General features: G+C 30.2%; 95 protein-coding genes, 1 pseudogene and 2 riboswitches (1 of these 98 cut by a window edge). Of the genes and pseudogenes, 7 read left to right on the forward strand and 89 right to left on the reverse strand.

Annotated elements, in window-relative coordinates:
* Nucleotides 1-165: 165 nt before the first annotated feature.
* The 16 genes from P8F83_RS13155 to P8F83_RS13230 all read right to left on the reverse strand — a co-directional run bounded on the left by P8F83_RS13155 (nt 166) and on the right by P8F83_RS13230 (nt 29,501).
* Nucleotides 166-4,371, reverse strand: a complete 4,206-nt coding sequence (locus tag P8F83_RS13155) for a fibronectin type III domain-containing protein (protein ID WP_326511517.1) — start codon at nt 4,369-4,371, stop codon at nt 166-168.
* A 172-nt stretch (nt 4,372-4,543) separates the two neighbouring features.
* A complete protein-coding gene (locus tag P8F83_RS13160; protein ID WP_326511518.1) occupies nt 4,544-11,089 on the reverse strand; it encodes a glycoside hydrolase family 2 TIM barrel-domain containing protein in 6,546 nt (2,181 codons plus the stop codon).
* A gap of 353 nt (nt 11,090-11,442) precedes the next feature.
* A complete protein-coding gene (locus P8F83_RS13165) occupies nt 11,443-12,927 on the reverse strand; it encodes a WD40/YVTN/BNR-like repeat-containing protein (protein WP_326511519.1) in 1,485 nt (494 codons plus the stop codon).
* Between the two features lie 104 nt (nt 12,928-13,031).
* Nucleotides 13,032-13,502, reverse strand: a complete 471-nt coding sequence (smpB, locus tag P8F83_RS13170; protein WP_021800678.1) for an SsrA-binding protein SmpB — start codon at nt 13,500-13,502, stop codon at nt 13,032-13,034.
* Nucleotides 13,503-13,582: 80 nt separating this feature from the next.
* On the reverse strand, nt 13,583-15,598 hold the full coding sequence (locus P8F83_RS13175) for a methyl-accepting chemotaxis protein (protein WP_326511520.1): 2,016 nt from the start codon (nt 15,596-15,598) through the stop codon (nt 13,583-13,585).
* A gap of 185 nt (nt 15,599-15,783) precedes the next feature.
* Complete coding sequence (gene rnr, locus P8F83_RS13180) at nt 15,784-18,006, reverse strand: ribonuclease R (RefSeq protein ID WP_326511521.1); 2,223 nt, start codon at nt 18,004-18,006, stop codon at nt 15,784-15,786.
* A 128-nt stretch (nt 18,007-18,134) separates the two neighbouring features.
* Nucleotides 18,135-20,159, reverse strand: a complete 2,025-nt coding sequence (locus P8F83_RS13185; protein WP_326511522.1) for a sodium-translocating pyrophosphatase — start codon at nt 20,157-20,159, stop codon at nt 18,135-18,137.
* A gap of 119 nt (nt 20,160-20,278) precedes the next feature.
* Nucleotides 20,279-20,479, reverse strand: coding sequence for a heavy-metal-associated domain-containing protein (locus P8F83_RS13190; RefSeq protein ID WP_390888064.1), 201 nt, complete (start codon nt 20,477-20,479; stop codon nt 20,279-20,281).
* A 29-nt stretch (nt 20,480-20,508) separates the two neighbouring features.
* Nucleotides 20,509-22,971 (reverse strand): heavy metal translocating P-type ATPase, encoded by a 2,463-nt coding sequence (locus tag P8F83_RS13195; RefSeq protein ID WP_326511523.1) that lies wholly within the window; start codon nt 22,969-22,971, stop codon nt 20,509-20,511.
* A 129-nt stretch (nt 22,972-23,100) separates the two neighbouring features.
* Nucleotides 23,101-24,876, reverse strand: coding sequence for a methyl-accepting chemotaxis protein (locus P8F83_RS13200; protein ID WP_326511524.1), 1,776 nt, complete (start codon nt 24,874-24,876; stop codon nt 23,101-23,103).
* Nucleotides 24,877-24,969: 93 nt separating this feature from the next.
* Nucleotides 24,970-25,230: a GIY-YIG nuclease family protein gene (locus P8F83_RS13205; protein ID WP_326511525.1), complete on the reverse strand. Its 261-nt coding sequence runs from the start codon at nt 25,228-25,230 to the stop codon at nt 24,970-24,972.
* Between the two features lie 66 nt (nt 25,231-25,296).
* Nucleotides 25,297-25,848: a hypothetical protein gene (locus P8F83_RS13210; RefSeq protein WP_326511526.1), complete on the reverse strand. Its 552-nt coding sequence runs from the start codon at nt 25,846-25,848 to the stop codon at nt 25,297-25,299.
* 2 nt (nt 25,849-25,850) lie between these two features.
* Nucleotides 25,851-28,274 carry a glutathionylspermidine synthase family protein gene (locus tag P8F83_RS13215; RefSeq protein WP_326511527.1) on the reverse strand — a complete coding sequence of 808 codons (2,424 nt, stop codon included), beginning with the start codon at nt 28,272-28,274 and terminating at the stop codon, nt 25,851-25,853.
* Nucleotides 28,275-28,295: 21 nt separating this feature from the next.
* Nucleotides 28,296-28,667 (reverse strand): hypothetical protein, encoded by a 372-nt coding sequence (locus P8F83_RS13220; RefSeq protein ID WP_073018254.1) that lies wholly within the window; start codon nt 28,665-28,667, stop codon nt 28,296-28,298.
* Nucleotides 28,668-28,688: 21 nt separating this feature from the next.
* Complete coding sequence (locus tag P8F83_RS13225; RefSeq protein WP_326511528.1) at nt 28,689-29,318, reverse strand: hypothetical protein; 630 nt, start codon at nt 29,316-29,318, stop codon at nt 28,689-28,691.
* Nucleotides 29,319-29,327: 9 nt separating this feature from the next.
* Nucleotides 29,328-29,501, reverse strand: coding sequence for a hypothetical protein (locus tag P8F83_RS13230; RefSeq protein WP_156337811.1), 174 nt, complete (start codon nt 29,499-29,501; stop codon nt 29,328-29,330).
* A gap of 148 nt (nt 29,502-29,649) precedes the next feature.
* Here P8F83_RS13230 and P8F83_RS13235 point away from each other — a divergent pair, with 148 nt between their 5' ends.
* Nucleotides 29,650-30,195 (forward strand): MORN repeat-containing protein, encoded by a 546-nt coding sequence (locus P8F83_RS13235; protein WP_326511529.1) that lies wholly within the window; start codon nt 29,650-29,652, stop codon nt 30,193-30,195.
* A 71-nt stretch (nt 30,196-30,266) separates the two neighbouring features.
* Complete coding sequence (locus tag P8F83_RS13240) at nt 30,267-30,962, forward strand: nitrite/sulfite reductase domain-containing protein (RefSeq protein ID WP_326511530.1); 696 nt, start codon at nt 30,267-30,269, stop codon at nt 30,960-30,962.
* Between the two features lie 43 nt (nt 30,963-31,005).
* Here the strand turns inward: P8F83_RS13240 and P8F83_RS13245 are convergent, their stop codons facing one another.
* From P8F83_RS13245 to P8F83_RS13275, 7 genes are all read right to left on the reverse strand, one after another.
* Nucleotides 31,006-32,070: a sulfate/molybdate ABC transporter ATP-binding protein gene (locus tag P8F83_RS13245; RefSeq protein ID WP_326511531.1), complete on the reverse strand. Its 1,065-nt coding sequence runs from the start codon at nt 32,068-32,070 to the stop codon at nt 31,006-31,008.
* Nucleotides 32,054-32,752 carry a molybdate ABC transporter permease subunit gene (modB, locus tag P8F83_RS13250; RefSeq protein WP_073018916.1) on the reverse strand — a complete coding sequence of 233 codons (699 nt, stop codon included), beginning with the start codon at nt 32,750-32,752 and terminating at the stop codon, nt 32,054-32,056. Before modB ends, P8F83_RS13245 begins: the two co-directional genes overlap by 17 nt.
* 30 nt (nt 32,753-32,782) lie before the next feature.
* Nucleotides 32,783-33,589: a molybdate ABC transporter substrate-binding protein gene (gene modA, locus P8F83_RS13255; RefSeq protein ID WP_326511532.1), complete on the reverse strand. Its 807-nt coding sequence runs from the start codon at nt 33,587-33,589 to the stop codon at nt 32,783-32,785.
* A gap of 248 nt (nt 33,590-33,837) precedes the next feature.
* Entirely contained in the window at nt 33,838-34,482 is a 645-nt protein-coding gene (locus P8F83_RS13260; protein ID WP_390888065.1) for an amino acid ABC transporter permease, read from the reverse strand.
* The gene (locus P8F83_RS13265) at nt 34,482-35,210 is read right to left on the reverse strand and encodes an amino acid ABC transporter permease (RefSeq protein WP_326511533.1); all 729 of its coding nucleotides are present in this window, start codon (nt 35,208-35,210) and stop codon (nt 34,482-34,484) included. Before P8F83_RS13265 ends, P8F83_RS13260 begins: the two co-directional genes overlap by 1 nt.
* A complete protein-coding gene (locus P8F83_RS13270) occupies nt 35,210-36,010 on the reverse strand; it encodes a transporter substrate-binding domain-containing protein (protein ID WP_073018240.1) in 801 nt (266 codons plus the stop codon). The genes P8F83_RS13265 and P8F83_RS13270 overlap by 1 nt, the downstream gene beginning before the upstream one ends.
* A 23-nt stretch (nt 36,011-36,033) precedes the next feature.
* Nucleotides 36,034-36,759, reverse strand: coding sequence for an amino acid ABC transporter ATP-binding protein (locus tag P8F83_RS13275; protein ID WP_073018238.1), 726 nt, complete (start codon nt 36,757-36,759; stop codon nt 36,034-36,036).
* 529 nt (nt 36,760-37,288) lie between these two features.
* Between P8F83_RS13275 and P8F83_RS13280 the strand changes: the two genes are divergently transcribed.
* The gene (locus P8F83_RS13280) at nt 37,289-37,906 is read left to right on the forward strand and encodes a DedA family protein (protein WP_315108594.1); all 618 of its coding nucleotides are present in this window, start codon (nt 37,289-37,291) and stop codon (nt 37,904-37,906) included.
* A gap of 53 nt (nt 37,907-37,959) precedes the next feature.
* Here the strand turns inward: P8F83_RS13280 and P8F83_RS13285 are convergent, their stop codons facing one another.
* From P8F83_RS13285 to P8F83_RS13360, 16 genes and pseudogenes are all read right to left on the reverse strand, one after another.
* The gene (locus P8F83_RS13285; RefSeq protein WP_326511534.1) at nt 37,960-39,636 is read right to left on the reverse strand and encodes an HD-GYP domain-containing protein; all 1,677 of its coding nucleotides are present in this window, start codon (nt 39,634-39,636) and stop codon (nt 37,960-37,962) included.
* Nucleotides 39,637-40,002: 366 nt separating this feature from the next.
* A complete protein-coding gene (locus tag P8F83_RS13290; protein ID WP_275299520.1) occupies nt 40,003-40,134 on the reverse strand; it encodes a hypothetical protein in 132 nt (43 codons plus the stop codon).
* A gap of 168 nt (nt 40,135-40,302) precedes the next feature.
* Nucleotides 40,303-40,503 (reverse strand): cold-shock protein, encoded by a 201-nt coding sequence (locus P8F83_RS13295; protein WP_021800652.1) that lies wholly within the window; start codon nt 40,501-40,503, stop codon nt 40,303-40,305.
* A 392-nt stretch (nt 40,504-40,895) separates the two neighbouring features.
* Nucleotides 40,896-42,074, reverse strand: coding sequence for an acetyl-CoA C-acetyltransferase (locus tag P8F83_RS13300; protein ID WP_326511535.1), 1,179 nt, complete (start codon nt 42,072-42,074; stop codon nt 40,896-40,898).
* 115 nt (nt 42,075-42,189) lie between these two features.
* The gene (locus P8F83_RS13305; protein WP_326511536.1) at nt 42,190-42,753 is read right to left on the reverse strand and encodes a TetR/AcrR family transcriptional regulator; all 564 of its coding nucleotides are present in this window, start codon (nt 42,751-42,753) and stop codon (nt 42,190-42,192) included.
* A 45-nt stretch (nt 42,754-42,798) separates the two neighbouring features.
* Complete coding sequence (locus tag P8F83_RS13310; protein ID WP_326511537.1) at nt 42,799-43,425, reverse strand: non-canonical purine NTP pyrophosphatase; 627 nt, start codon at nt 43,423-43,425, stop codon at nt 42,799-42,801.
* A gap of 72 nt (nt 43,426-43,497) precedes the next feature.
* Nucleotides 43,498-44,574 carry an HD domain-containing phosphohydrolase gene (locus P8F83_RS13315; RefSeq protein WP_326511538.1) on the reverse strand — a complete coding sequence of 359 codons (1,077 nt, stop codon included), beginning with the start codon at nt 44,572-44,574 and terminating at the stop codon, nt 43,498-43,500.
* Between the two features lie 244 nt (nt 44,575-44,818).
* Nucleotides 44,819-46,174 carry a 23S rRNA (uracil(1939)-C(5))-methyltransferase RlmD gene (gene rlmD, locus P8F83_RS13320; protein WP_326511539.1) on the reverse strand — a complete coding sequence of 452 codons (1,356 nt, stop codon included), beginning with the start codon at nt 46,172-46,174 and terminating at the stop codon, nt 44,819-44,821.
* 23 nt (nt 46,175-46,197) lie between these two features.
* Nucleotides 46,198-46,500: a hypothetical protein gene (locus P8F83_RS13325; RefSeq protein ID WP_326511540.1), complete on the reverse strand. Its 303-nt coding sequence runs from the start codon at nt 46,498-46,500 to the stop codon at nt 46,198-46,200.
* A 145-nt stretch (nt 46,501-46,645) separates the two neighbouring features.
* A complete protein-coding gene (locus P8F83_RS13330; protein ID WP_238902702.1) occupies nt 46,646-47,260 on the reverse strand; it encodes a superoxide dismutase in 615 nt (204 codons plus the stop codon).
* Between the two features lie 311 nt (nt 47,261-47,571).
* Nucleotides 47,572-48,770 (reverse strand): annotated as a pseudogene (locus P8F83_RS13335) (IS3 family transposase).
* Between the two features lie 763 nt (nt 48,771-49,533).
* Entirely contained in the window at nt 49,534-50,331 is a 798-nt protein-coding gene (locus tag P8F83_RS13340) for a MetQ/NlpA family ABC transporter substrate-binding protein (RefSeq protein WP_181601263.1), read from the reverse strand.
* A 20-nt stretch (nt 50,332-50,351) separates the two neighbouring features.
* Nucleotides 50,352-50,993, reverse strand: a complete 642-nt coding sequence (locus tag P8F83_RS13345) for a methionine ABC transporter permease (protein ID WP_238902704.1) — start codon at nt 50,991-50,993, stop codon at nt 50,352-50,354.
* 1 nt (nt 50,994) lies between these two features.
* The gene (locus tag P8F83_RS13350) at nt 50,995-51,957 is read right to left on the reverse strand and encodes a methionine ABC transporter ATP-binding protein (RefSeq protein WP_021800641.1); all 963 of its coding nucleotides are present in this window, start codon (nt 51,955-51,957) and stop codon (nt 50,995-50,997) included.
* A 132-nt stretch (nt 51,958-52,089) separates the two neighbouring features.
* Nucleotides 52,090-52,206: riboswitch (SAM riboswitch) on the reverse strand.
* Nucleotides 52,207-52,408: 202 nt separating this feature from the next.
* The gene (locus tag P8F83_RS13355) at nt 52,409-52,612 is read right to left on the reverse strand and encodes a DUF350 domain-containing protein (RefSeq protein ID WP_073018184.1); all 204 of its coding nucleotides are present in this window, start codon (nt 52,610-52,612) and stop codon (nt 52,409-52,411) included.
* Nucleotides 52,613-52,701: 89 nt separating this feature from the next.
* Complete coding sequence (locus tag P8F83_RS13360) at nt 52,702-53,337, reverse strand: ComEA family DNA-binding protein (protein ID WP_326511541.1); 636 nt, start codon at nt 53,335-53,337, stop codon at nt 52,702-52,704.
* Nucleotides 53,338-53,467: 130 nt separating this feature from the next.
* Here P8F83_RS13360 and P8F83_RS13365 point away from each other — a divergent pair, with 130 nt between their 5' ends.
* Nucleotides 53,468-54,745, forward strand: coding sequence for a D-alanyl-D-alanine carboxypeptidase family protein (locus P8F83_RS13365; RefSeq protein ID WP_073018180.1), 1,278 nt, complete (start codon nt 53,468-53,470; stop codon nt 54,743-54,745).
* Nucleotides 54,746-54,769: 24 nt separating this feature from the next.
* Here P8F83_RS13365 and P8F83_RS13370 read toward each other — a convergent pair whose 3' ends face one another.
* The 30 genes from P8F83_RS13370 to P8F83_RS13515 form a co-directional block, all read right to left on the reverse strand.
* On the reverse strand, nt 54,770-55,663 hold the full coding sequence (locus P8F83_RS13370; protein ID WP_326511542.1) for an RluA family pseudouridine synthase: 894 nt from the start codon (nt 55,661-55,663) through the stop codon (nt 54,770-54,772).
* Between the two features lie 18 nt (nt 55,664-55,681).
* Nucleotides 55,682-56,941 (reverse strand): LCP family protein, encoded by a 1,260-nt coding sequence (locus P8F83_RS13375; RefSeq protein ID WP_326511543.1) that lies wholly within the window; start codon nt 56,939-56,941, stop codon nt 55,682-55,684.
* 1 nt (nt 56,942) lies between these two features.
* Nucleotides 56,943-57,524 carry a bis(5'-nucleosyl)-tetraphosphatase (symmetrical) YqeK gene (gene yqeK, locus P8F83_RS13380; RefSeq protein ID WP_326511544.1) on the reverse strand — a complete coding sequence of 194 codons (582 nt, stop codon included), beginning with the start codon at nt 57,522-57,524 and terminating at the stop codon, nt 56,943-56,945.
* Between the two features lie 2 nt (nt 57,525-57,526).
* The gene (nadD, locus tag P8F83_RS13385) at nt 57,527-58,138 is read right to left on the reverse strand and encodes a nicotinate-nucleotide adenylyltransferase (RefSeq protein WP_326511545.1); all 612 of its coding nucleotides are present in this window, start codon (nt 58,136-58,138) and stop codon (nt 57,527-57,529) included.
* Nucleotides 58,138-58,434 carry a ribosome assembly RNA-binding protein YhbY gene (gene yhbY, locus P8F83_RS13390; RefSeq protein ID WP_073018169.1) on the reverse strand — a complete coding sequence of 99 codons (297 nt, stop codon included), beginning with the start codon at nt 58,432-58,434 and terminating at the stop codon, nt 58,138-58,140. Before yhbY ends, nadD begins: the two co-directional genes overlap by 1 nt.
* Nucleotides 58,435-58,451: 17 nt before the next feature.
* Nucleotides 58,452-59,756 (reverse strand): GTPase ObgE, encoded by a 1,305-nt coding sequence (gene obgE, locus P8F83_RS13395; RefSeq protein WP_238902711.1) that lies wholly within the window; start codon nt 59,754-59,756, stop codon nt 58,452-58,454.
* A 190-nt stretch (nt 59,757-59,946) separates the two neighbouring features.
* Entirely contained in the window at nt 59,947-60,246 is a 300-nt protein-coding gene (gene rpmA, locus P8F83_RS13400) for a 50S ribosomal protein L27 (RefSeq protein ID WP_021800631.1), read from the reverse strand.
* 4 nt (nt 60,247-60,250) lie between these two features.
* Nucleotides 60,251-60,622, reverse strand: a complete 372-nt coding sequence (locus tag P8F83_RS13405) for a ribosomal-processing cysteine protease Prp (protein ID WP_021800630.1) — start codon at nt 60,620-60,622, stop codon at nt 60,251-60,253.
* A gap of 2 nt (nt 60,623-60,624) precedes the next feature.
* On the reverse strand, nt 60,625-60,936 hold the full coding sequence (gene rplU, locus P8F83_RS13410; protein ID WP_021800629.1) for a 50S ribosomal protein L21: 312 nt from the start codon (nt 60,934-60,936) through the stop codon (nt 60,625-60,627).
* A gap of 157 nt (nt 60,937-61,093) precedes the next feature.
* The gene (locus tag P8F83_RS13415) at nt 61,094-62,521 is read right to left on the reverse strand and encodes an Rne/Rng family ribonuclease (RefSeq protein ID WP_326511546.1); all 1,428 of its coding nucleotides are present in this window, start codon (nt 62,519-62,521) and stop codon (nt 61,094-61,096) included.
* Nucleotides 62,522-62,628: 107 nt separating this feature from the next.
* On the reverse strand, nt 62,629-63,351 hold the full coding sequence (locus P8F83_RS13420; protein WP_326511547.1) for a TIGR03936 family radical SAM-associated protein: 723 nt from the start codon (nt 63,349-63,351) through the stop codon (nt 62,629-62,631).
* Nucleotides 63,335-65,188 (reverse strand): TIGR03960 family B12-binding radical SAM protein, encoded by a 1,854-nt coding sequence (locus P8F83_RS13425; protein ID WP_326511548.1) that lies wholly within the window; start codon nt 65,186-65,188, stop codon nt 63,335-63,337. The genes P8F83_RS13420 and P8F83_RS13425 overlap by 17 nt, the downstream gene beginning before the upstream one ends.
* A 117-nt stretch (nt 65,189-65,305) precedes the next feature.
* A complete protein-coding gene (locus tag P8F83_RS13430; protein ID WP_326511549.1) occupies nt 65,306-66,160 on the reverse strand; it encodes a site-2 protease family protein in 855 nt (284 codons plus the stop codon).
* A 20-nt stretch (nt 66,161-66,180) separates the two neighbouring features.
* Nucleotides 66,181-66,915 (reverse strand): M23 family metallopeptidase, encoded by a 735-nt coding sequence (locus P8F83_RS13435; RefSeq protein ID WP_326511550.1) that lies wholly within the window; start codon nt 66,913-66,915, stop codon nt 66,181-66,183.
* A gap of 115 nt (nt 66,916-67,030) precedes the next feature.
* The gene (gene mgsA, locus P8F83_RS13440; RefSeq protein WP_073018154.1) at nt 67,031-67,396 is read right to left on the reverse strand and encodes a methylglyoxal synthase; all 366 of its coding nucleotides are present in this window, start codon (nt 67,394-67,396) and stop codon (nt 67,031-67,033) included.
* Nucleotides 67,397-67,417: 21 nt separating this feature from the next.
* Nucleotides 67,418-68,548, reverse strand: a complete 1,131-nt coding sequence (rodA, locus tag P8F83_RS13445) for a rod shape-determining protein RodA (protein ID WP_073018151.1) — start codon at nt 68,546-68,548, stop codon at nt 67,418-67,420.
* Between the two features lie 149 nt (nt 68,549-68,697).
* A complete protein-coding gene (gene minE / locus P8F83_RS13450) occupies nt 68,698-68,967 on the reverse strand; it encodes a cell division topological specificity factor MinE (protein WP_073018149.1) in 270 nt (89 codons plus the stop codon).
* A 14-nt stretch (nt 68,968-68,981) separates the two neighbouring features.
* Nucleotides 68,982-69,779 (reverse strand): septum site-determining protein MinD, encoded by a 798-nt coding sequence (gene minD / locus P8F83_RS13455; RefSeq protein WP_073018147.1) that lies wholly within the window; start codon nt 69,777-69,779, stop codon nt 68,982-68,984.
* A 20-nt stretch (nt 69,780-69,799) separates the two neighbouring features.
* On the reverse strand, nt 69,800-70,438 hold the full coding sequence (minC, locus tag P8F83_RS13460) for a septum site-determining protein MinC (RefSeq protein ID WP_021800620.1): 639 nt from the start codon (nt 70,436-70,438) through the stop codon (nt 69,800-69,802).
* A gap of 148 nt (nt 70,439-70,586) precedes the next feature.
* Complete coding sequence (locus P8F83_RS13465) at nt 70,587-71,123, reverse strand: hypothetical protein (RefSeq protein WP_326511551.1); 537 nt, start codon at nt 71,121-71,123, stop codon at nt 70,587-70,589.
* A gap of 134 nt (nt 71,124-71,257) precedes the next feature.
* Nucleotides 71,258-74,167 carry a peptidoglycan D,D-transpeptidase FtsI family protein gene (locus P8F83_RS13470; protein WP_326511552.1) on the reverse strand — a complete coding sequence of 970 codons (2,910 nt, stop codon included), beginning with the start codon at nt 74,165-74,167 and terminating at the stop codon, nt 71,258-71,260.
* An 11-nt stretch (nt 74,168-74,178) separates the two neighbouring features.
* Nucleotides 74,179-74,670, reverse strand: a complete 492-nt coding sequence (mreD, locus tag P8F83_RS13475; RefSeq protein WP_315108530.1) for a rod shape-determining protein MreD — start codon at nt 74,668-74,670, stop codon at nt 74,179-74,181.
* Between the two features lie 2 nt (nt 74,671-74,672).
* The gene (mreC, locus tag P8F83_RS13480) at nt 74,673-75,521 is read right to left on the reverse strand and encodes a rod shape-determining protein MreC (RefSeq protein WP_326511553.1); all 849 of its coding nucleotides are present in this window, start codon (nt 75,519-75,521) and stop codon (nt 74,673-74,675) included.
* Nucleotides 75,522-75,527: 6 nt separating this feature from the next.
* Nucleotides 75,528-76,544, reverse strand: coding sequence for a rod shape-determining protein (locus P8F83_RS13485; protein WP_021800615.1), 1,017 nt, complete (start codon nt 76,542-76,544; stop codon nt 75,528-75,530).
* Nucleotides 76,545-76,563: 19 nt separating this feature from the next.
* Complete coding sequence (gene radC, locus P8F83_RS13490) at nt 76,564-77,250, reverse strand: RadC family protein (protein ID WP_315108525.1); 687 nt, start codon at nt 77,248-77,250, stop codon at nt 76,564-76,566.
* Nucleotides 77,251-77,288: 38 nt separating this feature from the next.
* A complete protein-coding gene (locus P8F83_RS13495) occupies nt 77,289-77,855 on the reverse strand; it encodes a Maf-like protein (protein ID WP_326511554.1) in 567 nt (188 codons plus the stop codon).
* 633 nt (nt 77,856-78,488) lie between these two features.
* Nucleotides 78,489-79,187 (reverse strand): hypothetical protein, encoded by a 699-nt coding sequence (locus P8F83_RS13500; protein ID WP_326511555.1) that lies wholly within the window; start codon nt 79,185-79,187, stop codon nt 78,489-78,491.
* A 120-nt stretch (nt 79,188-79,307) separates the two neighbouring features.
* Nucleotides 79,308-79,901, reverse strand: coding sequence for a C40 family peptidase (locus tag P8F83_RS13505; protein WP_073018129.1), 594 nt, complete (start codon nt 79,899-79,901; stop codon nt 79,308-79,310).
* Nucleotides 79,902-80,187: 286 nt separating this feature from the next.
* Nucleotides 80,188-80,367, reverse strand: a complete 180-nt coding sequence (locus P8F83_RS13510) for an HTH domain-containing protein (protein WP_073018127.1) — start codon at nt 80,365-80,367, stop codon at nt 80,188-80,190.
* Between the two features lie 108 nt (nt 80,368-80,475).
* A complete protein-coding gene (locus P8F83_RS13515) occupies nt 80,476-81,933 on the reverse strand; it encodes an aminoacyl-histidine dipeptidase (protein ID WP_326511556.1) in 1,458 nt (485 codons plus the stop codon).
* 174 nt (nt 81,934-82,107) lie between these two features.
* Here P8F83_RS13515 and pyk point away from each other — a divergent pair, with 174 nt between their 5' ends.
* Nucleotides 82,108-83,526, forward strand: a complete 1,419-nt coding sequence (gene pyk, locus P8F83_RS13520) for a pyruvate kinase (protein ID WP_326511557.1) — start codon at nt 82,108-82,110, stop codon at nt 83,524-83,526.
* A gap of 68 nt (nt 83,527-83,594) precedes the next feature.
* On the opposite strand, the gene rpsA is transcribed toward pyk, so the two are convergent.
* Nucleotides 83,595-84,746, reverse strand: coding sequence for a 30S ribosomal protein S1 (rpsA, locus tag P8F83_RS13525; protein ID WP_326511558.1), 1,152 nt, complete (start codon nt 84,744-84,746; stop codon nt 83,595-83,597).
* 456 nt (nt 84,747-85,202) lie between these two features.
* Nucleotides 85,203-85,613, reverse strand: coding sequence for a hypothetical protein (locus tag P8F83_RS13530; RefSeq protein WP_326511559.1), 411 nt, complete (start codon nt 85,611-85,613; stop codon nt 85,203-85,205).
* Nucleotides 85,614-85,785: 172 nt separating this feature from the next.
* On the opposite strand from P8F83_RS13530, the gene P8F83_RS13535 reads away from it, so the two are divergent.
* Complete coding sequence (locus tag P8F83_RS13535; protein ID WP_326511560.1) at nt 85,786-86,442, forward strand: PspA/IM30 family protein; 657 nt, start codon at nt 85,786-85,788, stop codon at nt 86,440-86,442.
* Nucleotides 86,443-86,466: 24 nt separating this feature from the next.
* On the forward strand, nt 86,467-87,120 hold the full coding sequence (locus P8F83_RS13540; RefSeq protein ID WP_326511561.1) for a DUF1292 domain-containing protein: 654 nt from the start codon (nt 86,467-86,469) through the stop codon (nt 87,118-87,120).
* A 29-nt stretch (nt 87,121-87,149) separates the two neighbouring features.
* Here the strand turns inward: P8F83_RS13540 and P8F83_RS13545 are convergent, their stop codons facing one another.
* The 18 genes from P8F83_RS13545 to P8F83_RS13630 all read right to left on the reverse strand — a co-directional run.
* A complete protein-coding gene (locus P8F83_RS13545) occupies nt 87,150-89,063 on the reverse strand; it encodes an ABC-F family ATP-binding cassette domain-containing protein (protein ID WP_326511562.1) in 1,914 nt (637 codons plus the stop codon).
* An 11-nt stretch (nt 89,064-89,074) separates the two neighbouring features.
* Entirely contained in the window at nt 89,075-89,812 is a 738-nt protein-coding gene (locus P8F83_RS13550; RefSeq protein WP_326511563.1) for a flavodoxin family protein, read from the reverse strand.
* Between the two features lie 15 nt (nt 89,813-89,827).
* Nucleotides 89,828-90,991, reverse strand: a complete 1,164-nt coding sequence (locus P8F83_RS13555; RefSeq protein WP_326511564.1) for an MFS transporter — start codon at nt 90,989-90,991, stop codon at nt 89,828-89,830.
* A gap of 301 nt (nt 90,992-91,292) precedes the next feature.
* Complete coding sequence (locus P8F83_RS13560) at nt 91,293-91,559, reverse strand: metal-sensing transcriptional repressor (protein WP_021800601.1); 267 nt, start codon at nt 91,557-91,559, stop codon at nt 91,293-91,295.
* A 121-nt stretch (nt 91,560-91,680) separates the two neighbouring features.
* Nucleotides 91,681-92,094, reverse strand: a complete 414-nt coding sequence (locus tag P8F83_RS13565) for a CBS domain-containing protein (RefSeq protein ID WP_021800600.1) — start codon at nt 92,092-92,094, stop codon at nt 91,681-91,683.
* Between the two features lie 145 nt (nt 92,095-92,239).
* Complete coding sequence (locus P8F83_RS13570; protein ID WP_073018103.1) at nt 92,240-93,145, reverse strand: 3'-5' exonuclease; 906 nt, start codon at nt 93,143-93,145, stop codon at nt 92,240-92,242.
* 23 nt (nt 93,146-93,168) lie between these two features.
* Entirely contained in the window at nt 93,169-94,605 is a 1,437-nt protein-coding gene (locus tag P8F83_RS13575; RefSeq protein ID WP_326511565.1) for a LexA family protein, read from the reverse strand.
* Between the two features lie 100 nt (nt 94,606-94,705).
* Complete coding sequence (locus P8F83_RS13580; protein WP_326511566.1) at nt 94,706-96,508, reverse strand: MutS-related protein; 1,803 nt, start codon at nt 96,506-96,508, stop codon at nt 94,706-94,708.
* Nucleotides 96,509-96,583: 75 nt separating this feature from the next.
* Nucleotides 96,584-99,319 (reverse strand): AAA family ATPase, encoded by a 2,736-nt coding sequence (locus P8F83_RS13585; protein ID WP_326511567.1) that lies wholly within the window; start codon nt 99,317-99,319, stop codon nt 96,584-96,586.
* Complete coding sequence (locus P8F83_RS13590; protein WP_326511568.1) at nt 99,309-100,445, reverse strand: metallophosphoesterase family protein; 1,137 nt, start codon at nt 100,443-100,445, stop codon at nt 99,309-99,311. The genes P8F83_RS13585 and P8F83_RS13590 overlap by 11 nt, the downstream gene beginning before the upstream one ends.
* A gap of 249 nt (nt 100,446-100,694) precedes the next feature.
* Nucleotides 100,695-100,880, reverse strand: coding sequence for an alpha/beta-type small acid-soluble spore protein (locus P8F83_RS13595; RefSeq protein ID WP_021800593.1), 186 nt, complete (start codon nt 100,878-100,880; stop codon nt 100,695-100,697).
* A gap of 143 nt (nt 100,881-101,023) precedes the next feature.
* Nucleotides 101,024-101,719 (reverse strand): gamma-glutamyl-gamma-aminobutyrate hydrolase family protein, encoded by a 696-nt coding sequence (locus P8F83_RS13600; protein ID WP_326511569.1) that lies wholly within the window; start codon nt 101,717-101,719, stop codon nt 101,024-101,026.
* A gap of 92 nt (nt 101,720-101,811) precedes the next feature.
* Entirely contained in the window at nt 101,812-102,276 is a 465-nt protein-coding gene (locus tag P8F83_RS13605) for a pyridoxamine 5'-phosphate oxidase family protein (protein ID WP_326511570.1), read from the reverse strand.
* Between the two features lie 93 nt (nt 102,277-102,369).
* Complete coding sequence (locus P8F83_RS13610; RefSeq protein ID WP_286906895.1) at nt 102,370-102,663, reverse strand: hypothetical protein; 294 nt, start codon at nt 102,661-102,663, stop codon at nt 102,370-102,372.
* A gap of 267 nt (nt 102,664-102,930) precedes the next feature.
* Nucleotides 102,931-104,634: an HD-GYP domain-containing protein gene (locus P8F83_RS13615; protein WP_326511571.1), complete on the reverse strand. Its 1,704-nt coding sequence runs from the start codon at nt 104,632-104,634 to the stop codon at nt 102,931-102,933.
* A gap of 106 nt (nt 104,635-104,740) precedes the next feature.
* Nucleotides 104,741-104,826: riboswitch (cyclic di-GMP riboswitch) on the reverse strand.
* 140 nt (nt 104,827-104,966) lie between these two features.
* Nucleotides 104,967-110,210, reverse strand: coding sequence for a diguanylate cyclase (locus tag P8F83_RS13620; RefSeq protein WP_326511572.1), 5,244 nt, complete (start codon nt 110,208-110,210; stop codon nt 104,967-104,969).
* A 428-nt stretch (nt 110,211-110,638) separates the two neighbouring features.
* A complete protein-coding gene (locus tag P8F83_RS13625; RefSeq protein ID WP_326511573.1) occupies nt 110,639-111,766 on the reverse strand; it encodes a response regulator in 1,128 nt (375 codons plus the stop codon).
* A 130-nt stretch (nt 111,767-111,896) separates the two neighbouring features.
* A protein-coding gene (locus tag P8F83_RS13630; protein ID WP_326511574.1) for an immunoglobulin-like domain-containing protein crosses the window boundary here: on the reverse strand, nt 111,897-115,343 show its 3' portion. It continues 2,370 nt past the right edge of the window; only the last 3,447 of its 5,817 coding nucleotides appear in the window; its start codon lies off the right edge, out of view; it ends in the stop codon at nt 111,897-111,899.

The following is a 115,343-nucleotide window of genomic DNA, read 5'->3' on the forward strand; positions in this document are numbered from 1 at the left end:
CAGTGGCTAGACATCAGATAAATCTACTTACTTTATTTTCCTATACAATAATTATATCTCAATGAAAATGACCCATCAATGATTGTTATTACGTTTACATGAAATGTATTACCTTATGCATAAAAAAAGAAGAAGCATTAAGCTTCTCCTTTACTTTAAAACTCTTTATTTACTTGAAACTTCTTTTTTTCTTCTTTTTATAAGAATAGCTCCAGTTGCCATGATTAATGCTCCTAATGCTATTAAATAAGATTGGTTCATTCCGCCTGTTTTAGGTAAATTACCCTGGTTCCCGTTGTTGCTTCCATTATTACCTGTTCCCCCGTTGTTTCCGCCATTACCAGGTTCTTCATCGACTGTTTTCTTGATTAATCCTTCTACTGCCTTATCTAAATTACTTGTAGCTTCATCAACCATCTTTTGGTCTGCCTCTTCATTAGCTACTATATCCTTAGCTTTAGTTAAAGCTTCTTTTAAAGTAGCCCAAGTTGCACTTGTGTAATCCTCTTGCTTTAGCCCTTCTGCTTCTGCTATTTTTGCATTTAGTTTACTTTTATCCCCCTTAATTATAAGCTGGCTTATTGCTAAGTTTATATTAGTTTCTAATTCATCAACTGTTGTTTGTTCAACATTATCATCTTTTAATACGGCTTGAGATTTTTCTATTAAATCAACTAATGTTTTTGAGCTTGCTTTAGTATAAATATCAAGCTTTATTTGTTTTACATTATTTAATGTTGCTTCTAGTTTCTCTTTATTTGCCTTTAAGGAAGCTTTTGAAATCCCATCTTGAAGCTCAGCTGCTACTCTATCAACTTCATCTTGTTCAAAATCCTCTGTATCAATTATAAGTTTAGATTTAGTAACTAAATCTTCTAATCCTTTGATGCTTAAAGGTTTATATTTTTCAAGATTAGCTAAAATTTCATTAGCTGAATCTACTGCTTTTATTAAATTAGATTTATCTGTTTTATATTCATTAGTTGGCTGATATCCTTGCTCTACTATGCTTCCATTAAATCCTCTGATAGCTTCTCCATTTTTGTAACTTAATATAAATTTACGTGACCAACCTTCTCCTATTTCACCTGTTTCTTTATCTATACCGCTGCTTACACCTTCGCCAGTTCCATTTATAATGTGATTAAATTTTTGCATTACTCCATCTGCTTTTGCAAATGTTTGAATGCACGCATTTTCTATAACCACACCTTCCTTGTTAGGAACTTCTATAGCATTTTCTAGCTCTATCTGCACTTCTGATGAGTCATAAGTTGGTCCTGTATAGATAAATACATTGTATATTCCAAGTCCAACAGCATAGTGAGTATTAACCTTATTTGATACTTTATATGCAGAGTAGCCTTTTACCTTTCCATTGTGAGACATCCATGCTTCTTGGCTTATTGGATCATAAGCTTTTTCATTTTGATAGAAGTAGGTTGCTCCATTTTCACCATTCCATAAAGTATCATAATCTTGGAAATGTTCATTAAATAATGCATAACAAGTTACATCATCACCATTTACTATTAATCCATGATATGAATTGTTTCCATCCCAAGCTACTCCTGCACCATGGTCAGCTCTCCATATCCAGAAATGATCACCTATTACATCATCACTATTTATTATTAATGCATCATCTGCTTTAGTTAATTTGTCTGTTGTTCCACCAACTCTAAAGAATAGGTCTGCTAAAAGTGTTGGATTTGATGAATGATCTTTATGCTCTCCTTGTTCACCAACAACTAGTAATGATCTTGAGTGTTCTCCTGCATCAAATATTAATCCTGCTAATGTAACTCCATCTACATCTTCTACTTTCATAGCAGTTTCACCATTATCAGGAATAATTGATGCCATACCTGTGCCTAAAAGTATAGTATCAGCCTTATTCACTTTAATAACTTCTTCTGCATGATAAACTCCTGGGGTAAAGAATATATTTTTACCATTTTCTAATTCCTTATTAATTTTAGAAGCATTATCTCCTTCTTTTGCTATATAGAATTCATCTAAAGAAAGAACTTCTCCACTACCCATGCTATCTTTTGACCATGACACTCCTTTTGTTTCCTTATTAAGTGAAGGAACAAATATTTTATATTCTCCATCATCATCTAAGAATAAGAATGGTTTTTCTTTAATTACTGGAGTATTCGTAATACTGGTGTCCACTTGCTGGGTATTATCAGCTGTTGGAATTGCCCAGTTGCTATATCCATTACCGTTTAATAACTCTACTCCAGTTGCAGCTGTTGGTAGGTTAGGAGCTATAACCCCTTGATAAAATGCATTTAAAGTTGTTCCATATGCACTTCCTGTAATCTCAGAATTTCTTGTGTAGAATTGCTGACCTGAATAAGTACCAGATGTTCCTTCAATGATACTATCAGCAACATATCCACCGCTTGCCCATCCATAGTTCCAATCATAACTAACTGAACGTTCTGAATAAATTCTTCTCATTGGAGCTGCTTGTGCTATTGACCAGTTAAATTGATCTGGTCTCCATCCTCCAAAATAAGATGTATTATCTCCAGTCTTTATAACTGAGAAGTTTTCTACTGATCTCCAGAAGTTACAGGTTGCATTATTGTTAGGTAAATAAGAAGGTACTTCTAGATTATTAAGTTTAACTTCATACGGAGTTTTACCAAGTCCAGCAATCTGTGTATAATAACCTACAGGAATAGTTTTTGTTTTTGTATAATCCCCAGGTTTAAAGTAAATTGAGAAACGATTTTCATTAAATTGTGCATTATTTTCAATATCGTTTTGTAGTGTAAAGATATTCTTTATAACTTCGTCTATTTTTTGTGTGTCATCAAAAGGTGAAAATAATATAATGTTATCACCAAATAATTCTTTTTCTAATGAAGTATATTCATCTGATAAATCTGATTCTCCGTTCTCATTTTTTGAGACAATCTTATAATAGTTATTGTATTTTCCTTCATTTTCAGCAGTATCTACATAATTTGTATCAGTGATACCTTCCCCAATTTTTACATAACCATCTTTATCATAAGCGCTTCTAGCACGATAAACATCATAACTAGTTGCATTATTAACGGCTTTCCAAGAAAGGTTAATTCCTTTATCACTTTCTTTTACAATTAATTCAGTTGCCTTAGCTGGTACAGGACCATTCTTAGTTTGAACATCTATACTTTCGCTTTCAGAGTATGGACTATTAGCATTTAAAGTACGAACCTTTATTGTGTAATTAGTTCCAGCTGTTAAATTCTTTATAGTTAACTCTGTTTTATTAGTTTCTTCGCTTTTAATTTGCTCCAAGGTAGCCTTATTGATAGCTATAACCTGATAGCCACTGTATATGCTGTTATTAACTCCATCCCACGAAATAGTTAATGAGTCACCTGTAGAATTAATTAATCTTACATTTGAAGCTTTCTTAGGCTGAGTAACAGCATGTATTATGAATTTTTCATTATCTGTTAATTCTCCTGTATATCCTCGTTTCATTTTTTGATCAGCTACTGTTATATAACTCTTATTTTGTGAATCTTTAAAGGAAATAGTTCCATCTCCATTTGGTACAACAATGATTGATTCCCATCCCCCTGCTTTTATATCTGTATTTTGAAAAACATAGTCCGAACCGCCAGACTTCCATGCTAAATTTTTAAAAGCTTTAGAGACAAAATTCATTACAGGTACTTCATTAAAAGACCCGTATAATGTGGAAAATCTCAACTCGTCTCCAATAACATCTCCTGCTTTATCACCATTAACTGTTATAGGATTCCCATTTACTCCATCAGCTTTTACATACTTTCCTGATTGCTTATGCTCAATGTATACAGTAGTGTCATTATATCTAGGTGATATAATATAAAAGCTTTCTGCTTGGCTAGAATCGCTTGTTCCAATAACCAGCTTATTGTCATCTTTATTAATATATTTTCCATCAAAATTCTTTAATCTTAATAAACCTGAACCTTCATCAATAATCTCTGTTTGAAATCCTTCCCAGCTTCCAGCAGAAATATTACTTTGTTTTGTGCCGTTAGCTGATAAGTTTCCATTGTTACTTACCCAAACATTATTTGGTTTGTCCACTCTGCTTATTTGTATTCGATTAACTTGTTCATATTTATTAATTGTAAATAATGCTGTATCCGCTAGTTTATTTCCATCTGTTTCTTCTACCGTGTCAATTAATGCTCCATTTTCGTCAACCTTTATAACTTTCCCTGACGTGGCTGAAACTATATAGGAATATTCATCGTTTGATTGGTAGTTATTTTTATCTACTACTGAGTTTTCTTTTGCAAATGCTATGTTGGCATTTGTAAAAACCATACTTAAAGCCAATACCCCTGTTAAAATCTTTTTTAACATTACACCATTCTCCCTCTTTTATTCTGTAAGCTTACACTACTATTATAAAAAATGTTTACATTTAATTATATATTTTCCAAATTATAGAAACATGTTCCAAAAAAAGAAACAACTCATAATTAGGCATATAGAAAAAAGGAGCACTATGGCTCCTTTTCTCTGTTATATATTTTTACTCATCAGAGGGGTTCTGCTTTTTCTTCTTTATAACAATAGCTCCAGCTGCAATTGTTAATAATCCTAGTACCACGGCTTGAGAAGGATCTACTCCACCTGTTTGAGGTAAATCATCTTCCTTATCTCCATTGTTTGGATTGCTTCCATTATTGTTGCTGCCACCATTGTTGTTGCCGCCACCGTTGTTATTACCGCCGCCATTACTTCCTCCGCCGTTACCAGGTTCTTCTTCATCTACTGTTTTCTTTACTAATCCTTTTATAGCTTCATCTAAATTACTTAAAGCTTCATCAACCATCTTTTGATCTGCCTCTTCGTTAGCTGCTATATCTTTAGCCTTAGTTAAAGCTTCAGATAAAACTTTCCAGGTTGAGGTTGTATAAGCTTCTTCTTTTAATTCTTCTGCCTCTTTTATTTTTTCGTTAAGTTTGCTCTTGTCTCCCTTAACTACTAATTGACTTATTGCTAGATTTAAGTTTGTTCTTAACTCATCTACAGGTGCTTGTTCTACATTATCATCTTTTAACACTTCATCTGCTTTAGCTATTAAATCAACTAATGGTTTTGTACTTTCTTTAGTATATATTTCAAGATTTAATAGTTTAACTTTATTAACTGTAATTATTAAATTTTCTTTATTAGCTTTTAAACTAGCTTTTGAAACTATTTCTAATAATGTTTTTGTTATTTTATCAACTTCTTCTTGTTTAGCATCGTCTTTGTTCATTACAGATTTAGCTTCATTAACTACTGCTTCTAATCCTTCAATACTTGCTGGTCTGTATTTATCACTGTTTGCTAAAACATCATTTGCTACTTCTAATACAGTCTTAAGTGATGTTTTATTTGCTCTAAATACTAGATTTACTATTGATGAACCAAGATCATCATAAGCCTTTTTAACTTCTGCTTCTGATGCATCACCATTTTTAGATACTTCTTTTGCAATATTTAAATTGTTTATGAAGTTTTCCCATGATGCTGTTGTATATTTGTCTTTATATTCTAATATAGATTCTGCTGTAGATATAAGGGTTGTTAAGTTTAAGTTATCAGCTCTATCAGTTAACTTAACTGTTGCTTCAAGTAATTCCTTAAGCATATTATCAACTTCTGTTTGAGTTACTTCAAGATTTTCTATTACTCCTTCAGCCTTTATAATTGCAGTTTTTAATATCTCTACTGAGGCTGGAGTGTATTTTTCTTCATTTTGTAGTTTTTCTTTCGCAATTTCAACTTGTGATTTTAATATTTCTTTATTAACCTTAAGTTCTAACTGTGCTTTTGCTAAGGTTAATTTATCAACTGCTTCATTTATTTCAGTTTGTTTAGATAGGACATTATCAATAACTTCTTTTGCTTTATAAAGTGAAGTTATGAAGTTAGTCCAACTTTGCTCAGTGTAACTTCCCTTTTCTATATTCAAGTTTTCATTATATAAACTAACTAATAATGTTTTATCTGTTTCTGGTAATTCTACCTTTGGAACAACTAAGTTATTAATATCTAACCACGTAACAACTGAATCATCTTGTGGTTTAATTAGATATTCTGTTTCTTCTTTTCCAAACGCAGTTTTCTGAGCAACTATCTCTTCAGCTGTTAATGCCTTTGAGTAAACTCTTGCACTACCAAATTCATAATCACTTGTTCTACCAGTTTCAGGACAATAACCTAACCATAATGATTGAGTATTTGCTGCTAGTCCACTTGAAGCAACAGGAGCTGTTCCAAGCAAGGTTCCATCAACATATACTGCTAATGTACTTCCATCATAGGTTCCAACTACTTGATGCCAGTTTCCAATCCAATCCTTAGGTATATCAATTATAGCTTCCTTAGTGTACCATTTATTATCTGTAGACTTGACAAATATATCTACTGATATTTTACTTGAACCAGAAGGCCTTGTTCTTAATCCGAAGTTGCTGTCACCCTTACCTATAATCATGTTGTAATCCTTGCTGCTACTAGTTGGTTTCACCCAAACTTCAGTTGTAAATGGCTGTTTACTTTTAAATAAGGAATCAAATATATCTTCACCGTTTGTACCTTTATTATTTGCAAGTTCTAATCTTCCACTTAAGCTAACTCCTCTAGATGAATCTGAAATAAGTTTAGAACTAGTTGTTATTAATGGATTTATTCCATTTTTACTCTTATCTCCTATATATGCTGGATCTGCACCTTTAGTCCTAGCTACATCTTCTACAGCTTTTAGAAGTTTGTTTTTAAGTTCTTCACCTACTTTTGCTTTTTGTTCTTCTGTTAAATTATCATATTTAAACTTAAGTTCCATTACTGCATCATATTGAGAGTAAGAATATACTATTAAGTTTTGAATTGCTGATATTATTTCTCCTTCATCAAATCCCTGAGAATCTCTCCAAGCCTTGCTTAATTCCATTGAAGACTTATCTGTTGTATAAGGTATAATTGTATATTCATAGTTATACGCCTTATCATTATTTACTCTATATTGAGGCAAAGTATCTGGTCCACAGCTCTTATTACCATTACCTTGAGACACATAATCTACTGATAATATTGTTTCTTTTTTAGGTGCACCTAGCTCATATGGATGTCTTGTATTGCTTAAATCCTGAGCAGTAAAGTGAAGTGCATTAGCTTCTAATAGATCTTTTCCTGCTACTAATAAAGCATTATTTTTATCTTTATTATTAACGCTAATCCATTTAACTCCTGTTAAGTTACCTGAATCTTGAGTTTTTAAGAATGGATAGAAGAAATCTGACACTGTATTTTCGTATACGCCAACTGTTGAGAAAGTATTTCTATCTTGATAAGATTCAACTGGTCCATTTCCATACCAAGTTACATTTTCGTAGTTTTCTGGTAAGGTCATTGTTGAACCAACTTTTAAATATCTTCCCATACTTGTCTTTGTTGCATCTACAGTAAGATTAACTGTTACTTCTCCAGTTCCATTTATGGTATAGATGATTTTTTCTTTTGCACCCTTTGCGTTATTTAATATTAAATCACTTGTGATTATGGTCCTTCCATCTTCACCTTTAGTTATATCAATTCCACTAACTGTAATATTTTGATTTGCATTTTTCCATGTTCCATCATAGTTACCATTATCGTTACTTATTGGTGCTCTCCAGAAGTTTGGAGTAGGACCATTTTCAATCAATACTTCTCCATTAAATACATAATTCTTCATTAATCCTGTTGTCTTGTCTATCTTAAAGGAGAAATTTTTTCCTGCTACTGAAATTTCTGACGTATTGCTATTATCTACTGTAACTTCTTCTTTAGATATAGCAGTATCTGCTTTTGGTACACTTGTCTGCACTGCAAATTGTTTATATGAAATTTCATGACCAGCTTTAGCCCATAAAGTATCATTTTTTAAATTAACTGAAATATTTAAATAATATTCTGCACCTGCTTTTATTTGTTTTGGCATACTATAAGGTATAGTAATTGCCTTAGTTTCTTTAGGTGCCACATTTACATCATTCATTACTCCACTATCGATTACTTTTCCATCTTCAAGTAATCTCCAATTAAGAGCATACTCATTTAAATTCTTGAAATTGTTTTCATTGTATACATTAACCTTCCTTGAAGCAATTTCTTTATCATTTGCCTTAAACCAAAAACTTTGATATTGAAATTTCACTTCATAAATCTCTGGTTGAACATCTCTATCTGCTGATATTAATCCATTATTACAGAAGTCTCCATCATTTGGAGTATCTCCCCAATCTCCTCCATATCCATAGAACTTTCCGTTTGCTTCTTCATTATAGAATTCTTGATGTGCATCTGAAGAAGCATAGTAGTCCCAAACATTATTAGAACTCTCACTTATCTCTTTTGAATAATCTATCCATAATAATACTTTTTCTGAGTCAACTTTGATTGCTGGATCTGTGCTGTATTGTGCTTTTATTTCATCTGCTGTTAAAGCATCTTTATATATACGTGCCATAGAAATTACGCCATCAAAATTTCTGCCTCTTACTGTATCGTATCCAACTGCTACTGGTGCTTCTGTTGAATCTATGGCTGAACTTTCTGTTCTAGTTCCTGCTTCAGCTCCATCAATAAATATTCTTAATACACTTCCATCATAGGTTCCTACTACTTGATGCCAGTTCCCAACCCAATTTTCTGGGAATGCTACTGTACAACTCTTCCAGCTGCCACCTGTTACTATAAAGAATTCTAATCCACTTCCCGAACTTTGGGTTTTTAATGCAACTTGATTATCCCCTTTTGAAAGTAGCACGCTATTCAAGTTAGTAGATGCAGGTTTTACAATTGCCTCAAATGTAAATGAAGCACTACTTCCAGATAGCTCTCTGTTGTATACATCATTATTTTCTGATTTCATTATGGTATATCCATCGTAAGACTTACCTGTTATTGATCTATTTCCTGCATCAGAAGTTTTACCGCTTCCATAGACAATTCCTGTAGCCCCTATACCACTTTGGTCTTTGATACTATATTGTTTTGGAAGATTAGTTAATCTAGATTGATCCACCCAATCCCATACAAAAGCGCCTATCATATTTTTTGAACTTCTAATACCATCCCAATATTCTTTTAAATTTCCTACTGCATTACCCATAGCATGAGAATATTCACATAAAACATAAGGCATTGATTGTGAAGCTCTGGACCAAACTGTCTCTACCGTTGGATACATATTACTACTGACATCCACTCCCCCATCTGCTCCTAAACCTTCACTATGAAGTGGACGAGTGTTGTCTCTATCTTTGAAATACCACACCATTTCTGGATATAAATTATTTGCACCATTTCTGTCATAAGACATTTCATTTCCTATAGACCATATAATTACAGCTGTTTGATTTTTTAATGTCTGGAAGGAGGTATTAGTTCTATCCATAGTAAGTGCTTTTAGATAAGTTCCTACTGCACCTTGATTGCTCATTAACGCATGACATTCTGCGTTTGTTTCTCCCATCATATATAAACCGTATTTATCAGCTAAGTAATACAGATATTCATCATTTCCATAATGAGATGTACGAATTGCATTGATGTTGTACTCTTTCATAAGTTGTACATCTTTCTCGATTACTTCTTTTGGAACATGTTTACCATATACAGGATCTGTATCATGACGATTTGTTCCTTTTAATAGTAGTGGTTGTCCATTAATCTTCATGGTTTCATAGTCTTGTGTTATTCTCTTATACTCAGTTCTATTATTTACTTCTGATCTAGTAAATGTTATTTCTCTAAATCCAAGCTGCTGAGATAAACTTTCTAACTGGTTTCCATCATTATCTTTTAGTGTCATTACTAAAGTATAAAGGTTTGGATTTTCTGCTGACCATAACTTTGGAGATAATACATTTTTATCCCCTTTTACTTCTAGCGTCTTATTAGAATCTATACTTGCTACTGGAATACTAAATTCATTATTTTCAAGTACATTAGTACCATTTTCATCAAATAACTTAACATCTACGTTGTAACCTGATATATCATTTGAAGATGTGTTTTTTAATTTTAATGATAGGTCTAGGTTTGCATTTACAAAATTTTCATCCAAATCTGTTACTACTGAATAATCATATATATGAGTATTTGGAGTAGATCTAAGATATACATCTCTAAATATACCACCGTCATAAATCATATCTTGGTCTTCCATCCAAGTACCATCACAGAATTTATGAACCTCAACTGCTAATAGATTTTCTTCTCCTTTAGGATTTAAATAATCCGTAATATCAAATTCATGCGGTCTATAGCTGTCTTCGCTATATCCCACTTCTTTACCATTTATATATACATAGTATGCTGATTCAACACCTTGAAATGATATATATACCCTCCCATTTTCTTGAATCATATTATCGTTTACCTTAAAAACCTTACGATAAAGCCCAACAGGATTGTAGTTCACTGGTGCGCTAGGTACCTGTACATTTTGATCATATTTACTCTGCCATGGCATTTGTACATTTGTATATATTGGGAAGTCAAACCCATAAGTTGTCCAACTCGCTGGCAAAGTTACATTTTTCCAACCATCTTCACTATTTAATACATAGTTATTATTCATGAAACCGCCATCTAAAAACTTTTGTGCCTTACTAGCATTTTGAACTACTGTTAAATCCCAATTATTATTTTCACCTGTTAATGGTTGATAATAATTTGATCTTTCTTTCTCATAATTTAAGGAACCTAGACGAGCTGATTCAACATCGTGATATGCTACTGTTGAAGTAGTAGATTCTTCTCTATTTATTCCAAAAACATCAACTGCTCTAACCGATTTACCGTTAAGGTCTGTGTAGTCTATTCCCATATACTCCTTGTGAGTAAACTTTTTATCATTTACTCCAAGTTTTGTTTCAGCTTGTATTATCTCTGACCTTTTTTCACCCTTCCATGCCTCAATTTTACGATTAACTGTTTCAGCCGCAGAAACTTTGATTGGTATTGCTTGACCTATAGCACTCAGTGCTAACGTTACCAATATACCTAGTGATATTGCTCTCTTTCCTTTTCGATACATATTTTACCCCCTATACCTTATTATTAATTATTAAAATAAACTTTTTTAGTAAGGCCAAATAAAGATGTATAGTTGTTTTAAGAGCATTATTATATAAGATTTTAAGAAAATTTTTAGTAAATTATTTACTTCAAAATTTATAATTCCAGAACCTTACATAGCAAATATGTTTATTAAAATAACTTCATAACTAATTATAATACCGTTTACCATAATTTTACATATGATTTTATTGGATAAATCTTCAAATTTATTAACTACTAATTAATTATTCAATTATTACTGTAAAACTTTAAAGTAAAATGCCAGTTAAATTTATATTTTTTTTACTTAACTGGCATTTTTATAATTATTTAATTTTTAGCTTCTTTTACATACTCCCATGTCTTTCCCTGATCTTTTGATTTATAAAGAGCCTTAATTCCTCCATTATAATCCCCATCTGAACCTTGCCCAACTGATATATTAAGATTTTCTCCTTCTTTGGTTGGCATTCCAGGAAGGTCAAAAGGATTATATGGTTCTGATCCATTTAATGGTACTTTTACTTCTGGAAAACTTATCTTTGTGAAGGTAGTTCCCCCATCTTCCGTTCTATATAATTCTCCACGTGCACCACCACTATGCGCTAGACATAAAAATCCTAGTCTTTCATCTAAGAAAGTTATACCTGCTGCTGCCCCTATTTCACCTAAAAATGGATCACCATTTACAAGTGACCATTTGGTTCCACCATCTAAGGTCTTCTCTAGTGCATAAGCTCTACTCCCTGCTGCTGCATCTGTCACTTCTAATTTATATCCTATTTTCTGGGATAAATAAAACTTATCTATCCCATTGCTCTCTTCCTCTTCTTGTTCTTTATTACCTTTAGTTAAAGTTTCACTTTTAATATTATTTAAATCATCTACTAGTATATATCTATAGGGTGTAAGTGTACTTTCTTTGCCTGGTACATACACAGATACTGCATACCCTATTATCTCTGGATCCCTATTTCCAACTGACCTTGTTTTTCCTTCTGAATCTATATAAAGAACTCCGCTTCCATTATATCCAAAGCTTCTTTTCCCTGAATAAAGAATACCAAATTGACTTTCTTCCCATTTGCTTATAGTTTCTTTAAGTGGAATAACCTTCATTGTGCTTATAAGTGGTTCTAGAAGTTTGTCCTCATTAAAGTCCCCATTTACATTTCCATGTAGATATATTGTTATCTTACTTGATTCATTTTTATTATAGCTAATTAAATAGCTTTCCAGTGTGTCTTTATCATTTTTGCCATATAAAAAGGTATTAAAGGAGGTTATTGTTCCTTCTTTATCGAATTTAAGATCAACATTGTTTGCTATATATAGTTTTTGCACCATAGGAACTTTTTTATTAATATCTTGTAGTATTCCTTCTATTCCATCCTCATATATATTATTATGCTTAAGCTCTACTGTTTTCTTATCCTTCAAATCCTTTAATATCCATGAAAGTTTCCCATTAAAATTCATGCTGGTTTTATATATCTTACCTCCATAAAATATAAATAATGAAAACATAAAAATTAATGCAATAACACCATAAGCCAGTCTTATGTTTCTATTTTTAATTAATTTATCTGGTTTTATTATTATAGGCTTTTTTAAAATCCTTGCTATAAAAATCATTAAATATATAACAAAAAATGCTAAGCATAAAAGCAGCATTGTAAGGTTATTATTCATTCTTCCAAACTTACACAAGGTGTATAGATTATAAAAAGAAAACCAATAAACTGCTATAAATATTGGATTAATCATCATTCGTATAAATAATTGTCCTCTTGTAATATCTTTGTACTCTCCCATTTTTTCATTTACCTTCTTTCACTAGTTGACATAAATAAATTATACCTCAAATTTCCAATAAAAAAGAAGCTATCACAAAACATTTTTGTAATAGCTTCTTTAAACTAGTATCTGCTTCTTTCTTTCATTTGTCTTTCTACATCTCTTTTATGAGCTTTTTCTAACATAGAATCTCTCTTATCGTAGTTCTTTTTACCTTTACAAACTCCTAAGTTAACTTTAACTCTTCCATTTTTTAAATATAAAGATAAAGGGATAAGTGTTAATCCTACTTGTTGAACTAAACCTATAAGTCTTCTTATTTCTTCTTTATGTAAAAGTAATCTTCTAACTCTAAGTGGTTCTACATTAAATATATTTCCTTGCTCATAGGGACTTATATGCATATTTTTAATAAATACTTCTCCATTTATTACTTCTGCATAACATTCTTTTAGGTTAGCTCTTCCTGCTCTTATAGATTTTACTTCTGTTCCTACAAGTTCTATTCCTGCTTCCATAGCTTCTTCTACAAAATAATCATGATGAGCTTTTCTATTTTCCGCTAAAGTTTTATTGTTACTCTTTCTAACCATTATATCACCTACTTGGTTTTATTATCTTTTACTATTATAATATATAACTCTGTCCATAACAATAAAGCTCTATACTTTAATTAATCTATTTTAAATACTTCAAGTTCTTCTTGAACCTTTTCTGAAGATTCATGTAAAAGTTCTGATGATGCATATATCTCTTGACTTGCTGCACTCATCTCTTCTGCAGATGCTGTAATTTCTTCTGCAAAGGAAGATACATGCTCTGATATTGATGATACTAAATTAATGTCATCTATTAATTCTTTTTTCTTTTTATCTAATATATCAGTAGCTTTCACCATGTTTTCTATTTGTGGTGCTACATTGTTTAGTGATGAAGCTATTTCTTCAAAGGCTTCTGAGGTTTTCATTATTATATCCTTTTGAGTTAATAACTCTTTATTTAATTCTATTGTTCCTCTTGATATATTCTTGTTATCATTTAATACCTTGCTACTTATTTTTTGTATATTCTCAGAGGCTTCTTTACTTCTTTCAGCAAGTTTTCTTACCTCTTCAGCTACTACTGAAAACCCCTTTCCCGCTTCCCCTGCACTAGCCGCTTCTATAGCTGCATTAAGTGCTAGAAGATTTGTCTGCTCTGATATTCCTTTAATTAAATATGTAATTTCATTTATCTCATCTATGTTTTTACCCATGGCTTCTAGTTTTTCTCTAAATTCGTTAAAGGTATTAAGCATTTTACCAAACTCTAAAGATACCTCTTCTATGTCTTTTTTCCCTACATTAGACTTTCCATGAATGTCATTTACCATTTTTGCTACGTCTTTAAACTTTGAAGATATTCCATCTAAGGTATTTTCGAATTCAGATGATATGTTTACCATATTACCTAGTGAAACTGTTTGATTATTCGTTCCCGCTGCCACTTCTTCAACAGCTTTCGCAATATTAGTAGTAGTTTCACTAAAATCTCTTGCTATTTTAGTTAAGGATTCACTTTCTCCACCAACTCTATCTGAACTTTCTATAACATCCTTAATCATCTCTCTTAAGGAATTTTTTAAATTAAGTATTGAGTTGGCTATTTCTCCAAATTCATCTTCTCTTTTTATTAATTTATTATCTACTTCAAAAACAAAGTTTCCTTTTGATAATGTTAATACATCTTTTTCTACTCTCTTGATTATCCTAATTAAATAGTTTACTACATAATATCCTAATATAATGATAATGATAGCAGCTATTAAAATAGTTATAATAGAAGAACTTGTCATACCATCTAATTGACTAAGTATTTGTTCCTTAGGTATAGCTACTGCAACTCCCCATCCTGTAGATTCTATGGGCGCATAGCCAACATACTTTTCTATTCCATTATATAAATAAGCTCCATAGCCTGTCTCCCCTTTAATCATTTTTTTATGAATCTCTGCAAGGGGAACTAATGAACTATCAGTTTCACTTTTCTTTATTATGTTTTCTCTTCTATATATAAGTGTAGTATCTGGGTGAACTATAATATCTCCATTTCCAGCAACTACATAGGCTATTCCTTCTTCTCCAACTTTTATTGTCTTTATAAAATCACTTATTTTAGTGTTTTCTTTTAGTCCTACTAATAATGCAACTATTTTTCCATCTACTTTTATTGGCGAAGCAAAGGGAGCCACATAAATATTCCCTTCCAAATTAGAAAAATATGGATCTCCTGTTGCCGAAACTCCATTTAAAGCCTTTTTAAAGAAATCCCTATCCTTTATATTGTCTTGATCGCCAGTGGTATATAATATATTACCTTCTAAATCAGCTATTCCCATTGTGTAATAATCATATTTGGAGGAATAATCTGTTAATATATTTATTTTTTCTGTAGATTCTTCTGTAACTAATCTCTTATCTTCTGATAAATATTCAATATTTGTACAAATACTATTCAACTTTTCATTCATTCTTAATGAAATTTGTTCTCCTAATTGTATAAGCATGTCGTCTGCCGTTTGTACAATAGCTCTTCTTGCTAAAATATAATTTGTAACCGATATAATTATAGATGAACTAAGAGCGATTAATAAAAAAAGTATTAATAATTGGCCCTTAATACTTTTCTTTTTCACTTTTTTGATTTTCATTTTTTCTCCCCCTAATAATCAAGACAAAACATATATTTTTCGAAAACTACAAACATAATTATATAGTATTGTTAATTGTTAAACAACGAAGTCAATATTTATCTTGCTTATGCAGGATTAGATAAACTTATAATAGAATTTTAAATTTAATTAAAATAAAAATTAAAGGTAGGCTTAATGCCTACCTAAAAGATTTCCTCTTCACTTTTTAACTCTTCATTTGTGTCTACATATTCCTCTAAACCCTGCTTATTAAAGTCTTTGATGTCAAAGTTCTCCTCTGTTTCTTCTTCATCTTTAATAAGTTTAAAGAAAATTTCTCTGTTAGGAATGTCAACTTTTTCACACCTAATCTTAACATCATCACCCAATCTATATATGTTTTTAGTTCTTTCTCCTATTAAACATAAATGATTTTCATCATAAATATAATAATCATCATCTAAATCGCTTATATGAACTAATCCTTCTATTGTATTAGGTAATTGTATAAATATTCCAAAACTTGTAACAGAGGATATTATTCCTTCGAACTCTTCCCCTATTCTATCTAACATATATTCTGCTTTCTTTAGATCATCTACTTCTCTTTCTGCTTCTTGTGCAACTCTTTCCATTTCTGATGATTGTTTAGCTGCATAATCCACGATATTAACAAGTTTAGTGCTTCTTCCCTCATCAACTTTTCCATGAAGATGTTCTTTTATTATTCTATGAATTTGAAGATCTGGATATCTTCTAATAGGTGATGTAAAGTGGCAATAATATTTAGCTGCTAATCCAAAGTGTCCTGTACATTCTGGAGAATATCTTGCTTGCATCATAGAGCGTAGTAACAATGTACTTACTACAGTTTCTTCTTTTTTACCTTTTACTTCATCTAATACATCCTGTAATAATCTAGGGTGAACTTCTTGTGTCCATCTTACTGGATATCCTAGGTTATATATGAACTCTTTGAATTTATCTAACTTCTCTGTATCTGGATCTTCATGTATTCTATATACAAACGGAAGTTTAGTCCAGAACATATGCTCAGCCACTGTTTCATTACATACAAGCATAAATTCTTCTATAATTCTATTTGCTATTTCTCTGTCGTATGGTTTTATATCTATTGGTTTTCCTTGATCATTTAATATGATTTTAGATTCTTCAAATTCGAAGTCAATCGCTCCTCTTTTTAACCTCTTATTATTAAGGATATGACAAAGCTCTTCCATAGCCTTAAAGTCCTCATATAAATATTCATATTTTGCTATTAAATCCTGATCTCCATCTTTAAGTATTCTAGTAACATCAGTGTAGGTCATTCTTTCAGATGTTTTAATTACTGACTCATATATTTCATGATCAATAACCTTACCGTCTTTGTTTATTATCATGGTACAACTTAGTGTTAATCTATCAACTTTAGGATTTAATGAACATATTCCATTAGATAATTTTTTAGGAAGCATAGGTATAACTCTATCTATTAAATATACAGATGTAGCTCTCTTTAATGCTTCTTTATCTAAAGGATTTTTTTCTCTAACATAATGAGTAACGTCTGCTATATGGACTCCTAATTTATAAGTTCCATCTTTTAATTTCTCAATGGATACAGCATCATCTAGATCTTTAGCATCTTCTCCATCAATAGTTACCATTTTTATATTTCTAAGGTCTTTTCTTCCTTTTAAATCTTTATCTGAAATTTCTTCTTCTATTCCTTCTACAAAGTTGAGAACCTTATCTGGAAATTCTTCCGGAAGTCCATATTTTTTAATAATCGTTAGTATATCTAGCCCTTTTTCACCTTTTTTACCTAAAACCTCTGTAACTACGCCTTCTGGATTTCTTCTTTGATCTGCCCATTTAACTATTTCAACTATAACTAGATCTCCAGTTTCGGCTCCATTTCTATCCTTTCTAGATATAAAAACATCATTTTGAATCCTCTTATCTTCTGGAACTACAAATCCAAAATTTTTAGAATCTTCATATACTCCTACAAAGCTTCTATTAGCTCTTTCTATTACTTCTCTTATTTCACCTTCACATTTTTTAGCTCCAACATCTTCTTTAAGAATCTTTGCTACTACTCTGTCTCCATTTAAGGCTCCATTCATGTTCGAACTTGGAATAAACACGTCTTGTCTTCCTTCTTCATCAGGTATTAAAAAACCGAAGCCTTTTTGATGAACCTGAAGTTTACCAGTTATTAAACCCATTCTTTCTGGAACACCTAACTTATCATTTTTATTCCTAATAATTAAGCCTTCTCTTTCCATAGATTTAATACATTTTTTAAATGCTTTATACTCATCTCTTTGTATATCAAAAACTTGGCTTAATTCTTGTATATCCATTGGCCTGTAAGCCTGTTCTTTCATGAAATTTAATATTGTTTCTTTTATTCCCATTTATTGTCCTCCGTATACTTGGATTTGTTTATATTCTTCACATTATAAATTATTATAATTCAAGAAATATTTACTAGTTCATTATATCACAAAACTATGGAATAAAAGAATACATGCCATCTTAAGGTCTATTTAAATAAATTTAACAAAACTCCTCCATATTCTGCAATCAAAGGTGCAAATACCAAAGATACTATAGTCATTAATTTTATCAATATATTCATAGATGGTCCTGAGGTATCTTTAAATGGATCTCCCACTGTATCTCCAGTAACAGCAGCTTTATGAGCATCGCTTCCTTTACCACCAAGCTGTCCTGACTCTATATATTTTTTAGCATTATCCCAAGCACCACCTGCATTAGCCATTAATATTGCCATTAATACTCCAGTGGAAACAGCTCCACATAATAAGCCCGCTAAAGCATCTTTCCCTAATAACAGTCCTGTAGCTATAGGTATAATTATTGCCAATATTCCTGGTATTATCATTTCCTTTAAAGCAGCTTCTGTAGAAATTTCAACACAGGTAGAATAATCTGGGTCATCTTTCCCCTCCATTATTCCTGGTTTTTCTCTAAATTGTCTTCTGACTTCTTCCACCATCTTTACTGCCGCTTTTCCTACAGATTCCATCGTAAGTGCAGCAAATAAAAATGGAATCATTCCTCCCATTAAAAGCCCTACCAAGGTTAGTGGGTTTAATAAATCAATTTCTTCTATTTTTACACTTTGTGCATAAGAAGCAAATAGGGCTAAAGCTGTAAGTGCAGCTGAACCTATTGCAAATCCCTTACCTATTGCAGCTGTAGTGTTCCCTACTGAATCTAATTTATCTGTTATATCTCTAATTGATTTATCTAGTCCTGCCATTTCTGCGATCCCGCCTGCATTGTCAGCTATTGGTCCATAGGCATCCACAGCAACTACAATTCCCGTTGTAGATAACATTCCTACCGCAGATAATGCTATTCCATATAGCCCATTTAATGTTGTAGTATTTCCATCCATAGAGAAATATGCTACTAACACACCTATGCATATTAAAATTATAGGTGCCACTGTTGATTTCATACCTACAGCTAGACCAGCTATAATATTAGTAGCTGCTCCAGTTTTTGATTCATTAGCAATTTCTTTAACTGATCTATAGTCTGAAGATGTGTAAATTTCAGTTATTTTACCTATCAATATTCCTACTAAAATCCCTGACAAAACAGCCACAAATCCTTTATAACTATCTAGATAATATTTACTTAAAAAAGCTGCTGCTACCATGGTTATAGCTGATGCAATATATGTTCCTCTATTTAAAATCTTTTGGGGATTATCGCCCTTACTGTATCTTATAGAAATAGAACCTATTATACAAGCTATTACCCCTATGCCACATAATGCAATAGGATATAGTGCCTCTTCATTACCTTTAGTTATATTAATTATTAATCCCAATGTTATAGCTGAAATAATAGCTCCTACGTAAGATTCAAACAAATCTGCACCCATCCCAGCAACATCACCAACATTATCACCAACGTTATCTGCAATTACAGCTGGATTTCTAGGATCATCCTCTGGAATTCCAGCTTCAACCTTTCCTACTAGATCCGCTCCAACATCTGCAGCTTTTGTATATATGCCGCCTCCAACTCTAGCAAAAAGCGCTATAGAAGAAGCACCAAGTCCAAATCCGGTTACATACTCTCCATTAAATTTAAATATAATTAGCAATAAACTCAATCCAAGTATACCTAATCCTACTACTGATAACCCCATTACTGAACCTCCAGAAAATGCATAAGATAAAGCCTTACTTATCCCATCTTTTGCACCCTCTGTAGTTCTGACATTAGCCTTTACCGCTACCTTCATCCCAATAAACCCTGATAATATAGAGAATAATGCTCCTGTTAAAAAGCAAATAGCTGTGTTTATGTTTAGAAAAATAGAAATAGCTACAAATACTACTACAATAAATACAGCTAAATATCTATACTCCTTTTTCAAAAATGCCATAGCTCCATCCTGAATATAGGATGAAATTTCATTCAATTTTTTATCCTTTACCTCCTTTTTCCCAATCCAACTTGCAGTTAAGAATGAAAATATTAAGGCAATAATGCCTATTCCACTTGTTACCCATAGTGGGTTCATAAAAATTCCTCCAAACATTTATTATTCTCTACATTATTATTATTTTATTTTCCAATATATACAGAAAAAGAGATGCTCCTATTAAAATAGTTTAGCATCTCTACTTTTAGAAAAATTGATTATTCTATTGATATAACATCATATCCTGCATCATCTATAGCTTCTCTTAAAATTTCATCTGATGTTTCTCCCTCTATTGTAGCTGTTTTAGCTTCTAAATCTACAACTGCTGAAGTTATTCCATCTAATTCACTTAGTGCCTTTTCTACTCTTGCTTTACAATGTCCACAAGACATTCCTTCTATTGTTATTTTTTTCATAATTTATTCCTCCTTAAAAATGTATATTACTATTTAACAGGTTTAAATCCCTTAAGTCTTAAAGCATTTAATAACACTGATACTGAACTAAAACTCATAGCTAATGCTGCTATCATTGGATTTAATAGTCTTCCACCTAAAGCATACCATATTCCCATAGCAACTGGAATTCCCAAAGTATTATAAGCAAATGCCCAGAATAAATTTTCCTTTATATTTTTTATTGTCTTCTTACTTAGCTGAATAGCTGTAGGTACATCCATAAGGTCACTTCTCATTAAAACTATATCCGCTGATTCTATTGCTACATCTGTACCTGAACCTATTGCAATTCCTATATCTGCTTTAGCTAAAGCTGGAGCATCATTTATACCGTCTCCAACCATGGCAACTTTCAAACCTTGATTTTGTAGTCTTTCAACTTCCTGTGCTTTATTTTCTGGTAAAACTTCAGCTATTACTGTATCTATTCCTACTTGTCTAGCTATAGCTTCAGCTGTGTTCTTATTATCTCCAGTTAACATAGCAACTTTTATTCCCATTTTATGAAGTGTTTCTACTGCCTTTTTTGAGCTCTCCTTTAAAGTATCTGCAACAGCAATAATACCTATAAGCCTACCTTCTTCTGCTACATACATAGGAGTTTTTCCTTCTTTAGCTAATTTGTCTGAAGCTTCACTAAAACTACTAAGGTGTATACTTTCTTCATTCATTAATTTTAAATTACCTAATACAAATCTCTTACCATCTATGATTCCTTCAATACCTTTTCCTGAAATAGCATTAAAGTTATCTACTTTTTTAAATTCTAAGTTTCTCTCCTCAGCACCCTTTACTATAGCTTCTCCAAGAGGATGTTCTGATCCTTTTTCTGCACTTGCGGCATATATTAATAATTCATTTTCATCATATCCATTAGTTATTATATCTGTAACCTTAGGTTTTCCTTCTGTTATAGTACCTGTTTTATCGAATACTATAGTTTGAATTTTATGAGTGGTTTCTAGTGCTTCTCCACCTTTAATTAATACACCATTCTCTGCACCTTTACCTGTACCTACCATAATTGCTGTAGGTGTTGCAAGTCCTAATGCACAAGGGCAAGCAATTACTAAAACTGATATAAATATACTTAAAGAGAATATAGGTCCTTTTCCTACAAAATACCATACTCCCGCTGATAATATAGCTAAAGTTATAACTACTGGTACAAAGTATCCTGATATTATATCTGCAAGTTTTGCTATTGGAGCCTTAGTCCCTTGAGCATCCTCAACTAGCTTTATAATTTGCGCTAATGCTGTATCTTTTCCAACCTTTGTTGCTTTATATTTTATAGAACCATTTTTATTTATTGATGCTCCTATAACCTTTGAACCAATAGTCTTTTCAACCGGAATACTCTCTCCAGTAAGCATAGATTCATCTATAGAGGTTAACCCTTCTACTACTTCTCCATCTACAGGAAGTTTTTCGCCTGGTTTAACTAATATTACATCTCCTACTATAACTTCATCTATAGGAATCACTAATTCTTTTCCATTTTTAATTATGGTTGCAGTCTTAGGTGCTAGACCCATAAGCTTTTTTATAGCCTCTGAAGTTCTTCCTTTAGTTATACTTTCTAAATATTTTCCTAAAGTAATTAAGGTTAATATAGTAGCTGCAGATTCAAAATATAAATCCATAGTATAATCATGGTTTCCTTGAGATATTTGGTATATCGCAAATAATCCATATAACACTGCTGCTAAACTACCAATAGCAATCAATGAATCCATATTAGGATGTCCTGAATATAATGATTTGAATCCTACCTTAAAGAATTTTTGTCCTGCTACTACTACAGGAATAACCAATATTGATTGAATAATAGCAAAATTCATGGGATTATGCATAGGCTCTATAATATTGGGAAGCATAAGTCCCATCATATGTCCCATAGCTATAACCAATAGAGGTATTGTAAATACAGTAGAAACTATGAACCTTTTCCACAATGCTTTAGATTCTTTTAACTTAGTATCTTCTTTTTCTTCTATTTTTTGTTCCTTTTCTATTGCTTTATAGCCTGCTTTTTCTATAGCTGCTACTATTTCAGCCGTTTTAACCCTTGAACTATCATACTCTATAGTAAGTTTTTCTGTAGCATAATTAACATTTCCACTATTTACTCCCTCTAGTTTATTAACAGCTCTTTCTACAGCTTTAGCACAAGCACTACAAGTCATTCCTTGTATATCCAAAGTTTTATTTATAAGTTCAACTTTAACTTGTGGCTCTAAGTCTATAGCTTTAAATCCTGCTTTTTCTACAGCCTTAATAATGTTATCCTCTGATAAAGCTCCTTCATCATAGGAAATTGTTAATTTCTCTGTTGCTAAATTAACAGATGCACTTGAAACTCCTTGAAGTTTTTTTGAAGTTCTTTCTACTGCATTTGAACAAGCAGCACATGTCATTCCCTCTATTTTAAAAACTTTTTCTTTCATAATTCCCTCCTATTCACGTACCCACCCCCAGGGGGAGGTCTATATATTTAAATTATCATATAATGAGACAAATGTAAAGAGGGTATTATGAGAAATGATTTCAATATCCACTTCATAATACCCTCTTTTTTAAATATTAAATTTATTTATTATCTCATCCAAATCTGAAGAAATCGCCTTTAACTGTTCTGCTAATACTACTGCAATTTCTGTTGTAGCATTTTGTTCTTGCATTGAAGCCGACACTTCTTCCAATCCAGCTGCGGATTCCTCTGTTATTGCTGATACTGATTGAATAGAATCCATTACTCCATTTTTATCTTTATCCACTGAATTTATATTCGTATACAGGTTATTAATTTTCTCCAATGAGTTATCTGTACTGTTTTCAATTAAGTTAAATACCTCAGTAGTATCATTAACTGCAGAGTTTACTGCTACTAATAATTCTCTACCTTTATCCATACTTTTTTGAGAATTGTTTACCTCAAGCTGAATTTCTTTAATAACAGCTGCTATTTCTTTAGTTTCATTGTTTACTTCTTCTGAGAGCTTCCTAACTTCATCTGCAACTACAGCAAAACCTCTTCCTTGTTCCCCAGCTCTCGCTGCTTCAATAGCCGCATTTAAAGCTAAAAGATTAGTTTGTTCTGCGATTTCACCTATTTTATTAACTATGTTGCCTATGGATGTTGATTGATTCCAAAGCGCATATATATTTTTTCCTATATCTTCTAAAGCTAACTTATTCTCTTCAAATTTATTAACTAATATATCTAAACTATCTCTTCCTTTAGTATTGGCTTCCTTAGTATTCTTAGATATGTTTTTAAGTTCTTCAGCCCCACTAACTACATGTGATATCTTATCTGTGAAGTTGTTAAATATATCTACTATATCCTGATAATTCTTAGCTTGTTCTACTGATCCTTTTGCTAATTCTTCCATAGTTGCTGAAATAGCTTGTATACCATTTGAGGTATTTTCAGCTCCCTCTAAAGAAACTATTGAGTTAGTAGACAAACTTTCTGCATGTTCCTTTAAATTTTCTATTATTTCTCTAATTTCTTTTCTTAGGTTTATAACCGCTTCTGCCATAATACCCGTTTCATCTTTATAATTCTTAATAACTTCAAAACTCTCATCATAAGCTAAATCAAGCTTAGATGTTTTATTAACTAATTCAGTAACCTTTAATATTGGTTTTGAAATTCTCTTTCCTACAATCCAACCTATTGCTATTGCCACAATAATGATTGCTCCTATTATTGTTATGAGTGTAACAACTTGCTTTGATATCATCTCAGAAATTATATTTGATTCTTCTGCTATAGTATTGTCTATTGTATCTATATAATTTCCTGTTCCTACAACCCATCCAAAAGGCTCATAATATTTACTATATGCTCTTTTTGCAGATGCTTCTGATTCCCCAGCTTTAGGGAAATAATATTCTGTATATCCACCATCAGCATTTTTTCCATTTTTAATTATTTCTTTAATGAAATACGTGCCATTAGCATCTTTAGATTCATATCTATTTGTTCCTTCTACAGATTGACCTAACATGGCTACATTAGTTCCATCAACATTATCTGCCCAAAAATAACCCTCCTTACCATATCTTATGGTTCTTAGTAGAGCTGCACCTTCTGATTTAGCCTCTTCTAAAGTTATTTCCCCTTTTTTATATTTACTATTTACTCCATCTAACATTGTTATAACTGTTTCAACTTGTTCTTTTATTGTTTGATTATATGTATTTAACATCTGTTCTTTTTTACTATTTAGAAATCCTTGCTTTATGGAATTTATTTGTAGTACTGATGTTAATCCTGTTATTATACCTGTACTTATTGCTATTAACATTGTAAGTAACACTATTTTTGTCCCTATTTTTTTCATCTTTATCCTCCCGTAAAATTCTACGTATAATTAACAAATAATAATTATTCTTATTTATTTATCGAATGTAAACTAAAAATACTTATACTTTTTTTAAATATTTTCCCTTCCATTATAATCCTTTATAAGTTTGTCTTTATCTTTGCGTGGTAATTTTTTTATTTCATACTCCCTTTTCATAGCTTCTTGTTTACTTTCAAACTCCTCATAATATTTTAGCTTAACAGGTCTCCTACCTTTAGTGTATTTAGCTCCTGTTCCACCATTATGTTTTTCTATTCTCTTATTTAAATCATTTGTCCATCCAGTATAATAACTTCCATCTGAACATTCTAATATATATGTATAATTCATTATTTCCCCCAGCCCAAATTCATTAAAATAGGTTAGTAATTTATCTTTATTACTAACCCCTATAAATCAAATGTTCATATCTTTAACTTGAGATATATCACAATAGATTTTATAATAATAGGTCTTAACCTTTTTTCCTTCGTTATTTTCATAAAATCTATTATAAACTGTAACTTTTCCATTATTTAAATATTCACTAGATAGTACTATTTCTCCCTGAACTTCAGTTATTTCAGTATCATAAGATACTACTCCATCTTTGTTTACACAAAATATAAATCTATTCTCTCCATTTAATTCGCTTCTCCCTAATACCACGCCTTCAAAAACCTCAAGATTATAAGTCTCTAGTATATTATCTTCATATTTTGAACTTGAATCTACACCTAAAGATTTTAGGTACTCTTTTCCACTAAAAACAGATATTGTTTGTTTACTTGTAACAATTCCTATAGCACTAGTTATAATTACTAATAAACCTATTGCTACAAGACCAACCCCTACTATTTTCTTAATACTTGGTGAGCTAGTTGCTATTATAGGTTTCTTGTCATACTTATACTTTTTATGATTTCTAAGTTTGTTTAATCTTCTTAATTTTTTTAGTTTTCTTCTCATACTTAGTCTTTAATCCCTTTCATTAAAGTAATAAAAGTACAATCTTTTGAGGTGACTTCTCCCCCTATTCTTGTGTAAACTCCTGCAAATTCATCTCCAGTAAAATATGTACCTATAACTACAAATTCTCCATCTTCATTCCCTTTTTGAAAAACTCTCTCCTGAAAAATTATATCCTCATCAGGAATTTTCTCCAAATCATGACTAAGCGTAATCTTTTTGCCTTCTCTTCCTAAAATGGGCTTAATCAAAAACTCATTTGACTTTAATTCATTAAAATCGAAAGTAGTAAAAGGTATATATTTTTTTATAAATCCGAGTTCCTCTATTGTGTAAAAATCTCTTTCTATAAGTGCATATATTATTGAGAAAAAGCTTTTTGATTGCATAATTATAGTGTTAATAGGATTTAAGAAAAAAACCTTGTCGTTAACTAAGCTTATGAGATTTTTTAAGTTAGCATTATCTTCTTTAATAAACCAGTCAAGTGGATAATACCTGAAAATTATATCAACCTCAGTTCCATAGAGATATACCTTCTCTCCCTCAATTACTAAGTCTTCTATATTTCCATAAATACAACTATAATCAGATGTTTCTTTAAAAATCCTATAAAGAGCATTTGTATTTACCCAATCTTCATAATAAGTTAAAGCTACAAAGGCAATGGTAGGATTATCTACATCGTAGCTTTCTACAAGACTCTTTCCTTGACCTATTATCTTCCTCTTTAAGTCTTTATTAATTCTTTCAAAGCCCTCATCTATATCGCATTCTTTTAGGATAATTTCTTCCACATATACAGCTTCACATATTCCCGCTGGCGTCTCTCCGTTAATCTCTAGAACCTTCCAATTATCATGTATGTCTAATATCCAGTCCATCCTTCCTATAAAAGAAAGTTCACTGGATAATTCTTTTTTCATTAATTCACCAAGCCCATTAATACTTAAAATATCCTCATATAAATTTATATTTTCTAATAAATGATTTCTAGTTTTCTTAAATATCTTCAAAAGTTTTTCTGAAGCATATTTCAGTTCATTAAACTTTTCTTCTTCTAAAATTGCAAGTGATGTTCTTATATAAGGTTTATCATGAGAGTATATTCCTGTAAACTCCCCGTCTATAACCATCTTTGTCTCTATATCTTCTATATATAAATCAGTATCTTTCTCTTTAAAAACTTCCTCTTTTACTCCTATAGGTGTAAACCAAGTATAGTCGTCTACAGTTAGGTAATCTGGATTCCATCTAACACACATACCTATAACTTTATCATTAGATAAAAAAACTCCATAATTCCCATAACCTTTAGTTGATCTTCTAAAATTTCCATCATAATAATAACTCAATTCTCTTTTTTGTTTACAAAATTCTTGAAGTATAAAAGGTTTAATATACATTTCATTTTTAATATATTCAATTGACTGTTCCCACTCTATTTCACTATGTAAGGAACCTATAAAAACATCCTCGCTATATCTTCCGTATATAGGTTTTATAACAAAATCATTTTTTCTCTTTATTGCTTTTTCTATATTAAAATTTGTTAATTCTTCTGTATATGGGAGAGTTTTAATTATTACTTCTCTCTCTTTTTCATTTAATCTACTATCCTTATTATCAACTAACTTCCAAAGGTATGAGTAAAGATTTTTGCACTGAGAAATTATTACTCTTGGATCATTTAATATTAAAATCTTATTATCATTAAATAAAGTTAGTAATTTGTGTATATCTTTTATCTCATATAAATATTCAGTTGGATAAAGCCTTAATATTATTTCTATTTTATTATCAAAACAAAAAGTCTCATCATTATACACATATATATTTTCAGCTGCAGTTATAATAATTTTAATATCATCTCTATATAACTGTTCTTGAAATAATAGTGCTAAATGTGCCTCCTCATAATGTGCTGGATCTACTAAAAATGCTACATTTATATTTTTAGATCCATAATACTTATCTTTAATATCATAGAAACTTCCTATTATCTTGTTATAGAAGCCGTTATTTACATTATTATGTTTTAACGTTTCTTCTGCTACCATACATTCTCTCTCAGCACATGGTTTATCATAATTAAATTCACTATAAAATATACGCTTATCCTTATTTTCCGCTCTTATAAATCCATCAAATCTACTCCAAAAAACAGGTATAGGTTCTCTTGTAAGAGATATTATTTCCTCCATGTAGTTAAACTTTGGAATATATTTTTTAAAATCACTAAACTCAGAATTGATTCCATTTTGAACCCTTAGTGCTATATTGTTTATATGTTTAGCAGTTTCTATAAACTCTTCATAGATTTTAGGCTTCATAAAATAAGGAATATCTGAGTATACATTTTTAAAGCTCTTGGAATGAATAAGTTTATAGTGAAAAAGAAGTTTGTCCCAATAATCTTTATACATAATAATATCCTTCCTAGGCTTTTAAGAAGATGAGCTTTCTCTAATAAATGATGAATATCCTTTAGATTTTGAATTCTTATCTGTTGAATTATATTTAGTATCATCATTATTTGTTGATGCATTTTTCCATGTAAGCCATCCTGTGCTTCTATACCCTATAACATGGGTAGAAGAACCCCCACTGCTATTATTATTTTGTTCATCTATTTCTGAGTTTTTAGGAAAAATGAAAGGTGTGTCTCCAGTTCCGTGATATGCAGTGTCTTCTGTATCTTCTCCTATAGTCTCTTGAATCTTAGGATCATTACACCCAAGAAAAATACTAGGTGCTCCTACTGTTACAGTAGTTATCAATGTAAGTGATATAGCTTTTTTCTTCCACTTTTTCTCCATTAATTCTCCTCATTATATAAATTACTCTATTAAGTGTACTTCAAGTTTAAGTTCACTACTTTTAATATAATCTATATATTCCTTAATATCTATCTTTATTGGCGCTTTAGAAATCACTATGACTTTATCTATTCCAGCCTTGATAAAATCCTCAATGTAGGGCATTTCCTCCTCTGTGAGCCTGTACTGATTATTAAAACACTCTCTTGGATTATATTCTTTACTGCTAAATCTATTATAATCTAAAAATATTCCATACTTACTATTTTCATTTTTTAATCCATAAGAATATTTAATCAGTTTATTAAGCATATCCTTACTTCCAACAATTCCATTTAAATGAAATATATGAGCAAATATGAGTATTGGATTAATCATGTATTCCTTATTTAAATTAAAAGCTAAATCTAAAGACCTTTCTCCATCAAAATCAAAAATAATAATCTCATCTTCTTTCTGATTTACTATTAAATCTTTAGAGAAATCATCTAATATATCATCAATGGTTTTCTTTTTTAAATAATCATCCAAAATTAAATCCTTAACTATATGTTTTGAAGACGCAAATGGAGTAGAAACTAAACTCCACTTAAACTTACCTAATCCACTTCTCCAATTTTCATAGACCTCATACATGTTAATATTAATCATAGGACTCCTCTATTTATATGTTACTGCAAATACATCTATCAAATTCACTATATGACTATAACCATCCTTATCTTCAATCATAAGATAATCTCCATCTCTTCTAACTGAAAAAGCTTCTAATTCTACATCAGGTTTTTCCAAATTATATGCTGCTGGTGTTAAGTAAATATAACAACTCATCATAATATATCCCCCATTTATTTGTTATTTGTTTCACTAAAATATAATACCATAACTGATAAAATATTGAAATATATAATCATTTATATATTTACAAATAATATGCTATACTATAGATTATAAAACAAATGATTACAAGGAGATTGATATCATGAAATCTATTAATATAAAAAACTTAAATGCAGCAAAAATTAATTTTGTACCTACTTCAAACAATAATAGTCATCACGGTACTTCTGGCGTTTATAAAGGCGAACGAAAAGATGGTAAAAAACATGGCTTTGGAACATTTATATTTTCTAATGGAAGTAAATACGAAGGTTTCTGGAAAGACGATTTAATGGATGGTGAAGGAACTTTAACTTGGGCTGATGGAGAAAAATACATAGGTTCTTGGAAAAAAGATCTAAAAGATGGATATGGAATCTATACTTGGCCTGATGGAGAAAGCTATATAGGTAGTTGGAAAGATGATGTTAAGTCTGGTCAAGGAATATATAACTGGGAAAATGGTGATAGTTATACAGGGGAATGGTTAAATGATGCTTGCCACGGATATGGGATTTTGTCATATGTTGAGGGAGATAAGTACTTGGGTACTTGGGTTAATGATATGAAACATGGCAAAGGTCTAAAAATAAGTGAAGCTGGTGAAGTTACTAATATAGAGTATAAAGACAATGTTGAAGTTCTGTAACCTAAGATACTTACAAAACCTATATTTTAAATTAAAATATATACATAAAGAACTTTTTATGGGGGATTTTTATGGCTTATTACGGTAATTTACAAAAAGTTAGAAATGGTGTAAGAACCTTTGGTATAACTCCACATATTCCAGGAGGTTTTATAACTCCTGATAACCTAATTAAAATAGGTGAGGTAGCTAAAAAATATAAGGGAGTTTTAAAATTAACTTCTGGTCAAAGAATTTTAATTACTAATCTTAAGGAAGAAGATCTTCCTTATATATGGGCTGAACTCGGGATGGAGCCTGCTGTAAAAAATATTTATTCCGTTAAAAATGTTGAGATATGTCCATCTGCTTTTTGCAAAAGGTCTAAAGCTAACATCATGGGTCTAGGTATGATAATTTCTAAAAAATATCATGGTTCAGCTATGCCTAACAGAACCAAAATAGGAATTGCAGGTTGTAGAAATGCTTGTGGTGGTGTATATTCTAAGGATTTTGGAATAATTGCAGATGTTACAGGATTTAGAGTTACTGTTGGTGGTTCTTCTGGATTTCACCCAAGGGTTGCTGATATTATAGGAATAGATTTACCTCAAGACGAAGCATATAATCTTTTTGAAAAAGCTATTACTTATTACCAACTTAATGCTAATTTTGGTGAAAAGGCTAGTGATTTTATTCTTAGAATAGGATTAGATAAATTTAAAGAAGGTACTACTAAACAAGATTCTAATGACTTCGATTATAATAAAAAATTTTCTCTAACATAAAATAAGGATGTTTAACTTATATTAGTTAAACATCCTTATTACTTTAGGTTTCTCTCATTAGAATAACCTTATCATCTGGTATTATTATATTAAGTTCTTCTGTATTCCCCTGAAGTTTCTCCCACAAATCCTTTGATATCTCCCAATGTAAAAATTTATTTTTTCTTCCGTCCCTTATAATTTCTAAATATACTGTAGTACTAAAGGGTGTTTCACTAAATTCTACAATTCTACTTCTGTATATATTGTTTTCAGAATTATTTTCTGCTATCTTTATATGATGAGCCCTTATCCCTATGTAGGATATGTTTTCTTTTGTTTTTTCTTTAGTGTATATTCTACATCCCCAATCTAATGCTTCTAGTTCATTATCTGATATTATTTTTACCTTAGAGAAATTTTTACACCCTGTTAACCTAGCTGAAATTAATGTTGGAGGTCTTTCAAATATTTCTTTTTTAGTTCCACTTGCTTCTTCTCTACCATTAGAGATAATCTTAATATTATCACATATTCTATATACCTCATCCATGTTATGAGAAACAAATATCACGGTTCTTCCATACGAATTAATAACATCCATTAATTCTTTTTCAACCTGACTTTTTAGAAAATTATCTAAAGCTGAAAATGGTTCATCTAATAACAAAATCTCTGGATCAACAGCTAAAGCCCTAGCAATAGCTACTCTCTGTTGCTGACCTCCTGATAATTGTGAAGGATACCTATTCTCTAATCCATTAAGCTGGAACATATTGATTTTATCTTGAGCTATTTTTTCTCTCTCTTTTTCCGATAAATCTTTTAATCCAAATTGAATGTTTTGCAAAACTGTCATGTTAGGAAACAATGCATAATTTTGAAACAAATAGCCCACTTTCCTATTCTTTATAGGTACATTAATTCCTTTTTCTGAATCAAATAATGTTTTTCCATTTAATATTATTTTTCCTTTTGTAGGAGTTTCAATTCCAGCTATGCATTTTAAGGTCATGCTTTTCCCGCACCCTGATTGCCCCAATAAACCAAGTGTTTCATCACCTATATCTAACTTAACTTTTAAAGTAAAACCTTGAAGGACCTTTTCTATGTCAACTAATAACGCCATAATTCTTTCCTCTTTTCTTAGACAGGTATTTACCTTGATACTCAGACCAATAATTCATTAAAATTATTACTGTAAAAGATATTCCTACTATAAGTAATACCCACATCAAAGCTTTGTCCATTTCTCCACCTTCCGCTGCAAAAAATATAGCAACGGGTATAGTTTGAGTTTTCCCTGGTATATTACCTGCAATCATCAATGTTGCTCCAAATTCTCCTAACGCTCTAGTGAAGGATAGTATAGTGCCTGCTGCTATTCCTGGCCAAGCAAGTGGAACTGTGACTTTCCAAAATATAGTCCATTCAGATGCACCAAGAGTTCTTGCTGCATTAGAAACATTTGAATCTATTTGTTCAAAAGCTCCTCTTGCTGTTCTATACATAAGCGGAAAGGTTACAACTACAGCTGCTAAAACAGTTGCAGACCATGAGAAAATAATCTGAGTATCTAATTTTTCAAGTATTGTTTTAAATGGTCCATTTTTCCCGAATATAAGTAATAGAAAAAATCCAACTACTGTAGGTGGTAATACTAATGGCAATGTTAGTATTGAATCAAATAAACCTTTAAGCCTCCCTTGATATTTATTCATAAGCTGTGCAATTAAAATTCCTATAAAAAATGTTATTATAGTAGAAACAAATGCTGTTTTTAAAGAAATCCATATAGGTGTTAAATCCATAGTCACTATTACACCACCTTAAATTATTAATTACTTCAAAGCGCTAAATCCATATTTTTCGAATATAGCTTTTCCAGAATCGCTAGATATAAAATCCACAAAAGCTTTTGCTGCATCAACATTTTTACTATCTTTCAAAACTGCTACCGGATAAATAGCCTTAGTATAACTTCCTTCTTCCGCTTCCTTAACTACCTTAACTTTATCAGATACTTTAGCATCTGTAGCATATACCATTCCGACGTCAGCATTCCCTGTTTCTACCCAAGCAAGAACTTCTTTTACATCCTTAGCATAAACTGTTTTACCTTGGATTTTATCAAATATCCCAATCTTTTTTAAAGCTTCTTCTGAATATTGCCCTACTGGAACACTTTTTGTTTCTCCTAATGCAACCTTTTTAACACTGTCACTAGTTAAATCACTAAAATCCTTAATATTAGTATTATCCTTAGCCGTTATAAGTACAACCTTATTTTCTAATAAATCTTTTTTACTGTCTTTGAGTATTAAGTCTTTTTCTGTTAGTGAAGTCATTTGTTTTTGGGCAGCTGACATAAATATATCTGCTGGTGCTCCTTGTTCAATCTGTTGTTGTAATGAACCTGATGAACCAAAATTATACGTAATAGTTACATTAGATCTTTCTTTTTTATATAATGTCTGTAATTCTGTCATAGCATCCTTTAAACTTGCTGCTGCGGATACTGTAATTGTTACTTCTGGTTCATTTTCCTGCTCTTTAGATGCTGAATCATCTTTTTTACTGCACCCTATTACTGAAAAAAGCATAGCTAGTACTAAAATTGTTGTAGTAATAATTTTTTTGTTTTTCATTTTATAGCCCCCTTTAATTTATATATAAATAGCTTTAGCTATTTACAAACAAAAAAAGCACCTTGTTGTATATGAAAAATAACATAACACAACTCCGTGCTTATAAATAACTTATTGATATTACGTGATGTTATCTTTTATCACGTTTTGTTATTTTAAATTATATTTAAACTAGAATAAAATGTCAAGAAAAAAGAGTGATTATTAATTTATATAAATTAATAATCACTCTTTTTATACTAAATATACTATCCTTGCAATGACAATCTAGCATGTTGCGCTCTAAACACAATTGATATTAAATAGTTAACCACAAAGTATATTAAAGCCACAGTTGTATATAATGTAAATACTTGTGTAGGTGTAGCATAAGCTCCCATTAAAATCATACTTTTACCTGTTATCTCCTCAACCCCTACAGCCCATAAAAATGATGTATCCTTTATTACCGTTACAAACTGAGAAAGTATTGCTGGTATCATATTTTTAAAAGCCTGTGGAAGTATTACATATCTTAAGGTCTGAAAGGTGTTAAATCCTTGAGACTGAGCAGCTTCCCACTGACCCTTTTTAACTGAACTTAGCCCTCCTCTTACTACCTCACCTATTATAGCAGTAGTAAATATTGTAAATGCTAGTATTCCTGCATTTACAGCTGGCATTCTAAATACAAACCTTATAAAAAATATCCATAAAAGAAGAGGTGTATTTCTAACCACTTCAATATATATTGAAGATAGCTTCCCTAATATACCTTTACTTGAACTTCTTAAAACACCTAAAATAGTTCCAAAAACTATGCTTAAAAGTATTGATATTACAGATATATAGAGAGTTAACGAAAAACCTTGTAGCAAAAACTTAATATTAACAGGATTTAACACTTCTTTTATCATGCTGTCGCCTCCCTCTTATAACTTAGTTCTGGTTCATCCTCTACTACATGTTGAACATTATTATAATCAGCCGACTCAAGCTTTCTTGCTAAAGTCGCTAAAGGTAGACATATTGCTAAATATAACAATCCTGTTATTACATAAGCAGGTCCATAATACATTTTTTCATTAGCCCAGGAGTCAGATCTATACATTAAATCTCCTCCAGCTATCATAGTTAAAACTGAAGTATTTTTAACTAAGTTAACAGCCTGATTAGTTAATGGAGGTAACATAACTACTTTAGCTTGAGGTAATATTATATACCTCATAGCTTCCCAATAGTTAAATCCTTGAGAAAAAGCAGCCTCTAGCTGGCCTTTATTTATAGATAATATACCAGCTCTAACAACCTCTGCAATATATGCTCCATGATATATTCCTACTGCCAATATTCCTATTGTTTTTACTGGCAACACTATATTAGCTATTAAAGGTAACGCATTAAATAAAAAGAATACTTGAATTACTAATGGTGTATTTTGAATAAATTCTACATACACTCTACTTATTACTTCAAAGATTTTAATCTTAGAAGCTGATAACATACCAAAAAATACTCCTAATACCAGAGCTAAAGCTAACCCTAAGAGAGATACTGTTAATGTTGTTAGGAAACCGTCTCTAAATATTGTCCAATCTTTAAAAAGAGCCTCCCATTTAAACCACGCAAATGGTCCTGTCATTACTTAAGACCCCACTTAGTCTTCAACTTATCTAATTCTCCATTTGATTTTAATTCTTTAATTGTATCGTCAATAACTTTTGCAAGTGCAGTATTATCTTTCTTAGAGGCTATACCATAATCTTGTGGTGAAAATTTGTCTGGCAATATTTCTGTACTATCATTCACATATCCAGATAAGATAGATCCATCAACAGAGAAACAATCTACTCTACCAGAAGTTAATGCAGTATTTATTTCTGGGTAACTAGCGAATTCTGAGAATTCTACTTTTATTCCAAGTTTATCAGCTTCTGCTTGTAGAGCAGTTTTTGAAGTAGCACTTTGAGCAACCCCTATCTTTTTACCATCTAAGTCCTTAAAAGACTTAATTCCAGAATCCTTTTTAACAAGTAGTCCAACAGCATCTACAAAGTATGGTTCTGAGAAATTGTAACTTTGTTTTCTTTCTTCAGTGATTGTAAAAGTAGCCGCTATCATATCTGCTTCTCCACTATCAAGCAAAGGACCTCTTGTTTTAGCCGTAACAGCTTGAAGGTCAACCTTATTTTCATCTCCAAGAATTTTTTTAGCTACTGCTTTAGCTATATCAATTTCAAAACCTTCTATTTTTCCAGTTGAAGGATCCTTATATCCAAAGTTAGGAACATCAACCTTTACCCCAACTTTCAAAGTTCCCTTATCCTTTATAGCTTGTACCTCGTCTTTTGTGCCTCCATCTCCAGTTGTTTTTCCTCCAGTAGAACATCCCGCAAGTGCTACTGATAAAGCTAGCACAAGAATAGTTGATAATTTTTTCATTTTTTAATCCCCCTTTTAAATTATTATCTTAATATTTTGCTTAAAAACAATTTTGTTCTTTCATGTGTTGGATTTTTAAAGAAATGTTCAGGACTTCCTTCCTCAATTATTTCTCCACCATCCATAAATATAACTCGGTCTGCAACTTCACGTGCAAAACCCATTTCATGAGTAACTACAACCATGGTTATATTCTCATGAGATAACCCAACCATAACATCTAGAACTTCTTGAATCATTTCTGGATCAAGAGCAGATGTTGGTTCGTCAAACAGTATTACCTTAGGATGCATATTTAATGCCCTTGCTATTGCTACCCTTTGTTGTTGTCCACCTGATAGTTGTGAAGGATAAGCATTCGCTTTATGTTTTAACCCAACCCTATCAAGATACTCAAGAGCTGTCTTCTCTGATTCTGCTTTAGGTACCTTTTGTATTTTAATAGGTGCTAAAGTTAAGTTTTCTAAAACCGTTTTATGCGGATATAAATTAAATCCCTGAAACACCATTGCTACAGATTGTCTAACTTTTGCAACAGGTGCTTTTTTTACTGTTAAGTCTACCCCATCGACTATAACATTTCCTGAAGAAGGTTCTTCTAAATAATTCATACATCTTATAAGAGTACTTTTTCCAGAACCACTTGGACCTATAACCACTAACTTTTCACCTGATTTAACTTCTAAATCTATATCTTTCAATACATGAAGTTTACCGAAGTGTTTGTTTACTTTCTTTAAACTAATCAAATATGACTCCCCCTTATTCATTACTGCCTCAATAAATATATATACATTATCATACATATTTAAAAAAGGAGCCTAAAACCTCACAGAGATAATTCGACTCCTTTGTCTCATATCCATTTTATATTTATTCATAGAATATCATAAATGATAGTTTTATTCAAGTTTTTTTAATAAATATATATTTTCTTGCAAGTTTTATTGCAAAATTTAGTCCATAATGATATTTTTTCTACCGATTTATAAATTCAAATCAATATTGAAAATGGTGTTTAGATAAAGAACTACATTATAATACTCATTATTCTTTTCCATTATATGTTGTTTATTTTTTTTAAAGTTTAATTATATTTATTCGTTTTTTACCATTAATTGCTTAATTATTGAATATAAATTCATTTTTAAAGTATAAATATAATATTAATCATTAAGAAAATATGACAATGGCTATCTTAATAATTAATTAATTAGATTATTCACAAACTTTGTGTCATAATATAATATATTTGAAGTTAAGGAGATATAAATAGAAATGATTGAATTAATAGTGAATTGGGCTATATATGTCCTTGGAAAACTTGGATACTTCGGAATATTCGCTCTTATGGCATTAGAAAGTGCTTGTATTCCTATCCCTAGCGAGGCTATTTTACCATTTGGTGGATATCTAGCTTCTGAGGCTTATGTAGGAAATAAACTAAATCTTATAATAGTAATAATTATAGGAACTTTAGGAGGAACTTTCGGCTCTATCTTTATCTATTATATAGGTGCAAAAGGTGGAAGACCATTGGTTGAGAAATATGCACAAAAATTAAGATTATCACAATCGCATTTAGAAATGAGTGATAATTATTTCAATAAATATGGTGAGAAAATAGCGTTCTTTTCAAGATTACTTCCTATAATTAGAACCTTTATCTCTTTACCTGCTGGTATAAGTAAAATGAATTTTAATAAATTTGTGTTTTATACTTTTATAGGGTCATTACTATGGAGCATACTTTTAGGTTATGCTGGATACGCAATGGGTCAAAATTGGACTATAATCCGTTCATGGTTACATATAGCTGACTATTTAGTAGTAGCTGCTGTCCTCATTCTTATTGCATATGTATTAATAAAAAGAAGAAAAAAAGCTATAAACTAATAAATTACATGATAATGGCTGAGATACTAATTATTTAGTGCCTCAGCCATTTTTTATTTTCCTAAATCTTCATTCTTTAAATATTCCACAAATGCATCAACTACAGTTTTATCAAACTGAGTTCCTGAGTTTTTAATTAATTCATCTATAGCAGCTTCTTTTGTCATAGCTTGCTTCCTATACGGCCTACTACTTGTCATTGCATCATAAGCATCAGCTACACAAACTATTTTGGCTAACATATCAATTTCCTCATCTTTCAATCCTCTAGGATATCCTCTTCCATCAACTCTTTCATGATGTTCATATACTATTCTTACACTTTCATCAAGAAAACTTAATTCTCTTAAAATATTTGCACCAATTTCAGGATGCTTTTTCATAACTTCATAGTCTTCTTGTGAAAAGTGACCTGAGTAATTAAGTATTTTTTCTGGTATTCCTATTTTCCCAATATCGTGCAAAATACTACCAAATCTTAATTTATTTTTTTCATAATCACTTAGCTCTAATTGATCCGCTATTCCTAAAGAATACTTCATAACTCTTTCACAATGTCCACCTGTATAAGAATCCTTTGCTTCAATAGAATTAGCTAAGGCTCTAACTGTTTCAAAATAACTATTCTCATTTTCCTTAAGCAAGGCGGTAAGCTCTTCATTCATGGCTGTTGTTTCTTCATATAATGCATTTATCTCCTCTTTTTGAGATAATATTTCCAAGTTTTGTTTCTCCAAATTTTCTTTATCTTTATACTGTTCATCTAGTAGATTTTTAATCTCTATTGACATCTTTTCCAAATTATTTCCTAGTATCTGCATTTCATCTCCAGAGTTTATATTTATCTTAATATTAAAATTACCTCTAGAAATTTCATTTACACTATCTATAATTTGTTCTATAGGATGTATGAGTTTCTTTCCTCTTACAAAACCAAATGCCGCCACCATAATTGTTCCTAATATAACTACCGCTATTACAATCATTTTACTATTAGTTAGACTTTTTTGAAGTTCCGCATCATTATAAACAATTTGAACAACATTTCTTTCATTTGCACCCTTTGCCCCAACTATTTCATAGGGTACATAATCATAATAAGATTTTCTCCCATTAAAATCTGCTACAATCTCTACTACATTCATAGATTTAATTGATTCTTCAAAGTAGGCTAAATTCTTTTCTCCTACATAAATATTATTGTTATCACCATCTTTTTTATAAGATATTCCCTGATAATCAAATAAAATTATTCTATCTATAAATTTATTATCCTTAACAACAGCTTCTTCAAAGTTATCAAGTCCCATACCATCTAATTTTTTATTTTCTTCCTCCATGGAAAAGCCAATCTCAAATATATATTTTCCATCCTCACTTGGTAAATAGCAATACTTCTTCATTTCAGACTTTTTTATGGATAAGCTTACTCTTGAAGAAACAAACTTTTTTTCCGCTCTAACCTTCTCTAAAAACAAAGTAAAATCTGACCATGGTTTAAACTTTAACCCTAAATCATTTCTGTCAGTACTTCTAATTACTGTATCATTAACATCTATTATATATAAATCTATATCTGATCTATTATCAAGATAATCTTCTAAATTAAAGTCAACATTTCCTCTGTCAACATAAGCCTCGTTTAACATTTGTAATATAGGTTTTCCTTGTTCTTCTAACTGACTTTCCAATATTGATTGCATTTTATCTGATGAACTCAGTATGTTCATCACTCTTTCTCTTACTAATCTCCTACTCTGCACAAAATTATCTTCTAAGGTATTTTTAATTAAAATATATTGAAAAACACCTAGAAATGTTGAAACCATTATAACTACCGAAACTAATAGAATAGTTAATTTATTTTTAAACTTACCCCGAGTTTTTAATAACCGCACCCTAATCTCCCCTTCATAGAGAGGCCTTATAGATATATCAGCGTCTCCTAAATGTACGATATAAATACAATACCATATTTAGGATTTATTTGACACATTACACATAATTTTTTATGAATTTTAACATTTAATTATTCTTTTTTTCTCTTATAAATAATTTAATTATATTTTTTATTCCTAAATTAACATTTTCATTTTCTATCTTATCTTAACACCGCAATTTTCTACTTCTTCAAATAAACTTTTATCTTTATTTAAAGTTACTTTTGAAAAAAACATCAATTCTATACATAATGATATTGTTTCTAAAATATGTTTAATTTTAATCATTTTAATTCCTCCAATGTTTTTATTATTTTAGTTTTATCAATTTAGTTCTCTTAATTTAATATATGAATGTATAAAAAAAAAGTCTCTCTTACCTTAATAAAGTAAAAAAGACTAATTAATTGCAATAAAAAAACCTTTAAGAAAAATTTCTTAAAGGTTTGAATTTAACTATCTAGCTATAGTTACGTTTTCTGCTTGTGGTCCTTTTTGTCCTTCTGCAACGTCAAAAGAAACTTCTTGACCTTCTTCAAGTGTCTTATAACCATCTATTTTTATTTGAGAAAAATGTACAAATACATCTTTTCCATCTTCACCAGTTATAAAACCGAATCCTTTTTCTCTATTAAACCATTTAACTGTACCATTCATTTGATGAGTACCTCCAAAATTTTATTTTCTTAAAATATTTGTAAAAATTCAGCAATAAAATTTCTTCAATAGTATAGTACATTTAAATTAAGTACTTACCGAAAATATTGTTGTTCAATTATTTACTTACCATTTAAAGAATATATATTGATTATATCACTACTATTATCCTATTTCAAGTTATTTTTTAAAATTATTAATATAACTACTAATATTTTATCTAATATTTAACTGTTTTTCTATTCTTTTTTAAGATAACGTATATTTAACTTAATATTCCCTATAATTAATGTATAATTGTTTTGACAATTTTATTGAATGATTGTATGCTAAATTTTTATGTTGAAATAATAAAATGTGCATGTTATTAATATGCACATTTCTTCTATTAATTATACACTTTCTATAATTAATGTTGTTCCCATTCCCCCACCTATACATAAAGTAGCTAATCCTCTTTTAGCATCCCTTTTCTTCATAGCATGTAATAAAGTTACTACTATTCTCGCTCCAGATGCACCTATTGGATGTCCTAGTGCTATCGCTCCTCCATTTACATTTACTTTAGCTTTATCGAAGTTTAGGTCTTTTGAAATAGCTATACTTTGAGATGCGTATGCTTCATTTGCTTCAATTAAATCTATATCTTCACTTCTTAGATTAGCTTTTTCTAAAGCTATCTTAGTTGCATAAAAAGCCCCGTATCCCATAATTGACGGATCTAGTCCAGCTGATCCATAAGAAATAATTTTGGCTAAAGGTTTTATATTTAATTCTTTTGCCTTATCTGCACTCATTAATACCAAAGCAGCTGCACCATCATTAATTCCAGAAGCGTTTCCTGCTGTAACTGTTCCATTTTCTTTAAATATAGGCTTTAGTTTGTTCAATGCTTCTATAGTATTCCCGAATCTCGGGAATTCATCAGTATCAAAAATAATATCACCCTTTTTAGTTTTTATTGTTATAGGAACTATCTCCTCTTTAAACTCTCCAGATTTTATAGACTTTTCTGCCTTTAATTGTGACTCAAGTGAAAATCTATCCTGTTCCTCTCTTGTTACATCCCACTGTTCAGCTACATTTTCAGCAGTTATACCCATATGATAATTATTAAAAGCATCAGTTAGTCCATCTTTTAACATCTCATCTATCAACTCACCATTACCCATTCTATATCCCCATCTAGAATTATTTAATAAATATGGTGATTGAGACATGTTTTCCATTCCACCCACAACAACGACCTCAGCATCCCCAGCTTTAATTACTTGAGCCCCTAGACTTATTGATCTAAGTCCTGATCCACATACCTTATTTATAGTTAATGCTGGAACTTCTACAGGCAAACCTGCTTTTATAGCAGATTGTCTTGCTGGATTTTGTCCTAATCCAGCTTGAAGTACGTTACCGAAAAAAACTTCATTAACTTCCTCTGGATTTATTCCAGCTCTTCTTACTGCCTCCTCTATAACTTTAGCACCTAACTCAACTGCTGGAACATCCTTAAGACTTTTTCCATATGCTCCAATGGCTGTTCTTACTGCACTAACAATAACTACTTCTTTCATTTTAAACTCCTCCTCAATATATAGTTATTTTTTTAACAATTATTAATAGACTAATTTGTCTATTTTCATTTTTAAAAATTAGATTATAAAATTTTGCTTTTATAATCTTTATTAATTAATACAATTCTTTTAGATCTGTCTTCATTTTTTTTAAAACATCAATATCCTTACTTATTCTATAATACACTAAGTAACCTTCATATATTGAAAAAGCTTTATTGGCTAAATCATCCGCCCTAAATGCATCTAATCCTGAAAATATAAAGATATTTTTGAAATTATCTATAAGTTTTTTCATAGCATCTAAATAATACTCTGATATATCAGGCTCTGAAAATGCTATTTCTAACCCAAGTACGGCAAATGGACATCCAAAATGTTCATCCACTTCTGCGCCTCTAATCATCTCGTTAAGTAAAGATTCTATAAATTCCTTCCAAGCTTTTTCTTTAGAAAGATTTTCTACCCATCCATTTATTTTCTCATCAAAATACTTTGATACTTCAATAGCTAATGCTTTTTTACTAGCAAAGTGAAAATAAAAAGATCCCTTTGGCAATTCAGCTAATTCTAAGATATCATTAACTCCTGTTGCATTATAGCCTTTCATAATAAAGAGATTTGCAGCACACTCTATTATTCTATTTTTAGATTGTTCTCCTTTTGTAAATTTCCCCATAAAATCTCTCCTTTAGTTAGATTTTAGACCACTTTGTCTATTTTGTCAATAACTTTGTTTTATTTTTAACGATGTTTTAAAAAAACTCCTATATGCATCTGTGTTAGTTTCTATGTATTCATCATCATTCTCTTCATCTAATTCAACAAAATATTTTTTAGTTTTTATATCTATAGATATTGAGTCTAGCGGAAACCCCTTAGTTCTAATATTATGAGGATCTTTAGTTATTATGAATTCCCTTGAAGCTATATCTTCTCCATCATACTCATAAATTTCACTTCCATTTACCACTAAACATATAGCATTCATATATTTAGCATCAACTTGTCCTCCTAAACTTTCTGCAAGATGGCTATAATATGTTATCATTTCTTCATCACTTAATTCTTCTCCCTGTATTCTCCTAACATAAACTCCAGGTTGTTTATTTACTTCAAGTCCATTAATATATAATCCTGTGTCACAGGAGAATACAGGCATATCAACATATTTAGAATAATTGATAGCTTTTATCCTTGCATTTTCTAGTGGACTATTACCTACTTCTTCTACATTTCCTATGTTTAAATCTACATCCTTTAATCCAACAATCTCTATATCTAATCCTTTAAGAATTTCCTTCATATATTCAATCTTTGCTGGATTAGTTGTACCATATAATACTTTCACTTTTATTCTCCTCTCAATATTGTTATAAAAATCCTTCTAAGCCCTTTAAGCCCTAGAAGGATTTTCTCATTTTTAATCTCTACATCTCTCTCCAATAGCTTTAAACTTGTCCTTTAATTGTACAAATGCCTCTACTACTCCTGGATCAAAATGTATACCACTATCATTTAAAATTATCTCCACCGATTCATCATGAGAAAAAGCTTCTTTATACACACGCTTACTTGTTAATGCATCATACACGTCCGCAACTGCCATAATTCTTGCAGAAATAGGGATATTTTCACCAGCTAATCCCTCTGGATATCCTCTACCATTCCATTTTTCATGGTGGTAGTGAGCAATTTCCTTAGCTAACTTTAAGAAAGTTTCCGGCTTATTTAATATCCTTTCAGCTCTTACTATTGCTTCTTTTCCAATCATAGTATGAGTCTTCATAATCTCAAACTCTTCTTTTGTAAGAGGTCCCGCTTTTAACAAAATATCATCTGGAATACCAACCTTCCCTATATCATGTAATGGAGAAGATGCAACCATAAGATCTATAGTTTCTTTAGTTAAATAATTTTTATATTTTTCATCTTTACTAAGTAAATTAGCTAATTCGTTAACATAAAGCTTTGTTCTTAATATGTGTTGTCCAGTTTCATTATCCCTAGTCTCCGCTAAGGACGCCATTGCCATAATTGAAACCTCTTGTATTAAAGCAACCTCTTTAGTACGTCTATCTATTTCCATTTCAAGAAACTTATTTTTATCTCTAAGGAAGTTTTGTGATTGTCTTACAATTATATTATTTTTAATTCTAGCATTTAAAAGTATAGGATTTATAGGTTTAACTACATAGTCTACAGCTCCTAATTCAAAGCCTTTATATAAATTATCATCGCTTTTTTCAGTTATTAAAATAACTGGTATATCTTTAACTTGATTTATAAACTTTAATTCCGCTAAAAGCTCATATCCATTTAAGCTCACCATAGTCAAATCCAATAAAATAAGATCTAGAGAGTATAAATTAGTTAATTTAAGTATACTTTCTAAATTATCTGCTTCATTGACATCATATAAATCCTTCGATAAGTAGGCAGCTGATTCACTACCTTCCGATTCTTCTACTATCAATATTTTTGGTTTAGAACTCTCCATTATTCTCCTCCCCCAACCTAGTTGACTAAAAAGTTCATCATCTTATATTAAAATTTTATCATATTTACTTATTATAAACTATATCAAATAATTATTATTTTTTAATAATTATATGTTTTAAAAGTATATAATTCTCTTAAATATGTGGAGATTTTTTCACAAAAAAGCCACCAAACCTTATGGATTGGTGGCTCTTTAAAATCTTTTACTATTTTTACTTTTAATATAAGACATAGCTTATTATCTATTTCTTAGCTAACTTAACAATAGTCTCAACATGTGGCGTGTTAGGAAACATATCCATACATAAAGTCTTTTGAACTTTATATCCAGAATTTATTAAATATTTTAAATCATCAACTAAAGTCTTAGGATTACAACTTACATATATAATATCCTGAGCTTTAAAATCCACTACATATTTAAGTGCAACAGGATGTACTCCACTTCTTGGAGGATCTAATATTATTATATCTGGTTTATCTTTTAACTGTGTTATTACTTTAGCTACATCTCCAGCTATAAACTCACAGTTATCTAGTCCATTTAGTTTAGCATTCTCATTAGCAGCAACTACAGCTTCTTCGATTAGCTCTATTCCTCTAACCTTTTTAGCTTTAGGAGCTGTTATCTGACCTATAGTTCCTGTACCACAATATAGATCAAAAACTACTTTATCTTCTCCACTTCCCATAAAATCTCTTACTAGAGAATATAACTTCTCAGCACCTTTAGAGTTAGTTTGGAAAAATGAAAAAGGTGATATTTTAAACTTAAGCCCTAAAAGATTTTCTGTTATATGGTCTTCTCCATACAATAAATTAACTTTTTCAGGTATAACTGCATCAGAAAAAGAGTTATTTTCTGTATGAAGTACTGATTTTAATTTTCCTTTATAATTTAATGATTTTATAAGTTCAACATACTCATCTAAAGAAAAATCTATTTGAGTTGTTGTAACTAAGTTAACCATTATTTCTTCAGTTTCAAAAGCTTTTCTTATTACAAGATGTCTTAGATATCCTTCTCTTTTCATTACTCTATAATAAGGAAGGTCTTTTCCTCTAAAATATTCAACGGTTGCTTTTAAAATCTCTCTAAAATCCTCATCAACTATCTCACAAACATCTACATTTACAATTCCAAATGATTTTCCTTTTATATGCATTCCAAGGGTTAGTTCTCCCCCTTTTTCCTCATCACCAAAGGTAAACTCCATTTTGTTTCTGTATTTCCATTGATCTGGACTTCCTTCTATTCCTAAGAATTCTCCCATGTCTACTTCTGCATCAAGGAACAACTCTTTAACTTCTTCCTTTTTAAGCTCTAATTGCTTTTCATAATTAAGATTTTGTGAAGAACAACCTCCACAAATATTGAATACCGAACATCTAGCATCAATTTCATAAGATGCCTTCTCAACAACCTCTAGAGGTTTTATTTCTCCATACTCTTGTTTCTTTTTGGTAACTTTTCCCCTAATCACTTGGCCTGGAAAAGAATTTTTAGAATATATCTTTTTTCCTTCTAAGTATCCAATTCCTTTAGATGGGAATTCAGTTTTTTCTATCGTTAAGGTTATTTCACTACCTTTTTTCATCTATTAGATTTTCCTCCGTAAGTTTATTGAACATTAAATATTTTTTCTCCTAATGTTCTTCCTAAGCTATTTTTTGTAATTGTGTAATATAGTATATTTGAAGTAACATATGAGAAGAAATATATTCCTATTTTAACCACTATCTCATATCCTATAACTTTTAAGATTAAACTAACTATAAAAAATAATATAAATGCTAAAAATGCCACTATAGTTTGGTCTGCTATAGATATTATTAATCTTCCAAAGAAACCTATTTCACCATTCTTTTTATTACTATTTTTTTCTTTAGCAACTTCCTTAACAATTCCCTCGTTATTGTCCATATTTATACCTCCACTTCATAACATTCTTTTAATATACTATAAAAAGCTTTTTATGTAAATAAAGTTAACCTTAATGTAAATAAAAAACTACCTAAGTTTTCACTTAGGTAGTAAAAGGGGACATTTTTAAGGGGAAGAAATAACTTTACTTTATTGCATCTTTATATAATTCTGCTGCGTAATCCCAATCAACTACGCTCCACCAAGATCCAACATAATCTGGTCTTCTATTTTGATATTTTAAGTAATATGCATGTTCCCATACATCTAATGCTAATACAGGCTTAGCTCCATCACTTACTGGAGTATCTTGATTAGCTGTTGATACTACTTCTAACTCATTGTTTTTATTTACAATTAACCAAGCCCATCCACTACCAAATCTTGTAGCAGCTGCCTTGCCAAATTCCTCTTTAAATTTATCAAAGCTTCCAAATTTATCATCAATAGCTTTTCCTAAATCTCCTGTTGGGTTACCACCTTTATTAGGACCCATAAGTTGCCAGAAAAGTGAATGATTATAGTGACCTCCACCATTATTTCTTACAGCAGTTCTTATATCTTCTGGTACAGCATTTAAGTCTTTAACTAAATCCTCAACTGATTTTTCTTGAAGATCTGGATATTTTTCTAATGCTGCATTTAAATTGTTTATATAAGTTGCATGATGTTTAGTATGGTGTATAGTCATTGTTGTTTCGTCTATATATGGCTCTAACGCGTTATATTCATATTTTAGTTTTGGTAATTCATGTTTCATAATTAAAATCCTCCGTGTTTCTTAATTTCTATGATTTTATTCTATCACAGTTGATATTAATAATCAATATTATTTAATAATTATATTATGTTATTTCTCTCGACATTATTTTTATTCCCGCTTTAGAGTTTTTATATCCTGCACAAATTTTTCAAACATCTTAAACGTCTTATCAAGAGCTCATTTTCATAGAGAATTACCTTAACTTCTCTCAAATAACACTTTTTAAAATTTATTTTTTAATAATTAACTACATTTTCTTAGAAGAAACTACTTGGACCTAGGTCAATATCTTGGACACATTTTAAGTCTCAAATTGTCATTCTAAAAAGATCTTCTTTCATTTGCGGAGTTATGTAATCAATAGAACTATGAATTCTTTTACGGTTATACCAAGACTCAATGAAAATAAATAAGTCTAACTTTGCACTTTCATAATCATAATATTGAACATTGTTAACTTGTTCTTTCTTTAAAATAGAATGAAAAGACTCTATACAGGCGTTATCATAAGGGCATGCTTTTCTGCTATTTGAAGCTTTTATTCCATATTTTTTTAGTCTATTAATAAACTCTGTACTTGTGTATTGAACTCCAAGATCAGAGTGGAAAATAAGCGATTCAGTTGGCTTCTGGATTTTATATGCATTATCTAAAGCAGCTATTACTACAGAAGAATCCATAGTCTTTGAAAATGAGTAGCCAACTATCTTTCTCGTATACAAGTCCATAATAGAAGCTAAGTAGCATCAGCCGTCCTTTAATGTATGAATATAAGTTATATCTCCTACCCATTTTTCATTTAGTTTGGTAGTTTTAAACTCCTGTTTGAGTAAGTTTACTCTTTCCAATACTTTCTTAGTAGATTTCGGTGGTCTAAATTTTTTAATTACTATAGAACGAATATTTAGCTCCTTCATTAATCTCTGAACTCGTTTAATACTTATATAAGTACCTGACTTTTCAAGAGTTTTTTGTATTTTGGGAGCACCATATCTACATTTGTTTTCATTATAAATTTGTAGTATTCTTTCTTTCAATATTATGTTTTCCGATTCCCTCCGGGACGGAGTATGGTGATGAGATTGGTAGTAAGTACTCTTAGGCATATTCAGTAATTTACACATGAGTCTTACTGGATAAATTCCATGATTATTATCAATAAATTTAATTATATCTCTTGGTCCTTTGAGAATATGGCGATAGCTTTTTTGGCTAAAGCCCGCCTTTGGTGTAATATTTCAAGTTCCATTTTAATTCGTTCATTTTCTTTCTTTAATTTTGCGAACTCTTTAGAGTCTTCCTTACTCTTTTCTTCAGTAGCTTTACTCTTTTTAGCTATAATAGGCTTTTTCGAGATTTTCTCTTTCACTTGAACACTATTAGTCCAGTTATTCAGAGTAGCTGTTGACACGCCATATTCTTCACATATCGCTTTAATTGGTTTTCCGGTATTGTATACTTCGATTACCATCTTCTTAAAATCATCTGTATAAGTTTTTCTTCTCACTTGAACACACCTCTCTTAACTTTATTATAAATAATTATTAAAATGTGTCCATAAAACCATACTAGCATCATATTAAACATAAGTTTTAAAAAGATTTTAATGGAGTCTGAGAAACGACTCCTACAGATTAGAAGTTAAAAGGATTTTAATGGAGCCTGAGAAACGACTCCTACAGATTAGGAGTTAAAAGGATTTTAATGGAGCCTGAGAAACGGCTCCTACAGATTAGGAGTTAAAAGGATTTTAATGGAGCCTGAGAAACGGCTCCTACAGATTAGGAGTTAAAAGGATTTTAATGGAGCCTGAGAAACGGCTCCTACAGATTAGGAGTTAAAAGGATTTTAATGGAGCCTGAGAAACGGCTCCTACAGATTAGGAGTTAAAAGGATTTTAATGGAGCCTGAGAAACGGCTCCTACAGATTAGGAGTTAAAAGGATTTTAATGGAGCCTGAGAAACGGCTCCTACAGATTAGGAGTTAAAAGGATTTTAATGGAGCCTGAGAAACGGCTCCTACAGATTAGGAGTTAAAAGGATTTTAATGGAGCCTGAGAAACGGCTCCTACAGATTAGGAGTGCTTAACTTTTTATTAAACATAATAGAGCTAGGAACCGCTTCTACAGCAGTAAGGTTGCGGTAGAAGCGGTTCCTAGCTTCAGTCTTATATTTTATAAATAATGAATTTAATGAGGCTTTAGGAGCAGCCTCTACAGCAACAAGGTGCACAAATTAAATTCATGATAGCTTTTTGTATTTCTAATTATTAAAATGCTGGAACTATTGATCCATCATATTTCTTTTCTATAAATGTCTTAACATCTGAAGAAGTTAACGCTTCTTTTAAGATTTTAGTTTTTTCAGTTTCTTCATCACCTTTTCTTACAGCTAAAACATTAGCATATGGTGAATCTTTTGATTCTATTACTAGAGCATCTTTTACTGGATTTAAACCTGCATCTAATGCATAGTTTGTATTTATAACAGCTGCATCAACTTTCGCGTCATCTAGAGTTCTTGGAAGTTGAGCTGCATCTAATTCAGTTATTTTTATATTTTTAGGATTTTCAGTTATATCAGCTGGAGATATTAATTCAGCATCTTTAACTTTGAATAATCCGTTGTCTGCTAATAATTTAAGTGCTCTTGATCCATTTGAAGCATCATTAGGTATAGCTATGTTTGCTCCATCTTTTATGTCAGCAAATTTTGTAACTTTTTTAGAGTATAGACCCATTGGTTCTATATGAATTTTTGCTACCCAAGTTAAGTCTAGTCCTTTTTCCTTATTTGTTTCTTCTAAATACGGTACGTGTTGGAAGAAGTTTGCATCTAATTCTTTTTCTGCTAAAGCAGTGTTTGGAGTAACGTAATCATTAAATTCTATAATCTCAAGTTTGTAACCTTTTGCTTCTACTAATGGTTTAATTTCATTAACTATTTCTTCGTGTGGTACTGGTGTAACACCTATTTTTATAGTTTTATCGTCTTTTTTTCCGCATGCAGTTAAACTAAATGCTAATGCCCCTACTAATAATATTGATAATAATCCTTTTCTTTTCATATTAAGAACCCCCTAATTTTTTATTTTGTTTTCTTTTTATAAATATAATTCCCCAAAGACTGTAATCCTTGAACAAATACAATTAAAATTAATACAGTATAAAACATTACATCTCCTCGGAATCTGTTATATCCATATTGGATTGCTGCAGCTCCAAGTCCACCTCCACCAACAGCTCCTGCCATTGCTGAGTATCCTACTATACTTATTATTGTTAGTGTTATTCCTAAAATTATACTTGGCATGGCCTCTTTTAGCATAACTTTAAATATTATTTGTGAGTTTGTGGCTCCAAATGATTTTGCAGCTTCTATTACTCCCTTATCAACTTCTCTTAAGGAAGATTCTAGTACTCTAGCTACAAAAGGTGCAGCCGCTATAGTTAATGGAACAATTGCCCCCTTGATTCCTATACTAGTTCCTACTATTGATTTTGTAATAGGAACAACTACTACCATCAAAATTATGAATGGTATACTTCTTAAGACATTTACTATTACATCTAAAGTTTTATATATAATACTGTTTGGCTTTAATCCATCTGGTGCAGTAAGAATTAATACTACCGCTGGTATAAATCCTATGAGTACAGCAAAGAATGTTGAAACAAAAACCATTATTAGCGTTTCATTTATAGCTTTAAGTAATATATCATTCCACATCCTATAGCACCTCCCAGATTATATCTTTAGATTTTAGATAATTTATTGCTATATCTTTATATTCTTCTTTGATGTTTATAACAAGACTTCCTAAAACATCATCTCTAAACTTTTCAAGTTTGCCCCACACAATTGAGAAGTCTATATTTAATTCTCTTGCCATTGCAGTTATTATTGAATTCTCACTTAAATCTTTAGGGAAATATAATCTTATATTTACTCCTGTTTCTGGAAGTGTTTCTTCTTCCTCATCACCTAAAAACTTTTTAAGGCTTAAGCCTGGACGTAAGAATAATTCTTCTGCATTTCCTTCTGCTCTAATTACCCCACCTTCAATTAAAGCAACTTTTTCACATATTTCTTTAACAACTTCCATCTGATGTGTTACTACAACTATTGTTATTCCTAGTTCCTTATTTATTTTTAATAGTAAAGATAATATATCTTTTGTCATTTTAGGATCTAGTGCTGAGGTTGCTTCATCACATAAAAGTATCTTTGGTTCCAAAACTAAAGCTCTAGCAATTGCTACTCTTTGCTTTTGACCACCGCTTAAACTTGCTGGCTTACTTTTTTCTTTTTCTGTAAGTCCAACTAAATCTAATAATTTATATACTTTTTCCTTTATATCTTGCTTATTGTAGCCCCATACTTCTAAAGGTAATGCAACATTATCAAAGACTGTCTTTGTTTGTAACAAATTAAATCCTTGAAATATCATCCCCAAATCTTTTCTAAATTCTCTTAATCCTTTAGGAGATAGTTCAGCTACTTCTTGCCCCATAACTTCTAAACTACCTGAATCATAGGTTTCTAGTCCATTTATGCATCTTAGGAGAGTTGATTTTCCTGCTCCTGAATGTCCTATAATCCCATAAATCTCGCCTTCTTGAATTTTAAGGTGTATATCTTTTAATACTTCTGTTCCATGGAAACTTTTGCTTAAGCCTTTTATTTCTATCATTTATTTCCTCCAAATTGTTATACCTAGGTAAAGTGAAAAATATCGCCACGCCGACTTTTAAGCCATCGATTGCAATAAAAAAAGCGCTAGAGAATAAACTCCGCGCGATAATAACAACCCTAGAAATCTATCCTCTCATCTATCAGCTAAAAAATAGCTGCAGGAATTAGCACCATGCATAAATTAAATGGAATTTATGTTGGTTGCTGGGTTTCATAGGGCCAGTCCCTCCACCTCTCACGATAAGAAACAAAAAAGTTTTATTTAGTTTATGTTTATAACTATAATATATAGTAAGGCTATATGCAATAGGTATTTTCTCTTTTTGTAAATTATTTAATATTTTTATATAATTATTAATTTTCTATCACTATTTAAATGTTTACACTTGATAATATTATTGTTTATTTAATAAAATCAGCGCATTCTTATATAGAATACGCTGATTTTATTAAGCTATAACTTGAGAAACTATTATTCCTATTGCAATAAGTACTCCTGCTACAACAATAGCTACCGCTATGTTACCATTTTCTAATTCTTTATCAAAATCTGCTTTTATAACTTTATCAAATAGTATATAACCTATAAGCATTATTGCTATTCCAACTATTCCAAAAAGAAAGCTTAATCCAACGTTAATAAGTATATCCATGAAACCTTCCCCCTTATATATTATAGTTATAATTTTAATATACTATTTATACATATTCTACTATTTTTTATATTAATTATTTGTTACTTCTAAATACTTATTTTATCCTTTAGCTTTTCGAAGGTTGCTTCTCCAACCCTATCTATATTTTTAAGCTCCTCTATATCTTTAAATCCACCATTTTTCTCCCTATATTCAATTATCTTTCCAGCCATAACCTTACCTACTCCTGGAAGAGTGTCTAGTTCAGCTTCAGTTGCAGAATTTAAGTTAATCTTCCCATCTGTTTTAGAAGTACTCTGTCCACCTGTTCCGGATACTGATACACTTTGAGCTTGAACGCTTTTATCATCTATATTCCCAACAACTATACACTCATGGTTTTGAAGTTCTTTTGCAAGGTTAATAGCTGAGGTATCTCCTTTTTCAGTAAGTCCACCAGCTTCTTCGATTAAGTTTTTTATTATAGCTCCTTTTTTCAATGTGTATACTTCTGGATTTTTAACTTCCCCTTTTATTTCTACAACTATGGATTCAGTCTGAGTTACCCTCTCTTGAGTTTTAACCTCTTTATCTTGCGTACTTTCCTCAACAAACATATTTTCAATCTCTTCATTAGTTAAGGGCTTTGGTCTATTTATGTAATAATAAAACCCTCCTATAACTACTAATAGAGTTACAAGTATTCCTATGCCAATAATCTTTTCTTTTCTTCTAATTCTCATAAGACCTCCAACTTTTATACTAGATCTTTCATTTATTTATGATTATTGACATAATTTAAACATAATATAGAAATATGTTTAATAATTTGTTATACTTATTTTTAAATGATATTAACCGACGGGGGATAAAATGAAAAGATTTGTTTATTTTATTGCATTAATGTTTTTTTTCACTATTTTTTTAGGAAATCCTGCAAAAGCCGCTCAAGTTCCTAATGTTGATTCTGAAGGTGCTGTTTTAATGGATGCTGCTACCGGAAAGCTATTGTACTCAAAAAACCCTAATGAATCTTTAGCTCCAGCATCAACTACAAAAGTAATGACTGCTTTAGTTGTTTTAGAAAATGCTGATTTAAATGCAAAAGTAACTATAGGTAAAAATCCTCCAGCAGTTGATGGAACTAGACTCGGATTGATTGAGGGAGAGGTTTTTACTGTAAATGATTTACTTCATGCCATGCTTCTACTTTCAGGTAATGACTGCGCTGTAGCTTTAGCTGAATATGTAGGAGGATCAGTTGAAGGTTTTGCTGAAATGATGAATAAAAAAGCTAAAGAAATAGGAGCTAATAACTCCCATTTTACTAATCCATCTGGTCTTTATGATGAAAATCATAAAACTACCCCTTATGATTTAGCTTTAATTACTAGAGAAGCTGCTAAAACACCTCATTATTTAGAAATTTCGCAAGCTGCTGTTTATGAATTTCCTCCATCTAATATAAATGGTGAGAAAAAATGGGCGGATAACAAAAATAGTCTTATAAGAAAAAATAGTATGTATTATTATCCTTATGCTCTTACTGGTAAAACTGGCTATACCATAGATGCTAAACATTCATATACTTCTGTAGCTGAAAAGGACGGTCAAAGGTTAATAGCTACTTTTATGCGTTCTGATATTAAAAATTCTTTTTTTCTAAACGCAAAAGATTTATATGAATATGGATTTAATAATTTCAGCTTAGTAAAACTTTATTCTAAAGGACAAGAAGTTTCAAGTTATGAAGTTGATAAGGATACTACAATCCCTTTATTAGCTACTCAAGATGTTTATTACGTTACTGATAAAGGACAAGAAAAAAATGTAAACTCTAAAGTTGAAAGCGAAACTAAAGATTTATCTAAAACTTCTTTTAAAAGAGGAGAGGTTATTTTAAATTCTGAAGTAAAAGTAAACAACGAAAATTACATAGCTCTTCCTTTAGCTTCTGGAGAAGATAGAGAAGTTAAACCAGTAACTACAACAGTAAAAGAAAGTATTTTAAACAAAAATTCACTTCCTGTAATTTTATCAGTAGGCAGTTTTTTAGGAATTCTTTTTCTTCTTAAATATAAAAATCATATTAAGAGAAAAAAACTTAAAGCAAAATATCCTAATATATTTAATAAGAAGATGAGAAAATAGAGCATTTGCAAAAAAGCAAATGCTCTATTTTTTAATTTTTTCTATAAGTTCTTTCATATCCTCAGGCATTTCTGCTCTTAGACTTAATTTCTCTCTTGTTCTTGGACTATAAAAATCTAATCCATATGCATGAAGAGCCTGCCTTGGTATTAATTCATCTTCCTCTTCTCCATACAGAAAATCTCCATAAATAGGGTTTTCTAAATAGCTTAGGTGAACTCTTATCTGATGAGTCCTTCCTGTTTCTAAAAGACATTCTACTAGGTCAGCATTTTCATATCTCTCCAAAACCTTATAGTGAGTTATGCTCTCCTGCCCTCTAGGGTCTACAACTCTCTTTATTACATCATCACTTTCTCTATAAATAGGTTTATTTATGGTACCTTCTCTTTCTTTTAAGTTACCATGAACTAAAGCTAAATATCTTTTTTGGAAATGCTCTTCTCTCATCTCTTTAGAGAGCTGCATGTGTGCAAATTGATTTTTAGCAATAATTATAAGCCCCGATGTATTCATATCTAGTCTACTTACAAGTCTAACAATAGAATTTTGTCCCGTTTCTTTAAAGTAATACATAACTCCATTAGATAAGGTCCCATTAAAATGACTTTTAGTAGGATGCACCACCATATATGGCTTTTTATTGATTACTATTATATCTTCATCTTCATATACAATATCTAGATCCATTTTTTCTGGTTCTATGTTTTGGCTCTCCTCTTTATCTAATATAACCACTATATGTTCACCTTCTGATACCATATAGTTCATTTTTACCGCTTTTTTATTTACTAATATTCGTTTATCTAAAGCAGCCCCTCTTATTAGCCTTGTTGATAAACCTAAATCTTCTTTTAAATATTCTCTAATTTTTCGTTTATCATACTCAGCTGGTACTGTCTTTTGTATCTTACTCATTTTTGCTCCTTAATAAATCTATTCTTTATAGTCGCTTCCTATTAATATTATTGCATCATATCCTTGCGGATTATCATCTAAAGCTTGAATGGTTCCAGTTCCTAAATCCTCTACTATAAGCTTTCCCATTTCCTTATTATTAGTTTTTATAATTGTTTTGCTTCTTTCTTGAGTATTACCTGTGTCTATAGCACTGTAACCTTTTGTTTTCAAACTTTCTGACATCCTTGATGCTAATCCTGTAATTCTAGTTCCATTTAAGATATTTATCCTTAAGTTTTTCTTCTTTATAGTGCCAGTACTAGCCTCTGATCCACTTAGTAATCCAAGGGTTTCAATATTCATATTTCTATTGTATACCACATAGGAGGCTCCCCCTATAGTTTTAAGATCTCCTTGTAAAGTAGCCGTAGTTACGTTGCTTTTATCTAAATCTTTAAGCCCTAAACCATAAGAGATAATCTTACTTGGTGACATATTAGTTTTAACATAGGCAGGCAACACATCTAGTATTCCTTTTATGTTTGTAATTATAGCTGGTGATGTACATTTTTCTATAAGTTTATTTATGAACTTATGCTGATTTTCTATTCTATCTAAGTCTCCATTTGCAAAACCTGTTCCATCGTTGTTTTTTCTCCATCTAAAGAATTCTTCTGCCTTTTTTCCATCTAAAAGAACAGTTTCCCCTTTATTGAATCTAATATGAAGATCTTGAGCATCGTCATCATAATACATATTTCTTTCAATATCCATTTCAACTCCGCCAACAGCATCTACCAGAGCCCTAAATCCTTCATAATCTATTTTTACAATATAGTTAATATCTGCTTCTATAAGTTTTTCTACCTGGCTTTGTATGAGTTTTTCTCCTCCTATAGCGTAAGCAGCATTTATCTTATTATTTTTGTTATTAACCTTTATTAACATATCTCTAGGAATTGAAATAAGACTAGCTGAATTATTTTTAGGTTCATAATGAAGCACCATGATGGTATCTGTTCTCTTTATGCTTTCATTATCCTTTTGATTAACATCTCCTATATCTAATCCAAGCACAAGTATATTAACAGGTTCTTTTGCTTTTACTTCATTCGGAGCTACTGAAACCCCATCTGTACTAAATTTCCCAAAGAAATTATAAAAGTAAATAACAGTAAAAACAATTGCTGCTATTATTGCAGTCAATACACCGCTCATAATCATCAATCGTCTTTTTCTTTGTTTTTCGTAGTAGGCTTTTTTCTTTTTGTTTCTATATTCTTCACCGTTATCCATACTATTCTAAGTCCCCCTTACCATTAATGATAAGATAATTCCTAGCCTCTATAGTATTAGGATGAATAAGTCCACCTTGTTTTAATATATAATTTATGGTATTATTTAATCCCACTATCACACCTTTATCCAAGTCTTCAAAAGTTAATTTTCTTAACTCTTCAACGCCAGGATAAACCCTATTAGGCTCTATATAATCAGCTATATATATTATCTTTTCTAATAGCGTCATATTTTTTTTACCTGTTGTATGATAAGCAGCTGCACTTAAAACCTCTTCATCCTCAATGCCCATTATATTTCTACCTATAATCGCTGCAACTTTTCCATGTAAAAGCTGAGGTGTTTTTTCTTCTATATCATCTATTTGCTCAAAATTCTCCTCTAGCATCTTCTTCATAGAATTAATGTGCATATTTTTAGCACTATCATGAATTAAAGCTGCAAGTTCTGCTTTTTCTTCTTCAACACCATTTATTTTTGCTAATGCTTTGGCTGTCTTAACTACACCTAGTGTGTGTTCATATCTACTCTCTTTTAAATTCTCTCTAAGATATTGTAGTATCTCTTCATTACTCCACATAATTATCTCTCCTTATATAATCCCATATATCCAATATACTCCCTTACCTCTTCTGTTAATACTTCATCAGGTACAGGCAACCCCTTTTCTATTTCTTCTCTTATTTGAGAAGACGATATATTTAATTCTAATAAGTCCAAATATATAATCTCATGATTGTATTTTTCTTCAACTTTATTTTTCTCTTCCAATAACTTCTCTTTAGGAAAACCTGGTCTACCAAACACCACTAAGGTAGCATTATCCAATATTCCCTGTACATTTCTCCAGTTATTTAGCTGAAGTAAACTATCCGCTCCAGCTATGAAGTAAAACTTACAATCTTTATTTACTTCATTTAAATGTTTTAATGTAAGATAAGTATAACTTAATCCACCCTTGCTTATTTCGTAATCACTTACATCAAAATAAGGATAACCTTCTGTAATAAGCTTAACCATTTTATATCTTATATTTTCATCTGTAATCTGTTTATGAGTTTTGTGAGGAGGACTTCCGGCAGGCATAAAAATAATTTTATCTAGCTTTAATCTTTTGTAGGCTTGTTCTGCGATATATATATGGCCATTATGAGGAGGATCAAAAGTCCCCCCCAATATACCAATTTTCTTCATTATTTTGTCTTTAACTCTATCTTAGGTTTTTTAGTACTTTGTTTGTAAAGTACCAATTTACTGCCTATAGCCTGAACGCCTTCACATCCTACTTTTTCACATATTATGTCAGAGGCTTCTCTTGTCTCTAATCCTGAGTTTTCAAGTACTTTTATCTTTATTAACTCTCTTGCTTCTAAGGCATCTTCAACCTGTTTTATAAAGGTTTCTTCTATACCATTTTTACCTATTTGGAATATAGGATCTATATTATTTGCAAGAGATCTCAAATAAGCTCTTTGCTTACTAGTTATCATAAAATCATCCCTTCTTATTACATTAAGTATTCAAATTCAAAGTCATTAAGTCTAACGAAATCTCCATCCTCTATTCCCATTTCTCTAAGTTCATCTAAAATTCCTTTATTTTTCAGAACTTTATGGAAATATCTTAACGAGTCTGCATCATTAACATTAACAGCAGTTAATAGTCTATCTACGAAGCTACCTTCTATTACATAGACATTTACCTTGTTACCATCTTCGTTTTCTTCGCCTTCTTCAACTCTAATCTCATAAGTAAATCTTCTTTCCTCTTGTACATACATGTCTTCTTTAGAGATTTCAAGTTCCATAACTGGAATACTTTGAAGCATTCTTGCAGCTTCTTTTATAACTTCTTCTACTCCAGTATTAGTAGCAGCTGACATTTTAAATACTTTATCATATCCCATTTCATTTAGTTTTTGTTTAAACTGCGTATATACTTCTTCATCGTATAACATATCTGCTTTGTTTGCCACAACGATTTGAGGTCTATCCCAAAGTTTTATAGAATACTTTTTAAGTTCTTCATTTATCTTTAGGAAGTCTTCCATAGGATCTCTTCCTTCAACTCCTGATATGTCTACTACATGTATAAGTAGTCTTGTTCTTTCTATGTGTCTTAAGAATTTTATTCCTAGGCCTACACCTTCTGAAGCTCCTTCAATTATACCTGGTATATCTGCCATAACAAATGGTTCTATTCCAGGTACACTAACTACACCTAAATTAGGTTTTAAAGTTGTGAAATGATAGTTAGCTATCTTTGGTCTAGCTTTAGAAACTATTGAAAGCAATGTTGATTTTCCTACATTAGGGAACCCTAATAAACCTACATCAGCTAAAAGTTTAAGCTCTAATAATACCCATCTTTCTTCACCTGGCATTCCAGGTTCTGCAAAGTTAGGCGCCTGTCTTGTAGGTGTTGCAAATTTAGCATTACCTTTTCCACCTTTTCCTCCCCTACAGATTTTATAAGAATCTCCAGGATGAGAAAGGTCTACCATAATTTTATTAGTTTCTACGTCTCTAATAATAGTTCCCATTGGAACCTTAATTATTAAATCCTCTCCATCTTTTCCATAACATTTAGAACCCGAACCATTAACGCCTCTTTCAGCTATAAACTTTCTACTATATTTAAAGTCTAAAAGAGTAGTCATATTGGTATCTACTACAAATGTTATGTCTCCGCCGTCTCCACCATCTCCTCCATCTGGTCCACCTAAAGGAACATACTTTTCTCTTCTAAAAGATATAGAACCATTTCCACCGTCGCCAGATTTTAGAAAAACTTTGGCTGTATCTATAAACATATAATCACCTTACCTTATTTTCTATATATATTATTAACAGGTATTTTTTTATTAATCTCTTAAATATTACAACATGGAAATTTATTTTGCAAATACATAAGAGTTACAATTAACTTATTTTTTTCTTAAGCTACTTTTGTAATAAATTTAAAAAAGCACCCTAACTTAGGGTGCTTTGCTACTGAGTAAATTATTCAGCTATCTCTTCAACCTGTACTGGGTAAACAGAAACTTTTTTCTTATCTTTACCCACTCTTTCGAATTTAACAAGTCCATCAGCTTTTGCAAAAAGAGTATCATCTTTACCTCTTCCAACATTTGTACCTGGATGGATTTTAGTTCCTCTTTGTCTAACTATGATGTTTCCAGCTAAAACAAATTGACCATCTGCTGATTTAACTCCTAATCTTTTAGATTCAGAATCTCTACCGTTCTTAGAGCTACCTACTCCTTTTTTATGAGCAAACAATTGAAGGTTCATTATTAACATGGTGTTACACCTCCTCTTTTAAAAGAAATATATATTTATCACGTTTATTTTTTCCAAAACTTTGTTCTAAGGATATCATTATACTTTCTAAGCTAAGTTCAAAGGTTTTTAAAAGCACTTGTGCCTTTAATAATTCCTCTTTCTCTATATCACTTAAATCTAAGCTTATGTATCCATCATAGATTTCATAACTACAATTTATTTTTAATACACTCTCTAGGCCTATAAGTAAACTTTGAGAAAGTACAGATACAGAATTACATACCATATCGTAAGCTTCACCTATTATAACAGCTTCAGCATCTCTAACAGCATGACCTTTTATATCAACTGCAATTATATTATCATCTTGAAATTTAATTACTACTTTAATCATAATTAAGCTTCGATCTTTTCAACTTGGATCTTAGTGTAAGGTTGTCTGTGTCCAGCTTTTCTTCTGTAGTCTTTCTTTGGTTTATACTTGAAAACTACAACTTTCTTTGCTTTTCCTTGAGCTAATACTTTAGCTACAACCTTTGCACCTTCAACCACTGGTTTACCAACTTTAACTTCACCGTTGTTAGATACAACTAAGATTTCGTTAAATTCAACTGTTGAGTCAACTTCAGCATTCAATTTTTCAACGAATAGAACGTCTCCTTCTTGAACTCTGTATTGTTTTCCCCCTGTAGTTAATACTGCGTACATTAAAAACACCTCCTCATTACGGTCTCGCCATTTTAGGTACAAAGATTTAACTTTGTTTTAATTAAAAACCTGTTATGTGCGGTTACTATGAAATTCTATCATATAGCTTATGCTTTGTAAAGAAAAGTTTTCATAATATTGGACATTTAATCTTATATTATAGGGTAATTAAATATTTTTCTACATTCTCTATCTGATTTTTAAATAAAAGAGGCTCAACTTTGAAGTATTCAACTTCATCTACATAGTTTATGTAGATGTTGCAATCTAATGCTTCAATTTTAGTTAAAAACTTAAATAAATCTTCTTTTATTAAAGATTCATATTGAGAGTTTATTTGTATATAAAAATCACTAATAGAGTTCTCTCCATTAAACTTTATTATATCATTTCTTATTAATATACTTACATAAGAAAGTGCTAGTCTTTCTCCCATACCATTACAAGTTAGACACTTCTCTTCAATCATGTCAAATATACTTCTGCCACTTCTTTTTCTAGAAATTTGAACTAAATTAAGTTCCGTAAACGGAAATACTTGAGTTCTATTTTTATCACTCTCAAGTTCACTTCTTAAAATATCTAAAATTTCTTTTTTAGACTCTTCGCTTGTTATATCTATAAAGTCTATAAGGATTATACCAGCAAGATTTCTTACTCTTATCTGCCTTGCAATTTCTTTTGCTGCTTCCTTATTAGTTTCTTCTCCAGTTTTTTCACGATTTTTGCCCTTAGTGTTTTTTCCAGAGTTTACATCTATAACATGCATAGCTTCTGTCTTATCTATAACTATATATCCACCACAGTTAAGACTCACTTTATTATGCCTTAAAGAAAGTATTTCCCTCTCTATTCCATAGAAATCAAATAGAGTTCTTTTTTGATTATATAGTTCAACCTGAATATCTTGTTTTTCCTCTAGATACTTCAAAACAACTTTATAATCTTCCTCTTTATTTACATATATCTTCTTAGTTTTTTTATCCATCTTATCTCTTAAGATTTTATGTAATAATGGATTATCTCCATATAGTTTTTGAGGATTTTTATGGTACTTAGCTTTTTGTTTTATTGTTTTATATTCTTCGTATAGTTCATCTAATTCATTTATTATACTCTCTATTTCACAATAAGCCCCACTTGTTCTTATTGTTATTGCTGCATCTTCAAAGGATTTTATATTCTTAAGCAATTCAGCTTTTCTATTTTCATCTTCTATTCTTTTAGAAATATTTATCCCTTTTCCTTTAGAGTTTATAACTGAATATTTCCCAGGCAATGAAAAATCCATAATAACCTTTGGCCCTTTATCTCCAATAGCTTCCTTTATTACTTCAACTACTATTTCATCCCCTTGCTTAAGTCTCACTTCTTTACTTAAGCTCATAAAAGCATTTTTCTCATACCCTATATCTACAAACGCACATTTAATAGCAGGAACTATACTCTTAACTATCCCTTTGTAAATTTCTCCTGGTAATGGTTCTTTGGTTTCTTCTTCTACAAAACACTCAGTTAACTCACTGTTTTCTTTAATAGCTATTCTTAATATGTCTTCGCTTCTTTCTATAAATATTGCCCTCATTTTTTTACACCTTCTATACTATTTTATCTGATATCTAGTCACTGTAATAGGCCCACAAGCTAACAGTGACACGATCCTAGATTAGTTCAACTACGATTCAGCTAGGATTAAACGCCACCTGAATCAAGTTTCACTTTATATAAAGGTAGCAACTTACCATCAATTTCAGCGTACATCTCTTCTCTGTTAATATCTACAAAAGCTTCATTATTAACATTTGGAGTATTTTCTTTTATATAGTTAACAAATGCCTCTGTATTAAGATGTTCTCTACTACCACAACTTATCCTTGTATTTAATACTAAATAATCATCTTTAACCCAATATTTTATATCTTTTATAAAAGGTCTTATATTAACACTTTTTTCTTCACCTTTTTTATTCTTTTTAGTTATAATCCATTCATCTTTTCCTAAAAGGTCTTTAAACTCTTCCTCTGCTGATTTTATATCAGTGTACTTGATCTTTATAGTGTAAACTGCTTGATCAACCATAGCCATAGATTGTGGAACCTTTTTAGTGTTTGGTATAATTTCTATTCCTTTAGCTTCTAAAAATCTTACTCCAACTAAAGTATTTTGATTTAATCTTTCGATAATTTCTTTTTCATCCATAGGATTTTTTAAAACCAAGTCCATATATTCCCCAACAGAACTTATTCCAACAGATAAAGGCTGAGCTATAGATAAAGCCATATGAGGATGGAAACCCTTAGAGTATTCAACATCTAATTCACTTCTTAAAATTACTCTTTGAATAGATCTCATTAAATCTAAATGAGATATGAACTTTATATTTCCTTCTTTTGTGAATTTAATTAGATATCGCACCTGCAAAACACTTCCCTTCCTTAAAGTTTACATTTATTCCACAACCAGTACATCCAAGTCTACAGTTTTGAGTTAAACTTGCTGTTTTAGCTCTTTCATTTTCTTTTTCAATATACTCTCTATTTACTCCAATGTCTATGAAGTCCCAAGGAAGAATTTCATCATAACCTCTTTCTCTATATACATAGAAGTCTCCATCAACTCCACATTCTTCGAATGCTTCCATCCATGTATCAAAGTTGAAATACTCTGACCATCCATCAAACTTAGCACCCTTTTCATAAGCCTTTATTAGAACATCACACATTCTTCTATCACCTCTTGCAAAAACACCTTCCATGTAAGAAGTTTTTTGATGATGATAGTTATAAACTATGCTTTTAGCTTTTATAGAATCTCTTACTGCACTGATCTTTTCACTAACATTCTCCATTCTATCCATAGGAGCCCATTGGAAAGGAGTAAATGGTTTAGGTACAAATATTGATGTACTTACTGTAACCCTAAGACCTTTATTTCTTATATGTCTTGGTACCATGAAATACTGGGCAGATATTTTCTCCGCTAAGTCTCCTATACCTTTAACATCTTCAATTTCTTCATAAGGTAATCCTATCATGAAGTAAAGTTTTATAGTACTCCAACCAGCCTCAAAAGCAGACCTTGAGGCTTCTAATATTCTATCTTCAGTAAGTCCTTTATTTATAACATCTCTCATTCTTTGAGAACCAGCTTCAGGCGCAAAGGTTAGACCTGTCTTTCTTACCTTTTGAATTTCTTTAATTAAATCCACAGAAAAAGCATCTACTCTAATTGATGGTAATGCTAAACTAACATTGTTATCTAAATGCTCACTCATTAAATCTTCAACTAGTGCTTGAATATCTGAATAATCACATGTACTTAAAGAAGATAAGGATATCTCTCTATATCCTGTTGCCTTAAGCATTTCTCTAGCTTGCTTTAAAAGAGTCTCTCTACTTTTTTCTCTAATAGGTCTATAAATCATACCAGCTTGACAGAATCTACAACCATTAGTACATCCTCTAAATAATTCTAAGACTATTCTATCATGAACTATCTCAGTGTAAGGAACTATTATATTAGTAGGAAATTCAACTTTATCAAAGTCAGGAACTATCCTCTTTTGAATCTTCTTAGGAACATCATCATATTTAGGTTTAAATTCTTTAATAGTACCATCTTCCTTATAGCTAACCTCATATAAAGATGGTACATATATACCTCTTATTTTAGATATTTCTCTTAAGAACTCTTTCTTCTTTCCTTTACCTTTATACTTTTTGTAAACTTCAATAACATCATTCATCATCTCTTCGCCTTCGCCAAGTTCAATGAAATCTACGATATCCCATAAAGGCTCTGGATTATATCCACAGGATCCCCCTGCCATAACTATAGGTTCATCCTCACCTCTCTCAGAAGCTCTTATAGTTATACCTCCAAGGTTTAGCATATTTAATATATTTGTATAACTCATCTCATATTGAAGTGTAAAACCAACTATATCAAAATCCTTAAGGGGATCTTTAGTTTCTAATGTATATAAAGGAATATCATTTTCTCTCATAAGCCCTTCCATATCTGGCCATGGTGCAAATGCTCTTTCACAATATGTATCTTTTCTCTCATTAATTGTGTGGTAAAGAATTCTTGAACCTAAATGAGACATTCCTACTTCGTAAACATCTGGAAAACAAAATGCAAATCTTATGTCAACTTCATTTTTATCTTTAACTACTTGATTTAGTTCACCACCTATATATCTAGCTGGTTTTTCAACTCTAAATAAAATATCATCAGTAATTCTATTCATCAATTTACCTCCTGAGTTCATCTAAAAATTGGGAATGTGTAATTATTAAATCCACATCCCCAATATACTATTCTTCATTACTTTGTTATTCTACCACAATTTATATTTTTGCACTACCTAAGTATGTTCCTTTATTTCTAAATATTCCTCTAATGTTATATTTCCATATAGCTTCAAAGCCTCCATAAGCTCATCTTCATATAATATTTCAAGGAGCCTCATACTCTCATCCAAAACATAAAAACTATGAAACTTATTTTTATCTATCATTCTAAGCAGGTTGATTAACCCTAGTTTATAACAAACAGATATGCTTCTATTTTCTATATACTTTTGCTTATTAAACTTACTTTTCTTTTTAATCACATCTCCCATTAAAATATACATTATCCTTCCATTTTCCTTATATGCCGAGTAAATCACAAGAAAGCTAATCATTAAAAATGTTAAATTGACTTTATGTAATAGGAGCAGACTATAAAGAAAAAGTATTCCAAATCCAGTTCCTATAACAAAACTGCTATAAACTATCAGTTTAGTTGCAGCTCTATATGTTAGTTTCCTTGATAAAATAATATTAAAAATTCTACCGCCATCTAAAGGGAACACCGGTAAAAGATTCAATAAGCACAAAGTTATATTAATAGTAAATAAATCTTTATACATATTTACTCCCTGCTTATTAAATAACATCAAAAATATAAGCGATAGAATCAAGTTAAATATAGGACCTGCAAAATAAACCCCTAGTTGTTTTTCATCTGAAAATTCCTCTAATTTTTCTATCTCTATAAAAAAACCTAATGGATGTATAAGTAAATACTTAATGTCCATACCAAAAATCAGAGCAACTAAACCATGAGATAATTCATGAAAAAAAATACATAAAAAAGCTACTAAAAGTTCATATTGCAGGCTAATACAAAAAAGAATAAGTACTTCGGATATAAACATTAAACCCTTTCTGCTCATTCTTCCCCCTAAATAAATTGCTAATCCATGTTCATGTAATCTTCAATATTTCGTCCTTCTCCCATATACTTTAATTGAAATAGAAATGAAGAACTTACCTTGCCAATCATTTCTCCCTTGGCTACATCTTGATCTTCTTTTAAAACTAATTCAGCTAAACCTCCATATACTGTCTCTATTCCACTTCCATTATCTATTATCATATACTTTCCTAAGGTCTCATCCTCTCCAACCTTTTTAACCTTACCATCATATACTGAATTAACATCAGTTGCTTCCGAAACGCTAACTGAGTATATCTTTTGCTTTTCATCGTAGACCTTATATTCTCCTAATAATGGTTTAATAAAATTTTCTTTACTTCTTTTTTTAATGCTATCTCCAGCACCTAATTTTTCTTTTATATCATCTACATATACCTCAGCACTGCTTTTGATGCTAGATAAATCCATAGTCTTAGCGTAATTTATAGTGTCCTCTACACTATATCCTTTATTAACTATATCTTTAGCCATAGCATATGCCGTTGTTGTCTCAGGCGTTTTAATCATTTTAAACATAAATATTAACATGAATAAAATAAAAGTACCCGCCAGTTCTTGTATTACCCTTTTAATTATGATATCTCCAACATTTTTATTTTGAGTTCCAGTTACATTTCCTACAGAATAATCTCTCCTGTAGCTATCTGGACCTCTTTTTTTGCCCATTATTTTTGCATAATAGCTCTCATATTCAGAGTTATAACTTCCCATTCATAAAACCTCCAATACTCTCCTTTCTATTAAAGTCTACTCTAAATATATATTTAGTTTTTTAAATTCCTAGAACAAAAATAAAGAACCAGCTAAGGGCTGATTCTTTATTACACTATTTAATATATTTTATTAATATTTCTGCGGTACCTATATTAGTAGCTATTGGCACCTCATGAACATCACATATTCTAATTAAAGCAGTTACATCTGGTTCATGTGGCTGAGAAGTTAGTGGATCTCTTAGAAAAATAACCAAATCCATTTCCCCTTGAGCTATCTTTCCACCTATTTGCTGATCTCCTCCCAATGGTCCAGATAAAAATCTTTCTATAACTAAGCCAGTAGCCTCCATTATCTTAAGTCCTGTTGTTCCTGTTGCATATAAATTATGACCATTAGCTAATACATGCTGATGTTTTTTTGCAAAGTTTATAATATCTATTTTCTTATTATCATGAGCAATTAAAGCTATATTCATATTTCCCATTCCCCTTTATTTTTAAAAGTTTATTTTCTTTTTTCTCATCCCTATATTTAAAACAAGTCCTATAGACATCATGGTAGTTAATAGTGAACTACCTCCAGAACTTACAAGTGGTAAAGTAATTCCTGTTATTGGCATAAGTCCTATTGTCATACCTATATTTTGTAGTATAGCAAACAAGAAATAAGATGCAAAACCTACGCATATCATTTTTCCCAATATATCCTTACTTGTCCTAGATATTACAAGCATTCTGTAAATTATTATCCCATATAAGGTTAATAGAAATATAGCTCCTAGAGTTCCCCAGTGTTCTCCAACTACAGCAAATATAAAGTCTGTCTGTTTTTCTGGAACATTCTGAGCCACATATCCAGTAGTAGCATTAATGTTTAAATCTGCACCAGTACCAAATAAACCTCCTGAACCTATCCCTATCATAGACTGAGTAAGCTGAAGTCCTGTGTTAAGTTCATCTGCTTCTGGATTTAAGAAGCTAGTAAGTCTAGCTTTTTGATATGTATGAATAAGTCCTGAATTCCATACTATTACAATTGCAACTACTAGTGATAATAATCCTCCACCTATTATTCTCATATCTAAACCAGCTATAAAAAACATTCCTAAAACGCTAAAGAAACAAACCATAGTCATTCCCATATCTGGTTGTTTCACTATGAATAATACTGGAACAATTATATAAGCTGCTAGTATAAAGAAGTTCTTAACATCATTAATCTTTCCATCCATATCTTCAAGCTTTTTGGCCACTAATATTATAATAGCTATCTTGGCTAGTTCTGAAGGTTGCATAGAAAATCCACCTATTCTTATCCAACCAGTAGCTCCATTTATAGTCTTTCCTAAAAAAGGAGTAACTGCTAAAAGCAATGTTGATAATATGTAAAAGATTAAGGCATAATTTTTGAGCATTATATAATCTATAAGTAACATAAAATAAATTACTACTATAGAAAGTCCTAAAAATAACAATTGTTTTTTAAAGGAATTTAAAGTTTCCGGTGAACCTTTTGTTGCTAAATATATATTGAGGCAGCCAAAAAGAACTGTCATAATTGATGCAAGCAAAAGTGTGAAATCCAATTCCTTTAGGATTTTTAAATCCAATTTTAATTTTCCAAGCATTAGCACGCCTCCATTTTATCATTTCTATCCTATTATAACTCATATTATAATTTTTCACCATAAAGCTTACTATTAATTCATTAAGTTTTAAGAAAAAGTTATCTTTTTGTAAAGAAAAAAGTCGTACATAAACATGTACAACTTTTCATTTATCTAACCTTAACATTTTTTATTGGAATATTTGCAACTAAAGCTGGAGATATACCTTCCTCAACTTCTGCTTTTGTTACAGCAAACTCCATATTAGAAGAATCTATATCTACATATTTTGATATTGCTTCTAATATATCTTCTTTAATTCTTTCCATAAGTTCAGGGTCTATTTCCCCTCTGTCATGTATAAGTATTAGTCTCAATCTATCCTTTGCCACGTCTTTCGGTGTAGGTTTATTATTAAAAAACTTGTTCAGTAATTCCATTTCTACTCCGCCCCCTATTTACGTTTAAATAATTTCTTTAAAGAACCAAAAAATCCGCCGCCATCAGTGTTTAAATCCATTAAAGGTACTTCTTCTCCAAGAAGTCTTCTTGCAATATTTCTAAACGCTTGTCCAGACATTGCTTTTTCATCTAATACTATAGGTTCTCCTTTATTTGTAGAAACAGTTATAGATTTATCATCTGGAACTACCCCTAAAAGCTTTATTGATAAAGTTTCTATAATATCAGAGATATCAAGCATGTCTCCATTTTGGGTCATCTCATAATTTAATCTATTTACTATAACTACGTGATCTTCTAAACCTTTTGAATCTAATTTTCCTATAACTCTATCTGCATCTCTTACAGAAGTAATTTCTGGATTAACTACTACTACTGCTTTGTCAGCACCAACTATAGCATTTTCAAATCCTTGCTCTATACCTGCTGGACAATCTATAATTACAAAATCGAACTCTTCTTTTAATTCATTAACTAAACTAAGCATTTGATTAGGTTTTATGTCATTTTTATCCTTGGTTTGAGCTGTAGGTAATAAACATAGATTAGGGAATCTTTTATCCTTAATAAGTGCTTGTTTTGTCCTACATCTTTTCTCTATTACATCAATTATCGTATAAACTATTCTATTTTCTAATCCCATTAAAACATCAAGATTTCTAAGTCCAGTGTCACCATCTACAACTACTACTTTTTTACCTAAAGCTGCAAGGGCTGTACCTATATTAGCTGTGGTAGTTGTTTTTCCTACTCCACCTTTACCTGACGTTATAACTATTGACTCTCCCATTCTAAAATCCCTCCACTATGTTATTTATATGCGAATTTATTAGGTAAATAGGGTTCTACCATTATAACCCCATCTTTAATCTTAGCTACTTCTGGATATCTAGGCTTATCATCACCTTCAGGTGATATGGTAATTATGTCTCCTATCTGAAGAAGCTCTGGTTCCAAAGAAAACGCAGCTATTATAGCTTTTGTGTTTCCATTTATCCCAGCATGTACTTGGCCTCTTATTCTTCCAAGTACAATAATATTTCCCCAGGCATAAACCTCTGATCCTGAATTAATATCTCCAACTATAACAATGTTGCCATTATAATCTACTCTTTGGCCCCCTCTTATAGTTTTTCGTATGAACTTGGTTCTTCCTTCATATATTCCTGAAAAAATCTTTATATCTTTTTCATCAATATCTTTAAATATGCATTCTTTTATACCAACTTCATCAAAAAGAGAATGCTTTAACAATCTAACTTCTCTTTCATCTATGTATTTAAGTTCAGTCTTAATAGTTATTGTTGCACCTTTATAAAATTTTTTCCCCTTATTTAATCTTTCCAAAAAAACTTCAAGCATATCTTGAAAATCCTTAAAGGCAGTAAATTTAATTATAGCCACTAAGCCTTCTCTATTACCTTTAATAACAATTCTATCATCAAGCATATGTAACCTCTCAAACTAGGATTTAACTTATTATTATATTCTCTTAAATTTAATTATAATACACAACAATTAAATTAACAATTAATAGTTAAATAGTTTTGTATCCATTTGTCCTAACATTCGAACATTCGGACATTTAATGAAATTATCATTTTATGTTTGTAATCTTATAACCAATAAGCCCTCTAATGCTACTTATTATAAAATATATATCTGCAATTAAAATTATATAATAAGGTAGGCCTATCTTCTTCCATATATATGAACTACTTAAATTAACATTTCTCTCTATTAACTCCCACTTAGATACACTAAAATATAAAATATTTTCGTCATTTAATTTATTAGTAAATTCTCCATAAATCTTAATTTTGCTAAATATTGGATTACCATTTTTATACTCACTTAGTTCATTCCAAGGAACATTGCCATATAGAATTAAGGCATTGTCTTTAATGTTATCTAATCTCTGCTCTTGTATATAAGCTTCTAACTTCTCTTTACCTTCTTCTATATATACCAATTCATCCCATGACTTATTTACTTCCAAGCTTGCATATCCATCTATCTCTCTACTTTTTTCCTTTGTATACTTTATTGTTGGGACTTTTATTAACAAAAGTAATATTATCATCAGTACAGTTAGTTTTATTATTTTCACCATCTTACTAGTTTTTTTCATCATATTCTCAACCCTCATTAATATTAACAATTCTTTCTTAACAAATATCCTATATTTTAATTCTAGCAGTTCTCCAACAGTAAAGTTATTTAAATTTTATTATTTATAAATAAAAAAACTCGGCACTAGGCCGAGTTTTAATTTCCTTGAGTATTAGTGTTCACTGTATTATTATCTTGAAGCGGAGGATTTAATGTATAATCATACTTCCCACCTACATCTTCTTGATAATCCGCTGTATAACCTTTAGCTTTTAAATCATCTCTAAAATAGGTTTCAAATATAGCTCTTGCTACTGGTGCCGCATAAGAACCGTGGGCAGCATCATAAAGAACAACTGCAACAGCTATCTGAGGATCTTCTATTGGAGCCACGCCTACGTAAACTCCATATGGTGCTCTTGCTATTTCATCTTGTTTATCACTAAAGGTAGCCGTACCAGTTTTACCTCCAGAACTTAAATAAGGATTAAGCTTTTGGAAAGTACTTGCAGCAGTACCGGCTCCACCACCACCTGCATTACTTCCGTTAGCCATTTTCATACCAGTTTTAACAGCTTGAAGAGTTGATTCACTTATATTTACCTGATCTAAAACCTCTGGCTTAAACTCTTCCACAACATTTCCTTGTGAATCGGTAATCTTATCTACTAAATGAACTTTATATCTTGTTCCTCCATTAGTTACTGTAGATATATAACTTGCTAACTGTACTGGAGTAAATGCATTCATACTTTGACCTATAGATGCATAAGATATTTGAGCCACAGCTTTAATTTCAACTGCTGCAGAATATACTACATAATCGCCTATTTTATCTGCTGCTGATTCTATAGCCGTTTTAGGCGTAACATTAGCATTTTTAACCTTTTCTTGATACTTAGGAGAATTATCATAAATCTCTTGAATTACAGGCTTTAATTTTGCAACTAAATCATTTTTGCTCTCACCTTGGCTTAATTCAGCCTCTGTTCCAACCTTTTGTAGATTTTCTTTTATTATATTTTTAACATTTTCCTTTGCTTCTTTTAGTTTATCATCATCACTATCATTTTTTGCTAAATCCATAGGATACATGGTATTTTTATAGTCTTTTAACGTACCATTTTCTGCAAATTCTACTATATTAAACATAAAAGAATTTATAGACCTATTCTTAAAGGATATAAAGTTATAGACCTGCCCAAAATTTTCAGCTATTTCAATACCTGTAGAAGCTTTTTGATTTCCTGTAGGATCTACTCCTAATCCAAATCTCCAAGCCCATTTAGCTAAAGAATCTAAAGCTGCAGGGCTCTTATTAGTACTTGTTCCGCCATATTTTTCATATAATCTAATACCTGCTTCATAGAAGAAGGTATTAGATGATACCTCAAGTGCCCGCCTTACATCTGCAGGTCCATTCCAGTTGTCGTCTTTAGGTGGGTTTGCAGTTCCGAAATAGTCTGGACGCTTATCAAAAAGAGTTTTTGCATACACAGATTCATATAACCCAAATACTCCCTCCTCTAAAGCTGCTGTTGCTGTAAGTGGTTTAAAAGTTGATCCAGGAGGCGTTAATCCCATGGTAGCATAATTATAAAACGGTTTAGGGTAAAGGTCATATTGATCTTGTCTATAACCGTTACTATCCTTTGGGAATAAATCATCTAGTGTCTTGTTTAGATGATTTTTTCTTATATATTCATTACCAAAAGCCTCTAGGTCAGGACTAAAATACATTTTAGATAACTCTGGTGTAAGTTTTCCTGGAATTGAGAAGTCATTTGGATTATAAGATGGGTAGTTAGCTAATGCTAAAACTCTACCTGTTTTAACTTCAATAGCCACAACCGCTCCTCTAGTTGCATTTCTAATAATTGCTCCATCTGAAGCAATTCCTACATTTTGATAATACTTCAATTGATGTTCAAGCATCTTTTCTGCTGAATATTGAATGTTTTTATCTATGGTTAAGTGTAGGTTGTTCCCAGGTGAAGATTCTAGTTTAAATAGTTCCTCAGTTTTTCTACCTGAGGAGTTAACCTTAACTGTAGTTCCACCTTTGGTTCCTTTTAATATGCTCTCAAAGGCTGATTCTATACCGGCTTTACCTATCTTATCAGTATTAGCATCATATCCTTTTTCATCATATTTAGTCTGTTGACTTCCGTCTATTGAACCTATATATCCTAAAACAGATGATGCTAATGAATCATACGGATAAGATCTAACAGGCTCCATAGATACGTCTATCCCAGGCATATCATTACGCTTCTGATAGAATATAAATGATGTATTCCTATCTATGTTTGCTATAACTATAGGTTTATAGCCTTTAAAGCTCTGCATCTTAATAGCATCTTTTATAACTATGTATTTTCTTATTTCCTCTAAAGAATACTTTTGAAGAAGAATATCTAAAATCTCTTTTCCACTCATTTTAGAATATTCTTTACTCTCTTCTTTTGTAGGCTTTAAGATATCATATACAGCATAACTTTTAACCATATAATAGAAGGTATCCTGAGGTGAATAGTTAAAAATAGCATCATCTAACTGATTTTGCTCACCTGAAGTTAAGTCGCCCTCTTTACCAGGGAATAATTGTTTTCTTAATTCAGAATCTATTCCCTTATCCTTTTTAAATCTAATATTTAAAGCTCTCAATGAAGTCTGGTCACTAGTTTTAAAATCAAAATAAAATTCTTTATTCTCATTTAACATAAGCTGCATTTCATCTTGAATCTTTTGTCCATTTTCATCCAGAAGCTTAAAAGTTTTACTCATGGTATCATAAAAAGCTGCATTTGATTCTTCAGTACTTGTAAAAGTTACTGTATAACTTTGAACATTTGTAGCTAATACATTTCCTTTTTCATCATAAATAATACCTCTTGGTGCATTCTCCGCAATAAATCTTCTAGATTTTGTATTAGCGAGATCTTTATAGTCATCATATTTAACAATTTGAAGATATATTAGCCTTCCTAATATTGCGCTGAATATAAAAAACATAATCATAATCAAAGCAGTATATCTATTAAACTTTTTCTTTTTTTTATTCATATAATCACCTGCTAATTAAATTTCCATGGTATCTTCATAAATCTCGTTTCAGTTAATTTGTAAATCTTTTTATAGAAGATAAAACCAAATAAAGTGTTCATTAAAGTCATTACTATTATGTTTTCTAAATCTATTTTTACATGAAGTAAATATAATATTACATAGATAAGTATATATTTAACTACTGTAGCTCCTAAAACTATCATAACAGGAACAGTTTTTCTATTTTTAAATATTGTTTCTCCAACCTTTGCTGCTCCTAGACAAATAAGCATATTTAATAAACAATTAACCCCAAAGCCTGTTCCAAAAAATATGTCCTGTAATATTCCAAAATACACACCTATCCACAGAGCTTCCCATGGACCGGTTATAATTGAATAACAAATTGCAAATGTAAATAATAAACTCCCCCAAGATCCACCTACAGAAAATAACGGTAATATAGAATTATCGATAATCACAAGTATTATGCCGATAAAAAAAAGTACAACTCTTTTCATTATTAGTTATCCACCTTTATATTTCTTTTTTCCTTAGGTACTACAACAAATAATGATTCCAGTTTATTAAAATCAACATAAGGCTGCACCACGGCATTTTTCATTACTTTTACATTATCGTCTTCTACTGATATTACTTCTCCTATTCTTATATCCTTAGGTATTTCTCCAACCCCTGAAGTAAGAATTACATCTCCTGCTTTAATAGGTGAATCTATTGGGATATTGTATAACTTAGTTAAAAGTTTATTTTTAGAATCTTTGTATCCTTGTAAAACACCAGTGGTTTCTTGAGTACTTTCTATCTTAGAAGCTATAGCTATATTCTCATTTATTAAGGATTGAACCACGGCCCAGTTATCACCTACTGATGTAACTTGCCCTACTAATCCATTATCAGATACAACTACCATACCCTTCTCTATTTGATTTTTACTTCCTTTGTCAATTATGTATCCACCTGAAAAACCGCCACCACTATGTCCAATTATATTGGTACCAACATAATCGAAATTTTCATCTTGATTAGCAAAATCTACTACTTTTCTTAAGCTTTCATTTTCTTCTTTTAATCTATTGTACTCTATCAACTTAATTCTTAAGTCTTTATTTTCTTCACTTAACTTTCTATTTTCAGCCTTTACTTCCGAAAAATTATAAAAGAAATCTACTGCACCTTTAAAGTTATCCGTTACTTTATATGCTAATTTCTGTATAGGATTTAACGCCGCACCTGCACCACTCTCAAAAATAGTTTTATTCTCTTTTTTAAAGCTATAAACAATTATAATTAAAAAGCTAACTGACAGTACTATTATAGTTACTGCCAGTTTGTTCTTAAAAAGTCTCATGTATTCTTATCCTCTTTGTTGCTTAGCTATATTATCAAAATCTTCAAGAGCTTTACCAGTTCCTAAAACTACGCAATCAAGTGGTGATTCTGCGATATGTACAGGCATATGAGTTTCGTGGTTAATTAAAGCATCCAATCCTTTTAATAAAGCTCCTCCACCTGCTAACATAATACCTTTTTCAATAATATCAGCAGATAATTCAGGAGGTGTTTTTTCTAATGTAGTTTTTATAGATTCAATAATAGCCGCTACTGGCTCTTTTAATGCATCTCTAATTTGATCTTCACTTACTTCTATAATCTTAGGAAGTCCAGTCACTAAATCTCTTCCTTTAATGTCCATTTTTCTTTCTTCTTCATCAATTTTAAATGCTGATCCTAATTCCATTTTAATTTGTTCAGCTGTTCTTTCTCCTATCATTAGGTTATATTCTCTTTTTATATAACTAATAATAGATTGATCTAATTCATCACCAGCTACTCTTAAAGATTTAGCTGTAACAATACCACCTAAAGATATTACTGCAACTTCTGTGGTTCCTCCACCAATATCAACAATCATGCTTCCTGTTGGTTCTGAAACTGGAAGTCCAGCTCCTATTGCAGCTGCCATAGGTTCTTCCATAAGTAGAACATCTCTAGCTCCTGCAGCTTTTGTTGCTTCATAAATAGCTCTCTTCTCAACTTCTGTTACTCCTGATGGATAACATATTATGATTCTTGGGCTAGTAAATGAACTTTTATTAATTACCTTCTCAATGAATTTTTTAATCATTGTTTGTGTTATATCAAAATCTGCAATTACTCCATCTTTTAGTGGTCTTATCGCAACTATATTTCCTGGTGTTCTTCCTATCATTTGTTTAGCTTCTGTTCCAACAGCTAAAGATTTCTTTGTAGTATTATTTATAGCAACAACTGAAGGCTCTCTTAAAACTACACCTTTTCCTTTAACAAATACTAAAGTGTTAGCTGTTCCTAAATCTATTCCCATATCTTTTGTCATTCCAAACAATCCCATTACTATACTCCTCTCAGAATTATATTATAGATTTCTCTTTCATACTTGCATAATTACCATTCCCTATTATTACGTGATCTAAAAGCTCAATCCCTATGATCTTACCGCACTCCTTAATCCTTAAAGTTATGTTAATATCCTCTTTACTAGGAGTAGGGTCTCCTGACGGATGATTATGGCATATAATTATAGATGCCGCATTTTTCTTTAAAGCTTCCGAAAAAATTTCTCTAGGATGTACAATTGAGGAATTTAAACTTCCTTTAAAAACTTCCTTAATAGATATAACTACATTTTTAGTATTTAATATTATGAGTTTTAATACCTCTTGGGGAAGATTCTGCATTTCATTCATTAAAATGTTTGCTACTATTCTAGGCTCTGTGATTTTTATTTCTTCTGCAGTTCCCCTATAAGAATTAATTCTTTTTGTTAATTCACATAGGGCAATTAGCCTAGAGGCCTTAGCTTTTTTAATTCCATTTATCTGAAGAAAATCCTGAATACCAGCTGATAACATTCCATTTAATCCATCAACAGTTTCTAAAACTCTAGAACTTAATCCTAAGACACTTTCATTTTTACTTCCACATCTTAAAATTAATGCAATGAGTTCTGTATTACTTAAGGACTCCGCTCCATATAAAAACAATTTTTCTTCTGGCCTTTCATTTAAGGGTAAATCCATAACCTTTAGGTTATACATATAATAAACTCCTTTATTATTTTAGATTTCCCTCCCCCTTAAACTAATGATTTCAACATTTTATCCAATTTATTCAAAGGAAGACCTACTACATTATAGTAGCATCCCTCTATACGCTCTACAAAAACCCCTCCGCGTCCCTGAATTCCATAAGCTCCAGCCTTGTCTAAAGGATCCCCACTATCAACATATGATAGAATTTCATCATCACTAAGATGTGAAAACTTAACCTTTGTGCATACGGCTTCACTTATAATCTTTTTACTTCTCAGGTCCAATACCGTAACTCCGGTATATACATTATGTACTTTTCCACTTAAAGATTTTAACATGTTATAGGCATCATCTTTATCATTAGGCTTCCCTAATATTAAATCTCCAATAGCTACTATAGTATCAGCTGCTATTATGATATCTTCGGTGTCTAAGTTGTCTGCTACATATTTTGCCTTACCTAGTGATAATTCCTTAACATACTCTTCTAAGTTGCCGTTAAAAACTACTTTTTCTTCCGGAAAGAAGCTTTCTATTACTCTAAACTCTTCACAAAGTCTAGTTAATAATTCCTTCCTACGCTCAGAAGCAGAAGCTAAAACAAATCCCACTTTTATCACTCCTAATATCTTATTTAAATATTATTACCAATAATATACCATTTATAACATGCATATTAGGATAAACCTTGCTGTATAGGCATTTTACTCCCTTTACATCTAATATAGTTTATCATTTATGTATTTTATATACAAGTGCCTTTAACTTTTTTAAGGAATTTTTAATCATATTGAAACCTTTTAACCTTTCTGTAATATTTCCTGCTTCTCAAGCTCCATTAAATTTATTTTAACTTCATGCGATATTAGGCTATTATGACATTACGATATTATGACATTGTGATATTAAGATATAGTGCTATTACGACATTAAGACATTGCGATATTCAACCATTCAACCATTCATTACGGTAGTCTACTTTTTCTGCCTACTCTTCATTCATTTTCCAACTAAATTTTTTGTTTTTTTCGAGGAATTGTAACAATTGTTTGATTTTTTAAATATCATATAGAGTACATGGATTAGAAAGATTAGACTGGCGCTGAAAAATAGAAGGAATTTGATGAAGTTCTTCGAACTTCTACAGATAAGCAGTGCGTGTCTACCGAATAGGAGTGTATAAAAAAGACTATAAAACTAATTATTCTAGTTTTACAGTCTTATTATTAATTACATTTATGACTTTATGAACTTTTATAAGGTCCTATTAAAGAATATAAAAATTCTAGTTCTCCGGATATATTATCCCTTGTTAGCTCTGCAGGAAGGTTATTTACATGTTCTTTTATTGCTTTTATTTCACTAGCCCTATCTTCTTTTTCTTCAATATCAGATACCCAAGTTTTAAACTTTTCAGTAGTGACACTCTTTACACTACTATCCTTTAGCCCATCTAGCATTTTCATATATCCATCTACTAGTCCATATATAAAGGAGTCATAATAAGATTTCCCTTGAATATCTATTTTTAGTCTAACAGCCTGAGTTCCTAGAGATGTTATCTTATTTTTATCTTCATCACCTTTATCAAGCATATATATTCCTGATATAACCCTGTATTTATCTCCATCTTTTATTAAATACACAGGTATAGTACCACTTAATTTTTTTTGTGTTTCTAAAGCATATTTCTCTTCACTATAATATCCACACTGTATTAATTCAAAAGTTCCATACACTTTTGAGTCTGTAACTTGTGTTTCATTATTACTCGGCTTATCTTTTGTACCTATTATATCTTCTATAGAAAAATCTCCTTTAAAGATAAATTTAGATAACATTGTTCCTAAAATCACTGCAAGAATAACAATGGTTATAAAAAAAGTCAGGGATTTAAATCCTTTATCATTTTTTTTCTTATAATTATATCTAGTGTACTTCATAAAACCCTCCTTACTTAACTACTACTGTATATAATATTATGTAACTGGGAGTTTTATGATTACTTATGTAAAATAAATAAAAAAATAAAAAGCACCTAATATTTTAGATGCTTTAACTTTCTATTGTGCTATTCTTCTAGCTCCTGCATATCTGCTTGAGTAATAAGAATCATTTAAAGAGCTTATTGTAACATTTTTACCTGACGATGGGGCATGTATAAAGTCCCCTCCCCCAATGTATATACCAACATGGCTTATAGAACCATAGGTATTGAAGAAAACCAAATCTCCAGCTGATAGATTAGATCTTGATACAGCTGAACCCATAGAAAATTGTGAACCTGTATAATGAGGTAAAGAATATCCAAACTTGCTATATACATACATAGTTAATCCTGAACAGTCAAAGCTCTTTGGACCTGATGCTCCATACACATATGGTCTTCCTATAAAATTATATGCATAAGAAACCACATTACCGCCAGCTCCACCACTACCTCTTGAAAGTGATCCTCCGCCATATGATCCAGATTCATCTTTCTTTGGTGCAACTATAGTTTTTTGAACCTTAAGTTGAGTAGTTTTTAAAACAACTCCTTGAGCCGCATTCCCAGTTGTGTCTGCCTTTGTTTTAATTGCGTTGAAACTTGTGGCTGTAATTAACGACATCGTAAGTAATAGAGTTCTAGTTATAATTTTACCCCTTTTATTCATTATAATTTCCCCTCTCCTTTGACAATCTTCCCTTTTATTTTACAGTAAACATTTTCACCTATTCACACTTCTTTCATTATAATAAAAAGCATTTTATAGGTCAAGCGTTTATGCAAAAAAATTGGCTTGGTTAGAAAACCAAGCCAATAGTATGTTCTTTATCTGATGTCTAGCCACTGTAAAACTCACATCATCTATTAAGATGAGAGATAACATTGGCACGACCCTAGATAGGTTCAACTAAGATTCATATAGGGATCTAATCCTATCTGAATCAAGTTTCACCTTATTCCGCTATTCCATAATAACATCTTTTAGGTGAATTTATCTTTCCTTCAGCCTTAAGTGCTTTTATAGCCTTATCTACATCTTTTTTGTCTAATCCAGATTTTTCTGCTATTTCTCCACCTTTTAAAGGTTCTCCAGCAGATTTTAGAGTTTCTAATACTTTATCATTTAAATCCATTATAAGTATCCTCCTTACATAAAATCACTTTACCATAATTATACCAAAATCTCTCATTTGGTCAACAATATCTTTTCTTTAATAATAAATATCCTTTATCTGAAAAGCTTATTTAATTTCTTTTAGAACTCTTAATAGATAATCCCATAAGTTTTTAACAGAAGATATACTCATATGTTCATTAGGTGTATGAACATCATATAAATTAGGTCCAAAACTTATCATATCCACATCTTCACCTAATTTCTCCTTAAATAATCCACATTCTAATCCAGCGTGAATTGCAATTATCTTAGCATCTTCTCCTGTCATGTCTTTGTGTACTCTTTCACAGATTTCTCTTATTTTAGAATTCTCTTGATATTGCCATTCTGGATAGTCTCCAAAAGTATCTACCTTAGCATCTAAGGTTTCTGCTATTACTTCTATTTTTCTTAGCATTTCTTCTTTAAGACTTCCAACAGAACTTCTTATAGCGGAATTATACTCCACATGAGTATCGGTTGTTTTAACAACCCCAAGATTTAATGAACTTTCTACTAACCCTTCTATAGCCATGCTTCTTGTATTTATTCCATTTGGAATAAGATATAATATTTTTACAGCTTTTTCAGTGGATTCCCTTGAAAATACCTTTTCTACCTTTGTATTTAATTCCTTAGCTTCTAATTTAACATCTGGATCTTGAGCATTTAATTCATTTTTGAATATATCATTAAAATGTTTTACTCTTTCTTTTACAGCCTCTACATTTGATTTATTTAAAGTAATAATTCCATCCATCTCTCTTGGAATGGCATTATCTTTAGAGCCTCCATTTATAGATACTAATCTAACGTCCTCAAAAGAAAGAATATCCATTAAAACTCTTCCCATTAACTTATTAGAATTACCTCTTTCTTTATCTATTTCCATACCTGAGTGGCCGCCTTTAAGACCTCTTACTGTAATCTCTAAAATAGAATCTTCTTCTTTTTTACATTCCCATTTAATATCAGATGAAACATTAGCCCTCATTCCCCCTGCACAGGAAACAAGTAAATATCCCTCTTCTTCTGAATCTATATTCAACAGAATTTTTCCATCTAAGTTCTTTTTCTCAACAGCCATAGCTCCACCCATACCTGTTTCTTCATCTGTTGTTATTAAAACTTCTAGAGCTGGATGTGGAATTTCTTTTGATGAAAGCACAGCCATAGCGTATGCTACTGCTATACCATTATCAGCTCCTAAAGTTGTACCTGTAGCAAAAATATTATCTCCTTCAACTCTAAGTTTTATAGGATCTTTTAAGAAATCATGAACTGTATCATTATTTTTCTCACAAACCATATCCATATGCCCTTGTATTATTACAACAGGAGCATTTTCATATCCTTCTGTAGCTGGCTTCTTTATAATAATATTTAAAGCTGAGTCCTGAATTGTTTCCAATCCTAAATTTTGACCAAAAGCTAATAAATAATCACTTATCTCTTTTTCATTTCCTGAACCTCTAGGTATTTTAGATATCTCCTCAAAATAATAGAAGACTTCCTTTGGCTCTATATTTTCTAAAATTCTCATAGACTAATCATCCTTTCAGTAAAAATATGTTATTATAATATTATAACATTAGGACATTATAATATCCTAATATTATAACAAGTTTATTCTATCATTATCTCACTAATATATCTAAAGTTATTCGTTTATACTAAAGTTAATAATTTGAATGAAAAATATAGTAGAGGTGATTTTATGCAAAAAACAAAAATGATCTTCACAATCGGTCCTGTTTCTGATAATGAAGATGTCTTAAGAGAATTTATAAAAATAGGAATGAGTGCAGCAAGATTAAATTGCTCTCACGGCACACAAGATGACCATAGAAAGAAAATGGATTTAATAAAAAAACTTAGAGAAGAATTAGGTACTCCTACAAGTATACTGCTAGATATAAAAGGTCCTAAGATAAGAACTCATAATTTTATAAATGGTGAGGCTACTCTTCATGTTGGAGATGAGTTTTCATTTTTATGTTCTGAAGAAATTTTAGGGGATAACAAAAGATGTTCTATCTCTTACGAAACTCTTTGCAAAGATGTAGTTGTGGGCGGTACTATGCTTGTAGATGATGGACTTTTAGAATTTAAGATAAAAGAAATAAAGGGAAAAGAAATTCTGACAGAAGTTGTTGTTGGCGGCACTATCAAAGATCACAAAGGAGTAAATGTTCCTAACGTTAATATTAATCTTCCTGCTATTACAGATAAAGATGTTAATGACTTAATTTTTGGATGTAATGAAGGCGTGGACTTTGTTGCTGCTTCTTTTATAAGAAAAGCTTCTGATATTTTAGAAGTAAGAAAGATACTCAAGGAAAATAATGGAGAACACATCAAAATAATAGCTAAAATAGAAAATCAAGAAGGTGTAGACAACATAGATTCAATAATCGAAGTTACTGATGGTATCATGGTAGCTAGAGGTGATATGGGAGTTGAAATTCCTATAGAAAAAGTTCCTATAATCCAAAAAATGATTATAAGAAAGTGTAATTCTGCTGGTAAAATAGTAATTACAGCTACTCAAATGTTAGATTCAATGATAAGAAATTCAAGACCTACTAGAGCTGAGGCTTGTGATATTTGTAATGCTATATTTGATGGTACAGATGCTATAATGTTATCTGGAGAAAGCGCTTCCGGTTGTTACCCAATAGAAGCTGCAAAAACTATGAGTAGAATAGCTTTAGAAACTGAAGCTAATTTTGACTATGTATCATTCACTAACAACTTAAGAGAACCTTCTTTATTAGCTTTTGAAGATGCAATAAGTTACTCTGCTTGTAGAACTTCCAATATATTGCCTACAAAAGCTATCGTTGCTGCAACTAAAAGTGGTGCTACAGCAAAACTTATATCAAAATACAAACCAAGTTGCCCTATAGTTGCAATAACTCCTTACGAAAAAGTAAGAAGAAGTTTATCATTAAACTTTGGAATAATTCCTGAAACCTGTGATATGTTTAGTACCACAGATGAAATATTAAGTGAAGCAAGAAAAGTGGCTTCAAGCCTTGAACTTGCTACCTCAGGTGATAATATATTAGTAGCCGCTGGAATGCCAACTACTCATGTTGGTGGAACTAATATGCTTAAAATTGAGAAGCTTTAAATTGAGATATACAAATGGCCCTTGCAATAGAATATTATTGCAAGGGCCATTTTAAATTATATTAAAACCTAGAATTTAAAATCCTTAAATAAACCTGCTAAACTTTCACCTTCAAAGTCATCATTAAATTTTTCATATTCTCTTGACTTCTCTACAGCTTCTTTAATGCTTAAGCTCATTTTTTTATCAGCAGAATTTATATCTAATATTTTTACCTTAACTTCTCCACCTATTGTTAAAACATCTGATGGTTTAGCTATATTCTCTTCTGTTATTTCACTTATATGAACTAACCCTTCAACTCCAGGTAAAACTTCTACAAAGGCTCCAAAGTTTAAGAACTTAACTACTTTTCCAGTAACTACATCATTAACTTTTAAAGCTTCCTTTACGTCTTCCCATGGATCTTTTTTAATATCTTTTATTGCTAAAGATAATCTTTCCTTTTCTTTGTCAAAATCTCCAACGTAAACTTCAACTACGTCTCCAACAGAAACAACATCTTCTACTCTCTTTACTCTTCCCCAAGCTAAATCAGATATATGCACTAATCCTTCTATTCCACCAATATCTACAAAAGCTCCAAACTTAGCTATTCTAGTAACTTTTCCTTCTCTTTTTTCACCTTTTTTAACTAAATTCCATAAAGCTTTCTTTTCTTCATTATATTGTGCTTCTTCTAAAATCCTTCTAGAAGCTACAACCTTTTTATCCCTTTTATCAAATTCAATTACTCTTACTTCTAGCTCTTTTCCTACAAGTGTAGAAAGTTCTATACCTCTTTCTCTAGACACTTGTGAGCCTGGAATAAATACTCTTATACCTTTATATAAAGCTACAACTCCGCCTTTTACTTGCTCTTTAACCTTTAAAGTTAAAGTTTCATTGTTTTTATAGGATGCTTTTACTTCATCCCAAGCTATAATTTCATCTGCTTTATTTTTAGATAATAAAACATTTCCGTCTCCATCATCTAAACTTACTATCATTAAGTTTATTGTATCTCCTACATTTAATACGTCTGATACTTCAACTTCATCGTGAGAAACTTCACTACGTTTAACAATACCATCTCTATAGTAGTTTATATTAACCATAGCCTCATCATTATTTATAGATAGGATTTCTCCTTTTACTATATCTCCCACATTAAGTTTTTTGACATCGTAATCTTTTAATAGGTCTGCCATAGACATTGAGTTATTTTCTTCGTTATTCATTTTATCACTCCTAAACTTGTTCATAACTACTTACATTATTATTTTAAATCAGCTTTATCGTTATTACAATTAATATGTTCTTCATTAATTAATATAATTTATTATGCTATAATTTAAATATAAATATTTTCATCAGATTTAATCTTGAATCATAATAGTAAATAGAAGATACTTTTAGTTTTATAGAGAATTAGTGAGCTATTTTAAATATTTAGGGTCTGTGGAGTTTTTTTACTTCAAAAAACAATATTAACAAACTTGTTAAAGGTTATATAATACCATATAATATTCTCATGGATAATTCTTCTAAGGAGATAAATTAGGGGGTGGGCATATCAAAAATAATAGAAAGAAAAGTTTAATCCTAACATTTGTACTAACTTTCATTTTTATTTTCACATCAATATCTTTAGATGTTGGAAATGTTTTTGAAAATGGAGTTAAGGGTGAGTCTGCTTATGCAGCAGCTAAATCCAAAAGTGGTTCTTTTAAATCTTCTAGTAAGTCTACTGGTGCTTCAAAGGCTAAAAGCTCCACAAAATCAGGAAGCTTTAGCAGTTCTAGTTCTGGCTCTAAGTCAAGTTCTAGTTCTAGCTCAAAATCAAGCTCTAGTAGTTCATCTAGTGGAACTAAATCAGGATCATTTTCTGGAAGTAGTGGTTCTTCAAAAAGCAGTGGCAGTACTACTGATTCACCATCAAAATATGAATCGGAGTCAAGTAGTTCTTCTTCAAACTCATCATCAAGTGGGACTAAGTCTGGAAACTTTTCCACTAGTAAACCTAAAGATGAAGATAAAACTGAAAGTAGTTCCCAAACAAATTCATCTGGTAACAGCGGTTCTAGTGGTGGATCATCCTGGAGCATTCCTATATTTGGAAGAGTCTCATCCTCTAGTTACTTTAGTCCCTTTAGAGGATATTCCAGAAGTAACCCTTTTGCATTTTTTATAAAGATTATAATTGCAATAGCGGTAGTTTTTTTAGTAATTTACATTATAAAAATGATTAAATTTTAATTTTAGGAGGTAACAATTATCATGGGAGTATTTACAAGAATATCAAATATTTTTAAAGCAAAAGTTAACAATGCATTAGACGAGGTGGAAAATCCAATAGAATTATTAGATCAAAAACTTAGAGATATGGAAGATCAGCTTTCAAAAGCTAAACTAAACTCAGCTCAAATTATAGGAAACTCTCACGAAATAAAGAAAAGATTAGATACAGCTGAAAAAGAAGTTCAAGATTATGAAGACAAGGTAAAGCTTGCTCTTTCTAAAAACAATGAAGATTTAGCAAAACGTGCTCTTCAAAGAAAACTTGAAGCTGACAAAAAAGTGACTTCTCTTAAAGAAAGCTATGAAGCTGCTAAATCACAAGCAGATACAATTAAGAAAAACTTAGCTGCTTTGGAAGAAGAGATTTCAAAGACTAGACAGTATAGAGATGAAGCTGCTGCTAGATACTCTACTGCTGAAGCATCTCAAAAGGTTAATGAAATACTTGCAAATGTTCAAACAAAAACCAACACTATTCAACTTGATGCTATAGAGAGAAAGATTCAAAGAAAAGAATCTTTGGCTACAGGTCTTGGAGAATTAAGAGATGTTGATGATTTTGAATCTGAATTTGAGAAACTAGACGAAACTGATTTAGATTTAGAACTTGAAAAATATAAAAATAATAATGCTTAATTTTATTAGTTTGGTGGGAAGCAGATGAAAAGTGACTTTGAATTAATTACTAAGGAGAAGGAAAGATGGGGAAAGATATACACTGACATATATTATGCTATTGATAATATTTCTCCCTTCCTCTCTGAGGATTTTTTAAAAAGAAAAAAGTTCTATGCTAAAGGAAAAGTTCTTAAAGACTACATGAAGCTCTTAGAAGAAGAGGAACAAAAATCTAATAAAAAAGGTTTCTTTAGTAGATTTACCTCTCCTGATGAAGGGAAAATCAATTCCTATAAAGCTTCTAATAGAGAAACCTTTACTCAACTAGAAAACTGCTCAAAGTGTGCTTGTTTTAATTGTGTAGTTGAGTGTTCTTTCAAAACTTGTAATAGTTGCAGAAGAAATTCTCATATAAAATCCTGCGATCATAATAAGTTAAATGTTAGAGTTCATGATAACTTTACTTTAGATTTAACCAACAATGATACTGGAAAAGAAGATAAATTTAAGGTTTTAGCTACCTTGGAAGACTGTGAAAAAGATCAAGAATATATCATCATAGAAAATATTAGAGATGTTAATGACAGATATATTTTATATCTTTATGCTGGTATTAAGGAAGATACCTATGGTGAGATAACTGATGAAGATGAATTTAACTTTATATCTCAAAGATTCGAAACCTTAGAAGCTTAAAATAAATAGAACTGGATTTAAATCCAGTTCTATTTATTTGAGTTATATTCTTCTATTCTTTGAGCTAATTCATTTAAGTATTCCCAGCGCTCATACTTTTCAGCTAGTTCTAACTCAAGCTCTTCTTTTTCTTTTATAAATTTTTGAAGTTTTTCATAGTCAGTTACGGTATTTTCTATATCTTTTTCTACCTTAGAAATTTTATTTTCTATCTTTTCTATTACTTCATCAATTTGCTCGTATTCTTTCTGTTCTTTAAATGAAAACTTAGGTCTTTCATCCTTGTTTTTTATTCTTTCCTTTTTAGCTTCCTTATCTAAACTTTTTGAATCTTCAGCTTGAGAATTATTTAATTCTCTTTTAATTAAATAATCACTAAAATTACCTGTGTATTCTTTGATTTCTCCATTTCCTTCATAAGCAAAAATCTTATGACAAAGTCTATCTAGAAAATATCTATCATGGGATACTATAAGAAGTATTCCTCCAAAATCATCTAAAAAGTTCTCTAATATTTGAAGAGTATCTATATCTAGATCATTAGTAGGCTCATCTAATATAAGGACATTAGGTGCTTCCATTAAAACTCTTAGAAGCTGCAGTCTTCTTCTTTCTCCTCCTGATAATTTACCTATAGGAGTATATTGCATCGTTCCATCAAACAAAAATCTTTCACACATCTGAGAAGCGGTTATTTTAAATCCATTTGCTACTGGTATTATTTCTCCGCCTTCTTTTACGTAATCTATAACTCTTATATTTTCATCCATGTTTAAGCTATCTTGAGAAAAACACCCTACCTTTACCGTTTCCCCCATATCTATTTCTCCACTATCTTGAGATAACTTGCCACTTATTATATTTATAAGAGTGGTTTTTCCCATACCATTATTTCCAACTATCCCTATTCTATCTCCTTTTACGAAGTTGTAAGAAAAGTCTTTAATTAAAACTTTATCTCCAAATGCTTTATTTATAGTAGTAAGCTCAACACCTTTATTACCTAGCCTTGTTCCAACTAAACTAAGTTCTACATTCCCTCTAGGTTCTATGTATTCATAATTCACAAGATCATCAAACCTTTGAAGTCTGGCTTTTTGTTTTGTGGTTCTAGCTTTTGCTCCTCTTTTAACCCATTTTAACTCTTCTCTAATTAAACTTGCTCTTTTATCTTCTTCAGTTTTTTCACGTTCTAATCTTTCTGCCTTTTTCTCTAAAAATTCTGAGTAATTACCTTGATAGGTATATAACGTTCCCCTATCTAATTCTATTATTCTGTTAGTTACTCTATCTAAAAAGTATCTATCATGGGTTATCATAATAAGAGCACCCTTTCTAGAATTCAAATAATCTTCAAGCCATTCTATACTATCACTATCTAGGTGGTTTGTAGGCTCATCTAATATTAAAAGTTCACAAGGTGTTATAAGAGCTGAAGCTAAGGCTACTCTCTTTTTTTGTCCTCCTGAAAGATTCATTACCTTTTCATGATAGTTAGCTATTCCAAGCTTATTTAATATAATCTTAGCTTCACTCTCTAAATCCCATAGATTTAAAGCCTCAATTTGCCCTTGGATATATATAAGTCTATCCTGATATTTATCAATCTGACCTTCTTCTATATACTTCAATATATCCTCATATTCCATAAGAAGCTTCATCTCCACGGTATCACCTTTAAATACCTGTTCTAATACTGTAGCTCCTTCTGAGAAATCCTGCGTTTGAGATAGATATTCTATTCTCATATTTCTTACTTTAAAAATATTACCCTCAAAGAATTCTTCTCTTCCTCCAATTATTTTCAATAAAGTCGACTTACCTGCACCATTTATGCCTATAAGTCCTATTTTATCTCCATCATTTATCCCTAATGATATATTATCTAAAAGTATCTTTTCACTATAGCTTTTGCTTATGTTTTCTAGTGTGATTAAATTCATAACAATCTCCTTTATTTAATAGGCTTAATCCTTGTTTTCATCATCTTGTAAAAGCTCTTTCCTAAAATCTTTTTAAAAGGATTTACCTTACAACTATAATAATAATCTTGTGTTAACCAATTTTTCTTTTCCCAATATTCTTTATCTAATGGAAATATGTTTTCCGCTAAACCCTTTTTAATATTAAAACTGATAATTTGTCCTGTACTTGGTTTATAGCTCCTATTACCATTATTAACATAGTTTATAAATCTGTCCAGTTCCACTTTATCAAGAGGAGTATCTATTTTAGATATGGTTCTTCCTATTTTTGAAACTACATTAACTCCCCAACCATCTAACACTTTCTCCAAAGAATTCAATGTATTTTTTAAGCCAGAGCCTGCAGTTGTAGAAACAAGTATAACTGGTTTTCCAGCTATTTCAGTTCTATGAAACCACTTTGAGGTTCTATCTATAAGTAGCTTCAAATTCCCGCTAAAGCTTCCCATATACACAGGAGTTCCAATAACAATCCCATCGTATTCTGTAATCTTTTTTATTAATTCTTCGGCCCCATCTTTAATAAAGCAAGGGCTATCCTTTTGGATACACTGTTCACAACCTCTACAGCCTTTTATTTCATATTGATTTATATTTATACATTCTACTTGGAATCCTTTATCCTTAAGTACATTGCCTATATTTTGAAGTAATCTAAAAGTATTCTTTTTTCTAAAGCTTGAATTTAGAAGCAATATTCTTTTCATTTTAACCTCTCACATTTAATTACTATCTCTATTATAATAAAAAGCTGCAATTACTTCTACTATCAATATAAATCCTAAAATCATAAAAGTTAATCCCATAGATAAATGCTGAGCTGCAAATCCTACTGCTGGAAAAATTCCTATCATTAAGAAGGAAAAAAGCATACTATCAAGTGAAATCAATGTTGCTCTTTGTTCTGATGGTATAAGTTCATTTATATAATTTGAACTTAAAGGATATGCAGCACCTATCATAGCTCCCATTAATACAAATGATATTATTGCTGTTACCCCTTTAAGATACATTACCATAAGTAATATTCCTGTAATTATAGAAACAAACTTCATAACACCTTTTTTACCTAACTTATCATGAAGTATATAAGCATATTTTGAACCTATAGCTGACAGTATTCCTTTAATAACGAATATGCCTGCAATTTCACTTCTAGTAAAGTCCATTGAACTCAGATACTCCTGCATATAAAAATGAGCTGTTGTATCTATAGAAAATAATATTCCAAAGTATATCATTATTTTCATAAGTCTTTTTTCATTTTTTATTATTCTAAAGCATTCTTTAAAATGTATCTTAATAATATCTTTTTCATTTAAGTTACTCTTATTACTTTCATAAAAACCTAAGGATATTAAAAGTGAAGCTAATGATATAATGGCAGCTACTCCATAACTTAGTTGGAAATTAATATCTGATAATACACCACCAATAAAAACTGCAAGAATCTGTGCAACTTCAATTAAGAAGTTTAAAATACCATTAACTTTTATATACTCTTCTTCTTTTCCTAAAGCTTTTAATGATTCATATACTAAAGCCTCTTCAGAACCAGAATTTAAACTTAAGGATGCTGCAGAAGTAATAAACCCTAATGCTATTTCTCCAAAGCTATTACCAAAAATCATAATCAAGCTCGATAAAAAGGCCAAAACTCTTGAAGCTATTAAGGAATTTTTTCTTCCCCAAATATCAGCAATAGCTCCTGTTGGTATCTCAAACATAAACTTAGCTACATGAAATATACCTTCCACAAGCCCTATCTGAGCTAAACTAAAGCCTTTATAGCTAAGATATAACACCCATATAGCTGAAGTTATATCTACAGATGATATAAATCTATATACATAATCTAATTTAATATTTTGCTCTAATCTTTTCATTTTGTTTCCTCCCAAATTTAGCTGTACTATTATTTTTTTGCATAATAATAGCCCTAATGCTTTTGCACTAAGGCTTATGGGAGTAAAACTTTTTTTGCAAGAATTAGCACTTATACGTGCAGTATTTCCTTAAAAAAGTATAGACTACTCCCATATAACAATTCATTGCAAGTTTTCCACTGTGAACTGCTGCTAGTAGGAGTATACCCTTTTCTTAAGGAAACTCTATTTCTAAACAAAATCATTCTCCTTTATAATCACAATAATCAATTAATATTTTTATTATATCATTTATGTAGTTTTATTTCATTAATTTATCTAAAATGTTTAAAACTTCTTCAATTTTCTCTTCAGCATGGTCTTCCATTTTTATAGCGTCTTTTACACAATGAGTCATATGTTGTTTTAATATTAATTTATTTGCTTTCTTTAAAAGAGCTTGGGCTGCAATAATCTGATTGGATATATCTACACAATATCTTTCATCTTCAATCATTTTGATTATTCCCTCTATTTGTCCTTTACTAGTTTTAAGACTCTGAAGAGCATTCTTCTTATCTATATTCATAACCGACCTCCTAAGCATGCACCCTATGGGGGTGTTATAATAATTATATTATATAAATTATCTTATGCTGTCAAACAAACAAAACCAGCTATCTTAAACTTACAAAGATAGCTGGAACATACTATAATTGATTTTGCTTCATTCCATTATAACAATGATTAATTATATCACTTCTTTTAATTATTCCTATAAAGGTTCCGTTGTCATCAATTACAGGAACAAAATTTTGGCTTACAGCTAGAGAAATTAAACTTTCTATTGATGCACTTATTTGAACACTTTTATGTTTTATTCTTCTTGGAATATCTTTAACTTTAACTGTTTCTGTATTAACAAAAGTTAATTCTGGTGTGTTTTTTAGCTTCCACAATAAATCACCTTCTGTTAATGTTCCTACGTATCTACCAGACTTGTCTATAAGTGGTATAGCAGTATATCCATGATGCTCCATTCTCTCCATTACCTGCCTCATTGTAGCATCTAAATTTTCGTAAACAACTTCGTTTTTAGGCGTTAGAAAAAATGCTATATTCATATTCTTTCCTTTCAAACTTATAATTATCATCATTTATATTTTAGCATATTTAAAATGTAAATGTTATAGTTTAATTAATTTATTCGTATTTGTTAAATTACATAGTTAATTTTTAATATACTCTCATTTCCATAAGTTTGTACATTTATTTAGCCGCTTTTTTTAGTTTATAGCAGTAATTCATATACTCAACCTCATTTAATAATGTTTTTATTTCACTATATATCTCATCCCCACTTAAAGTTCTTTTCACTATCACTTCATGAAGAACTTTACTTTTACACTTTTCGCAATAATCAGTCCCCATAAATCTCCAACTAATTAGCCTTAGAGGATTATCTGTATTCATCTTATTTTTGCACCTAGGGCAGTTCATATTTATTTTGTTATAATCTAGGCTTAATTCCTTTAGATTTTTAATTGTAACAGCAGGCATATTATATATGTCATTTATAATATGATTTTTAACAACTCTGGGATTATAAACTCGCTTAAATACTTTAGAAGTGTATTCTGCATCATTAAGCGCATCGTGAAGTTTATTATTATCTTCAACTTTAATCTTAAGTTCTTGAAGTGCATTTTTAAGACTGATAGATTTCTTGTGAGCTAAAACTCCAGTACAATACTCCTGAATATCCAAATATTCATTTAACCAATCTATCTGATCATACTTATGATATTTAGCATTAACTATTATTTCTACAATATCATTTTTTGACCAGGTACATATTATATCCTGCTCCCCTACAAAATCCTTAAACACATTCATCGCCTCTGAAAATTCAATACCTCTATTTATAGACTCTTGTGTTATACCTGTCATTGAAGCTATCTTTGGATTTAATATTTTAAATATAGCTGGTTTTATATAAAGTTTTAACTCATCTATTTTATTCATATACCTATCTAGCTTAACTGCACCTATTTCTATAATCTCATTTTCAATAATTGTATTTCCTAACTGCGTATATTCTTGATAAAAACTTGGAATATATTTTGTTATTTCTCTTAAGTTATTAAACTCTAAATCTATAATAACAAATCCCATTTTTACTCCTTTACCCTAATTAATTACCCTAGTTTCTTTATAATCCCTATAGCAACCCCTAATATATTTGCATCTCTTCCTTCTAGAGATATAGGCTCATATTTCTCATTTTCAGGCATTAGTAGAGGACTTTCTCCACTTATATCTAACCTCTTTAGCGTAGAGCTTCTATCTATATCTACAGCTACTATATCATTATGATCTGCTGTTGCCTGCTTTCTTATAACCACTAAATCCCCATTTAATATATTGATATTTTCCATAGAGTCTCCTTTTACCTTTAAAAGAAATACATCCTTTGAATTTCTTATCCAATCTTCTGGTAGTAAAAAGCTATCTTCCACATTTTCATTCATTAAAATAGGTTCACCGGCTGCTATATTAGAGAACAGAGGATATTCTTTTAAATTCCCCTCATTATAAATATAAGACTGATCTCCCTCTTTAATTACAAGTTCTTTTTCATTAGAAGCCGTATCTCTAGAAAAATCTTTAAAAATCTTATTTCTTAGATTAATAAATCTGAATTCTTCTATTGAATTCCAGTTCTGTTTTTTAGACTTATAACTACTTTTTAAGAGAAAACTTCTATTTATATTGGTTCCATCTAACACATTATATTTTCTTCCTTTAATAAACCATGTATTTTCTCTTGATTCTTTATTTTCACCTAATACATAGGTTAAGGAACTGTATTTTTCCATAACTAATAGAGAGTTAATAAATCTTATTTCAGCTAAGGTTAAAGCCTCACAATTATCGAGGATTATATGTGTATATGTCTTATTAAAATTCTTTCCAAATTCTAAAGCAAACAATATATTATCCCACTTATCCATAAGATTATTCTCTCTTAGAGCAGTATTATACCTGTCTTTTAGATAATAAAGCCCTTCTCTTGATAAAGAATTTTTCTTAATTCTTTTATCTCTTCCTTTTCTATCTATATTCATATATTCATCTTTAGTAAACCCACTTGCTTTTATCCATTTTATTTCCTTTAATAAGAAATCCGATGAAGTATTTGCTATTAATTTGGATTTTTTATATGTTAATTTAAAATCAACTAATAAGTCTTTTAGAAGGGTATATTCCTTCTCCTCATTAGAAAACTTATAGTTAACTTTTTTCACCCTCATATATCCTTGAGAATATATCTCTATTAATTCATTTAAAGTAAGTATTTCAAAACCTTTATTAAAATAAGAAAATAAGGAATCATATCTATAATTTAAATCTAATTTTGCTTTTTCATATATTTCTTGTATATTCTTTTTGTCTTCTTCTCTTAAAACCACATATACTATGTTTTCATTCTGAAAAAGTCTGTAATTATTCTCTAAATTTATAATTCTGTATACTGCTGCGGTTGTTTTACCTGTAAACTCTCCTCCCTTTAGAAACTGATGCCCTAAAGTCTTAGAGTTTACGTATCTCCATTGACTTTTGTTTAATTCCATTTTTTCCTCCTGTTAAGCGTATATGATATAAAATATTATATCACTTTTAGCTTTATAATTTCTTAAATTAGAAGAAAAGTAACTAGATTTTAATATCTAGTTACTCCTTATCTAGAAGTTCTATACCTGCCATCTTCATAAGATAAACAGCATTCTTGGTAGTGGATCTTCCCTCTCTTAACTTATAATCAAATTTAATCTCATTGTTTTCGTAATACTCTCTAAAATGTAGATTCTTTATTCTTCTATCTTCTTTCTCTAAATCGCAAAGCTCGAAGTCATGGGTTGATACCAATCCCTTAGCACCTTTATCCATAAGCTGTTTTATTAATATTTCTGCTCCTAAATGTCTATCTGCAGAATTTGTTCCTTTAAATATTTCGTCTAAAAGGAAAAATATTTTTTCCCCTCTTTTAGTAGCTTCAATTATATTTTTAACTCTTAAAATCTCTGCATAAAAAGAAGATATTCTTTCCTCCAAATTATCTTTTGTCCTCATACAAGTATAAGGAATCATTCTGCCTAACTTAAAACTCTTCCCATTAATAGGCAGTCCCAAATATGAAAATATCATATTTATTCCTATTGTTCTTAAAAAAGTACTTTTACCAGACATATTAGAACCTGTTATTAATGCAGTTTTTAATTCACCATTTAAATTAAATGAATTCTCAACTCCTTGAGGTATAATTAATGGATGAGCAATCTCTTCCCCCTCAATAATATCTTCATCTAATATTTCTGGGAAAACCCAATATTCTTTGTCATAACATACATTGCTTAATGAAGAGTATGCCTCCATATCGCCTAAAGCTAAAAGCCAATTTTCAACCTTATCCCTATTTCTTACTTTCCACTTCTCTAATCTAGCCATAAGCATAAAATCCCACATAAGCAGTGAATTTAAAAGCCAATAAATCATGTTTGCTCTATCAAAAAGCAATTCACCTATATTACTTAATTCCTTCATCTCTTTAGATGCTTTTACACCATCTTTAGAATTTATCTTCTCTTTTATAGACTTATTAAGTTCCTCATTAAAAGTTTGATTTTCTATTAGTTCTATCCCTTCATAATAAGCAGCTAGATTCTTTTTAAAAGAATAAATCTCCTCTAAAGCTTTTTCTATTTCATTTTTCTTCAAGCTTAATATTCCTGCATTTATTATAAGCGATAAGAAAAATAAGCTGAAAGGCAGTTTAAAAAATGTAATTAATAATATAGTAATTAATGATATGCAAGGCATTATTATTCTTATAAGATTTACATTACTTGATAAAAACCAGCTATTTTCTTCTTTAACCCAACTTAAAAAACTCTCTGTTTTTTCTATTGGGCTTTTATGCTTTAATGGTATTAACTCAAGTCTTTGTCTAAAATCTAATTTATCTGCTAATTCCCTTATGCTTTTCTGTCTTCTCTTTACTTCATCTTTTGTTGGTAGTTTGCTATCAGATAATATTTTAGCTAAAGCTACTCTTCCATAAAAAGTTTTCGTTGTATTTATCCACTGAAATAATGAACTTTCACCAAATATATCTAGGTCATTTGTAAATGGATGATCTTCTTTTAAAAAATCTTCTCCTTTATCTGAAAAATCCTTCCATAACCCTTCTGCTCTTCTTAAATGCTCATCGTTTATACTTATTAATAATTCTAATTCTCTTAGTTTTTCTTTTTCTCTTGTATGAGTAATAGCCAAATATATAAACACCCCTATTAGAACTAAAGATAAACCTAATATTATAGGACTTCCTTTTTTGAAGTATTGATAACCTAATATAATTAAAACTATAAAACTTACCCCTCTTAATAAAGCTACTCTATCTATTCCTTTATTTACTTCATTAATTTCTTTACGTGTGTTTTCTATATTTTTCTCATAAATCTCTGTGCTTATCATGTAATCCCACCACTTCTCATAAAATTTAGTATACTTACTATTATATCTCATTAAGTGTAATATTAAAAACCTACTCTATAAATTTATTATATTTGCTTCATTTCTCAAGAAATTAACTTCTCTCTTTTGGCAACTAAATAATATAATCTGTCTCTTATTACTTAAATCACTTATAATTTTCAGAGTGTTTTCAAGCCTTTTGTCATCATATTGAATAAAGGCATCATCAAAGATTAATGGGACTTTTTTATCTTCGAAAAGCATATCTATAAGTGCAAATCTTAAGGAAAGATAAACCTGATCCCAAGTTCCATTACTTAAATAATCCCCTTTTATAATATTTCCATTTTCTTCTCTAACTAATAACTCATACTCACTTCCAACCTTAACTTCTGTATATTTACCATTAGTTAATTTACTAAAATAATAAGCTACCTTTTCATTTAATACAGGCCCTATATTTTTCTGTAACTCTTTAAAAGATTCTTCTAAAAGTTCCTTGGCTATCTCTAAAGATTCTAATTCTCTTTCATACTCAAATATTTTATCTGAAATTTCCTGAAAATCTCCCTCTATTGATATTATAGATCTTATTCCTAAAAATCTATTAGCCACTGAATTTTCTACATCTTTTAACAGCTTCTCATCTTCTAATAATTTGTTTTGTGAGCGTTTGATTTCCTCTTCAACTTCTTCTTCACTTTCATAAGAATACTCCAATGAATCTGCCAACATTTCCTTGAGTTCTTCTTTCATATGTTCTAGATCTCGGTCTTTTAGAAGGGCTGTATAGGTATCCTCTACCCCATTTAAAGCTAATAAAATCTTATCTTTTTCACTTATTTTTTCACTTAATTTTTCTAACTCTTTAGGTAGTTCATGTAACTTAACTTTATCAAGCTTAAGAATTTTTAATTTGCTGTTTAAGGATTTTTCTCTATTATCTATATCTTCTTTTAACGCCTCATATCCATCATTAAAAGTTCTCCATTTATGCATAACGATTTCCTGTCTCGATTTAACTAATTTTAATTCTTTTATTTTAACCATTAACTCTTCTGTATCTTTAGATGAAGTATAAGACAGTACTCTATCAATAATTTTATTATTACTCGATTGAGCATTAGTTACTTCTTCTATATTGTAGTTCTTAAGGCGCCTATTTCTTTCTTCTATCATTCTTTCTAACGTCTTTATTTCATCTTTATACTTCTTATATTCAGATAAAGCTTTAGGTAATTCTTCATAGGATTTTAATCCTAACTCCTCCCCATATCCCATAAGATTAGCTTCTATCTTATCTATATTACTTTCTAAAATTTCTATATACTCTTTTTCATCTTTTTGCTTTTTTAGACTCTCAAGCTTTTGAGAATATTTGAAACTTAAAACCAAAAAAATACCTGAAAAAAATAAAGGTACGACTGAAAATACAGGCTTAATAAAAATCAGTGCAGCAGATCCAATTATCCCCAAAGCAATTAAAACATAATATAAGTTTCTTATTAGAGTAGCGGATTTTAAATCTTCTAAAGAATTTACTACTTTTCTATCTAGGACTTTCCCTTTTAATTCAAATAATTTATTTTCGTACTCTCTAAAAGCTTCATATATTTCGTCTTCCTTATTTTCTATTTTAATTGAGTTTCCTAAAGATTTTTTTATAAAACTTAGTCGACTCTCTAACTCTATAAGCTCTTTTTTATTTTCTTCATATACTAATAATTGAGCTTTGTGTTTTTCTGTTTCTTTCGATATTTTTAATATTTTGTCTTCTAATTCATCTCCAAGCTCTATTAATGAAGAAAACTCTTCTAACATTTTTTCAACTTCTAATTTCTCAGCTTCGATTTCTTTTCCTTCTTCTGCTTTATCTTCTGCTAAATTATAATAACTCATAAGAACGGTATTTTCTTCTTTTAGTTCTTCTATCTTCCCTTTTGTTATTAATCCTTCCTCAGCCTCTAATTCTCCTTCAATAGCTTTTGCTTTACTTTTAAGTTCCTCGCTTTTCTTTAAATATTGAAGTATATCTTTATATTCTTTTTGAAGTTTTATTTTTTTTAAATGTTTTTTAAATACTTCAAGCTTCTTAAGCTTCAATCTTAAGGTTGATATTTCACTTCTAATATTAATCCTCTTCATTTCATCCTCTAGATTCTGGTCAGAAGCTTTTAAAAATTGTTCTCGCTCTTCTAGAATTGATATTTTTCTCTCTCTTAAAATATCAATTTTACCATTTCCTCTCGCTGTGGTTAAAGCTTTTCTTATGGCTTCAAGTTTTGCTAAGGCCTTAAAATAAGAAACCCCTTCCTCCCCACTTTCAAGGCTATTAGTAAGCTTATTCATTATTTCATCATCTTTAGAGGAATTTAAATAAGTACCCAAACTTTTAATAAAAGCAGTGTTATCAAATGATTCTGAATTTATGTTAATCATAGTCTTAGCAGGCTCATTATGGTTTAATTCTCCAACCTCTGTTCCAGTTAATTCATTGATAACCTTAATTGTATCTTCTTTTTTGCTGCTTCCAAAGGATCTTATAATTATTATATTTTCCCCATTATGTTCTAGCTCCATTTCTCCTGAAGCTCTTTCTCCATCAAACATAACGTATCTAGCTCGAGTATTATCTCTTATAGACTTGCCTCTTTTAGAATTCATCCCATAAAGAAATGTTTTTATAAAATGTTGTAAAGTAGTTTTTCCAGCTTCATTTTCCCCATTTATAATATTTATACCTTCTTTAAATTCTATCTCCCTATCTTTTAAAACACCAAATTTCTTTATTTTAATATTTTTAATAATCATCTAAATTAATGTCCTCCTCTCTTAGGGCATTAAATGCTAGCTTAAGTGCTCTCTCCAAACTTTCTTTATTTTCTGGTTCCTCTTCTAATCTCTTATATACTTTTCTAAGAAATATACCTCTTAAAGAGTTTTCGTTTTTCACCATATCATAATCTAGTTTCACAGTAGTTTCATCAATTATCTTTATATAATAAAACATTTCTTTTAATCTATATTGAAGCTTTTTCATATTTATAGGAAGATCACTGTAAACCTCCCCTTTTAATATTACTTTATAGAAATTTTTAACTCTCTTCTTTTCATCTACAGAACTAATAATTGATCTTAGTATCTCTTCTTGTGAATTAATTCCTGTTAAGTCCACCTCTATAAGTTCATACACGCTTTGACTTATAGCTCTAAACTTAAGATTATTATACCCTTTATAAACTTCACCAATTATTATTCCCTTTTCTCCTAACTCATCAAATCCTCTTCCTTCTGGGCATCCACTATAAGCATAAAAGGTTTCTCCTTCTCTTTTTATATTAGAAAACCCATGTCTATGCCCTAATGCTAGATAATCCAATTTACTGTTTCTTATTTCTTCAAGAGTTAATGGATTATATTCATTCTCTTGTTCACCTCTAGCTATCTCTCCATGCAATGCCATTATATTAATATATTCTTTATGCTCTATTGCAACTTGAAATCCCTTTAACAGAGAAGTTTTTTCATAATTTGAACTGAATGATTTACCATAAACCACTGTTTTCAAATCCTCTAATACTACAGCTTCCATGTCATTTGAAAATATATGTACATTTTCCGGCCATGTCAATAAGTTATAGAAACTTCTATCATTAAGAGGATCATGATTTCCTGCTACTATAAAAACTTTAGTTTTATTTATACTTTCTAATCTATCCTTAAGAAACTCTAAAGTAGATTTCTTTATGCATTTATTATCAAAAATATCACCACATAGAAGTAGTATTGAAATATCTTCTTCCTTAACTATATTAATTAAACTTTCAAAGCTTTTTTTTATATCTTCATTTCTTTTTTCACCCATTGAAGCTGATAACTCCTTAAATGGTGTATCAAAATGAAAATCAGCTCCATGTAATATCTTTACTCTATCCATACTTCATCACCTTAATCGAACTTTTGTTCTTATTTTACCATAATTTTAAAAGTAATAAAAGAACAAGATTTCCCCAAAAGAAAAAAGGAGATTTTCCTTCAGATAATAAAATTATCTGTAAAGAAAATCTCCAGGTAGCATCTTATAAACTTTCTGGTGGAACTCCCTCCATAACTATTACCTCCAATTCTTTAGTAATTTTTAGTAATAAGCTGGGTAATTGTTCCTGCAAATACTAACCCTTAGTACTTACTTTAAGTGGCTTTCGTATTCAGCTACCATTCTCTTTACCATTTCTCCTCCTACGGAGCCACATTGTCTTGATGTTAAATTCCCATTATAATCTGAGAATTCAACTCCTAGTTCTCGCGCTACTTCTGTTTTAAATTTTGATAAGCCTTCTCTAGCTTCGGGTACTAATCTTCTTGTTGACATTTGTGATTCCTCCTTCTGGATTCATGGATTTATAAGCTTTTAAAAGAATTTTTCTTTTATCTTGCTTACACTATTATATTGTCCGATTAATTTTTAAATAATCCAAGCAAGTATTGTTACATTTTCTATTTTTTTCTTAAAATTTATAGCATGTCTATAAAGTGTTTAAAAAGTCTTTCCATTTCTTTATTTCCTAACATCTTTTCTGGGTGCCATTGAACTCCTATTATATTAGAATATCCTTCAACTTCTATTCCTTCAATAACTCCATCCTTTGTATGCCCAGTAGCAATCACACCTTTACCTAAATCTTTAATAACTTGATGATGATAGCTATTAGCTATTGTTTTATATCCAAAAATTTCATAAAGTATGCTTCCTTTTTTAAATTCTACTGTATGAGTTCCATAATCTTTATTAGCTTGTTGAGCATGTTTTAATGGGTTATCATATCCGTAGCTGATATCCTGATATAAACTTCCTCCAAAATATACATTTAAACTTTGATGTCCTCTGCATATTCCTAGTATTCCTTTATTCAATTTAATTGCTTTATCAATAATCTTTAAATCGAATGAATCTCTTATAGGATCAATTGGACCTTGAAGTGTCCTTGGTTCTTCACCATATCTTAAAGGGTCTAAATCTACACCCCCTGTTATAACTATACCATCAACGTCTTCTAAAATTTGATGCATATACTCCTCATCATCTATAAGTGAAAAAATTATAGGATACGCCCCTGCTTCAGCTATAGAATAAACGTAATCTGAATTTATTCCCATCCTATCATAGTCAGTATAGACATTAGGAACTATAGCTATTTTCTTCTTCGTCATTAGTATCCCTCCTAGCTTAAAATCAATTAATGAATAAAACTGCTATTATAATAATATATACCTCACGAAATGAACTTGTTAATCATCAAAACCTATCTTCTTGCTTTTCCTGTAATTTTTTGAGATTCTATTTTAATAACAGTTGTGGCAGATGCTGCTTTTTCTATGTACTGCATTCCTTCTTCCTTAAAATCTGGCGAAAATTTATAGATAAATGTCTTAAGAGCTTCTATTTTCTCAGATTCAATAATTTCTATAGCTTTTCCAAACACAATTGCACTTTCATAATTAGTTGAAAACTTATCAGCTAGTGTTTCTGTTGCACCAACTACTGTAAAGCAAACCTTCGGATTTTTTCTTAAAGAATCTAGTTTAAATCCTTGCTTTGCACAATGTATATATACATTGTTATTAGAGAAAACATAATTTAAAGGAACACCATATGCATAATCATTATCACCTAAAACAGATAATACTCCAAAACTGCATTTTTCTAAAATCACTAAAGCTTCTTCTTGTGATAATTCTCGATCACTTCTTCTCATATTTTTAAACATAACGTAGCCCCCTTCTTTTTATTTATTATATCAAATTTATTGTTAAGCTGAGTAATAAAAATTCACTTTTTGTAAACTAAAAAAGGTATTAAACTAATTTAGTCCAATACCCTTTTCAAAATGTTCTTTTAATTCTATGTACTCAGACGAGCTAACAGGATGATATACTTCTTTTTTGAAAATAACTCCTGTTTTTTCTTTTACAGCATAAAAAGTGTCATCTGTACCCTTTTTAAATTTTTTAGAAGTTTTATTTTTGGCAATTATGTATTTATTCCCTTGATAATCTTCCGCCTTAAAATAATCACCATAATCCCTTTTAATTATGCACCTTATAAGAACAATATCATCTAAATTATCGATTTTATTCAAAATCTCCATATTCACCCACTTCACACCTTACCACAAATAATCTATATTATTATAATCGTACAAATAACTTAAGTCTAAACACTTTTTATCCACTTTTAAAAACTTTTTTAATCATATAAATGTTTCATATAAAAATAATTTGATTATTTTCTGGTTTAACTATTCATAACCCATGAAAATAAACATCGTGTTGTAAAATTCGACATATTATATATTAATACTATAATACAGATTATTGTTTGTCAAAATATAAATCATGAAACACTTAAAACTTATCATCAATTAAAAATCAGACCTATTTATTAAGTTTTTTAATTGAAGCTGACGTCTAAATATTTGATTGAAGATTTTATCTTTTATAGTTTCAGGTATATTTACATATAAAAATTCATAATAATATTTTTTCATCACCTTAAAGTTTTTAGCTATTTTACCACTTACTACTATATTATCCCCATTTTCGAAACGAATTTTTATTGAGATTATCTTGTCTTCTATGTGCCTCGAAAATCTATCTTCATCCATGCTAAATGTCAATGAGCTTCCTCCAAGCTTATATATATTAACATCAAAATTTATATTTTTTTCTATAAACATCTGACCTTCTAAATCCCATAACACACTAAAGTATTCAGTAAAAGGTACACTTTTAAAATCTGATATGTGTATTATATTTTCTTCATAATAATTTGATTTAACTTGATACTGCACTATTTTATTATTCTTATTTATATAAAGACTTATGCTTTTGACTGTTGATTTATCTATTTGAGATATAAAATTGAATTTCTCTGCTTTAAAAAAGAATAAGGAATTATATTTCCCTATTGTCCCTTCAATTGAATAAACCTTTTTTTCTGTATTGATTATTAACGTACTCCATACTATAGCATCCGATAAAATATTTTCTGATTCCTCTTTTGTTTTTAACAATATTTCTATCATGATATCTACTATTTTAGGATCAAATTGCTTTCTTTTATTTCTTAAAAGTTCAGTAATTACAAAATCTATAGTTTTTGCAGTTCTAAAACTTCTATGAGATAACATGGCATCTACTGCATCTGCTACGCATATTATTCTACTTTCAAGAGGAATATCTTCTCCTCTTAATCCATTGGGATATCCTTTACCATCATATCTTTCATGATGATGCCTTACAATAATAGCTTCTTCATTTAATCCGGCTACCCCGCTAACTATATTAGCTCCATAAATAGAATGTTGCTTAAGGTTATTGTACTCTTCTTCACTAAGTTTATCCTCTTTATTTAACACATCTTTATCTAAATAAATCTTCCCAACATCATGTAATACACTAGATATATATATTCTTTTTATAATTTCATTTTTCAATTTTAACTTCTTCGCTATCTCAGTTGAAAGTTGAGCAACATGATATGGATGTAGTAGTATAAACGGCTCTTTTTCTCTTATTACCTCTGACATCATATTTACCAGATTTAAAATAGCCTCATTTCTTTTCCATTTTAAATATATAACTTGGTATAATCTCTGAAGTTTATAGATGATATCACTTACTTTACTATCCATTAAATCTGTAATTGTAATTGTATTAACTTTAGCTATTAATGCTAAATAAATACATGCTATTAATTCTTTATTAACTCCATCTTCTGAAAAAATAGGAATATAAATTTCAGCAAAAGTTCTAGGTGTTAGTGGTACATATTCATCATTATTATCCTCCTTATCATATATAACAATCTGTTTTTTCTTTTTAACTAAACTCAGTATAGTTCTAGATGATTCTTCAATGATGTTTATCCAATCTTTATTTAGACTTACATAGTCAGCGCCCTTCCTCATAAGGGTTCTTTTAGATATAGCAATACTATTTTTATCTGAAAACTTTATTATTGTTGCAACATCATAACCGAGTATACTACATAACCCCCCAACAGACTTATCAACTTCATCTTCTACCGTGTTGAAATTCTCAATAGGTTCATAAAGTGTTATCATTTTTGTCCCCCCATTATATCAAATTAAGTTTTATATTTATTAAAAATAAAACACTTACAAAAAGTAAGTGCCAAAATACGCAATAACGTAATTTAAATATTGTTATTTTGGTAGCTTGGCAATCATAGAATTAACTTCCTTAGACCCAAAACTTTGCGACCTTATTTTTCAATAAGTGTGCCTTTTTCAATTTATATATAAATTAACAAATCATTCAATATTTTTAATTATTAATATACTCTAACAAATCTTTATTAATAATCAATTAAATACATTTTAACATTATATTAAAAGCATTCTCAACTACTGAGTTGAGAATGCTTTATTAAAATTTATATTATAGCTGCAAATATTCCTGACAGTGTATCAACAAAATTTAAGTCATTATGATTAAACTCTTTTTCATTTATTGAAACAGTAAGATATAATACTCCTTTTACAAATCCATTATAAATAATAGGCACTATTAAAATAGACTTCCAATCTGGTATCCAATAACTATCATTTTTTTTACCTTCGCCATCCCAGTTAACTAGATAAGCTCCAACTCTACTTTCTATAACCTCAAGTACCATATTATTGTTAATATCACTTGCTTTATTCCATCCATCCTTGTATCTTTTTCTTGAAAATTCATCCACAATTATCTTATTTTCTATTAAAAACAAAGTGCTTTCTTGAGCTTCTGATATTTCCATGACTCTTGTTAAAAACTCATATATTTTATCTTTCTTCTCTGTTTTTCTTCTAATTAAGTCTATTATATCTGTAATAGCACTTAATTTTCTATAATCATTTATAGTATTTCCAGACAATATACCTGCAAGCTTATCATTTATTTTACTGGATGATCCAACTTCATTATTCCATATGACAGTTCTATTTTTCCCGGTATTTTTAGCCACATATAATGCCTCATCAGCCATTTTTATAAGATTATCGCTAGAATTTGAATGTATGGGGTACTGAGAAATCCCTATACTAATAGTAACTTCTAGTCCATTCCCTAATAAGGAGCTTTTTTGTATTTTTTCTCTAAACTTTTCACAGGTTTCAAAAGCTTCATATTGATTTTTATCTGGGAATATAATAACAAATTCTTCTCCCCCATAACGCCCTACAACATCATTTTTATCAACTGTCTCCTTTGTTATAGCTGCTACATAGCTTAAAACTTTATCTCCAAAATGATGTCCGTATTTATCATTAACTCCTTTAAAATTATCAATATCCATTATTGCAATAGAAAACTCTTTTTTGTTCGCTCTTGAGCTTTCTAAAAGATCGGCTAAACTAGCTTCAAAATATTTTCTATTATATACGTTAGTTAATTTATCTATTGTAGAATTCAAAGTTAAATTATATTTATCTAATAGAAATCCTAACAAAGGAGTTAGGGTTTTTAATTCTTTTAAGGACTGTTCATTTATATTGTTTAAATGTCTATTAGAATAAAGTATTATAGATCCTTGAATATTTTCCTTAGATTCTATTCTTATCTTGTTTTTTATTTTTAAATATATAGCTGATTTCATCTCTTTAGGCAATAAATCCTCATCTGCTATATTAGCTCTATTTAGGTCTACTTTTACTATCTTTCCATCTTCTTCAGTACTAAATTTACTCTTAAAGAATTCAACTTTTGTCCTAGGGTTTATAGCTCTGTAGTTATATATTATTGTTTCTAAGCCTTCTAAATCTTGCATAGTGACTATAGCGCTCTCAGCTAAAGTTAATTTGCATATATATTTTGTAAGGTTTTCTATATTACTTATAATATCACTCTTAAAACCATCTAATACATCATAAATATCATTAAAATCATTTGAATAACTTTCTTCAAAATTTTCTTTTAGTTTATATAAAAACTCCCTATTTTTAATTAAGTTATCTATTTCTAACTCATTCATTAATTCATCAAACTCTTGAAGGGATTTAATTACTTCTTTCTTCACAAATATTTGAGTCTTTAATTTATTATTAAAACAGTTAACTATGTTATTGTAGACTTTTAATAATATTCCACTATTAATATAATTTAGTTTATATTTTATTGGAAGGGTTTTTATAATCCTATTCAATATGGTTATAACTTTATAATAACTTTCTATAGCTTCTATAAATTCATTATTCAATTCATGGATTTCACCAATTTTTAAATAAACTTTAGAAAGTAATTTTTTATCATCCATATAATTTAGTAATACTTCTATGTCACTTGAAACTCTTGTTTTATTATCATCTAAAATCAACTGTATATATTTCTGCTTTAGCATCAGTTTATTATCTTTTTCTATAGTTTCTAAGTTTTCATAAACTTCTTTTGCTAAATTCCTATATCCCATCTCTTCAAGCGCAATAATAAAATCTAGAAGTAAATTACTCTTAAAATAAGTGTCTTTTATATTTTTACTCTTTTTATAGATTTCATTGATTTCCTTTTTTATATCTTCTTCTGATATACATCTTCTTAAATTATAAAAATGCTGTTTACACTCAATTTTAAGCGCTATGTGGTTAGAGTATTCACCTTCATTTATGTTGTTATCAATAATCTCCCATAGCTTCTCGTAGTCGCTTATAGCGTAATAATACTTAGCCATTACACTTGTTAAATATTTAAGAAATACTCCTTTGGAAGTAAATTTATCAATAACTAATTTTCCTAGTTCTAAATATCTATATGCCAAATGGAATTCATTTAATTCTATAGAACATTCAGTAATCATAAAACATGCCCGACCCCTGTAATATTCTAGGGAATTACTACTAGTTCTATTTAAAGCTTCCTGTAAAAGTTCAAATGCACCTTTATATTTTCTTTGATAAATATATACTTCTGCTATATACACATTACTTAGGACAATAAAGTCTTCAATCTCATATTTATTAGCTGCCTTTTGAACATTATATAAATTCGTAAGAGCTTCATTGTTATCTTCTTCTATCCTAAAAAAATAATTTCCTATATTGAAATCTGATGATATTATTCCTCTAAAATTGTATGTTTCCTTAAAATACCTTTTTGCTAAGTTAAAATATTCTATTGGTTTATTTTTCTCATTTATACTTATATATGAATCTCCAAGACATATACAAATATAGCCTACTAAATCCATATATTTATATTTTGAAAATTCTAAAGCATATAATGAAATTTTTATTGCTTCTCTATATTCGCCTAAGAAATTTTTATATTTAGCTTTTGCAAGCAAATAAGCTACTTCACCTTTATGATAATCAATTTCATCAAGTATAGTCCTACATTCACTTAAACATTTTTCTAAAAAACTTGAATCTTCTACTCTATATCCTATGGCAACAATTCTTGCATAACAATAAGTTCTAATTTCTTTTTCTTTTACAATATACAATAAGCTCTTATAACAATTAATACTCTCATCAATATTACCATCCCTATAATATAAATCTGCCAAAATTAAGCTTATATCAATATAGGCTTCATTGCTTATACTCTTGGATTCTAAACATCTGTTATAGTAATATATAGCCTTATTATTATTCCACGCTTTAAATTCCCGCTCTCCACACTCTTTACATAACCTAACAAACTTATCGTCTTCTTCTAATATTTCTAATTGATAAATAAGCTCATCCTCGTAGGAATACCCTTCTTTAATTTTCTCTTCCAAAAAATCACTTATTTCTCTATGCCATATATTTTTTTCTTTTATAGAGGTGTTTCTATAGATAATTTTCTTCATAAGATTATTATTCATTCCATATAATATCCCTCTATCAGATATTCTTTCCCCTATATAATCATCAACTGTAAGTTGTTTAAACTCTCTCATATTATCTTTATCCAATATTCCTAAACTATATAACAGTTCTTCTTCTATTGGATTTTTAAACATAGATAATTTCTTAAGGATATTATAAGAAACATCAGAAACCCTTTTTAATTCCCTTTGAACTTCTTCTTCTATATTTTTAGGTAATGCTATCTCTTTGTCCTTTAGGTTTTCTTTCCACTTACCAGTTTTTTCAGAAATATATATTACTTTATCTGCAAATAGCTTCTTTATAATTTCAATTACATACATTGGATTACCTAATGTTTCTTTATATATTTTGTTAGAAAAATCATATAAATCCAAAGATGTATTTAACATATTTCGTATTAGTTTTCTTGTGTCATGTTCATTTAAATAGTTTAAATTATATTCATCGAAATCTTTATTTAGTTTAAACTCTTGAATAAAATTATCAATCCCCATAGAATTTTTAATCTTATTATCATTATAAGTTATTACTACTAGGAAGTTTTCTATTGAAATTTGTGAAAGACATAGATACTTCAAAAATAGCTTTCCTATATAGGTTTTGCTCTCAATATCATCAAGAAATAACACAGTAAACTTATTCTTAGCTATTTCTGATAAAAACTTGGTTATTCTATTAATTATTATTAAATAAGTATTTTTATCTTCCTCAGTATACATTTCCTTTGAGTTTACTACTAAATAGAAGAATTCTTCAATGTATTTTTCATATTTTTCTTTTTGTTTTTTATCCCATATACCTTGAAGAAAGTTAAATACTACTCTTTTATTTTCTTCAGTACTGATACTTTTGTTTACAAGCGTTTCTATATCAATAATATTTACATTATCATCAAATTTTTTATCTATTATATTTTTGAAATGATTTAATAATTTTGTTTTCCCGCTACCTTCATCACCACTTATAGATGTTATAGAAAACTGAATATTTTTAGCTACAACAGCATCTACTTTCTGAATAAATTTATTAATTTCATACTCTCTTCCTATTATGGGTAGCTCAGTATTTATCCTATTTAAATAACTATAATCGAATTTAGGAAATGTCTTATTAAATTTAAAATTTATATATTCTATAATAGATTCAAAATCTGAAAATGCTTTTTCTATAAGCTTTTTATATAATCTACTTAAAGACCTATGCTCATCCTTATTTTTTTGAAGTTCATTTTCAAAAATACAATTAAAAATATATGTTAAGTCATTAAACTTATAATAGTCCTCTTTATTATCCTCAGTAACTAATAGAATGTTTTCTATTAAATCATTGCTTAAATTTATCCTTTCTATTTCTATAGATAGGATATCACCAAGCTTTACGTCTCCATTTGGTAAATAAAATATATTATCTAAATCTAATTTATCATACACGTATCCCTTTAATATTAAGGTGTTGATAATGACTACTAGCTGAGCAAATACATTTAACTTTATGTCAATATTATTTGGCTTAATATCCGAAATCTTTTTAGCACCTTCATTAAGCTCTTCAGTTAAATAAGCAAACTTCCTACCTTCGCTTTTTGCTCCATCTATATTTTCTATTGTAATAAAATCATAGAGGTTAATTATTCCAGCAAAATTCAGATTTTTAATCCAAGTAATGCTAGATAAAATATTATCCTTTATTCTATCATTTAGTAGTTTAGTTTCTACGATATTAAAAACATACTTCTTATTATTAATTTTATCTTTTACAAGGTAACTACTAATATGATCCCCATTAGAAATTATCTTTTCTACAATGTATCTATCATTTATAATTCTCATTGCCAACCCCTGCCCGTATATAAGAATTTTTTATACTATATTCATTATAACATTAATTTAAAATTCTTATATACAGCTTTTATTTAATTTAAAAATAAACTAGGGATAATAAATAAGAGTCTTTACAAATCTAACTTCTAATTAAATCTGTAAAGACTCTTCTCTTAACTATATATCCTATATTTCTATAAATGGAGTTCCTTTTCCATTATGAAATTTAAATCCTACTCTGAATAGTTTATAAAACAATATTGCCTTATTTATTGACATCTTATTAACTATTTTTTTAACCATATACCATATCCCTCCTATAAATATCATCTCTTTTTCCTTATTTTACTACAATATTCTCACAAATTTCTCACAAACTCACACTTTGATTTATCAATTTATCGCCAAATTTCTACAAAAAAAAGAAGTAACAGATATCATAATTCTGTTACTTCTTCTATTAAAGCTATCCGCTTATATAACTCTTTACTAGAGAGGATAAATTCAATTCCTAATTCTTTTTTATATAGTTCATTTATTTTCTTATATTGAGAAATACTTTTTATTAAATTACCTTGTTTATAATATAAATCTATAATTTTTTCGTTTATATTATCATTTAGTGGATTTAACTCTAATAATCTACTAATGTACATTTCAGTTTTATTTAAATCCTCTCTCTCACTATAATAATCCACAATTTTATTTATTAAATCAGTATAATACCTGTTGTAATTTTCTCTTAACTCTGTACACCATGGATAGTCTTTACCTTCAAATAGCTCACTATTACTTAACTTAGCTATTCTTTCTAAATCACATATATTAAAATCAGAATTGTTTCTCATAAATTCATCAAATTTCCATAAGTCGCAATCAAACTCTTCTAAATAAGCTTTATACATACCTTGACTATATTCAATTATGTTTTCTATACCTATTGACTTTAAAGAGTTTTTTAATCTATTTATAGTACTATGTAAATTATGTTCTGCATTTTTAGGCGTAGATTGACTCCAAAACATATCACAAAGCTTCCATTTATCCACCCATTGCCCTCTATTACATATAAAATATGCAAATAATTCCTCTGACTTTGATGTTATCCACTTTATTGTATTCTCCCTTGTTTTATTAAAAACTTTAAAAGTTCCAAAACACTCTACTAAATATTTTTCTTCTGCTTTATTTTCAACGGCACCTTTTTTATTTTTTAATAATCTTTCAATAGAATCATCAATTGCCTCTTCTGATATAGGTTTAAGTATGTAATGTATCGCATTAATTCTAAAGGCTTCAACTGCATACTGATTATAGGCAGTCATAAAAACCACTTGTATATTTTCATCATATTTTTTTATTTTTTCAGCTAAAAGCATTCCATTCATACCAGGCATTTCTATATCAAGAAATACCGCATCTGGTTTATCTAATTGTATATTCTCCCAAGCTTTATTTGAACTTAGATATTCTCCAATTATTTCTATATTTTTGTTTTCAGCTAAAAGCATCTTTATCAGCTGTAGATTCGGTAATTCATCTTCAACAATTATAACCTTAAACATACTGCACCCCTTACTACTTACTAATCCCCTTACATATTATAGCATAAAATTACAATAATTTCTTATAATGAATTCATATAAAGATAAAAACCGACCAAATCAAATGATTTGGTCGGTCAAATATATAGCTTTAATTTTCTTTTGTTTCTTTTCTTCTAACTAAAACTATACCAGCAACAGCTAATATTAATCCTATTGCAAATAATATGTTTATATCTACTAATGATCCAGTTTGTACTAACTTATCACCAGAAGTATTAACAGCCTTCTTTATAGGAGTCATTTGAATATCGTGTCTAACAATCTCCTCTTCTACTGTAATTATACTACTTGTATAATTTTCGTATCCATCTGCTGTAGCTACTATATAGTAATCAGTGTGTGGGAATACCATCCACGCATACTTACCATTAGCATCACTAAATTGAGGATTTAAGTTATCTGCTGGAGGGAAATCATTAACTGTTGGTAATTCAACTAGTGTATGTGGTTTTATTCCCTTATCTCTATTTCTTTGAGTATCAGCATAGTATAACTTAACGTGTGCTCCTGATATTAAATTTCCATTTTCAATGTTTGTTATATCTCCATATGGGTCAATCAAGCAGTTAGCAATATTCAATTCGCCATCATTATTAACTTGGATTTTTGATGTACCAACTTTTATCTTGCTTCCGTCTGGAAGATTATAATAAACAGCTGCGTAATAAGTTTTTCCTTTTTCTAAACCACTGAAGTTAAATACTCCACCATTTTCATTGCTTGGGTTCTCATCTTCTAAAATCCCTGAAACTATATTGCCGTTTTCATCTAGTATAGTCATACTATAATTAGTGTAACTATCTAAATTCTTAACATTTCCAGCAGGATCTTTCATTAGTAGTAATCCAGTTGCAGTGTTTGCACTATCATAACTTTCTTTACCTTCTGAAGAAACAGCGCCTGCATTAGTTTTTTGATTAAATGTAACAGTTTTTGATATATTTCCAATGGTAATGTTTTTAGTAATTTTAACATCGTATTTAACATTTCCCTTAGGAATTGCTATTTTGTACTTACCATCATTTCCTGTTACATATTTAGCATAGAAATCTGGAATTCCATTATTATCAAAGTCTTTAGAAACTTCAACTATAGCTCCTGCAACTGGTTTTCCTGTTGTATTATCTACAACTACTCCCTTAATGCTTCCCGGTGCAAAATGTACTATTGCATTATTAGTCACTGGAACATCTAAGCCATCTACTTTAGCACCAACTGTTACTGTTAACATGTCGTCTCCAGAAACCTTTGAAGATTGTAGAGTAAATAATGCATTTCCATTTGCATCAGTTATAATTGTGTTTCCATTTTTAAGAGTACCACTAGTTACATTTATAGTAACAGTTTTTCCTGGTACAGGTTTATTGTTTTCATCTAATACTTGTACTGTTAGGGTTGTAGAATCTTCCCCGTCTCCTACTATTGAGTTAGGTGAAGCTGTTACTGTTACTCTGTACTTAGATACATAAACATCTTGAACTTTTTCTTTATCTGTTGGTTTAGTAGGTTGAAGATTTACTTGTGTCTGTTGCTCAAGTCCATCCTTATTTACTATAACCTTGTATAAACCTGTCTTTTGATCTTTGAATGTATAGTTTCCATTTTCATCTGTTGTAGTAGTTCCAATAGTTTTGCCATCAGCGTCAACTAGTGTTACTTTAGCATTTGTTACTGGTCCGTTTGAAGTTTGAACCTTACCTTTAAGATCTAATGTTTTTGGCATTGACTTATCAATAGTAAAGTTAACTACTGTAGTATTACCAGCCTTATCTTTTACAACTAAAGTATGACTTCCTTCTTCAGTTACTGGATTACCTGGCTCATATGGTTTTCCATCTAGAGTTGCAGTTCCTTCATTAAATTGTGGTGTCATATCTTCTTTGTAAGTTTCTCCAGATTTAAGGTTAGTAACTACTGGAGCTGTCTTATCAATTATGAAAGTTTTTGTAGTAGTATTTCCAGCACTATCTTTTACTACAAGTGTGTAAGTTCCTTCTTGTGTTATTTCTGTTCCACTAGTAAATGGTGCTCCATTTAGTGTTGCTGTACCTTCATTAAAGCTTACATTCACTTTGTTATTATAGTGGTTACCATCTTCAACTCCACTAACTACTGGAGCTGTTTTATCAATTACAAAAGTTCTTGTAGAAATATTTCCTGCTTTATCAACAACATTAATTGTATATTGTCCTTCTTCTGTAACTTTGCTTCCACTTTCAAAAGGTTTCCCATTTAGTGTTGCTGTACCTTCATTAAAAGTTACTTCAACATCTTTATTATAGCTTTCACCATTTTCAACTCCATCTATAATAGGAGCAGTTTTATCAATAGTGAAGTTCACTGTACTTACATTTCCAGCTTGATCCGTTACAACAAGTTCGTAAGTTCCTTCTTCTGATATTTTGGTACCAGATGTATATGGTTTTCCATTAAGAGTTGCTGTCCCCTTATTAAAGGTTACATTAACATCTTTATTGTATTGACCATCTTGTAGAACATCACTAACTGTTGGGGGAGTCTTATCAATTACAAAGTTCACTGTACTTACATTTCCAGCCTCATCAGTTACTATTAGCTGATAAGTTCCTTCTTCTGATATTTCATCTCCAGATACATATGGTTTTCCATTAAGTGTAGCTGTACCTTCATTAAATTTAGGTGCAACTGGTTTATTGTAATACGCATTATCAGTAATATCTGATAGTTTAGGAGCAGTTCCATCAATGTTAAAGTTAACAGTAGTGGTATTTCCAGCTTTATCAACAACAACTAAAGTATGGTTGCCCTCAGTTTCTATCTTGTTTCCTAAAGTAAATTCTTCATTATCTAAAAATACTGTACCCTTAGTAACTTCTGGAATAACACCTGGCTTGTAGCTTTGTCCTTCAACTATATTAGATACAGTTGGTGGGATTGTTTCTACTATAATACTACTGTTATCAGTAGTTGTAGTTACTTCTTGAGATACATTATTGCTCTTATCTTTTATAGAACCTATCTCAAATTCTACAACTCCTTGAGTATCTTCTTTTTCAACTACATAAGTAGCTTGATAGTTGTTACCTGAAAGTTTAGTAACTGTAGCTTCTTTTCCTAAAATAATTACCTTAGGATTCTCACTTAGCTCTTCACTCGCAGTAAATGTTAATGTAATAGTATCTCCTTCTTTAGCATAGTTTGGAGATTTAGCATTGTCTGAATTAATTTTTACATCGCTAACGGTTGCTGGAATACTGTCTTGAACATTTACAGTGAACTTAGCTGGAAGTGAATATCCATACCCATCGTAAGCTTCATATGTAAATTCAGCACTTCCTACAAACTCTGAAGCTGGTCTAAATATAAGTGTATCCAAACCTGCTGCCGATATTTCATCATTAACTTTAATTGTTGATTCATTATAAATTAGGATTCCATTATGAGGTATTGATGTGATTTTTATCTTAGTTAAATCACTTCCTTCACTATCACTATAGAGTGAGGTGAAATCTTCTAACTTAAATCCTAGATCAGTATTTTTTTCTAAGGATTTACT

The organism is Clostridium intestinale, from assembly GCF_035905475.1.
Taxonomy (GTDB): domain Bacteria; phylum Bacillota; class Clostridia; order Clostridiales; family Clostridiaceae; genus Clostridium_T; species Clostridium_T intestinale.

What these genes read in the sequence shown, in the direction of transcription:
- P8F83_RS13155 (WP_326511517.1), bottom strand. Translation starts at nt 4,371, where the DNA reads ATGTTAAAAAAGATTTTAACAGGGGTATTGGCTTTAAGTATGGTTTTT.
- P8F83_RS13160 (WP_326511518.1), bottom strand. Translation starts at nt 11,089, where the DNA reads ATGTATCGAAAAGGAAAGAGAGCAATATCACTAGGTATATTGGTAACG.
- P8F83_RS13165 (WP_326511519.1), bottom strand. Translation starts at nt 12,927, where the DNA reads ATGGGAGAGTACAAAGATATTACAAGAGGACAATTATTTATACGAATG.
- smpB (WP_021800678.1), bottom strand. Translation starts at nt 13,502, where the DNA reads ATGGTTAGAAAGAGTAACAATAAAACTTTAGCGGAAAATAGAAAAGCT.
- P8F83_RS13175 (WP_326511520.1), bottom strand. Translation starts at nt 15,598, where the DNA reads ATGAAAATCAAAAAAGTGAAAAAGAAAAGTATTAAGGGCCAATTATTA.
- rnr (WP_326511521.1), bottom strand. Translation starts at nt 18,006, where the DNA reads ATGGGAATAAAAGAAACAATATTAAATTTCATGAAAGAACAGGCTTAC.
- P8F83_RS13185 (WP_326511522.1), bottom strand. Translation starts at nt 20,159, where the DNA reads ATGAACCCACTATGGGTAACAAGTGGAATAGGCATTATTGCCTTAATA.
- P8F83_RS13190 (WP_390888064.1), bottom strand. Translation starts at nt 20,479, where the DNA reads ATGAAAAAAATAACAATAGAAGGAATGTCTTGTGGACATTGTAAAGCA.
- P8F83_RS13195 (WP_326511523.1), bottom strand. Translation starts at nt 22,971, where the DNA reads ATGAAAGAAAAAGTTTTTAAAATAGAGGGAATGACATGTGCTGCTTGT.
- P8F83_RS13200 (WP_326511524.1), bottom strand. Translation starts at nt 24,876, where the DNA reads ATGAAAAAAATAGGGACAAAAATAGTGTTACTTACAATGTTAATAGCA.
- P8F83_RS13205 (WP_326511525.1), bottom strand. Translation starts at nt 25,230, where the DNA reads ATGAATTATACATATATATTAGAATGTTCAGATGGAAGTTATTATACT.
- P8F83_RS13210 (WP_326511526.1), bottom strand. Translation starts at nt 25,848, where the DNA reads ATGAGAAGAAAACTAAAAAAATTAAGAAGATTAAACAAACTTAGAAAT.
- P8F83_RS13215 (WP_326511527.1), bottom strand. Translation starts at nt 28,274, where the DNA reads ATGTATAAAGATTATTGGGACAAACTTCTTTTTCACTATAAACTTATT.
- P8F83_RS13220 (WP_073018254.1), bottom strand. Translation starts at nt 28,667, where the DNA reads ATGGAGAAAAAGTGGAAGAAAAAAGCTATATCACTTACATTGATAACT.
- P8F83_RS13225 (WP_326511528.1), bottom strand. Translation starts at nt 29,318, where the DNA reads ATGATTAATATTAACATGTATGAGGTCTATGAAAATTGGAGAAGTGGA.
- P8F83_RS13230 (WP_156337811.1), bottom strand. Translation starts at nt 29,501, where the DNA reads ATGATGAGTTGTTATATTTACTTAACACCAGCAGCATATAATTTGGAA.
- P8F83_RS13235 (WP_326511529.1), top strand. Translation starts at nt 29,650, where the DNA reads ATGAAATCTATTAATATAAAAAACTTAAATGCAGCAAAAATTAATTTT.
- P8F83_RS13240 (WP_326511530.1), top strand. Translation starts at nt 30,267, where the DNA reads ATGGCTTATTACGGTAATTTACAAAAAGTTAGAAATGGTGTAAGAACC.
- P8F83_RS13245 (WP_326511531.1), bottom strand. Translation starts at nt 32,070, where the DNA reads ATGGCGTTATTAGTTGACATAGAAAAGGTCCTTCAAGGTTTTACTTTA.
- modB (WP_073018916.1), bottom strand. Translation starts at nt 32,752, where the DNA reads ATGGATTTAACACCTATATGGATTTCTTTAAAAACAGCATTTGTTTCT.
- modA (WP_326511532.1), bottom strand. Translation starts at nt 33,589, where the DNA reads ATGAAAAACAAAAAAATTATTACTACAACAATTTTAGTACTAGCTATG.
- P8F83_RS13265 (WP_326511533.1), bottom strand. Translation starts at nt 35,210, where the DNA reads ATGACAGGACCATTTGCGTGGTTTAAATGGGAGGCTCTTTTTAAAGAT.
- P8F83_RS13270 (WP_073018240.1), bottom strand. Translation starts at nt 36,010, where the DNA reads ATGAAAAAATTATCAACTATTCTTGTGCTAGCTTTATCAGTAGCACTT.
- P8F83_RS13280 (WP_315108594.1), top strand. Translation starts at nt 37,289, where the DNA reads ATGATTGAATTAATAGTGAATTGGGCTATATATGTCCTTGGAAAACTT.
- P8F83_RS13285 (WP_326511534.1), bottom strand. Translation starts at nt 39,636, where the DNA reads ATGAACATACTGAGTTCATCAGATAAAATGCAATCAATATTGGAAAGT.
- P8F83_RS13290 (WP_275299520.1), bottom strand. Translation starts at nt 40,134, where the DNA reads ATGATTAAAATTAAACATATTTTAGAAACAATATCATTATGTATAGAA.
- P8F83_RS13295 (WP_021800652.1), bottom strand. Translation starts at nt 40,503, where the DNA reads ATGAATGGTACAGTTAAATGGTTTAATAGAGAAAAAGGATTCGGTTTT.
- P8F83_RS13300 (WP_326511535.1), bottom strand. Translation starts at nt 42,074, where the DNA reads ATGAAAGAAGTAGTTATTGTTAGTGCAGTAAGAACAGCCATTGGAGCA.
- P8F83_RS13305 (WP_326511536.1), bottom strand. Translation starts at nt 42,753, where the DNA reads ATGGGGAAATTTACAAAAGGAGAACAATCTAAAAATAGAATAATAGAG.
- P8F83_RS13315 (WP_326511538.1), bottom strand. Translation starts at nt 44,574, where the DNA reads ATGGAGAGTTCTAAACCAAAAATATTGATAGTAGAAGAATCGGAAGGT.
- rlmD (WP_326511539.1), bottom strand. Translation starts at nt 46,174, where the DNA reads ATGAAAAAAGGTAGTGAAATAACCTTAACGATAGAAAAAACTGAATTC.
- P8F83_RS13325 (WP_326511540.1), bottom strand. Translation starts at nt 46,500, where the DNA reads ATGGACAATAACGAGGGAATTGTTAAGGAAGTTGCTAAAGAAAAAAAT.
- P8F83_RS13330 (WP_238902702.1), bottom strand. Translation starts at nt 47,260, where the DNA reads ATGAAACATGAATTACCAAAACTAAAATATGAATATAACGCGTTAGAG.
- P8F83_RS13340 (WP_181601263.1), bottom strand. Translation starts at nt 50,331, where the DNA reads ATGAAAAGAAAAGGATTATTATCAATATTATTAGTAGGGGCATTAGCA.
- P8F83_RS13345 (WP_238902704.1), bottom strand. Translation starts at nt 50,993, where the DNA reads ATGTGGAATGATATATTACTTAAAGCTATAAATGAAACGCTAATAATG.
- P8F83_RS13350 (WP_021800641.1), bottom strand. Translation starts at nt 51,957, where the DNA reads ATGATAGAAATAAAAGGCTTAAGCAAAAGTTTCCATGGAACAGAAGTA.
- P8F83_RS13355 (WP_073018184.1), bottom strand. Translation starts at nt 52,612, where the DNA reads ATGGATATACTTATTAACGTTGGATTAAGCTTTCTTTTTGGAATAGTT.
- P8F83_RS13360 (WP_326511541.1), bottom strand. Translation starts at nt 53,337, where the DNA reads ATGAGAATTAGAAGAAAAGAAAAGATTATTGGCATAGGAATACTTGTA.
- P8F83_RS13365 (WP_073018180.1), top strand. Translation starts at nt 53,468, where the DNA reads ATGAAAAGATTTGTTTATTTTATTGCATTAATGTTTTTTTTCACTATT.
- P8F83_RS13370 (WP_326511542.1), bottom strand. Translation starts at nt 55,663, where the DNA reads ATGAGTAAGATACAAAAGACAGTACCAGCTGAGTATGATAAACGAAAA.
- P8F83_RS13375 (WP_326511543.1), bottom strand. Translation starts at nt 56,941, where the DNA reads ATGGATAACGGTGAAGAATATAGAAACAAAAAGAAAAAAGCCTACTAC.
- yqeK (WP_326511544.1), bottom strand. Translation starts at nt 57,524, where the DNA reads ATGTGGAGTAATGAAGAGATACTACAATATCTTAGAGAGAATTTAAAA.
- nadD (WP_326511545.1), bottom strand. Translation starts at nt 58,138, where the DNA reads ATGAAGAAAATTGGTATATTGGGGGGGACTTTTGATCCTCCTCATAAT.
- yhbY (WP_073018169.1), bottom strand. Translation starts at nt 58,434, where the DNA reads ATGATAACTAGTAAGCAAAGAGCTTATTTGAGATCTCTTGCAAATAAT.
- obgE (WP_238902711.1), bottom strand. Translation starts at nt 59,756, where the DNA reads ATGTTTATAGATACAGCCAAAGTTTTTCTAAAATCTGGCGACGGTGGA.
- rpmA (WP_021800631.1), bottom strand. Translation starts at nt 60,246, where the DNA reads ATGTTAATAATGAACCTTCAATTGTTTGCTCATAAAAAAGGAGTAGGT.
- P8F83_RS13405 (WP_021800630.1), bottom strand. Translation starts at nt 60,622, where the DNA reads ATGATTAAAGTAGTAATTAAATTTCAAGATGATAATATAATTGCAGTT.
- rplU (WP_021800629.1), bottom strand. Translation starts at nt 60,936, where the DNA reads ATGTACGCAGTATTAACTACAGGGGGAAAACAATACAGAGTTCAAGAA.
- P8F83_RS13415 (WP_326511546.1), bottom strand. Translation starts at nt 62,521, where the DNA reads ATGAGGGCAATATTTATAGAAAGAAGCGAAGACATATTAAGAATAGCT.
- P8F83_RS13425 (WP_326511548.1), bottom strand. Translation starts at nt 65,188, where the DNA reads ATGAATAGAATTACTGATGATATTTTATTTAGAGTTGAAAAACCAGCT.
- P8F83_RS13430 (WP_326511549.1), bottom strand. Translation starts at nt 66,160, where the DNA reads ATGAGCAGAAAGGGTTTAATGTTTATATCCGAAGTACTTATTCTTTTT.
- P8F83_RS13435 (WP_326511550.1), bottom strand. Translation starts at nt 66,915, where the DNA reads ATGGGAAGTTATAACTCTGAATATGAGAGCTATTATGCAAAAATAATG.
- mgsA (WP_073018154.1), bottom strand. Translation starts at nt 67,396, where the DNA reads ATGAATATAGCTTTAATTGCTCATGATAATAAGAAAATAGATATTATA.
- rodA (WP_073018151.1), bottom strand. Translation starts at nt 68,548, where the DNA reads ATGCTTGGAAAATTAAAATTGGATTTAAAAATCCTAAAGGAATTGGAT.
- minE (WP_073018149.1), bottom strand. Translation starts at nt 68,967, where the DNA reads ATGGAATTACTGAACAAGTTTTTTAATAATAAACCTACACCGAAAGAC.
- minD (WP_073018147.1), bottom strand. Translation starts at nt 69,779, where the DNA reads ATGGGAGAGTCAATAGTTATAACGTCAGGTAAAGGTGGAGTAGGAAAA.
- minC (WP_021800620.1), bottom strand. Translation starts at nt 70,438, where the DNA reads ATGCTTGATGATAGAATTGTTATTAAAGGTAATAGAGAAGGCTTAGTG.
- P8F83_RS13465 (WP_326511551.1), bottom strand. Translation starts at nt 71,123, where the DNA reads ATGATGAAAAAAACTAGTAAGATGGTGAAAATAATAAAACTAACTGTA.
- P8F83_RS13470 (WP_326511552.1), bottom strand. Translation starts at nt 74,167, where the DNA reads ATGAATAAAAAAAAGAAAAAGTTTAATAGATATACTGCTTTGATTATG.
- mreD (WP_315108530.1), bottom strand. Translation starts at nt 74,670, where the DNA reads ATGAAAAGAGTTGTACTTTTTTTTATCGGCATAATACTTGTGATTATC.
- mreC (WP_326511553.1), bottom strand. Translation starts at nt 75,521, where the DNA reads ATGAGACTTTTTAAGAACAAACTGGCAGTAACTATAATAGTACTGTCA.
- P8F83_RS13485 (WP_021800615.1), bottom strand. Translation starts at nt 76,544, where the DNA reads ATGGGATTGTTTGGAATGACAAAAGATATGGGAATAGATTTAGGAACA.
- radC (WP_315108525.1), bottom strand. Translation starts at nt 77,250, where the DNA reads ATGTATAACCTAAAGGTTATGGATTTACCCTTAAATGAAAGGCCAGAA.
- P8F83_RS13500 (WP_326511555.1), bottom strand. Translation starts at nt 79,187, where the DNA reads ATGAAGTACACTAGATATAATTATAAGAAAAAAAATGATAAAGGATTT.
- P8F83_RS13505 (WP_073018129.1), bottom strand. Translation starts at nt 79,901, where the DNA reads ATGAATAAAAGGGGTAAAATTATAACTAGAACTCTATTACTTACGATG.
- P8F83_RS13510 (WP_073018127.1), bottom strand. Translation starts at nt 80,367, where the DNA reads ATGGATTTAAATGATAAAGTATTAGAAACTCTAAAATCTGCTGGAGAA.
- P8F83_RS13515 (WP_326511556.1), bottom strand. Translation starts at nt 81,933, where the DNA reads ATGAGAATTTTAGAAAATATAGAGCCAAAGGAAGTCTTCTATTATTTT.
- pyk (WP_326511557.1), top strand. Translation starts at nt 82,108, where the DNA reads ATGCAAAAAACAAAAATGATCTTCACAATCGGTCCTGTTTCTGATAAT.
- rpsA (WP_326511558.1), bottom strand. Translation starts at nt 84,746, where the DNA reads ATGAATAACGAAGAAAATAACTCAATGTCTATGGCAGACCTATTAAAA.
- P8F83_RS13530 (WP_326511559.1), bottom strand. Translation starts at nt 85,613, where the DNA reads ATGCTCCAGGATGATCCACCACTAGAACCGCTGTTACCAGATGAATTT.
- P8F83_RS13535 (WP_326511560.1), top strand. Translation starts at nt 85,786, where the DNA reads ATGGGAGTATTTACAAGAATATCAAATATTTTTAAAGCAAAAGTTAAC.
- P8F83_RS13540 (WP_326511561.1), top strand. Translation starts at nt 86,467, where the DNA reads ATGAAAAGTGACTTTGAATTAATTACTAAGGAGAAGGAAAGATGGGGA.
- P8F83_RS13545 (WP_326511562.1), bottom strand. Translation starts at nt 89,063, where the DNA reads ATGAATTTAATCACACTAGAAAACATAAGCAAAAGCTATAGTGAAAAG.
- P8F83_RS13550 (WP_326511563.1), bottom strand. Translation starts at nt 89,812, where the DNA reads ATGAAAAGAATATTGCTTCTAAATTCAAGCTTTAGAAAAAAGAATACT.
- P8F83_RS13555 (WP_326511564.1), bottom strand. Translation starts at nt 90,991, where the DNA reads ATGAAAAGATTAGAGCAAAATATTAAATTAGATTATGTATATAGATTT.
- P8F83_RS13560 (WP_021800601.1), bottom strand. Translation starts at nt 91,559, where the DNA reads ATGAATATAGATAAGAAGAATGCTCTTCAGAGTCTTAAAACTAGTAAA.
- P8F83_RS13565 (WP_021800600.1), bottom strand. Translation starts at nt 92,094, where the DNA reads ATGAATATAGCATTTTTTCTAACGCCTAAAAACGAAGTTGTTTACGAA.
- P8F83_RS13570 (WP_073018103.1), bottom strand. Translation starts at nt 93,145, where the DNA reads ATGGGATTTGTTATTATAGATTTAGAGTTTAATAACTTAAGAGAAATA.
- P8F83_RS13575 (WP_326511565.1), bottom strand. Translation starts at nt 94,605, where the DNA reads ATGGAATTAAACAAAAGTCAATGGAGATACGTAAACTCTAAGACTTTA.
- P8F83_RS13580 (WP_326511566.1), bottom strand. Translation starts at nt 96,508, where the DNA reads ATGATAAGCACAGAGATTTATGAGAAAAATATAGAAAACACACGTAAA.
- P8F83_RS13585 (WP_326511567.1), bottom strand. Translation starts at nt 99,319, where the DNA reads ATGATTATTAAAAATATTAAAATAAAGAAATTTGGTGTTTTAAAAGAT.
- P8F83_RS13590 (WP_326511568.1), bottom strand. Translation starts at nt 100,445, where the DNA reads ATGGATAGAGTAAAGATATTACATGGAGCTGATTTTCATTTTGATACA.
- P8F83_RS13595 (WP_021800593.1), bottom strand. Translation starts at nt 100,880, where the DNA reads ATGTCAACAAGAAGATTAGTACCCGAAGCTAGAGAAGGCTTATCAAAA.
- P8F83_RS13600 (WP_326511569.1), bottom strand. Translation starts at nt 101,719, where the DNA reads ATGACGAAGAAGAAAATAGCTATAGTTCCTAATGTCTATACTGACTAT.
- P8F83_RS13605 (WP_326511570.1), bottom strand. Translation starts at nt 102,276, where the DNA reads ATGTTTAAAAATATGAGAAGAAGTGATCGAGAATTATCACAAGAAGAA.
- P8F83_RS13615 (WP_326511571.1), bottom strand. Translation starts at nt 104,634, where the DNA reads ATGATAACACTTTATGAACCTATTGAGAATTTCAACACGGTAGAAGAT.
- P8F83_RS13620 (WP_326511572.1), bottom strand. Translation starts at nt 110,210, where the DNA reads ATGAGAATTATAAATGATAGATACATTGTAGAAAAGATAATTTCTAAT.
- P8F83_RS13625 (WP_326511573.1), bottom strand. Translation starts at nt 111,766, where the DNA reads ATGTTTAAGGTTATAATTGTTGAAGATGAATTACCGAATCTACAGCTG.